The sequence below is a fragment of the Leclercia sp. UBA1284 genome, assembly GCF_002308415.1.
In the GTDB taxonomy this organism is placed as follows: domain Bacteria; phylum Pseudomonadota; class Gammaproteobacteria; order Enterobacterales; family Enterobacteriaceae; genus Enterobacter; species Enterobacter pneumoniae.
On sequence record NZ_DBUS01000006.1, the window covers coordinates 517,527 to 631,202 of the forward strand.

108 protein-coding genes and 2 pseudogenes (2 of these 110 running past the window's edge) are annotated in these 113,676 nt (G+C 56.1%); 63 read left to right on the top strand and 47 right to left on the bottom strand.

Features of this window, described 5'->3' with window-relative positions:
- The 3 genes from B3511_RS05690 to B3511_RS05700 form a co-directional block, all read right to left on the bottom strand.
- A protein-coding gene (locus B3511_RS05690) for a fimbria/pilus outer membrane usher protein (protein ID WP_286777718.1) crosses the window boundary here: on the bottom strand, positions 1 to 9 show its 5' portion. 2,535 nt of this gene lie to the left of the window's left edge; 9 of the gene's 2,544 nt are visible here — the first part of the coding sequence; its start codon is at positions 7 to 9; its stop codon lies off the left edge, out of view.
- Positions 10 to 33: 24 nt separating this feature from the next.
- Positions 34 to 708: a fimbrial biogenesis chaperone gene (locus B3511_RS05695; RefSeq protein WP_286777719.1), complete on the bottom strand. Its 675-nt coding sequence runs from the start codon at positions 706 to 708 to the stop codon at positions 34 to 36.
- 67 nt (positions 709 to 775) lie between these two features.
- Entirely contained in the window at positions 776 to 1,312 is a 537-nt protein-coding gene (locus B3511_RS05700; RefSeq protein ID WP_286777720.1) for a fimbrial protein, read from the bottom strand.
- Positions 1,313 to 1,531: 219 nt separating this feature from the next.
- Here B3511_RS05700 and ybiB point away from each other — a divergent pair, with 219 nt between their 5' ends.
- Positions 1,532 to 2,494: a DNA-binding protein YbiB gene (gene ybiB, locus B3511_RS05705; protein ID WP_040076464.1), complete on the top strand. Its 963-nt coding sequence runs from the start codon at positions 1,532 to 1,534 to the stop codon at positions 2,492 to 2,494.
- A gap of 96 nt (positions 2,495 to 2,590) precedes the next feature.
- On the opposite strand, the gene ybiJ is transcribed toward ybiB, so the two are convergent.
- The 4 genes from ybiJ to B3511_RS05725 all read right to left on the bottom strand — a co-directional run bounded on the left by ybiJ (position 2,591) and on the right by B3511_RS05725 (position 6,499).
- Complete coding sequence (gene ybiJ, locus B3511_RS05710) at positions 2,591 to 2,851, bottom strand: DUF1471 family protein YbiJ (RefSeq protein ID WP_040076463.1); 261 nt, start codon at positions 2,849 to 2,851, stop codon at positions 2,591 to 2,593.
- A 285-nt stretch (positions 2,852 to 3,136) separates the two neighbouring features.
- Positions 3,137 to 3,403: a DksA/TraR family C4-type zinc finger protein gene (locus tag B3511_RS05715; protein WP_212477390.1), complete on the bottom strand. Its 267-nt coding sequence runs from the start codon at positions 3,401 to 3,403 to the stop codon at positions 3,137 to 3,139.
- A 70-nt stretch (positions 3,404 to 3,473) separates the two neighbouring features.
- On the bottom strand, positions 3,474 to 4,151 hold the full coding sequence (gene ybiX / locus B3511_RS05720; RefSeq protein WP_286777721.1) for a PKHD-type hydroxylase YbiX: 678 nt from the start codon (positions 4,149 to 4,151) through the stop codon (positions 3,474 to 3,476).
- A gap of 59 nt (positions 4,152 to 4,210) precedes the next feature.
- Positions 4,211 to 6,499 carry a catecholate siderophore receptor Fiu gene (locus tag B3511_RS05725; RefSeq protein WP_286777722.1) on the bottom strand — a complete coding sequence of 763 codons (2,289 nt, stop codon included), beginning with the start codon at positions 6,497 to 6,499 and terminating at the stop codon, positions 4,211 to 4,213.
- Positions 6,500 to 6,924: 425 nt separating this feature from the next.
- On the opposite strand from B3511_RS05725, the gene B3511_RS05730 reads away from it, so the two are divergent.
- Positions 6,925 to 7,560, top strand: a complete 636-nt coding sequence (locus B3511_RS05730; protein WP_207293287.1) for a recombinase family protein — start codon at positions 6,925 to 6,927, stop codon at positions 7,558 to 7,560.
- A gap of 103 nt (positions 7,561 to 7,663) precedes the next feature.
- On the opposite strand, the gene mcbA is transcribed toward B3511_RS05730, so the two are convergent.
- Positions 7,664 to 7,927, bottom strand: coding sequence for a DUF1471 family periplasmic protein McbA (gene mcbA, locus B3511_RS05735; RefSeq protein ID WP_046886924.1), 264 nt, complete (start codon positions 7,925 to 7,927; stop codon positions 7,664 to 7,666).
- 240 nt (positions 7,928 to 8,167) lie between these two features.
- On the opposite strand from mcbA, the gene rlmF reads away from it, so the two are divergent.
- A complete protein-coding gene (gene rlmF, locus B3511_RS05740) occupies positions 8,168 to 9,079 on the top strand; it encodes a 23S rRNA (adenine(1618)-N(6))-methyltransferase RlmF (RefSeq protein WP_286777723.1) in 912 nt (303 codons plus the stop codon).
- On the opposite strand, the gene ybiO is transcribed toward rlmF, so the two are convergent.
- The 6 genes from ybiO to rhtA all read right to left on the bottom strand — a co-directional run bounded on the left by ybiO (position 9,076) and on the right by rhtA (position 15,686).
- Positions 9,076 to 11,301, bottom strand: a complete 2,226-nt coding sequence (gene ybiO, locus B3511_RS05745) for a mechanosensitive channel protein (protein ID WP_286777724.1) — start codon at positions 11,299 to 11,301, stop codon at positions 9,076 to 9,078. The two genes, rlmF and ybiO, sit on opposite strands and share 4 nt — an antisense overlap.
- Positions 11,302 to 11,429: 128 nt before the next feature.
- Positions 11,430 to 12,152, bottom strand: coding sequence for a glutamine ABC transporter ATP-binding protein GlnQ (gene glnQ, locus B3511_RS05750; protein WP_040076456.1), 723 nt, complete (start codon positions 12,150 to 12,152; stop codon positions 11,430 to 11,432).
- The gene (gene glnP / locus B3511_RS05755) at positions 12,149 to 12,808 is read right to left on the bottom strand and encodes a glutamine ABC transporter permease GlnP (RefSeq protein WP_040076455.1); all 660 of its coding nucleotides are present in this window, start codon (positions 12,806 to 12,808) and stop codon (positions 12,149 to 12,151) included. Before glnP ends, glnQ begins: the two co-directional genes overlap by 4 nt.
- Before the next feature lie 74 nt (positions 12,809 to 12,882).
- Positions 12,883 to 13,629, bottom strand: a complete 747-nt coding sequence (gene glnH / locus B3511_RS05760; protein ID WP_040076454.1) for a glutamine ABC transporter substrate-binding protein GlnH — start codon at positions 13,627 to 13,629, stop codon at positions 12,883 to 12,885.
- Between the two features lie 361 nt (positions 13,630 to 13,990).
- Positions 13,991 to 14,494 carry a DNA starvation/stationary phase protection protein Dps gene (dps, locus tag B3511_RS05765; RefSeq protein WP_040076453.1) on the bottom strand — a complete coding sequence of 168 codons (504 nt, stop codon included), beginning with the start codon at positions 14,492 to 14,494 and terminating at the stop codon, positions 13,991 to 13,993.
- 301 nt (positions 14,495 to 14,795) lie between these two features.
- On the bottom strand, positions 14,796 to 15,686 hold the full coding sequence (gene rhtA / locus B3511_RS05770; RefSeq protein WP_046886922.1) for a threonine/homoserine exporter RhtA: 891 nt from the start codon (positions 15,684 to 15,686) through the stop codon (positions 14,796 to 14,798).
- A gap of 354 nt (positions 15,687 to 16,040) precedes the next feature.
- Here rhtA and ompX point away from each other — a divergent pair, with 354 nt between their 5' ends.
- On the top strand, positions 16,041 to 16,562 hold the full coding sequence (gene ompX, locus B3511_RS05775; protein ID WP_286777725.1) for an outer membrane protein OmpX: 522 nt from the start codon (positions 16,041 to 16,043) through the stop codon (positions 16,560 to 16,562).
- A 68-nt stretch (positions 16,563 to 16,630) separates the two neighbouring features.
- On the opposite strand, the gene B3511_RS05780 is transcribed toward ompX, so the two are convergent.
- Both B3511_RS05780 and mntS read right to left on the bottom strand, forming a co-directional pair.
- Entirely contained in the window at positions 16,631 to 18,214 is a 1,584-nt protein-coding gene (locus tag B3511_RS05780; protein ID WP_263617100.1) for a phosphoethanolamine transferase, read from the bottom strand.
- 277 nt (positions 18,215 to 18,491) lie between these two features.
- Positions 18,492 to 18,620, bottom strand: a complete 129-nt coding sequence (gene mntS, locus B3511_RS05785; protein ID WP_286777726.1) for a manganase accumulation protein MntS — start codon at positions 18,618 to 18,620, stop codon at positions 18,492 to 18,494.
- A gap of 184 nt (positions 18,621 to 18,804) precedes the next feature.
- On the opposite strand from mntS, the gene mntR reads away from it, so the two are divergent.
- From mntR to B3511_RS05830, 9 genes are all read left to right on the top strand, one after another.
- Positions 18,805 to 19,278, top strand: coding sequence for a manganese-binding transcriptional regulator MntR (mntR, locus tag B3511_RS05790; protein ID WP_040076448.1), 474 nt, complete (start codon positions 18,805 to 18,807; stop codon positions 19,276 to 19,278).
- On the top strand, positions 19,275 to 20,384 hold the full coding sequence (locus B3511_RS05795) for an anion transporter (protein WP_207293291.1): 1,110 nt from the start codon (positions 19,275 to 19,277) through the stop codon (positions 20,382 to 20,384). The genes mntR and B3511_RS05795 overlap by 4 nt, the downstream gene beginning before the upstream one ends.
- A 101-nt stretch (positions 20,385 to 20,485) precedes the next feature.
- A complete protein-coding gene (locus tag B3511_RS05800) occupies positions 20,486 to 21,580 on the top strand; it encodes an HlyD family secretion protein (protein ID WP_046886917.1) in 1,095 nt (364 codons plus the stop codon).
- Positions 21,577 to 23,148, top strand: a complete 1,572-nt coding sequence (locus B3511_RS05805; protein ID WP_212477403.1) for a DHA2 family efflux MFS transporter permease subunit — start codon at positions 21,577 to 21,579, stop codon at positions 23,146 to 23,148. The genes B3511_RS05800 and B3511_RS05805 overlap by 4 nt, the downstream gene beginning before the upstream one ends.
- On the top strand, positions 23,148 to 24,671 hold the full coding sequence (locus B3511_RS05810) for an efflux transporter outer membrane subunit (protein ID WP_233801309.1): 1,524 nt from the start codon (positions 23,148 to 23,150) through the stop codon (positions 24,669 to 24,671). The genes B3511_RS05805 and B3511_RS05810 overlap by 1 nt, the downstream gene beginning before the upstream one ends.
- A 99-nt stretch (positions 24,672 to 24,770) precedes the next feature.
- Positions 24,771 to 25,811 (top strand): aldo/keto reductase, encoded by a 1,041-nt coding sequence (locus B3511_RS05815; RefSeq protein ID WP_040076443.1) that lies wholly within the window; start codon positions 24,771 to 24,773, stop codon positions 25,809 to 25,811.
- Positions 25,812 to 25,968: 157 nt separating this feature from the next.
- Positions 25,969 to 27,345: a glycoside hydrolase family 1 protein gene (locus B3511_RS05820; protein WP_286777727.1), complete on the top strand. Its 1,377-nt coding sequence runs from the start codon at positions 25,969 to 25,971 to the stop codon at positions 27,343 to 27,345.
- A gap of 49 nt (positions 27,346 to 27,394) precedes the next feature.
- Complete coding sequence (locus B3511_RS05825) at positions 27,395 to 28,717, top strand: PTS sugar transporter subunit IIC (RefSeq protein WP_286777728.1); 1,323 nt, start codon at positions 27,395 to 27,397, stop codon at positions 28,715 to 28,717.
- A gap of 16 nt (positions 28,718 to 28,733) precedes the next feature.
- The gene (locus tag B3511_RS05830) at positions 28,734 to 29,450 is read left to right on the top strand and encodes a GntR family transcriptional regulator (RefSeq protein ID WP_046886912.1); all 717 of its coding nucleotides are present in this window, start codon (positions 28,734 to 28,736) and stop codon (positions 29,448 to 29,450) included.
- Between the two features lie 43 nt (positions 29,451 to 29,493).
- Here B3511_RS05830 and ldtB read toward each other — a convergent pair whose 3' ends face one another.
- On the bottom strand, positions 29,494 to 30,414 hold the full coding sequence (gene ldtB, locus B3511_RS05835; protein ID WP_040076439.1) for a L,D-transpeptidase: 921 nt from the start codon (positions 30,412 to 30,414) through the stop codon (positions 29,494 to 29,496).
- 222 nt (positions 30,415 to 30,636) lie between these two features.
- On the opposite strand from ldtB, the gene B3511_RS05840 reads away from it, so the two are divergent.
- Positions 30,637 to 32,232, top strand: a complete 1,596-nt coding sequence (locus B3511_RS05840) for an ABC-F family ATPase (protein WP_040076438.1) — start codon at positions 30,637 to 30,639, stop codon at positions 32,230 to 32,232.
- A 253-nt stretch (positions 32,233 to 32,485) separates the two neighbouring features.
- Here B3511_RS05840 and B3511_RS05845 read toward each other — a convergent pair whose 3' ends face one another.
- Entirely contained in the window at positions 32,486 to 34,849 is a 2,364-nt protein-coding gene (locus tag B3511_RS05845; RefSeq protein WP_286777729.1) for a glycoside hydrolase family 31 protein, read from the bottom strand.
- Positions 34,850 to 34,866: 17 nt separating this feature from the next.
- The gene (locus B3511_RS05850; protein ID WP_046886910.1) at positions 34,867 to 36,168 is read right to left on the bottom strand and encodes an MFS transporter; all 1,302 of its coding nucleotides are present in this window, start codon (positions 36,166 to 36,168) and stop codon (positions 34,867 to 34,869) included.
- A 287-nt stretch (positions 36,169 to 36,455) separates the two neighbouring features.
- Between B3511_RS05850 and B3511_RS05855 the strand changes: the two genes are divergently transcribed.
- Positions 36,456 to 37,529, top strand: a complete 1,074-nt coding sequence (locus tag B3511_RS05855; protein WP_040076435.1) for a LacI family DNA-binding transcriptional regulator — start codon at positions 36,456 to 36,458, stop codon at positions 37,527 to 37,529.
- Here the strand turns inward: B3511_RS05855 and B3511_RS05860 are convergent.
- The 4 genes from B3511_RS05860 to B3511_RS05875 all read right to left on the bottom strand — a co-directional run bounded on the left by B3511_RS05860 (position 37,526) and on the right by B3511_RS05875 (position 43,310).
- The gene (locus B3511_RS05860; RefSeq protein WP_233801443.1) at positions 37,526 to 38,788 is read right to left on the bottom strand and encodes a DUF1479 domain-containing protein; all 1,263 of its coding nucleotides are present in this window, start codon (positions 38,786 to 38,788) and stop codon (positions 37,526 to 37,528) included. The two genes, B3511_RS05855 and B3511_RS05860, sit on opposite strands and share 4 nt — an antisense overlap.
- Before the next feature lie 160 nt (positions 38,789 to 38,948).
- Positions 38,949 to 39,764 (bottom strand): Cof-type HAD-IIB family hydrolase, encoded by an 816-nt coding sequence (locus tag B3511_RS05865; protein WP_286777730.1) that lies wholly within the window; start codon positions 39,762 to 39,764, stop codon positions 38,949 to 38,951.
- Positions 39,765 to 39,973: 209 nt separating this feature from the next.
- The gene (locus B3511_RS05870) at positions 39,974 to 42,406 is read right to left on the bottom strand and encodes a formate C-acetyltransferase/glycerol dehydratase family glycyl radical enzyme (RefSeq protein WP_286777731.1); all 2,433 of its coding nucleotides are present in this window, start codon (positions 42,404 to 42,406) and stop codon (positions 39,974 to 39,976) included.
- Between the two features lie 4 nt (positions 42,407 to 42,410).
- A complete protein-coding gene (locus B3511_RS05875) occupies positions 42,411 to 43,310 on the bottom strand; it encodes a glycyl-radical enzyme activating protein (protein ID WP_286777732.1) in 900 nt (299 codons plus the stop codon).
- Between the two features lie 128 nt (positions 43,311 to 43,438).
- Here B3511_RS05875 and fsa point away from each other — a divergent pair, with 128 nt between their 5' ends.
- A complete protein-coding gene (gene fsa / locus B3511_RS05880) occupies positions 43,439 to 44,101 on the top strand; it encodes a fructose-6-phosphate aldolase (RefSeq protein WP_286777733.1) in 663 nt (220 codons plus the stop codon).
- A gap of 98 nt (positions 44,102 to 44,199) precedes the next feature.
- Here the strand turns inward: fsa and moeB are convergent, their stop codons facing one another.
- A complete protein-coding gene (gene moeB, locus B3511_RS05885; protein WP_286777734.1) occupies positions 44,200 to 44,952 on the bottom strand; it encodes a molybdopterin-synthase adenylyltransferase MoeB in 753 nt (250 codons plus the stop codon).
- Between the two features lies 1 nt (position 44,953).
- A complete protein-coding gene (gene moeA, locus B3511_RS05890; protein WP_286777735.1) occupies positions 44,954 to 46,186 on the bottom strand; it encodes a molybdopterin molybdotransferase MoeA in 1,233 nt (410 codons plus the stop codon).
- 180 nt (positions 46,187 to 46,366) lie between these two features.
- Here moeA and iaaA point away from each other — a divergent pair, with 180 nt between their 5' ends.
- From iaaA to gsiD, 5 genes are read left to right on the top strand one after another with little or no spacing between them, the layout of a single operon-like run.
- Positions 46,367 to 47,308 carry a beta-aspartyl-peptidase gene (gene iaaA, locus B3511_RS05895; protein ID WP_286777736.1) on the top strand — a complete coding sequence of 314 codons (942 nt, stop codon included), beginning with the start codon at positions 46,367 to 46,369 and terminating at the stop codon, positions 47,306 to 47,308.
- 11 nt (positions 47,309 to 47,319) lie between these two features.
- Complete coding sequence (gene gsiA, locus B3511_RS05900; protein ID WP_286777737.1) at positions 47,320 to 49,191, top strand: glutathione ABC transporter ATP-binding protein GsiA; 1,872 nt, start codon at positions 47,320 to 47,322, stop codon at positions 49,189 to 49,191.
- Between the two features lie 36 nt (positions 49,192 to 49,227).
- Entirely contained in the window at positions 49,228 to 50,766 is a 1,539-nt protein-coding gene (gene gsiB / locus B3511_RS05905) for a glutathione ABC transporter substrate-binding protein GsiB (RefSeq protein WP_286777738.1), read from the top strand.
- A 48-nt stretch (positions 50,767 to 50,814) separates the two neighbouring features.
- The gene (gene gsiC, locus B3511_RS05910) at positions 50,815 to 51,735 is read left to right on the top strand and encodes a glutathione ABC transporter permease GsiC (protein ID WP_040076424.1); all 921 of its coding nucleotides are present in this window, start codon (positions 50,815 to 50,817) and stop codon (positions 51,733 to 51,735) included.
- A gap of 1 nt (position 51,736) precedes the next feature.
- The gene (gsiD, locus tag B3511_RS05915) at positions 51,737 to 52,648 is read left to right on the top strand and encodes a glutathione ABC transporter permease GsiD (protein WP_040076423.1); all 912 of its coding nucleotides are present in this window, start codon (positions 51,737 to 51,739) and stop codon (positions 52,646 to 52,648) included.
- A gap of 243 nt (positions 52,649 to 52,891) precedes the next feature.
- Here the strand turns inward: gsiD and B3511_RS05920 are convergent, their stop codons facing one another.
- On the bottom strand, positions 52,892 to 53,632 hold the full coding sequence (locus tag B3511_RS05920) for a nitroreductase family protein (RefSeq protein ID WP_046886899.1): 741 nt from the start codon (positions 53,630 to 53,632) through the stop codon (positions 52,892 to 52,894).
- Between the two features lie 112 nt (positions 53,633 to 53,744).
- Positions 53,745 to 56,174: a membrane-bound PQQ-dependent dehydrogenase, glucose/quinate/shikimate family gene (locus tag B3511_RS05925; RefSeq protein WP_286777739.1), complete on the bottom strand. Its 2,430-nt coding sequence runs from the start codon at positions 56,172 to 56,174 to the stop codon at positions 53,745 to 53,747.
- 241 nt (positions 56,175 to 56,415) lie between these two features.
- Between B3511_RS05925 and B3511_RS05930 the strand changes: the two genes are divergently transcribed.
- Positions 56,416 to 56,853 (top strand): GNAT family N-acetyltransferase, encoded by a 438-nt coding sequence (locus B3511_RS05930; RefSeq protein WP_286783337.1) that lies wholly within the window; start codon positions 56,416 to 56,418, stop codon positions 56,851 to 56,853.
- A gap of 46 nt (positions 56,854 to 56,899) precedes the next feature.
- Here B3511_RS05930 and rimO read toward each other — a convergent pair whose 3' ends face one another.
- Complete coding sequence (rimO, locus tag B3511_RS05935) at positions 56,900 to 58,225, bottom strand: 30S ribosomal protein S12 methylthiotransferase RimO (protein ID WP_040076420.1); 1,326 nt, start codon at positions 58,223 to 58,225, stop codon at positions 56,900 to 56,902.
- Between the two features lie 213 nt (positions 58,226 to 58,438).
- Between rimO and bssR the strand changes: the two genes are divergently transcribed.
- Positions 58,439 to 58,822, top strand: coding sequence for a biofilm formation regulator BssR (bssR, locus tag B3511_RS05940; protein WP_212477434.1), 384 nt, complete (start codon positions 58,439 to 58,441; stop codon positions 58,820 to 58,822).
- Positions 58,823 to 58,928: 106 nt separating this feature from the next.
- Entirely contained in the window at positions 58,929 to 60,047 is a 1,119-nt protein-coding gene (locus B3511_RS05945; protein ID WP_212477436.1) for a PQQ-dependent sugar dehydrogenase, read from the top strand.
- On the opposite strand, the gene B3511_RS05950 is transcribed toward B3511_RS05945, so the two are convergent.
- Entirely contained in the window at positions 60,048 to 60,674 is a 627-nt protein-coding gene (locus B3511_RS05950) for a glutathione S-transferase family protein (RefSeq protein WP_286777740.1), read from the bottom strand.
- A gap of 255 nt (positions 60,675 to 60,929) precedes the next feature.
- On the opposite strand from B3511_RS05950, the gene dacC reads away from it, so the two are divergent.
- Positions 60,930 to 62,135, top strand: coding sequence for a serine-type D-Ala-D-Ala carboxypeptidase (gene dacC, locus B3511_RS05955; protein ID WP_286777741.1), 1,206 nt, complete (start codon positions 60,930 to 60,932; stop codon positions 62,133 to 62,135).
- 65 nt (positions 62,136 to 62,200) lie between these two features.
- Here the strand turns inward: dacC and deoR are convergent, their stop codons facing one another.
- From deoR to B3511_RS05970, 3 genes are all read right to left on the bottom strand, one after another.
- A complete protein-coding gene (gene deoR, locus B3511_RS05960; protein ID WP_286777742.1) occupies positions 62,201 to 62,959 on the bottom strand; it encodes a DNA-binding transcriptional repressor DeoR in 759 nt (252 codons plus the stop codon).
- Positions 62,960 to 63,024: 65 nt separating this feature from the next.
- Entirely contained in the window at positions 63,025 to 63,633 is a 609-nt protein-coding gene (ybjG, locus tag B3511_RS05965) for an undecaprenyl-diphosphate phosphatase (RefSeq protein ID WP_207293314.1), read from the bottom strand.
- A gap of 7 nt (positions 63,634 to 63,640) precedes the next feature.
- Positions 63,641 to 64,369: a phosphatase PAP2 family protein gene (locus B3511_RS05970; protein WP_263617204.1), complete on the bottom strand. Its 729-nt coding sequence runs from the start codon at positions 64,367 to 64,369 to the stop codon at positions 63,641 to 63,643.
- Positions 64,370 to 64,535: 166 nt separating this feature from the next.
- Here B3511_RS05970 and B3511_RS05975 point away from each other — a divergent pair, with 166 nt between their 5' ends.
- Positions 64,536 to 65,771 (top strand): MFS transporter, encoded by a 1,236-nt coding sequence (locus B3511_RS05975; RefSeq protein WP_046886892.1) that lies wholly within the window; start codon positions 64,536 to 64,538, stop codon positions 65,769 to 65,771.
- A gap of 35 nt (positions 65,772 to 65,806) precedes the next feature.
- On the opposite strand, the gene B3511_RS05980 is transcribed toward B3511_RS05975, so the two are convergent.
- Both B3511_RS05980 and B3511_RS05985 read right to left on the bottom strand, forming a co-directional pair.
- On the bottom strand, positions 65,807 to 66,619 hold the full coding sequence (locus B3511_RS05980) for a Cof-type HAD-IIB family hydrolase (RefSeq protein WP_286777743.1): 813 nt from the start codon (positions 66,617 to 66,619) through the stop codon (positions 65,807 to 65,809).
- A complete protein-coding gene (locus B3511_RS05985) occupies positions 66,619 to 67,827 on the bottom strand; it encodes an MFS transporter (RefSeq protein ID WP_286777744.1) in 1,209 nt (402 codons plus the stop codon). The genes B3511_RS05980 and B3511_RS05985 overlap by 1 nt, the downstream gene beginning before the upstream one ends.
- Before the next feature lie 81 nt (positions 67,828 to 67,908).
- On the opposite strand from B3511_RS05985, the gene B3511_RS05990 reads away from it, so the two are divergent.
- The 7 genes from B3511_RS05990 (at position 67,909) to crtB (ending at position 75,047) form a co-directional block, all read left to right on the top strand.
- A complete protein-coding gene (locus tag B3511_RS05990; RefSeq protein WP_207293317.1) occupies positions 67,909 to 68,460 on the top strand; it encodes a TetR/AcrR family transcriptional regulator in 552 nt (183 codons plus the stop codon).
- Positions 68,461 to 68,684: 224 nt separating this feature from the next.
- Complete coding sequence (locus B3511_RS05995; RefSeq protein ID WP_286777745.1) at positions 68,685 to 69,263, top strand: YrbL family protein; 579 nt, start codon at positions 68,685 to 68,687, stop codon at positions 69,261 to 69,263.
- Between the two features lie 260 nt (positions 69,264 to 69,523).
- On the top strand, positions 69,524 to 70,438 hold the full coding sequence (locus B3511_RS06000) for a polyprenyl synthetase family protein (RefSeq protein WP_040076409.1): 915 nt from the start codon (positions 69,524 to 69,526) through the stop codon (positions 70,436 to 70,438).
- The gene (gene fni / locus B3511_RS06005) at positions 70,435 to 71,466 is read left to right on the top strand and encodes a type 2 isopentenyl-diphosphate Delta-isomerase (RefSeq protein WP_286777746.1); all 1,032 of its coding nucleotides are present in this window, start codon (positions 70,435 to 70,437) and stop codon (positions 71,464 to 71,466) included. Before B3511_RS06000 ends, fni begins: the two co-directional genes overlap by 4 nt.
- Entirely contained in the window at positions 71,463 to 72,641 is a 1,179-nt protein-coding gene (gene crtY / locus B3511_RS06010) for a lycopene beta-cyclase CrtY (protein WP_286777747.1), read from the top strand. Before fni ends, crtY begins: the two co-directional genes overlap by 4 nt.
- Positions 72,634 to 74,112: a phytoene desaturase gene (locus B3511_RS06015; RefSeq protein WP_286777748.1), complete on the top strand. Its 1,479-nt coding sequence runs from the start codon at positions 72,634 to 72,636 to the stop codon at positions 74,110 to 74,112. Before crtY ends, B3511_RS06015 begins: the two co-directional genes overlap by 8 nt.
- The gene (gene crtB, locus B3511_RS06020) at positions 74,109 to 75,047 is read left to right on the top strand and encodes a 15-cis-phytoene synthase CrtB (protein ID WP_286777749.1); all 939 of its coding nucleotides are present in this window, start codon (positions 74,109 to 74,111) and stop codon (positions 75,045 to 75,047) included. Before B3511_RS06015 ends, crtB begins: the two co-directional genes overlap by 4 nt.
- Here crtB and B3511_RS06025 read toward each other — a convergent pair.
- A complete protein-coding gene (locus B3511_RS06025) occupies positions 74,974 to 75,522 on the bottom strand; it encodes a sterol desaturase family protein (protein WP_286777750.1) in 549 nt (182 codons plus the stop codon). The genes crtB and B3511_RS06025 overlap by 74 nt on opposite strands.
- A 159-nt stretch (positions 75,523 to 75,681) precedes the next feature.
- Positions 75,682 to 76,254: a GIY-YIG nuclease family protein gene (locus tag B3511_RS06030; RefSeq protein WP_286777751.1), complete on the bottom strand. Its 573-nt coding sequence runs from the start codon at positions 76,252 to 76,254 to the stop codon at positions 75,682 to 75,684.
- Between the two features lie 318 nt (positions 76,255 to 76,572).
- Here B3511_RS06030 and B3511_RS06035 point away from each other — a divergent pair.
- The 3 genes and pseudogenes from B3511_RS06035 to B3511_RS06050 all read left to right on the top strand — a co-directional run.
- Positions 76,573 to 77,344: pseudogene (locus B3511_RS06035) on the top strand (replication endonuclease); the annotation flags it as partial.
- A gap of 602 nt (positions 77,345 to 77,946) precedes the next feature.
- Positions 77,947 to 78,762: a hypothetical protein gene (locus B3511_RS06045; protein ID WP_286777753.1), complete on the top strand. Its 816-nt coding sequence runs from the start codon at positions 77,947 to 77,949 to the stop codon at positions 78,760 to 78,762.
- A gap of 1 nt (position 78,763) precedes the next feature.
- Entirely contained in the window at positions 78,764 to 79,465 is a 702-nt protein-coding gene (locus tag B3511_RS06050; RefSeq protein WP_286777754.1) for a hypothetical protein, read from the top strand.
- Between the two features lie 64 nt (positions 79,466 to 79,529).
- Here the strand turns inward: B3511_RS06050 and B3511_RS06055 are convergent.
- Together B3511_RS06055 and B3511_RS06060 are read right to left on the bottom strand one after the other, a co-directional pair.
- Positions 79,530 to 80,322: pseudogene (locus B3511_RS06055) on the bottom strand (phage portal protein); the annotation flags it as partial.
- Between the two features lie 391 nt (positions 80,323 to 80,713).
- Positions 80,714 to 82,399, bottom strand: a complete 1,686-nt coding sequence (locus B3511_RS06060; RefSeq protein WP_040076401.1) for an aspartate:alanine antiporter — start codon at positions 82,397 to 82,399, stop codon at positions 80,714 to 80,716.
- Positions 82,400 to 82,677: 278 nt separating this feature from the next.
- Here B3511_RS06060 and B3511_RS06065 point away from each other — a divergent pair, with 278 nt between their 5' ends.
- Complete coding sequence (locus tag B3511_RS06065; protein ID WP_286777755.1) at positions 82,678 to 83,067, top strand: inner membrane protein YbjM; 390 nt, start codon at positions 82,678 to 82,680, stop codon at positions 83,065 to 83,067.
- A 13-nt stretch (positions 83,068 to 83,080) separates the two neighbouring features.
- Here B3511_RS06065 and B3511_RS06070 read toward each other — a convergent pair whose 3' ends face one another.
- Positions 83,081 to 83,350 carry a GrxA family glutaredoxin gene (locus B3511_RS06070; protein WP_040076399.1) on the bottom strand — a complete coding sequence of 90 codons (270 nt, stop codon included), beginning with the start codon at positions 83,348 to 83,350 and terminating at the stop codon, positions 83,081 to 83,083.
- Between the two features lie 183 nt (positions 83,351 to 83,533).
- Between B3511_RS06070 and nfsA the strand changes: the two genes are divergently transcribed.
- The 11 genes from nfsA to B3511_RS06125 all read left to right on the top strand — a co-directional run bounded on the left by nfsA (position 83,534) and on the right by B3511_RS06125 (position 94,192).
- Positions 83,534 to 84,256 (top strand): oxygen-insensitive NADPH nitroreductase, encoded by a 723-nt coding sequence (gene nfsA, locus B3511_RS06075; protein WP_286777756.1) that lies wholly within the window; start codon positions 83,534 to 83,536, stop codon positions 84,254 to 84,256.
- Positions 84,257 to 84,328: 72 nt separating this feature from the next.
- Positions 84,329 to 85,231 (top strand): 30S ribosomal protein S6--L-glutamate ligase, encoded by a 903-nt coding sequence (gene rimK / locus B3511_RS06080; RefSeq protein WP_046886878.1) that lies wholly within the window; start codon positions 84,329 to 84,331, stop codon positions 85,229 to 85,231.
- Between the two features lie 61 nt (positions 85,232 to 85,292).
- Positions 85,293 to 85,769 (top strand): YbjN domain-containing protein, encoded by a 477-nt coding sequence (locus B3511_RS06085; protein ID WP_040076396.1) that lies wholly within the window; start codon positions 85,293 to 85,295, stop codon positions 85,767 to 85,769.
- Positions 85,770 to 86,115: 346 nt separating this feature from the next.
- Positions 86,116 to 87,228 (top strand): spermidine/putrescine ABC transporter substrate-binding protein PotF, encoded by a 1,113-nt coding sequence (potF, locus tag B3511_RS06090; protein ID WP_040076395.1) that lies wholly within the window; start codon positions 86,116 to 86,118, stop codon positions 87,226 to 87,228.
- Between the two features lie 94 nt (positions 87,229 to 87,322).
- Positions 87,323 to 88,456: a putrescine ABC transporter ATP-binding subunit PotG gene (gene potG / locus B3511_RS06095; protein ID WP_286777757.1), complete on the top strand. Its 1,134-nt coding sequence runs from the start codon at positions 87,323 to 87,325 to the stop codon at positions 88,454 to 88,456.
- Between the two features lie 9 nt (positions 88,457 to 88,465).
- On the top strand, positions 88,466 to 89,416 hold the full coding sequence (gene potH, locus B3511_RS06100) for a putrescine ABC transporter permease PotH (protein ID WP_040076393.1): 951 nt from the start codon (positions 88,466 to 88,468) through the stop codon (positions 89,414 to 89,416).
- Positions 89,413 to 90,258, top strand: coding sequence for a putrescine ABC transporter permease PotI (potI, locus tag B3511_RS06105; RefSeq protein WP_040076392.1), 846 nt, complete (start codon positions 89,413 to 89,415; stop codon positions 90,256 to 90,258). The genes potH and potI overlap by 4 nt, the downstream gene beginning before the upstream one ends.
- A 57-nt stretch (positions 90,259 to 90,315) precedes the next feature.
- Entirely contained in the window at positions 90,316 to 90,804 is a 489-nt protein-coding gene (locus tag B3511_RS06110) for a YbjO family protein (RefSeq protein WP_040076391.1), read from the top strand.
- Between the two features lie 40 nt (positions 90,805 to 90,844).
- Positions 90,845 to 91,975: a 23S rRNA (uracil(747)-C(5))-methyltransferase RlmC gene (gene rlmC / locus B3511_RS06115; protein WP_286777758.1), complete on the top strand. Its 1,131-nt coding sequence runs from the start codon at positions 90,845 to 90,847 to the stop codon at positions 91,973 to 91,975.
- A 70-nt stretch (positions 91,976 to 92,045) separates the two neighbouring features.
- Positions 92,046 to 92,738 carry a response regulator transcription factor gene (locus B3511_RS06120; protein ID WP_040076389.1) on the top strand — a complete coding sequence of 231 codons (693 nt, stop codon included), beginning with the start codon at positions 92,046 to 92,048 and terminating at the stop codon, positions 92,736 to 92,738.
- Positions 92,735 to 94,192, top strand: a complete 1,458-nt coding sequence (locus B3511_RS06125; protein ID WP_046886873.1) for a sensor histidine kinase — start codon at positions 92,735 to 92,737, stop codon at positions 94,190 to 94,192. Before B3511_RS06120 ends, B3511_RS06125 begins: the two co-directional genes overlap by 4 nt.
- A gap of 32 nt (positions 94,193 to 94,224) precedes the next feature.
- On the opposite strand, the gene artJ is transcribed toward B3511_RS06125, so the two are convergent.
- From artJ to B3511_RS06155, 6 genes are all read right to left on the bottom strand, one after another.
- A complete protein-coding gene (artJ, locus tag B3511_RS06130) occupies positions 94,225 to 94,956 on the bottom strand; it encodes an arginine ABC transporter substrate-binding protein ArtJ (RefSeq protein WP_286777759.1) in 732 nt (243 codons plus the stop codon).
- A gap of 171 nt (positions 94,957 to 95,127) precedes the next feature.
- On the bottom strand, positions 95,128 to 95,796 hold the full coding sequence (gene artM / locus B3511_RS06135) for an arginine ABC transporter permease ArtM (protein ID WP_040076386.1): 669 nt from the start codon (positions 95,794 to 95,796) through the stop codon (positions 95,128 to 95,130).
- Entirely contained in the window at positions 95,796 to 96,512 is a 717-nt protein-coding gene (gene artQ / locus B3511_RS06140) for an arginine ABC transporter permease ArtQ (RefSeq protein ID WP_040076385.1), read from the bottom strand. The genes artM and artQ overlap by 1 nt, the downstream gene beginning before the upstream one ends.
- Before the next feature lie 6 nt (positions 96,513 to 96,518).
- A complete protein-coding gene (gene artI / locus B3511_RS06145) occupies positions 96,519 to 97,250 on the bottom strand; it encodes an arginine ABC transporter substrate-binding protein ArtI (protein ID WP_040076384.1) in 732 nt (243 codons plus the stop codon).
- A gap of 16 nt (positions 97,251 to 97,266) precedes the next feature.
- Positions 97,267 to 97,995 (bottom strand): arginine ABC transporter ATP-binding protein ArtP, encoded by a 729-nt coding sequence (gene artP, locus B3511_RS06150; protein ID WP_040076383.1) that lies wholly within the window; start codon positions 97,993 to 97,995, stop codon positions 97,267 to 97,269.
- Positions 97,996 to 98,234: 239 nt separating this feature from the next.
- Complete coding sequence (locus B3511_RS06155) at positions 98,235 to 98,753, bottom strand: lipoprotein (RefSeq protein ID WP_212477456.1); 519 nt, start codon at positions 98,751 to 98,753, stop codon at positions 98,235 to 98,237.
- 111 nt (positions 98,754 to 98,864) lie between these two features.
- Here B3511_RS06155 and B3511_RS06160 point away from each other — a divergent pair, with 111 nt between their 5' ends.
- The 3 genes from B3511_RS06160 (at position 98,865) to B3511_RS06170 (ending at position 100,929) form a co-directional block, all read left to right on the top strand.
- Positions 98,865 to 99,185, top strand: a complete 321-nt coding sequence (locus B3511_RS06160) for a heavy metal-binding domain-containing protein (protein ID WP_040078541.1) — start codon at positions 98,865 to 98,867, stop codon at positions 99,183 to 99,185.
- Positions 99,185 to 100,033 (top strand): N-acetylmuramoyl-L-alanine amidase, encoded by an 849-nt coding sequence (locus B3511_RS06165; RefSeq protein WP_286777760.1) that lies wholly within the window; start codon positions 99,185 to 99,187, stop codon positions 100,031 to 100,033. The genes B3511_RS06160 and B3511_RS06165 overlap by 1 nt, the downstream gene beginning before the upstream one ends.
- Positions 100,034 to 100,305: 272 nt before the next feature.
- Positions 100,306 to 100,929 (top strand): helix-turn-helix domain-containing protein, encoded by a 624-nt coding sequence (locus tag B3511_RS06170; protein WP_212477460.1) that lies wholly within the window; start codon positions 100,306 to 100,308, stop codon positions 100,927 to 100,929.
- On the opposite strand, the gene B3511_RS06175 is transcribed toward B3511_RS06170, so the two are convergent.
- Together B3511_RS06175 and B3511_RS06180 are read right to left on the bottom strand one after the other, a co-directional pair.
- Positions 100,923 to 101,444 (bottom strand): hypothetical protein, encoded by a 522-nt coding sequence (locus B3511_RS06175; protein WP_286777761.1) that lies wholly within the window; start codon positions 101,442 to 101,444, stop codon positions 100,923 to 100,925. The two genes, B3511_RS06170 and B3511_RS06175, sit on opposite strands and share 7 nt — an antisense overlap.
- A gap of 1 nt (position 101,445) precedes the next feature.
- A complete protein-coding gene (locus B3511_RS06180; protein ID WP_286777762.1) occupies positions 101,446 to 103,008 on the bottom strand; it encodes a peptidoglycan-binding protein in 1,563 nt (520 codons plus the stop codon).
- A gap of 255 nt (positions 103,009 to 103,263) precedes the next feature.
- Here B3511_RS06180 and gspC point away from each other — a divergent pair, with 255 nt between their 5' ends.
- The 12 genes in view from gspC to B3511_RS06240 are tightly spaced (at most 15 nt apart) and all read left to right on the top strand, a layout consistent with a single transcriptional unit that may run on beyond the window.
- The gene (gene gspC / locus B3511_RS06185) at positions 103,264 to 104,037 is read left to right on the top strand and encodes a type II secretion system protein GspC (RefSeq protein ID WP_286777763.1); all 774 of its coding nucleotides are present in this window, start codon (positions 103,264 to 103,266) and stop codon (positions 104,035 to 104,037) included.
- A gap of 13 nt (positions 104,038 to 104,050) precedes the next feature.
- Complete coding sequence (gene gspD, locus B3511_RS06190; protein WP_286777764.1) at positions 104,051 to 105,982, top strand: type II secretion system secretin GspD; 1,932 nt, start codon at positions 104,051 to 104,053, stop codon at positions 105,980 to 105,982.
- An 8-nt stretch (positions 105,983 to 105,990) separates the two neighbouring features.
- The gene (gene gspE / locus B3511_RS06195; protein WP_286777765.1) at positions 105,991 to 107,469 is read left to right on the top strand and encodes a type II secretion system ATPase GspE; all 1,479 of its coding nucleotides are present in this window, start codon (positions 105,991 to 105,993) and stop codon (positions 107,467 to 107,469) included.
- Positions 107,469 to 108,677, top strand: coding sequence for a type II secretion system inner membrane protein GspF (gene gspF / locus B3511_RS06200; protein WP_046886866.1), 1,209 nt, complete (start codon positions 107,469 to 107,471; stop codon positions 108,675 to 108,677). The genes gspE and gspF overlap by 1 nt, the downstream gene beginning before the upstream one ends.
- Positions 108,678 to 108,680: 3 nt before the next feature.
- Entirely contained in the window at positions 108,681 to 109,130 is a 450-nt protein-coding gene (gene gspG, locus B3511_RS06205; RefSeq protein ID WP_040076374.1) for a type II secretion system major pseudopilin GspG, read from the top strand.
- On the top strand, positions 109,130 to 109,615 hold the full coding sequence (gene gspH, locus B3511_RS06210; protein ID WP_212477467.1) for a type II secretion system minor pseudopilin GspH: 486 nt from the start codon (positions 109,130 to 109,132) through the stop codon (positions 109,613 to 109,615). Before gspG ends, gspH begins: the two co-directional genes overlap by 1 nt.
- Complete coding sequence (gene gspI, locus B3511_RS06215; RefSeq protein ID WP_286777766.1) at positions 109,608 to 109,988, top strand: type II secretion system minor pseudopilin GspI; 381 nt, start codon at positions 109,608 to 109,610, stop codon at positions 109,986 to 109,988. Before gspH ends, gspI begins: the two co-directional genes overlap by 8 nt.
- A complete protein-coding gene (gene gspJ / locus B3511_RS06220) occupies positions 109,985 to 110,647 on the top strand; it encodes a type II secretion system minor pseudopilin GspJ (protein ID WP_046886862.1) in 663 nt (220 codons plus the stop codon). Before gspI ends, gspJ begins: the two co-directional genes overlap by 4 nt.
- Positions 110,644 to 111,651, top strand: coding sequence for a type II secretion system minor pseudopilin GspK (gene gspK / locus B3511_RS06225; RefSeq protein WP_286777767.1), 1,008 nt, complete (start codon positions 110,644 to 110,646; stop codon positions 111,649 to 111,651). The genes gspJ and gspK overlap by 4 nt, the downstream gene beginning before the upstream one ends.
- 15 nt (positions 111,652 to 111,666) lie before the next feature.
- On the top strand, positions 111,667 to 112,812 hold the full coding sequence (gene gspL / locus B3511_RS06230; protein WP_286777768.1) for a type II secretion system protein GspL: 1,146 nt from the start codon (positions 111,667 to 111,669) through the stop codon (positions 112,810 to 112,812).
- Positions 112,809 to 113,294 carry a type II secretion system protein M gene (locus tag B3511_RS06235; RefSeq protein WP_286777769.1) on the top strand — a complete coding sequence of 162 codons (486 nt, stop codon included), beginning with the start codon at positions 112,809 to 112,811 and terminating at the stop codon, positions 113,292 to 113,294. The genes gspL and B3511_RS06235 overlap by 4 nt, the downstream gene beginning before the upstream one ends.
- Positions 113,291 to 113,676, top strand: the 5' portion of a protein-coding gene (locus tag B3511_RS06240) for a prepilin peptidase (RefSeq protein ID WP_286777770.1). 397 nt of this gene lie beyond the right edge of the window; only the first 386 of its 783 coding nucleotides appear in the window; it begins with the start codon at positions 113,291 to 113,293; the stop codon falls past the right edge of the window. The genes B3511_RS06235 and B3511_RS06240 overlap by 4 nt, the downstream gene beginning before the upstream one ends.

Consider the following 113,676-nt stretch of genomic DNA (forward strand, 5'->3'; position numbering starts at 1 on the left):
ACTATACATAACGTAGTGCGCCAGAGGCAGTAATTAGTTAATTGTTTTTGTCCATGTCTGGCTAATACTGCCGTAATCGGTAATGACCGAATACGCCAGGGTATTTCCGCTGCTATGGGCCGGCAGCGCGATATGGGTTTCGCCTTTCGGCACGGCCCAGGTCGCTTTTTTAACGTTGTGACCGTTCAGCGTCACGCTCTGGAAATTCATGTAAAACGGCGTGGGGTTATTCACCACCAGGTCATTTCCTTCCCGATGCCAGGACAACCGATCGGCAACGGCTTCCGGTTTGCCTTTCACGGCGGCAGGGCGGTAAATGAGCTTTATGCGGGTGTTGATAGCAATTTGCAGCGTGTTCACCCCATCCATTTTTTTAGAAGAGGGGATGGATTTAATATTTAGCCAGAAGAGTGATTCACGATCTTCGGGCAAATTTCCCCCCGTGCGCACGACACGTAATACATTCTCCTCATTGCCATTCAGACGAAACAGCGGAGGGGTGATCAGGAAAGGGGCTTTAGCCAGGTTTTTACCGCCGGCATCGACCCAGGACTGCACCAGATAATCCGTATCGTCTGGATTCGAAATACCAAGAGAAGATTCCTTTTTTTCTCCCTGATAGACCAGGCGCGTGCCGTTAATAATAACGCCGGCATGCGCTGTTGCGGCTACCAGTAAAAGAGAACTCAGTAAATAACCTTGACGCATAAATATATCTCAACGTGAATAAGAGATATCAGCCCTGACACAGGCTGATATCTCGGGAGGGATCATCTCAGTTATAGATAACGGTAAAGGTTGAAACAGAATTAGCCGGGCCGGCTGTTACCGTAGGCCCTGTCTGGATATAACGTCCTGCAAATTCCAGATCGTTTACCGTACTTCCCGCCGTCAGTGGATATTGACGAGAAGGGGTGTATAAGCTGACCGGTTGATCGGTAGAGTCGAGCAATTGAATTGCCACGCCGGTCGCTGCGTCCGCATCGGGTGTCAATGCCAGCGTACTGTTGTTATCACTGTCCGGGGTGCCGCCAAAATTAATGGCAGCGGAGGTGACGGATTCCGGGCAATTCTTTAGCTGAATATCAAATCGTGTCGGCGTGCTGGTGGAGCCTGCACCGGTAAAGACCGTTTTAGAGACCTGGCCCAATTCGACATTCAGCGGGTTACTTATTCCATTCACGACCTGACAGGCGGAATCGATAATTTCGCCCGTAAAGTTAATTTGTCCTTCGCCATCTGTCGCCGCCAATGCGGATGCCGAACATCCTATTGTTGCAGCAATAAAAAAACCTAAAGCAACCTTGTTCATACGTAATCCTGATTGTGTTACCTCAACAACTATTCGCTGCTTATTTAATCAGATTGTCCCTCTGTAAGAATCTTTTGCCCGAACCACTAATATTTCATTAAGCGCTTGCATTCATTTTTTTATTGAAAAAACAGCGCATTCAACGCGGCGGATAAAAAGCTTTCGGGGCGCTGTTTATCAGGGCTATAGTGTTTACATCATGCCGGAAGGAGAGATGCCGTGGATTATCGTAAAATTATCAAAGAGGTAGGTCGGGGAAAGAACCACGCCCGCGACCTGGATCAGGAGACCGCACGTGCGCTCTATAGCGCCATGCTTAATGACGAGGTACCTGACCTTGAGATGGGCAGCATCCTGATCGCGCTGCGAATCAAGGGTGAGGGCGAAGCAGAGATGCGTGGGTTTTATGAGGCGATGCAGTCACGCACCCTGCGCCTGACGCCGCCGGTGGCGAAACCGATGCCGATTGTGATCCCAAGCTATAACGGCGCGCGCAAACAGGCCAACCTCACGCCGCTTCTGGCCATCCTGCTTAATAAACTCGGCTTCCCGGTGGTGGTGCACGGCGTCAGTGAAGATCCTACCCGCGTGCTGACCGAAACCATTCTGGCACTCCTGGGCATTCAACCCACCCTGACGGCCGGGCAAGCTCAGGCCAAACTTGAAGGAAACCAGCCGGTTTATATTCCCGTCCATGCGCTTTGCCCGTCGCTGGACAAGCAGCTCGCCCTGCGCTGGCGGATGGGGGTTCGCAATAGCGCACATACCCTGGCGAAACTGGCGACCCCTTTTGAAGAAGATAAGGCGCTGCGTCTTTCCAGCGTGTCTCATCCGGAGTATGTCACCCGGGTGGCAAGCTTTTTCGCTGACATTGGCGGACGGGCGCTATTAATGCACGGCACGGAAGGGGAAGTGTATGCCAATCCGCAGCGCTGTCCGCAAATCACCCTGATTGAGCCGGCTGGTACGCGCGTGGTATGGGAAAGAGGCGAGGAGCAAAGCGAGGTGGTCTTGCCGGAGGGTAAAGATCCACAGGTGACCGCCCACTGGATCACCCAGTGCCTTTCTGGGCAGGTGCCGGTGCCACACTCTATTAAGTTACAGCTAGCCTGCTGCCTGTTGGCGACCGGGCAGGTCGAGACGGTAGAAGCGGGTCTGGCTCGCGTCGCACAGTCATTTTAGGCAAAAAAAAGCCCGTCCAATCCAGGACGGGCCAAAACAAGGGTAATAACAACAGGGTCAATGAGGGTTGGAGCAGTGATTCAGTAAAACAGGCGATTATTTATAGATAACCGCGGTACCGCTAAGTTTGTTGTTGGTGTTCGCAGAGGTAATGGTATACCCGCTTGCACCTGCCGCTGCGGCTTTCTGAGCCAGCTGCGCTTCAAGACCGTCCAGCGTGGTTGCACCTTCTGCGCTTACCACACCGATTTTATTCATGCCGCTTGCCTGAGAAGGCGAAACAGATTGTGCCGCAAAGGCACCAAAGGAAAGCGCAGACAGGGCAACAGCAGCAACAGCATATTTAATGGTTTTCATGGTTAATCTCTCGCAGGTTATTCTGTAAAGGGGACGATGTTCCGTCGATGTGATGAGTATCACGCTTTTTTGCGAAAGATAAAATCGAAGAGAATTGACGTCATTGTTCGAAAAAATTGAATGACAAATAAGTTATTGAATATTAATAAATTCAGGACGCGTCTTTACGTATCTTCGCGCAGCGCTTTACAGACGAAACGGTAAGGGCACATTTTGCGAAACGCATGCTGAAATTTCGTGCACGTAAACGAAACCGCTTGCGTTGCGAAGAAGGGTAAAGAAAAGTCAGCGTAACTGGCTATCCTTAGATCCCCTGCGATTATATCCTGCATATCCGTTACTTTGTGAATCTTTATCCTGCTGACAGGTGATGCACAACCGTACCCCTGGCACTGCCTTGCGTCGCGCTTCAGGAATCGGGTCGCCGCACTCTTCACAGAATGCCAGACTTTCTCCCTGCGGGATCTCGCCGCGCGCCCGCGCAACGGCATCTTCAATCGTACTGTTGATCTGTTGATTGACCGCGTCATCATTTGCCCAACCGGAAGCCATCGCATTACTCCTGCCTCTGTTAACCCTTCTTCAAATATGGGGTTAAAAAAGAGGCAGTCAAGGCGTGACATCAGATTTCAGACCACTCTCGCAGCAGGTTGTGATAGAGGTTGAGTAACGACAACACCTCCTCACTTTCACCATGACGGGTGCGCAGCGTCTGGATATTGCGGTCCAGCTCGAAGAGCATCGCCCGTTTTTTATCGTCGCGGATCATCGACTGGATCCACATAAACGAGGCTACCCGCACGCCGCGCGTCACCGGGGTGACACAGTGCAGGCTGCTGGCGGGATAAAGAATCAGATCGCCGGCCGGTAGCTTCACGCTGTGCTGCCCGAAGGTATCGTTGACCACCAGCTCGCCGCCATCGTAACTCTCGGGTTCACAGAGAAAGAGGGTGGCGGAGAGATCGGTTCGCATCCAGCCGCTTTGCGGATGGTTACGCACGGCACCATCCACGTGAAAGCCATAGGTCTCCTGCTGCTGATAGCGGTTAAACAGCGGGCTGGAGATTTGGCGGGGCAGGGCGGCGGCAAAGAAGAGTGAGTGCTGATTGACGGCCTGTAGCACGGCGGACTGGAGCTTCTGGTACAACTCGCTCTGGGTATCGACCTGCTGATTATTTTTGACCTGCGCGCCCTGGTTGCCCACCGTCGCACGGCCATCGATCCAGGGGGCGAGCGCCAGCTGCGCGCGAAGCTGGGCGACTTCATCAGCCGCGAGTACGCCAGGAATGTGATACATCATAAGAACTTCTCCGGGAAGATGCTGTGGGGAGAAAGGTGGGGCCGTAGCCCCACACGCCATCAGAAGTGCATGTTGGCGGTTAACATCCAGGTACGTGGTTCGCCCGGATGGTAGCGATATCCGCTCTTGTTAATCGAAGAGACATACTCTTCATCAAACAGGTTATAGACGTTCAACTGCAGATCCAGATTGCGGTTGATGCGATAGCCCAGCTTCGCGTCGGCGACCCAGTAGCCTTCGCTGAAGGATGGTGTGCCCACGGCGCCATCGGTGCCGCGATGCATACTGCCGATGTAACGCGCGCCTGCGCCAACAGAGAGCGCATCGGTGGCCTGGTACTGGCTCCATAAGGTGAAGGCGTGCTCCGGAGTGTATGGCAGGGAGGAGCTGCCATCCTGCGCGACATCTTTACCGCTGCGCACCGAGGCGTGCTGCTGGGTATAACCGCCGATAATTTGCCACTGCGGCGTAATATTCCCCACCGCCGACAGCTCGTAACCCTCTACGCGTTTTTTGCCGTACTGAGAGTAAGTGCCGTCTTCGTTTTGCTCCACTTCGTTTTCAATATCGGTACGGAACACCGCCGCCGAGAGCAGCAAGCGTTTATCCAGCAGCTCCCACTTGGTGCCAATCTCGCTGGTTTTCGCTTTCTGCGGTTTAAAGTCGGTACGGTTAGCGCTGCTACCGGTGCCCCCCTGGGCCAGCGCGAAATTGCTGCCCCCCGGTGGTTGCTGGGAGATGGCATAGTTGAGGTAAACATTGCCATTGTCGGTCAGGTGGTAGAGCGCACCCGCTTTCCAGTTCACCAGGTTACCGGATTTCGCCGTATCGACGGTGGTGACCGGCGACCCTTTTGCTACGCCCGTCGGGCAGGCGACCGCACCGCGCCCGGTACCGCCGCAGCTGCTGGCGCTGTCATATTCGGTACGGTAGCTGTCGAGACGAATACCGCCGTTCAGCTCAAAAGCACGGGTAACTTGCAGGGTATCAAAAGCGTAAATGCCGAAGGTATCGGTCTGGCCGTTGGCATTCGCCCCATTGCGGTTGAGGCCGCCAATATGCAAGCTGCTGTCCGGGTGATAGAGATTGACCGCCGGCGGGGAAATGGCATTTACCCCGTAGTTGGTCTGGGTTTCGCGTGTGAACTCGACCCCTGTGCTGACGTCATGGCCCACCGATCCGGTAAAGAATTTGGTGGTCAGGTTGGTCTGGTTAGTCAGGATCTTATTGCTGACATCTTTGGTGTTGGCCAGGCGCGACCAGGTCCAGCTATCCACATTGTTAGGATCCGGCCGGGTAATGTTGTTGGCGCCGCCCATCACCGCCGTCATCAGATAATCCTGCTTCACGCGCGACCAGCGGGTGGTGTTACGCAGGGTCGTGACGTCGTTGATGTCGTGTTCAAAGCGCAGGGTGGCGGTATCGGTGGTGGAGTCGTCGTAATCGGAATCCGTACCGTAGAAGTTATGGGTATCCACTTTGCCAGCGCCATTCAGCGCCGAAGTTGCGGCATTGGGGGCCGAGTAGCCCGGCAGACCCACGGTCGGAATGCCCCCGTCCGGAGTGTTGTGCTGCGTGACGTGGAGGTAGTTCAGATAGAGACGGTTTTCCGTACCCAGCCCCCATGCCAGCGACGGTGCCACACCGTAGCGTTCATTTTTAACGTTATCGCGGCCCGCGTCGTGGGTCTTTTCACCCATCAAATTGAGGCGAAACGCAGAGGTCTCGCCCATTGTCTGGTTGATATCCAGCGTGCCCCGGCGCATATAGGCGCTGCCGAGACTGGCTGAGGCGTCGATGCCCGAGTCCAGACGCGGCTGCTTGCTGATCATATTAATCGAGCCGCTTGGCGCGCTGCGGCCATAATCGCTGCCGGACGGGCCCTTGATCACCTCGACCTGCTCCGTATTGAAAGTGTCTCGCGATACGCTGCTGATATCCCGAATGCCATCTACATAAATACTGTTTGAGGTGTCCACACCGCGCATATAGACCGCATCGCCGGTAGTCGAGTTACCATTCTCACCCGCAAAAAAGGCGCCGACGCCCGGCACGTTTTTCAGCGCATCGGTCAGGTTGGTCACCCCCTGATCCTTTAATACCTGCTCAGAGACCACCGTCATGGTGCGAGTGGTGTCGGCGATGGGGCGCGCAAACTTCGGATCGGCGGAGTGGGTGGGGGCATACAGAGAGGGCGGTTGAGCTTCAACCACCAGCGTATCGTCAGATTTTTTATCGGTTTGATCCGCAGCAATAGCGGTAGCGACAGGCGTCAGGCCGATACACAGGCCCGTGAAGAACGTCAGCGAAGAGAAGCTGCTGAACGGAGTATTGCGATTGTTTTCCATATTGTTTAGCGACTTATAATTTTTAGAATCACATTTCATTACGTCTATGCCACGCGAATACAGTAATGAACCTACAAATGATAATAATTGTGATAAACATTATCATTTGGCGTGACTTTTTATCACTCTCCTGAAAAAAATGAAATACATAAATTTACATTAGCTACTAAAAATCTTCACATTACTACATCGCTGCCAGCACCCTTATGCGCAGGGGTGACATCTTGTCTCTGAACTTTCCGTACCTCTTTTCGGCGATAAATTATAATTCAGGACAGCAAGCCAGCTTAGGCTGCCTCTGGCTCAGCGCCTCTCGCTTTTGAATCTGGTCTAATGCGATGAGCAATAGGGGCAAATAAGGGCAATGCGATAACCCGAATGCGAGATCAGGTGTGCGACAACGTTAATGCGATAGCGGGAGCGATATGTTCATCAGGGCTTATTTACAAGCGTCTGCAGAGGATCCCTGGGCCGATCGGGTGAAAGAGGTACTGGACGGCTTTGTCCAGGCCCGGGGTCATCGTATTGCCAGCTACTATCGGGAAAATTTCGCTTCCCTCACGTCTGACCGCCCCGAGTTCGCGCGTCTGCTGGCAGAAAGCTTGCCGGGGGACATCCTGCTTATCGATCGTATTGATCGCTTAATCCGCCTGACGAGCCACGACTGGAGCCGTTTGACCAACCAGGTGACGCAGCACGGGCTACGGATCCTGAGCCTGGATCTCCCGGCGACCTGGCAGATGATGAGCGGCCCTTCAGATCCGGCGGTAGCGGTGGCGATTAATCACACCTTACTGGACACCCTGGCCGCTCTTGCCCAACAGGCACTGCAGCATCAGCGCGTTCGGCAACAGGAGGGAATTGCCCGGGCGCAACGTCTGGGTAAGTTCAAAGGGAAGCCGCCGGATCGCGAGCGGCATAAAAAGGTGTTGTACTGTCGGCAGGTGAAAAAGATGAGTATTCAGGAGACTGCGCAGGCGACCGGCTATAGCCCATCGCAAGTTTGCCGTATTCAGGCTTTATATCGCCAGACGGAGAAACCTCTGGCAGAGCGAGAATAAAAATACTGCGCCCTAAGATGTCATGCCGATCAATCGAGCACGATTACACCACGCTTAACCGATCAGCATTACACCTAAAGATGCAGCCTCAATGGCCGGAAACTTACTTGTAAATAGTGGCAGTCCCGAACATTTTATTATCACCGCTGGCCGATTCCACGGTGAATCCTGTCGCACCCTGTTCACGGGCTTTTTCCGCCAGTTTACTCTGCAGGTCATCGAGATTGCTGGCCCCGGAAACGGAGACAGTGCCGGCGGGACGGAGTTGATTATTCGCATCGCCACGCATAAGCGGTTCTGCCGCCAGGGCGGCGAATGATGCGCCTGCCAGCGTACCGGCGGCGAGCATTACGAGATATTTTTTCATGGTCACACCTCTTATCACTTCAGATGAGTCAAGGTAAGTGTAGGACGGCAATGCGTGTGATTCAGCGCAAAAAATTGATGGAGATATGCTTATTTTTTGAACGATATTTTTTGACAATTCAATGACAAATCATAGACATCCAGGCGTTTGATTTTTGACGCTTTGTTCTCATGCGTAGAGAATGATTTACCCTTGTGCCAGCAAAGAGTATCTTACGCCGCTGTTTTAAAGGAGAACGCCATGACATCCCAGAAGCCGGGGTTGCACCCACGCAACCGCCATCACAGCCGTTACGACATGAATGCCCTTTGCCAGAGCTGTCCGGCGCTGCGCGATTTTATTATCTCGTCACCTGCGGGCGAGCCAACGGTGAACTTCGCCGATCCGCAGGCGGTAAAGACGTTAAATAAAGCGCTGCTGGCCCATTTTTACGGCGTCGCGCAGTGGGATATTCCGGACGGCTATCTTTGCCCACCCGTACCTGGGCGCGCGGACTATATTCACCATCTGGCAGATCTGCTGGCGGCGGATCGCGGCGGCGTGGTACCTGCAGAGGCCACGGTGCTGGATGTCGGTACCGGCTCGAACCTTATCTACCCGCTGATTGGCGTCCATGAATACGGCTGGCGTTTCACCGGCAGCGAGATTGACCCGCAAGCCTTTGCCAGCGCCACGGCGATCATTAACCACAATCCGGGCCTGAGCCGCGCCATCCGTCTGCGGCGTCAAAAAGAGGCCACGGCGATCTTCGCGGGCATCATTCATAAGAATGAGCACTACGATGCCACCCTCTGCAATCCCCCGTTCCATGACTCCGCCGAAGCGGCACGCGCGGGCAGCGAGCGCAAGCGTCGTAATCTCGGCCAGGCGGCGGATGGGGCGCTGAACTTTGGCGGCCAGCAGCAGGAGCTATGGTGTGAAGGGGGCGAGGTCGCGTTTATCAGTAAGATGATCGCCGAGAGTGCGCAGTACGCAAGACAGGTTAAGTGGTTTACCACCCTGGTGTCGCGCGGTGAAAATCTGCCGCCGCTCTACCGTGCGCTGACGGCGGTCGGTGCGGTAAAAGTGGTGAAAAAAGAGATGGCCCAGGGTCAGAAGCAGAGCCGCTTCATCGCCTGGTCCTTCCTCGACGATAACAAACGTAGCCGTTAAAGCGTCGGCGCCTGTGGCGGCAGCGTGGGGGGAGCAGGGGAGGCCGGCGACGGCAACACCTGATAGGTTTGAACCGGCATCCGGACGTCGGCCAGATCGAAGTGCTTCTTCACCATGCTGTCGAGAGCGAAACGCACCGTCCACTGCTTCAGCGGCTGGGTAGTGAAGGAGACGCGCAGCGTAAAGGCGGTATTCGTCAGCCCTACAATCCCGGCGAACGACGGCTCGCCGATAATCAGGCCCCGAATATCCTCCTGCTCCATCAGCTCGTCTACCGCCGCCTTTAACGCCCCTTTGGCCTTCTCCGCATCTTCATGGCGATCCACATCGTAATTGGCGACCACCGAGCCGATACCGCGAACAAAGTTGGCGAAGGTGGTAATCGAAGACCAGGGGATAATGTGATACGCCCCGGTATCTTGCCGAACCCCCACGGAGCGAATCGACATCCGCTCTACCGTGCCGGTTAACGGCCCAATCGTCACCAGATCGCCGGTGTTCATCCCGTTTTCAAACTGGATAAAGATCCCGGTGATAATGTCTTTGACCAGCGTCTGGGAGCCGAACGAAATCGCCAGCCCCAGCGCCCCGGCACCGGCCAGCAGAGGAGCGATATTCACGCCGATCTCTGAGAGCACAATCATGATAGTGATAGTACTGATGATCACCGCCAGCGCGTTGCGGAACAGCGTCAGCAACGTGCGAGCGCGGGCGCTGGGCAACGGACGGCCATGAATATCTGACACCAGCCGGTTTTCAATCAGGCTGGCGAGCAGCGTCCAGCCGACGGCAGAGAAGAAGAGGATCAGCGCAATGCGGATCACGATATCCACCGCTTTTTCCCCCGCGCCGTTATGTAGCCAGTTCCAGAAATCAAACAAGCTCCAGGCATTGAGTAGCAGCATAATCGCCACCGCCACGCAGAGGATCCTGGCCACCTTCAGTGAGGCGGAAATCCAGCCGTTAAGCAGTTTTTGCAATTCCGGGTAGTTGCGCTGCACCTGCGGCGACAGGGTGATGGTTTTGGCCAGCCAGCGTGAAAGCAGGCCAGAGATAAAGGCCGCAATCCCGATAATCGCCAGGCTCTGGAAGGTGGCACCCATCATAAACTTCAGGCTGTTGCCGGGATCGAACAGCGAGAAGAAGCAGAGCACAATAAAGTAGGCGCAGGCCAGCCAGTGCCACACCAGCGCAAACGCGCGAATAAATAGACTGAAGAAGGATAAGGAGCGGTCAGCCAGGTGCAGCAGTCCCTCGGTAATGGCCCGCTTATTATGAAAGATAAGATAGAGCGCCCAGACGGTGATGCAGAGCATAATCAGCACGTTAGCCAGCGCACCGATCTGCACATTGACCTGGTTGGAGATAATGGGGACCGCCACCAGCAGGCCATAACCAATGAGTCCGCTCAGGGTACTCAGGCGCAGCGACCAGTATTTTGCGGTCCGATCGTCGATGTTGAACGGACGTAGCTCCGGAACGTGAGGGCAAAATATTAGCCGTAGAATAGCTTTAAAGAATTCGATCAGCGCGAATGCGTTAAGGAACAACCCCTGCTGGAAGGCGATGGTTTTGTTGCCGGCATGCAGGTTATCACTGAGCAACTGGCCGACGAAAAGGGTGAGTACCAGCAGCAGCAAGTCGATAATAAAGGCGGTGGTAATCATCAGCGGCAGGTGTAGCCAGCTACTCTTCTCACGGTTTTTCTTACGTCCCCACGCACCCATTTTACGGTACAGCGGCCAGGCGCAAAGGCGCACCAGCCAGTAGAACGCAAAGACCAGCCCGGCGAGGATCAGGAAATGGCTGGCGGCATTGAGAAAGGTATCCGGATTAAACGCTTTGTGTGGGGAGCCAATCAGGTTGCGGTAGAGTTGCGCAAAGCGGGTTGCCAGCGCTTCGCCATAGTGACGCCCAACATCCGTGACATTCTCCAGCACCGTTTTCTCTTCTTCGATGGCCGGCGGCGTGATTTTGGGCGCCGTCTCCTGCGGCGGCGTGGCGGCCGCGGTACGCAACTGCCCGATCAACTCCTGACGTGACGCGTCATTTTCAAGGACATCCGCCAGAGCGGAGTAAGCCGCTTTCTTCTGTTCAACGTCGGGCTCTGCCGGGGCTGCCCCCTCTGCTGCCGGGGTCGTCCCCGTGGTGACGCCCGGAAGGGTAATCGCCTGTGCAGGGGCACACAGCAGGCTAACAAGCAGCAACAAGATCCACGGCACGGCGTCCTCCGATGACAATATTCAGCAAAAAGATAAGTATAGATGGCGGGGGAGGGAGAAATGGTTTTGAGAACATTCCGGCGTAAAAAAGCCGGGCGAACCCGGCTTAGCGTATTAACAAAGCATCGTCAGGAGACGTGCTGCAGGAACTCCTGCAGACGCTGGCTCGGCGGATTCTCGATCAAGGTCTGCGGGTTGCCATCTTCAGCAATACGCCCTTTATCGATAAAGATCAGACGTGAAGCGACCTTCTCGGCAAAGCCGATTTCGTGGGTCACAATCACCATCGTCATCCCTTCTTCCGCCAGGTCCTGCATCACCTTCAGGACTTCATGGCGCAGTTCCGGGTCAAGCGCAGAAGTAGGCTCATCAAACAGCATCATCTTCGGCTTCACCGCCAGCGCGCGGGCAATCGCCACACGCTGTTGCTGGCCACCGGAAAGTTCAGAAGGATAGTGGTGACCACGTTCGGCCAGGCCCACTTTCGCCAGCAGCTCTTTTGCCAGCTTTTCGGCTTCCGCTTTATTGGCACCGCGCACGCGCAGCGGGCCAAACATCACGTTTTCCAGCGCGGTCAGATGCGGGAAAAGGTAGAACTGCTGAAACACCATCCCCGCTTCCTGGCGGATAAGGCGTTCATCGACTTTCGGGTCATTAACCTTCAGGCCATCGACAATCAGGTCGCCGCTGGTGATCTCTTCCAGTTTGTTAATGCAGCGCAGCAGCGTAGATTTACCGGAGCCTGATGGGCCGATGATCACGACCACTTCGCCCGTTTCGATCTTCAGGTCGATATTGTGCAGCACCTGGGTCTGACCAAAGTGCTTGGAGACGTTTTTGAATTCAATCACAGGATTTTCATCCTTCTTTCCAGACGACGTAAAACAAAGCTCAGTGCCAGCGTAATAATCAGATAAACCACGGCAACGGCGGTCCAGATCTCGAGCGCACGGAAGTTACCGGCGATGATCTCCTGGCCCTGACGCGTCAGTTCGGCCACGCCGATTACAATGAACAGCGAGGTATCTTTAATGCTGATGATCCACTGGTTACCCAGCGGCGGCAGCATACGGCGCAGCGCCAGCGGCAGGATAACGTGGCGAATGGTCTCGCGGCGAGAGAGACCCAGGGCGAGGCCCGCTTCGCTAAAGCCTTTATGAATCGACAGCACGGCCCCACGGGTGATCTCGGCAATGTAGGCACCGGAGTTGATCATGATGGTGACCACGGCCGCGCTGAACGGATCGATACGCAGATCAGTAAAGGCCATAGGCAGGGCGAAGTAGATGAACATCACCTGTACAACGATAGGTGTGCCACGAATGATTTCAATGAAAACCAGTGCGATGTGGTTGGCAATCCAGCCGCCGTAGGTGCGGGCGAAACCGGCGACGAGGCCGATAATCAACCCGCCAATGAGACCGAGGACCGAAATCCACAGGGTCATTTTGGCGCCTTCAAGCAACAGAGGAATGGCGGGCCAGATGGCGCTCCAGTCAAACTCCATGATTAGTTCCTGTTTTTACCGTGGTGAAGACAACAGGGGGCGAAGTTCGCCCCCACAGAAGAGCAAACGCGTTATTATTTTGGTTCAGTACCGAACCATTTTTTATAAATTTCGTTATAAGTGCCGTTCTCACGCAGGGTTTTCAGCGCGCCGTTCACTTTAGTACGCAGATCGTCGCTGCCTTTCGGGAAGGCGATACCGTATTCCTGCGCTTCCAGAGACTCACCTACCGCCTTGAACTTGCCGTTGCCTGCGGTTTTGATGAAGTAAAGGATGTTCGGGGTGTCGTGCAGCACCGCGTCAGCGCGGTTGGTGCCCAGTTCCATATAGGCGTTATCGATGTTCGGGAACTGACGCAGGTCTTTGGTTTTGATGTTTGCTTTTGCGTAGTCAACAGAACCGGTACCGCTCTTCACCGCAACCACTTTACCGTCGAGATCTTTAGCGCTTTTCACATCGTTGTTATCGGCTTTGACCATCACCAGCAGGCCGCTTTTGTAGTAGCCGTCAGAGAAGTCGATCGCTTTTTTACGCGCATCAGTAATGGTGATACCGGCCAGTGCCAGGTCCACGTTTTTGGTCTGCAGTGCCGGAACGATGCCGCTGAAATCCATTGGCTTCAGGGTGTAGTCCAGTTTCAGCTCTTTAGCGATAGCTGCCCACAGATCCACGTCAAAACCAACGTACTGGTCGCCTTGCTTGAATTCGAACGGAACGAATGCGGTGTCGGTGGCAACGATCAGTTTTTTATCAGCAGCCTGAGAAGAAACCGCGAAAGCCAGGGTCAGTGCAGCCAGTGAGACTTTTAATACAGACTTCATAGCATTTCCTTTTATATCCACGGGGCGATCCCCTGCGAGAACGAACGGCTATATGAAAAAATCGTGCCAACTTTGCAAGTGGTTGTTTCACAAAGGCGCTACACCAGGGTATTACCACATCCTGTGGTGCAATTCGCTTTCTTTGCACCACAATGGAGCACTGTTTTGGTGCAGGTGATTTTTGATCGCTATAGCCCTGCTATTAAGCGCATATATTGATGAAAAAACAATCTCGCGTTAACGATTGTGTGAGGTGATTATTACAAATCTGTCACTTTTGCCTGGGATGTAGACGATTTATTGCACCATAGATGTGCAAAACCCCCGCCGAAGCGAGGGTCAAAGGCTGAAAAACAAGGAATTACTCGATGTTAGCTTCGATGAACCACAGATACTGATCCAGATCGCGGGACGCTGCGGTAAAGATATCAGCGGTATCTTCATCTTTGGCTTCGCCAATGGCTTTACGCACGTCGTTAGCGACTACGGCATAACGGTCTGCCAGCTCTTTCAGGTGATCCTGCACGCTGTGAATATCCAGCGGGTAGCTTTTCAACGGAGTTTTATTGTTGATAACCTGCGTGGTGCCCAGCGCCACGCCACCCAGCTGAACGGCACGCTCAGCCATGGTATCCATATGTGCAGTCAGTGAAGTACGGAAGCCATCCAGCATCTCATGTACGGCAATGAAGTTGGCGCCGCGCATATTCCAGTGGGCCTGTTTAGTAATCAGCGACAGGTCAATGAACTGGATCACCTGGCGATTCAGCAACTCGATTGTTGCTTTCTTATCGCTATCCGATACATCGTTGCGGGTATAAAGCAGATTAGACGCTTTCGTTTTAACCAGTTTAGCGGTACTCATAATCTCATATCCTCTTGATGTTTGTGTCCCAGGTAATTACTGGAGATAAGTATAGCACCACATTTTTAGCCTGCGACCCGGTACTGCCTATCGGTTTAATAGAAAGAATAATTAAGACTTATTAAAGGTCCTGAAAATCAGTGGCTTATAATATTTCGTTGTAAAAGATTCTTATTTATAAAAATCGGCAAGAGAGGAGAGAGAATATTTCCGATTGATGACAATTTGTGCGGGCATATTTAATTTCGCGCAATCTGGCTTATATTCTGCATGGCGCGTATTGGCCATGCAGAATTACCCGTCAGCGGTTGATATCTACCTCTTCGACCTTGCTTTCGCGCCGCAACGTCAGGGTTGAGCCCATCGACGCAGCAATAATAGAGCAGAGCGCCAGCGTCTGGGTAAAGGTGAGCGTTTCGCCGAGAAACACCATACCTGACATAGCCGCCAGCGCGGGCTCCATGCTCATCAGGGTGCCGAAGATGCGCGTGGGCAGGCGGGTGAGCGCAATCATCTCCAGTGAGTAGGGGAGCGCTGTTGAAAGGACCGCAACCGCAAGCCCGACGGGCAAAATCGACCACTGCCAGATCGACTCGGTGGCCTGCGCCATCCCCAGCGGCACAAAGATGATAGCGGCAATCAGCGATCCCAGCGCCACCGTTGCGGGGCCATGCTCTTCCCCCGCACGCTGACCAGTAAGGATATATAAAGCCCAGCAGGCACCCGCGCCAAGCGCCAGCGCGGCACCGGTTAAATCCACATGCGCAATGTCCTGACCGAGGGGGAGCAGGAACCACAGCCCCAATACCGCCAGCACCACCCAGACAAAGTCTACCGGGCGGCGCGAGGAGAAGAGCGCCACCGCCAGCGGGCCGGTAAACTCCAGCGCCACCGCAATCCCCAGCGGGACGGTCTGTATCGATAAATAGAAGAGGTAATTCATCGCCCCCAGCGACAGGCCATAAAAGAGCAGCGGCAGGCGCTGTGATTTTTCAAAACGCAGGCGCCAGGGCTTAAAGATAATCACCAGGATAAGCGTGCCGAGCGCAATACGCAGCGCTGTTACGCCCGGCGCGCCGATCACGGGAAAAAGAGATTTCGCCAGCGATGCGCCGCTCTGGATAGACAACATGGCGATAAGAATAACGACAACCGGCATCCAGACCGGCGATTTGCGGGGCAACCCAGGCATCCTTTCTCCTGTCAATTTATGTCAAACGAAGTAAAGGTGGCAGTGTAATTGAAATAAGCTGTCGCGGTTGAGACTTCGTTGAAAAAAAGTTCCCTGAAATCCGTAGAATGGCATTCATAGACCGGGCTTATTGCCAAGCAGTTTAGGAATAGTCTGGATGAATGTATTGAATCTGACGCGCACTATTACATTTTTGGGATGTATTTTCGGTGAGATTTGAAAGAGATAACTGATTATGGAAATAATTAGTTACACCAAAAGGGCCGTTAGACATCACTAATCAGAAAGAGTTTCACAAGAATTTTTGATATATTTAAAACTTACGGACTTACTTGAAGCACATTTGAGGTGGTTATGAAAAAAATTGCATGTCTTTCAGCACTGGCAGCCGTTCTGGCCGTTTCCGCAGGCACCGCAGTAGCGGCAACTTCTACTGTTTCCGGTGGTTACGCTCAGAGCGATATGCAGGGCGTTATGAACAAAACTAACGGCCTGAACCTGAAATACCGCTACGAGCAGGACAACAACCCACTGGGTTGGATCGGCTCCTTCACCTACACCGAAAAAGATCGCTCTTCCGGTGATGTGTATAACAAAGCACAGTACTACGGCATCACCGGTGGTCCTGCTTTCCGTCTGAACGACTGGGCAAGCATCTACGGTGTAGTGGGTGTGGGTTACGGTAAATTCCAGCAGACTTCCGACACCGGTCTGGGTCGCTCTTCTGACGACACCAGCGACTACGGTTTCTCCTACGGTGCAGGTATGCAGTTCAACCCAATCGAAAACGTTGCGCTGGACTTCTCCTATGAGCAGAGCCGCATCCGTAACGTTGACGTTGGCACCTGGATCGCGGGCGTAGGCTACCGCTTCTAATCACTCCGGTGAGCCAATAAAAAATCCGCCCCTGTGGCGGATTTTTTTTGTCTTCAACAACCCAATCCTTACCGACTTTGGGTGGCGAAAATGTCGCTCCCCAGATGGTTATAGTCCACTTTCTGCAACTTGAAGTTCGTGACATAGACCGGCGGTGCCTTTTGGCTGGAGATAAAGCGGTAGTGACTGGCGATCTCTTTTGCCTGAATTCCCGTCCACTGAGAGAAGAAGCTCAGGAAATCGTTCGCCGAGCGGCGGGCCTTGATGATGCGGTGGCGCTTATCGTCGCTGGAGAGCACCATAAAAGGCACCTGGAAGTTTTGCTGGAAGGCGTCATCATGGGCCAGATACTGCACCGCTTTACCGCGCTCTTTAAACGCCAGCCCGTGATCGGAAAAATAGACCATCGAGAAACTGTCGCCCGTATTTTGCAACTGGCTATACAGCTGACTTAACAGCTGGTCGGTCTGCGTCATGGTGTAGAGGTAACAGGAGGTCTCTTTCGACTGCACAAACTCGGCGTATTTGCCTTTGGTGCGATCGCAGGCCTGTGGGTGCGAGCCCATCAGATGCAGCACAATGAGCTGCGGCTGCGTACGATGCGTGCTGAAAACCTGCGCAGTCATCTTCAGCAGTGCCTCATCCTGGGTATTTTTATCGGCTTCAAAATCACCGCTCTTCAGGAACTGCACCTCGTCGGCACGCTTAGCAATACTGGCGATGGCGGTATCATATTCGCCAATCTGGCCCTGATTGGAAAACCACCAGCTCTGGAAGCCGGCACGGTTCGCCAGGGTAACGAAGTTATCCTGATACTGGGGTTTGTTATCCACTACCCGATTAAGCGTCAGCCCCAGTGACTTCTGCGTAGAGCCGCTGGCGGCAATATAATCGGTAAACAGGGTGCCATTCACCGCACTGGCAAAAGGGGTGTTGTTCCAGTGGCCGCCAAAGGCGCCCAGCGCATCGCGGCGAGCGCTTTCGCCTATCACCACCATGTAGATGTGATATTTCGGCTTCACCGCCGTCACGTTCCAGGTATCTTTCATCTGCGACAACGCGCTCATGCGCGCCTGTTCGTCGATCACTTCCTGGTTGTTCACCACCACGTCTTTCACAAAACGGAAGACCGGGTAACCGCTATCTTTCAGCCTGAAGACGCCACCCCATGCCAGGTTCTGCACCGGGGCGACAAAAAAGGCGGCCAGGCTGACGGCCAGGTAGAGGCTGTCCAGTCGGTTCCACCCTTTTTTGGCTTCGGGTTTACGTCGCACAGCAATGACGCCCAGCGCAAAGATAAACAGGCCAACCACATAGCTGTACCAGGGGAAGATGGTCAGGATCTCTGTCGACTCCTCCATATTGGTGGAGTGCATCGCCAGCAGGGTATTAAAGTTGGGTGCCCCATAGGCCTGAGAGAAGGGGAAGTACATTGCCGCCACCAGCGAGCAGATGCCCAGCAGCCCTTTCTGCACGCGCGGTGCGCTACGCCACAGCAACAGCAATACGCAGGTAAAGGCCACCGCGTAGAGCAGACTGAAGGGGTAGCCCAATGCAAAATTAATCAGCAGTGATTGTAGAAAGTAGAATCCCGTCCACGGGCTTAAGGCCCGGCCGCGGGTCACAAGTGATTCTTTCAGGGTTAAATTCATAGGTCACAATCATGAAAACGCCATGTGCTCACCCTGGCGCCAAGGGTCAAAACCTGCCTGAGAGTGCGGAGAAGGGGAATTGGGGTCCGCGTCTGCGAGCCGCATATAGTGCAGGGCTGCAAGAAGATAGTGCCAGCGGCGATGAAGGTCAACAGCTATAAGGGGATGTTTTGCGAAGAGGGCTACAAATCCGTAAAAAAGATCCGGCAATTTGCCTTACGGCCCAGTCTACAAAGGAAGTGTGACAAAAAAATGAAGCGGCGTACCGCGACGCCGCCTAGCGGGAAGGTTTATCGTTCTGCTGTGATTTGCCAGTAATCATGTCGCAAATCATGTTCAGCAGCATTAAGCGTACTGTGAATGGAGAGTGGCTAAACACCTGTAAACACCTCTTGAATTCGTTCATCTCAACCTCCTGATGAATGATCCCTTCGATCCCTGAAGGTGACTGCACTACATACAGATATAGCACAGGCTATATTTTATAGCTATGGCTATTACGTTAATTTTTTGTGCTTGTTCACGCATGGTTTACAATGGCCGCACTTGAATTGCGCTGCTGGAAGCGTCACCCCCATTGAGGAAGCACAATGACCCATCGTGCAGGTAAAACCACGACAAGAAAAAAGACGCAGCTGGTAAATGTTGAAGAACACGTTGAAGGATTTCGTCAGGTTCGCGAAGCGCATCGTCGCGAGCTGATCGATGATTATGTTGAGCTGATTTCCGATCTGATCCGTGAAGTGGGCGAAGCGCGCCAGGTCGATATGGCCGCACGTCTCGGCGTCTCCCAGCCGACGGTGGCAAAAATGTTGAAACGACTCGCCTCGGTGGGGTTGATCGAGATGATCCCCTGGCGCGGCGTTTTCTTAACCCCTGAAGGCGAGAAGCTGGCGCAGGCCAGCCGCGAACGCCATCAGATTGTGGAAAACTTCCTGCTGGTGCTGGGCGTCAGCCCCGATACTGCCCGCCGCGATGCGGAGGGGATGGAACACCACGTTAGCGAAGAGACTCTGCAGCAATTCAGCGAGTTTACCCGCAAATACGGGCCTGCCTCTGAATGACCTTTCCAGGCCTGGGGGCGCTGGCCCGCGATCGTTTCTTTCATCTGTTAGTGTTGATTGGCGTCGGGCTCAGTTTTTGCGTTCCTTTCGCCCCCCAGCGCTGGCCTGCCGCTATTGACTGGCACACCATCATTACCCTGAGCGGGCTGATGATGCTCACCAAAGGGGTAGAGCAGAGCGGCTTTTTCGACGTGCTGGGACGCAAAATGGTTCGTCGCTTCGCCACGGAACGCCGCCTGACGCTGTTTATGGTCTTCTCGGCGGCGCTGCTCTCCACTTTTCTGACCAACGACGTGGCGCTGTTCATCGTGGTGCCCCTGACGCTAACGCTGCGCAAGCTCTGCGAGATCCCGGTCAATCGATTGATCATCTTCGAAGCGCTGGCGGTCAACGCCGGTTCACTGCTAACGCCGATCGGGAACCCACAGAACATTCTCTTATGGGGACGCTCTGGCCTGTCGTTTGCCGCCTTTAGCTGGCAGATGGCGCCCCTGGCGGCGGTAATGATGGTTACGCTGGGGGTGATGTGCTGGTTTGCTTTCCCGGCAAAACCGCTGCAGTACCATACCGGCACGGCGGCCACGCAGGCGTCACCGCGTCTGGCGTGGAGCTGCCTGGCGCTCTACCTGGTCTTTCTGGTGGCGCTCGATCTGAAACAAGAACTGTGGGGGGCGCTGCTGGTAGCCGGCGGCTTCTTACTGCTGGCGAGGCGCGTCCTGGTAAGCGTCGACTGGACGCTGCTGTTGGTCTTTATGGCGATGTTTATTGATGTGCATTTGCTGATTCAGGTGCCGGCGCTGCAGGGTGTGCTGCAAAACGTAACCCATCTGTCGCAGACGGGATTGTGGATCACCGCTATAGGGCTGTCACAGGTGATAAGCAACGTACCTTCGACCATACTGCTGCTCAATTATGTCCCCCCCAGCGCACTGCTGGCCTGGGCCGTCAACGTCGGCGGTTTCGGGCTTCTGCCCGGTTCCCTCGCCAACCTGATTGCTCTGCGGATGGCGAACGATCGCCGTATCTGGTGGCGCTTCCACCTCTGGTCAATCCCGATGCTGGTCTGGGCATCGCTGGTCGGATTCGGACTATTCCTTCTCATATAATGCGCAATTTGTCAGTTTTTCCTGGCAAATGTATAGCAACGTCCTAGCTTTATTGAACGGCATAGTGTGATGCCGCTCACTGACAGGACCGTTGCTGAACTATGGCTGAAGATCAAAAGTCCCCTGCTGACGAGCAGGAAAAGAACAATAATGAGCGTAAGCGTCCGGGTAAAAAACCATTGATTATCCTCGGCATTGTCGTGGTGGTGATGGTTATCGTGGCGCTGGTGTGGTGGTTTTTAACCCGTAATGAAGAGACAACCGACGACGCCTTTACCGACGGCGACGTGGTGACCATTGCGCCGAAAACGGCAGGCTACGTCACCGAACTGCGCGTGCGCGATAACCAGCGCGTGAAAAAGGGCGATCTGCTGGTGGTGATCGACCCGAGAGACACCACCGCCCAGCGCGATCAGGCGCAGGCCCAGCTTGGCCTGGCGACCGCACAGCTGCATCAGGCCCAGGCGCAGCTGGCGCTCTCAAAGGTGCAATACCCCGCGCAGCGTGATGAAGCGAAAGCCCAGGTGCTGAAAGCTCAGGCGGATCTCGCCAATGCGCAGGCGGAATATCGTCGTCAGCGCGGGGTCGATCCGCGTGCGACCACCCAACAAAGTATCGATTCCGCTAACGCCCAGCTGCGTAGCGCGCAGGCGGGCCTCGCCAGCGCCCAGGCGCAGCTTGAGGTAGCGGAGCAGGTTCAACTGCAAATCCGTCAGCAGGAGACCAACGTCGAAGCGCGTCAACGCCAGGTGGATCAGGCGAAAGCGCAGCTCGAAACCGCCAACCTCAATCTTTCCTACACCGAAGTCCGCGCCCCGTTCGATGGCTTTGTTACCAAACGCAACGTGCAGCCCGGTACGCTGGTGCAGGCAGGCTCGGCGCTCTTCTCGCTGGTCTCCCCGAACGTCTGGGTGGTGGCAAACTTCAAAGAGTCGCAGCTTGAACGGATGAAGCCGGGCGATAAGGTACAGGTCTCCGTGGATGCCTGGCCTGACATGGAGCTTGAAGGCCATATCGACAGTATCCAGCAGGGCAGCGGCTCGCGTTTCTCCGCCTTCCCGTCAGAAAACGCCACCGGCAACTTTGTTAAAATCGTGCAGCGCGTGCCGGTGAAAATCGTGATTGATAAGGGGCTGGATCCGAACAAACCGCTGCCGCTGGGGTTGTCGGTTGAACCGAAGGTCACAGTGGAATGACGGATCAGAGTCACGATAACTGGAAGCCCGCCAGTAACCCCTGGGCGGTGGCGATTGTCGTCACCCTGGCGGTGTTTATGGAGATCCTCGACACCACCATCGTCAACGTGGCGCTGCCGCACGTGGCCGGGTCGCTCTCGGCCAGCTATGACGAATCCACCTGGGTGTTAACCAGTTACCTGGTGGCAAACGGTATTGTTCTGCCCATCTCCGCCTTTCTGAGCCGGCTGTTTGGCCGCAAGCAGTTTTTCTTAATCTGCATTGTGATGTTCACCATCTGCTCATTCCTCTGCGGCATTGCCACCGAGCTGTGGCAGATCATCCTGTTCCGCATCATGCAGGGCTTCTTTGGCGGCGGCCTGCAGCCTACCCAGCAGTCGGTGCTGCTTGACTACTTCAAGCCTGAGGACAGGGGCAAAGCCTTTGGCCTCTCGTCCATCGCCATTATCGTCGCCCCGGTTCTCGGGCCGACGCTGGGCGGCTGGATCACCGACAACTACTCGTGGCGCTGGGTCTTTTTCATCAACATTCCGGTCGGGATCGTCACGGTGCTGGCGATCTACCAGCTGCTGGAAGATCCGCCCTGGGAGAGCAAATCCAAAGAGAAACTCTCCGTCGACTGGACGGGGATCGGCCTGATCGCGCTCGGGCTGGGCTGCCTGCAGGTGATGCTCGACCGGGGTGAGGATGACGACTGGTTCTATTCAAACGTGATCCGCACCTTCGCGGTGCTGACGCTTATCGGCATCATCGGTGCCATTTACTGGCTGATGTATGCCAAAAAGCCGGTGGTCGACCTGCACTGCATGAAGGACAAAAACTTTGCCGTATCCAGCCTGTTGATGGCGGGGATGGCAATGATCCTCTACGGCAGCTCGGTGGTTATTCCGCAGCTGGCCCAGCAGGATCTTGGCTATACCGCCACCTGGTCGGGCATGGTGCTATCGCCTGGGGCAATATTGATCGTATTGACCATACCGCTGGTGCTGAAGCTGATGCCGGTGGTGCAGACGCGCTGGATCATCGCCTTCGGTTTTACCTGTCTGGCGGTGTCGTTCTTCTGGTCCCGCACGCTGACCCCGGATATCGATTTCGAAACCCTGGTACTTTTCCGCAGCGCCCAGTCGATCGGACTCGGGTTCCTGTTTGTACCGCTCACGACCATTGCGTTTATCTCGATTCCGCGGCAGCTCAACGCCGATGCGGCGGCGCTGTTTACCATGTTCCGCAACGTCGCAGGCTCGATAGGCATTTCGCTGTCGACGGCGGCGATCACCGAGCGTTCCCAGGCGCACAGCGCACATCTGGCCTATCACGCCTCGCCGTTCAACGAGCAGTTCCAGCTGGCGATACGCGAAAGCGCTCAGGCGATCCAGAATTTCACTACCCAGGTCGGCGACCCGACCGGCATCGCCACCGGGCGGATGTACCAGACCATGATCGAGCAGTCGCGCTTTTTGGCCTACATCGACGTCTTCACCCTTCTGAGCGTGGTGGCCTTTTTACTGATCCCGTTTTGTTTGTTGCTCTCGCCGGTTAAGAGCGAGGGGAGTGCAGGAGCACACTGATGATACACAGACGTTTACACCCTCTGATGATAATGCTGTTGCTCGCAGGCTGCGCCGTGGGGCCGGACTACCAACAGCCCGCACCGCCTGCGGTCACCCACTGGAACGACAAGGGGGATGGCGAGGTAAATTCGAAAACCGTTTCGGCCGCCACCAACCCACGCTGGTGGAAAACCTTCAACTCGCCGCAGCTCGATAGCCTGATTGAACGCGCCATCGCCGGAAACCTCTCCCTGCAGCAGACAGTGTTGCGCATTGCCGGAGCGCGGGAACAGATCAACCAGGCGGGCGGGGCGTTTTATCCGTCGGTAAACGGCAGTTTACAAGCAACGCGCCAGCAGCTCGGGCTGGAAGGGGAGCTGAAATCGCACGGGGTATATGACCAGCTTGATAATGTCGACCCGCAACTGCGGGGGGCGTTAGGCCCGCTGACCCAGCCGATCAACCTTTACCAGGGCAGCTTTGACGCCCAGTGGGAAATCGACCTGTGGGGCAAGGTGCGCCGTCAGGTCGAAGCCGCCGAAGCGCAGCAGCAGGCGGCGATTGAGCAGCGTAACGATGCGCTGGTGTCGCTGGAGGCGGAAGTGGCGCGGGCGTGGCTGCAGCTGCGCGGCGCGCAGAGCATTATCGCCACCCTCAATACCCAGATTGAGAGCGCCCGGCAGACGCTGGATCTCACCGACAACCGCCAGCGCGGCGGGTTGTCACCCCAGATGGACGTGGAAAATGCCCGCGCGCAGCTCGGTACGCTTGAAGCGCAGCTTCCGCAATATCAGGCACAGGCGCGACAGGCGATGAATGGCCTGGCGATCCTCCTCGGCAAACCGCCGGGGGCGCTGGACGCGGAGCTGCAGTCCGCCCAGCCGATGCCCGCCTTGCCGGACATTGTGCAGACGGGGATCCCGTCCACGCTGGCACGTCGCCGCCCGGACGTACGCGAGGCGGAGGCCAATCTCCACGCCGCCACGGCGCAGATCGGCGTTTCGGTGGCGCAGCTGTTCCCGAGCTTTACCCTCTCCGGTCAGTTTGGTCTGCGCAACAGCGAAACCAACTGGCTCACCGACTGGAGCAGCCACTTCTACAGCTTTGGCCCGCAGGTCTCCATTCCCATCTTCCAGGGCGGTCGGCTGGTCTCCAGCGTGAAGGTGGCGCGCGCGCAGCAGGGCGCTGCGGTGCTGGACTATCGTCAGACGGTGCTAACGGCGCTCGGCGACGTGGAAAATGCGCTGGTGAGCTACCGTACCGATCAACAGCGTGAGGCAGGGCTGGCGAAAACCATCGATGCGCTGCAAAACGCCTTTGATCTGGCAAGCGACAGCTACCGGCAGGGGATTGCCACCTTTATCGACGTGCTGGATGCCCAACGACAGCTTGCGCAGGCCGAGCAACAGCGCGCGCAGGCGCAGGTGCAGAGCGCCCTTGACCTGGTCGCGTTGTACAAGGCGCTGGGCGGTGGCTGGGAGCCGTATCAGCAGGTGCAAATGCCAGACTACCCCGTCTTTGGCGATGCACCTCGCGGATAAGATGGCGAGAATTGGGCAAGAAACGGACAGGAACCGCACATTCGCGGTCGGCGTGCACCGGGTATAACTATGGGGTACTCAACAAACAAGGAGTCTCAAATGCGATATCAAAAACTCGGTAATACCGGCCTGTTCGTCTCTGAACTCTGCCTCGGTACCATGACCTTCGGCGGCGAAGGCGGCATGTGGGGCAAGATTGGCCAGCTCCAGCAGAGCGACGCGGAGCAGCTGGTAGGCCGCGCACTGGATGCCGGTATCAACTTTATCGACACCGCTAACGTCTACTCGGAAGGGCGTTCGGAGGAGATCACCGGCCAGGCGTTGAAAAACCTGAAGGTACCGCGGGAAAACGTGGTGGTGGCGACCAAAGTCTTTGGCGAAACCGGCACGGGTGGGGTGAATTCACGCGGTAGCTCGCGTTATCACATCATCAGCAGCGTAAAAGAGAGTCTGCGCCGGCTGCAGCTCGATCATATCGATCTCTATCAGTTGCACGGTTTTGATCCCGCCACCCCCATTGAAGAGACTCTTTATGCGCTGGATAACCTGGTGCAGCACGGCCATGTTCGTTATATCGGGGTCTCTAACTGGGCGGCCTGGCAGATCATGAAGGCGCTGGGTATCTCCGAGCGGTTGGGTCTGGCGCGGTTCGCCTCTCTGCAGGCTTACTACACCATCGCCGGGCGCGATCTGGAGCGCGAACTGGTGCCGATGATGCAAAGCGAAGGGGTAGGCTTGATGGTCTGGAGCCCGCTGGCGGGCGGCCTGCTCAGCGGGAAATACGATCGCAACGGACAGAGCGAATCCGGCGGCCGTCGTCTGGAATTTGACTTCCCGCCGGTGGAAAAAGCGCGTGCCTTCGATTGCGTCGACGTGATGCGCACTATCGCAGAGAGCAAAGGGGTCTCGGTGGCGCAGATTGCGCTGGCGTGGTTGCTGCATCAGCCGGTGGTCAGCAGCGTGATCGTGGGGGCGAAGCGGGTGGATCAACTGGATGACAACATTGCCGCCACCGAAATCCGCCTGAGCGAAGACGAGCTAAAACAGCTTGATGCCGTCAGCGTCTTGCCGCGGGAGTACCCCGGCTGGATGCTGGAGCGCCAGGGAGAATATCGTCGGAATCAGCTCGCACAGCAGTAATTTTCCACTCCCTTTCAGGGCCGGAGCCGCAGCGCGGATCCGGCCTTTTTTATTCCACACGCCTCACAAAAAACGATCCCGATCTTTGCCTGCTTTATCCGCTTTGGCTATATGACTAGTCATGAAATTTAAATGACTAGTCATATAGGGAGTGCGCATGAAAGCATCTTTGCCAGCCAATTTTTTATGGGGTAACTCGGTCTCCAGCATGCAGACCGAAGGGGCCTGGAATGAGGGTGGGAAGGGGATGTCGGTCTACGACATTCGCGAAGCGGGAGAGAATACCTCAGACTGGAAAGTCGCCACCGACTCGTACCATCGCTACGCGGAAGACTTCGACCTGATGCAGGATCTGGGCATGAACTGCTACCGTTTCCAGATCGCCTGGAGCCGCGTCTGCCCGCAGGGTGACGGTGATTTCAACGACGAGGGGATCGCCTTTTACGATCGCTTTATCAACGATCTGATCGCCCGCGGCATTGAGCCGATGGTCTGTCTCTACCACTTCGATATGCCGCTGGCGCTGGCCCAGGAGTACAACGGATTTACCGATCGCCGGGTGATGGAGGCCTTTATCCGTTATGGCAAGAAGATGATCGACTGCTTCGGCGATCGGGTGAAATACTGGCTGACCTTCAACGAGCAGAACATCTTCCATATGCCCGAGGCGTTTCGCATTTCCGGCTATATGAAAGGCGAGAAAACTCTGCGCGAGCTGTACGCACTCCAGCATCACACCATGGTGGCGCATATGACGCTGACCGAGTACCTGCATCAGTCCCGGCCAGGTCAGCTGATGGGCGGTATGCTGGCGCACCAGCTGATCTATCCCGCCACCTGTAAACCGCGCGATATCTTTTGCGCGCAACAGTATGACGAATTCCTGAACCAGAACCTGCTGCGCGTCTTTGCCGGTGAGGGCTACAGCCCGGCGGTGATGGCGGTGGTGGCGCAGGAAGGTTTTGAAGATATCTACCGGGCCGAGGATCTGGCCCTGCTGGCACGTACCAAAAATGACTATATGGCGTTCAGCTATTACGCCAGTAAGACCCTGGATAGTGATGCGATCCCGGAAGAGACGCCGGTTAACTATTACTTGCTGCACGGCGAGAAAAACAACCCCTATCTGAAGGCGACAGAGTGGAACTGGCAGATCGATCCGCTGGGCTTTCGCACCATTATCACCCGCTGCTACAACGACTGGCGGCTGCCGGTCTTCCCGATTGAAAACGGCATCGGCGTGATTGAGTCCTGGGACGGCGTAAATCCGATTGAGGATGACTACCGTATCGACTACCACCGGGAGCATATCGAGGCGATGAAGGCGGCGATGTTTGAAGATGGCGCCGAGGTGATCGGCTATCTCGGCTGGGGCTTAATCGACATTCTGAGTTCGCAGGGGGACATGCGTAAACGCTACGGCGTGGTGTACGTCAACCGCGAAAACCATGATCTGAAAGACCTGAAGCGCGTGCCGAAAAAAAGCTACGCGTGGCTCAAACAGGTTATCCATAGCAACGGGCGCGAGATGTAAGCCGTACGCTGCCGGGCCGTTTTTGTGACTGATTAAGGGAACTATCCGTATGTCTGATACAAAAATTACACCTGCGATGCAGTCCTTTGTCGACAGATTTGTGGAGTTCTCGGCGCGCCTGGCCAATCAGGTGCACCTGCGCTCTCTGCGTGATGCGTTTGCCACGGTGATGCCGATCTTTATCCTCGCCGGGCTGGCGGTACTGATAAATAACGTGGTCTTCCCGTGGATTTTCACCGGAGAGACGCTGGCCCACTATCAGGTCTGGGGCGAGGCGATTATTAACGGTACGCTGAATATCGCGGCGCTCCTGCTGGCCCCGATCATTGCCTGGTCGCTGGCGCGTAACAAAAATTTCGACAATCCGGTCTCGGCAGTGGTCATCGCCGTCAGCAGCTTTATCATAATGATGCCGATGCGGCTGCAGATCGTCCCCGTCGGCAGCGACACCGCGGTGAGCGTTACGCAGATCCTTACCTTCGCCAATATTGGCTCGACGGGCATTTTCGCCGGGGTGCTGATTGGGCTAATCTCGGCGGAGATCTTTATCGCCATCTCCCGGCTAAAAGCGCTGCACATTTCGCTGGGGGACAATGTCCCTCCGGCAGTGAGCAAATCCTTTACCGCGCTCATCCCTACCATCATTACGCTCTCGCTGTTCGCGGTGCTTGCGGCCTTGCTGGCAAACGTGCTGCACACCGATCTGATTCACCTGATCACCACTTTTATCCAGCAGCCGCTGCGGCTGATTAATACCAGCTTGCCGGGAACGCTCTTTATCTACAGCTTTGGCAACTTCCTGTTTACGCTCGGCATTCATCAGTCAGTGGTTAACAGTGTGATTCTGGAACCCTTCCTGCTGATTAATACCAATGAAAATATGCTGGCCTTCGCCAATGGCCAGCCCATCCCGCATATCATCAACAGTATCTTTGTCCCCACCTTCGGCATGGTGGGGGGGACCGGTAGCACCCTCTCACTGCTGATCGCCATCTTTATCTTCTCGCGTCAGCAGTCGGCGAAACAGGTGGCTCGCCTGTCGCTGGCGCCGGGGCTGTTTAACATTAATGAACCGGTGATATTTGGCCTGCCCATTGTCTTTAACCTGCCGCTGATGATCCCCTTCGTGCTTCTTCCGGCGCTGGGGATCTGGTTTGCCTGGCTCTGCACCACGCTGGGATTTATGTCGCGCTGTGTTGTCATGATCCCCTGGACCACGCCACCCATACTCAGCGCCTGGCTGGCCACGGCCGGCGACTGGCGAGCGGTAGTGGTACAGTTGGCAATCATCGTATTTGGTGTATTCTTCTACCTGCCTTTCCTCAAGGTTGCCGAGCGAGTGGCATTGAAAAACAGTGAGATAGCGAACTAAACATAAGGAAACGGCGATGGCGGCGAAGTACATCACCATAGCGCGGGAAATTAAAAAACGCATTATTAGTCAGCAGTATGCCGCCAACGAACCGCTGCCCGACCAGTTTGCGCTGGCCGCGGAGTTCAGCTCCAGCCGCATGACCATCCAGCAGGCGATGCGTCAGCTTATTGTCGAAGGGCTGGTCTATACCCGGCAGGGGCAAGGCACTTTTATCCGCAAGAATTTTCTACAGCTCTCTCAGTGGGATCTCTCCGGCAGCGACTACTTTGGCGCCACCAAAACCTGGGAGCATCTTGGTACGGTCTCCAGTCAGGTCGTCCATTTCGAACTGCGCTTTCCCAACGAAAAAGAGCAGGCCTCACTGATGATAAACGCTGATGCCCCGGTGTATGACTTTATCCGCCTGCGCCTGCTTAATGGCGAGCCGATGTCGCTGGACGCTACCGTCATGCCGCTCAACCTGGTACCGGGGCTGAACAAAAGCCATCTCGAAAGCTCGGTGTTCCGCTACGTGCAGGAGACGCTGGGGCTAAAAATTATGGGGTCATATCGGGTCGTCAGAGCCCTGAAACCCAGCGCGCTGGATATGCAGCATCTGGTCTGCGAGCCGTCCGATCCGGTGCTGGAGGTGGAGCAGGTGATCTATCTGGAGGATGGCACGCCGCTGGAGTACGCCCACTGTCACTACCGGTACGACCACGGCGGGATTGTTATTGTGAATAACGGATAAAAAAAAGCGGGCCCCGGGCCCGCTTTTTTATGTCGCTGGTTTATCAGTTCAGGCGAACTGGCATACCGGAGCGGTTCTGAATAGCCTGGTCAACAACGGAGGCATCTACGTCAGCCTGGCTGGTGATCGCCTGCACATTGCTCTTCAGGGTGATCGGTACGGTAACGTTGTTATCGATCTGATCTTCGCTGGTGGAGAGCGGGTTATGCACTTCCAGATAACGGCTGCCATCTGGCTCGGTGGTCGCTTTCACAGGTTCGTTGATGAACTGTACGCGGGTACCGACCGGCACGTTTTCGAACAGGAATTTGATATCGTCATTACGCAGACGCACACAGCCGTGGCTCACGCGCAGGCCGATACCAAAGTTGGCGTTGGTGCCGTGAATAGCATAAAGGCGGCCAATGTAGAGCGCGTACAGACCCATCGGGTTATCCGGGCCAGCCGGAACAACAGCCGGCAGCGGCTCGCCAGCGGCAATATACTCCGCGTGCATTTTGGCGGTTGGCGTCCAGGTTGGGCCCGCTTTCTTACGCTCAACTTTGGTGGTCCAGTTCATCGGGGTGTCTTTACCCAACTGGCCGATACCGATTGGCAGAACGATGACGGTATTGGTCCCTTTCGGATAGTAGTAGAGACGCATTTCAGCACTATTGATGATGATACCTTCATGCACGGTATCGGGCAGGATCAGCTGCTGAGGAATATTCAGCACAGTACCGCCTTTCGGCAGGTACGGATCGACGCCAGGGTTAGCTTCCATCATGTTGGAGAGACCCAGTTGATATTCAGCAGCAAAATATTCCAGCGGCTGCGTGTTACCTTCTTCGATGGTCACAACCTGATTCTGACCGACCAGACGGCTACCGTCAGTGGGCAGAGGATAGGTGACAGCAGAAGCGGTCTTGCAAAACCCTACGACGGCAAACGCCGCTGCTAATAGCGATGTTAATTTCATATTCATGTTATGCGAGGTATCTGTGCCACTGTGGCATGTAGTTAAAAGGGCTGAATGGTATAGGGAGCGCATTATATGTCCATTACCCCATTCAGGGAATTCAGATGTGTACGAAATCACATTTTTTTCGACATTGTTAAAGTTTAGCGTCTCGTCGCAACATCGGGATCTCAATTCGGAATTGTGGCATAATGCCGCGTTTATCACACTTTTCGCAGGAATCTCCCCGTGTTAGTTACCAGCAACGTCACTATGCAGTTTGGCAGTAAGCCGCTGTTCGAAAATATTTCCGTCAAATTTGGCGGCGGCAACCGTTACGGCCTGATTGGTGCCAACGGTAGCGGCAAATCCACCTTCATGAAGATCCTCGGCAGCGATTTAGAGCCGACGCTGGGCAATGTCTCAATGGACCCCAACGAGCGCATCGGTAAGCTGCGTCAGGATCAGTTCGCCTTTGAAGAGTTCACCGTGCTCGACACCGTGATCATGGGACACGGAGAGCTGTGGGAAGTGAAGCAGGAGCGTGACCGTATCTACGCCCTGGCCGAAATGAGCGAAGAAGATGGCTACAAAGTGGCCGATCTGGAGACGCAGTATGGCGAAATGGACGGATACTCCGCCGAAGCGCGCGCGGGCGAATTGCTGCTCGGCGTGGGCATTCCGGTAGAACAGCACTACGGCCCGATGAGCGAAGTCGCGCCAGGCTGGAAACTGCGTGTGCTGCTGGCACAGGCGCTGTTCTCTAACCCTGACATTCTGCTGCTCGATGAACCGACGAACAACCTGGACATCGATACCATCCGCTGGCTGGAGCAGACGCTGAACGACCGCGACAGCACCATGATCATTATTTCGCACGACCGTCACTTCCTGAATATGGTCTGTACGCACATGGCGGATCTGGACTACGGCGAGCTGCGCGTTTACCCGGGCAACTACGACGAGTATATGACGGCCGCAACCCAGGCGCGTGAACGTCTGCTGGCGGACAACGCCAAGAAGAAAGCGCAGATTGCGGACCTGCAGTCCTTCGTTAGCCGCTTCAGCGCCAACGCCTCTAAATCGCGTCAGGCAACCTCGCGCGCTCGTCAGATCGACAAAATCAAGCTCGACGAAGTCAAAGCGTCAAGCCGTCAGAACCCGTTCATCCGCTTTGAACAGGACAAGAAACTGTTCCGTAACGCGCTGGAAGTGGAAGCCCTGGCTAAAGGCTTTGAAAACGGTCCGCTGTTTAAAAACTTTAACCTGCTGCTGGAAGTGGGCGAGAAAATTGCCATTCTGGGTGCCAACGGCGTGGGTAAATCTACCCTGTTGAAAACGCTGGTGGGCGAACTGCAGCCGGACAACGGCACCGTGAAGTGGTCCGAAAATGCGCAGATCGGTTACTACGCGCAGGATCACGAGTACGAGTTCGAAAATGACCTGACGGTCTTCGACTGGATGAGCCAGTGGAAGCAAGAAGGCGACGACGAGCAGGCGGTACGCAGCATTCTGGGGCGTCTGCTCTTTAGCCAGGACGACATCAAAAAGCCTGCCAAAGTGCTCTCCGGTGGTGAAAAAGGCCGCATGCTGTTCGGTAAGCTGATGATGGAAAAACCAAATATCCTGGTGATGGATGAACCTACCAACCACCTGGATATGGAATCTATCGAATCGTTGAACATGGCGCTGGAGATGTATCAGGGCACCCTGATCTTCGTCTCTCACGACCGCGAATTCGTCAGCTCGCTGGCGACCCGCGTGATCGAGATTACCCCAGAGCGCGTGGTGGACTTCACCGGCAACTACGAAGATTACCTGCGCAGCAAAGGTATCGACGGCTAATTTCCCGTCGTCTTCCACGCTGCAGATGCGTTGGCTGCACCTGCTCACCCCGGTCACTTATTTATGTAAGCTTCCGGGGATCCACAGGTTTGCCGCCTTCCTGCAGCGCAAAATACTCAGGGAAGGTGTCGTGCTTTTATTCCCTCTCCCTGTGGGAGAGGAGTAGGGTGAGGACATCAGACCGCACTACGACGTTACCTCTCTCTTCCCTCTCCCCGTGGGAGAGGGTTAGGGTGAAGGGCAACAAGCCGCACTACACCTCCCACTCACCCCCTTCAACACCGTTCACCCGCAGCTTGCGTGTTTCCCCTGCCGGTAACGACACCTTCAGCGCCTTCCACGCCGGGCGATAATCCCCCCGCGCATTCACCTTCAGATTAATGCTCGCCCCGTCGCAGACCATCTCCCATTCCACCCACAGCGCATTGCCCTGCTGATAACCCCAGCTCTCGCCGTCGTCCTCAAACAGCAGGCCAGACGTGGTACCCACGCCTTTTAGCGGGAACAGCTTCAGCTCGCGAGCATCGTCTTTTTCAGCATTCACGTGCGTGATGCGCTCGCTCAGCGGCAACGCGGCCCCGGCACGCACCAGCAGCGGCAGCTTCTCCAGCGGCGCGTCGCGCACAATCCACCGGCCGCCAGCAAACCACTCGTGGGTATAAAAATCGTACCAGCCGGCTTCGTTATCCGGCAGCCAGAGGCGGCGCGCACGCTGCCCGGCTTCGACCACGCTTGCCACCAGCAGGTCGCGGCCCAGCAGGAAGTCATCGCACTCTTCAAAGGTCTGCGCATCATGCTCATGATCGAGGAAAGTAGGACGCAGCATCGGTTCGTCGTCGGCATGCGCCTGCCAGAGCAGCGTATAGAGATAGGGTAGCAGGCGATAGCGCAGCTCAATTGCGCTGCGAATGGCCGGCGTCACGCCGGGATACATCCACGGCTCGTTAACGGTCTGGTCATCATTCCATGAATGGATGGTAAACCGCGGGTGCATCACGCCGTTCTGTACCCAGCGCACAAACAGCTCGGCATCCGGCTTATCGCCAGAAAAACCGCCGACGTCATGCCCGACGTTAAACAGCCCCGAGAGGCTCATCCCCAGCCCCATACGAATGTTATAGCGCAGGGTCTCCCAGTTGGTGCGGTTATCACCGCTCCAGGTCTGGACGTAGCGCTGCATCCCCGCGCAGCCGGAGCGGGAGATCAGGTACGGGCGTTTTTCCGGGGCGAAGCGCTGCTGCGCCTCCAGCGAGGCGCGCATCATCAGCAGCGGCATCACCGGGCGAATATGCTTGATGGCGATCGGCTGGCCGAAGCCATAGCAGCGCGCTTCGCCGTCCCAGACTTCATACTCGTTGTTATCGTTCCAGGTGGAGTCGATCCCCATCTCCAGCAACTGCGTGGTCACGCCTTCCTGCCACCACTGCACCGTCTGCGGGTTGGTAAAGTCGAGGTGCGAGCCTTCGTCATCCCAGAAGCTGGAACGTTCTGGCGCATTGGTTTCTGAATCACGAATGAACAGACCTCTTTCTGCCACCTCGTTATAGCGCGGGTGATCCTGTAGCAGGCACGGCTTGATGTTGGCCGCCAGTTTTAACCCGGCGTCGTGGAATGCCTGAGTCATCACCTTCGGCTGCGGCACTTTGTCATGGTTCCAGTTGAAGACGTAGCGCTTGCCGTTGATCGAGGTATAGCCGGACGAGAGCTGGAAGGAGTCGCAAGGAATCGCGTGTTCTTCGCACAGGCGAATAAAGTGCATCAGCTGATTCTGCGCGTCCGGCGCGTCGGTATAGTGCATGGTCGATCCGCTGTAACCCAGGCTCCATTTCGGACCGAACAACGTCTTCCCGGTGAGGCGCACAAAGGCTTTGGTGACATCCAGCACCCGTTTCCCGGTAAACATGTAGTAATCGATGTCACCCGCTTCTGCCTGCCAGCGGCGGTAGGCGGTGTGGTAGTTATCAATTTCGTTGCCCAGATCCAGCCAGCAGCTGCTCAGGTTGTCGTAAAACAGGCCATAGCTCACGTCATCCCGGCGGGTGAGGGTGAACGGAATGTGTTTGTACAGTGGATCGGTGCTGGCGGCGTTGTAGCCCATCGCGTCGAGGTTACGCATCTCGTAGCGTTTACCGTTGCGCTGCAGATCGCCGGCTTTCTCGCCCAGGCCGTAAAAACGCTCATCCTTGCGGCGGCTCAGGTAGTGTGCCACGCCGTCGCCGTGGGCATTCAGCAGGTAGGCGCTGGTCGGGCGGTCATTCACCAGCGGCTGCCACTCGCCCGCGTCATCGCAATAGTGCCACTCCAGCCACAGCGGCTGGTGGACCGTCACACGCAGCTGCTGGGTAGCAACCGTCAGCATGTCGCCCTGCTGCGTCAGCTGCCAGGCCGGGCAGGAGAAGCCGCTCAGATCGTCACGATGGCGTCCTTCCCAGGGCACATCTTGCGCCGGGGCGATACTCCAGGTGCGGTCCAGCGCCAGTTCGCCTTTGCGCTTAATCAGCACGCGGAACAGGTTCTCTTCCAGCACATACAGACACAGACGGTGCTGATTATCGACCAGCAGCTCAATATGGTTCGCCGACTCTGTTGCGACGGTCCAGTTTTTCAGGGTTTTCATATGCAATAGATCCACTATCAGGCGCGCTTGGCGCGACGTTCAGCAATAAATGCTACCAGGAAAACAGCGCCAATCAGGTCAAAGAAGCCCATGGCAATAAAGAGGGGGTTGAAGCCGATTTTGTCGGCGGTCACACCAATCAACAAAGAGAAGAAGAAGCTGGCGATCCATGCCGCCGAGCCGCGCATCCCGTTGACCGTCGCCATCTGGCCTTTATCAAACGACTCCACGACCAGCGCACTCAGCATGCAGGAGATGATCTGATGCCCGAAGCCGCCGATAGAGATCAGCACGATGGTGATATAGGGATCGCGGGTGATAGCCACCACGGCCAGCGAAATCATCAGAAATGCGCCGGTAACCGAGCTTGCCACCACGGAATTGACGCGGGTGCAACCGAACAGACGGGTGTAGAGGCGGGTCAGGTAGCCGCTTGCCACGCTGCCAAGGTCAGCGGCGAGGAACGGCAGCCAAGCAAACATCGCTATCTGCTTCAGGTCCATGCCGTGCTCTTTAGCGAGGTAGAGCGGCACCCAGAAGCTCAGCACAGCCCACGCCGGTTCCGCCATAAAGGCCGGGATGGCGATACCGTAGAAGCGTTTGTTCTTTGAGACGGTTTTCAGCGCAGTCAGGAAGGGCAGCTTCACCGCAGGTGGTTCGTTATCCTGCTTAATAAACGCCAGCTCATCCTTGCTCAGGTTCGGGTGCTGCTCCGGGTTGTGATAAAACGCCCACCAGAGGATCACCCACAACAGCGCCAGCACGCCGGTAAACATAAACGCCCCCTGCCAGCCAAAGGAGGCGTGGGCGAAGTAGATGATAGGCGGAGCCAGCATGGCGCCAATCGAGAAGCCTACCCCCGCCCAGCCGGCGGCCACAGGACGTTCTGATTTTGGGAACCATTCGCCGATAGTTTTGGCGTTGGCTGGCGTCGCGGCTGCTTCCGAGGCACCCATAAAAAAGCGCAGGATCGCCAGGTGCAGCCAGCTACCGGCACCCGCATGGAAGATACACATCAGCGCCCAGATACCGGCGCAGACCATAAAGCCAATCTTCAGGCCAATCACGTCAATCAGCCAGCCGCACAAAGGCTGGAAAATGGTGTACGCGATCTGGAAGGCACCCACGATCCAGGAGTATTGCTCGGTAGTGATCCCCAGGCTCTCTTTTAGCTCCGGAGCGAGAATGCCTAACGAGTTACGGGTGATGTAGTTGACGGTGACGCCCATTAAGAACAGTACCAGTACATACCAGCGCAGGTTCTTAATCACGCGACGGGTTTTGCTTGTCGCTACGGTGTTATTGATGTCCTGACTCATTTTACTCTCCACAAGACGGACGGTAGGGGACATAGGTTCAGGTGTCACACGGCGCTTTATGATGTTGATTGTTATCCGTTTACCAGTGCAAAGTTGCTATACAACTAGTATGGAAGTTGTGTGACAAGTTCACCTTAAGGGAGAAAATGAGAGGGCAATAGTGGATTTTGTGCAAAAATTCTCATTATTGACCGTAACCCTTTGGCATGATGGCCTCCAGGTCAGTTACAAACTGATAACAAGGCTATGAAAATTTTTTCATTTAGCAAATGGAGCCAGATCACAAAATGGATAAAAGGTTAAAAATCACCGAAATCGCCGCCCGCACGCAGCTCTCTATCAGCACCGTTTCACGGGTACTGGCGGGTAAAGCGAATACCAGCGAAAAAGCGCGTAACCGGGTGCTGGCGTGTGCGCGGGAGTTGGGGGTGATGGACGGTCTGGCGGCTGGGCGCCTGCTGCTGAATAGCCTTGTGGTCTTTGCGCCGCAGCGGGCGTTTGACGAGCGGTCCGATATCTTTTACTACCGGGTCATCCAGAGTGTAAGCAAAGGTCTGGCGTCGCATGATGTGCGCCTGCGTTATTGCGCCCTGGAGGAGAACGACAGCGATGCGCAGCTCTTTCTGACGCGAATGAATGAGACCGAGACCCAGGCCGCCATCCTGCTGGGTATCGACGATCCCCATATTCACGATCTGGCGGTGGACGTGGGTAAACCCTGCATGCTAATCAACTGTCGCGACCGCCATATGCGCTTGCCCGCCGTGGCACCCGACCACCGGGCAATTGGCGAACGGGCCGCTGAGTACCTGTTCGAAATGGGACACCGGGAGGTGCTAAACGTACTCTGTCTGCGGCGTTACACGATGGAGTTACGTCTGGCCGGGATACGCGATGCGTGGCAGTCTCACAACCTGACGTTCCGCGATAAACGCGATCTGCTGGTGGCGCCCAGCTTTAGTGCACGCGAAACAGAACAGCTCATCGGCGAGTGGCTCACGCAAATGCAGGGGAGGGATCTGCCCACCGCGTTTTTAGTGGGGGGGGATTTTATGGCGGCGGGCACCATCAGCGCCCTGCAAAAACAGGGGCTGCGGGTGCCGCAGGATATCTCGGTAATGAGCATTGACGGCTTCAATCTCGCCGCCATTCAGGATGTGCCGCTCACGGCGGTGCATGTTCCCCGCGATGAGCTGGGAACCGAAGCGGTGCATATGCTTCAGCAGCGGCTGATGCGCCCGGAAGCACCGGTTGGCACTTTGCTGCTCAACGGCACGCTGGCCGTGCGGGAATCTGTCCGGCGGATACGTCAGGGGAAACGACGCACCGCCGTAGAACGTGAAGGACTTTACGATAACTAAGCCATGCCCAGCGCGCGCTTGCCGTGAATATTGAGATCGTTCAGGGTAAAGCGGTCTTGCCAGTCTGTTTCGTAATCTTCGCGTGGAAAATCTCCCGGTGATGCCCCGGTCTCCAGCGCGGCCTTAACTTTCTTCGCATAGGCGAGATTCTTTTCGCACATCGGCGCGGCCGGGATGTACATGACGTTGCCCCAGCCCTGCTGATTTTCTACCGGTGCGACGGAGTGGATCACATCGCAGTGCCACCAGACGGAATCGCCCGCTTCCAGCGCCGGTATGCTGGTCAGCGCCTCGATGAGCAGCGGATGCCATTTCTCTGAGATGGGCAGCACGCGACCCGGTGCGACACCGCAGAGTTCATCTTCCGGCACGTCGTCCAGCAGCGGACGCAGCAGAATGTAGGCCATTGCTTCCGGGATGGGGACCACGTGCAGCAGCCCCTGATCCGGGATCATGTCTGACAGCGCCGTCCAGCCCTGGAAGGTGCGGAACACAGAGCACTTGGTGGTATTGTCCACGGTGTACTCCTCCACATCGGTGCGGTGCGCGGCGTTCCAGGGATCATACTGATCCACATTGCCATCAAATACGCGGGCAAAGACCTGTTGATAGGCCGGCAGCAGCCAGCGCTCCAGCGCGCCGGAGTCGGTGTGCGCGCCCAGCCCTTTAGAGGTGGTTCCCGGTGGACGGCGGCGAATGCGATCCGGATAGATGACGCTTACGTCCGGGTTAAACCACTGCTTACCGTTGCTTTCGAATGTCCATAAACGGTTCAGGAAGGACTGCACCTGCGCCATCTCTTCACTCTGGCGCGCCTGCATTTGCGCCTGAGACCAGTAGATCGGGTAGATCTCCGGGCGGGAGGCGGTGAGGGTGCCAAAGAAATTATCCCCTGGCCCTTTGTACACCTCGTCGAAGTGATTACGATCCAGATAGTCGAGCATGGCGTTATCCCATGCCAGCGCCTGCTCACGGGGGAAGTGGCCTTTAATCACTGCGCAGCCGCGGCGTTTCACTGCGGCACGCTGCGCCTCGCTAAGCGTCCCGTTCTTAACGTCGGCGAAGGGGATGACTGGCCAGACGGGATCGCCGCTCTTTTTCAACGCAGCGATCTCAGCCACGCGGTCGGCGATCTTAGCGTGCAGACGATCAAATACCGCCTGTACGTCGCCGATCTGCGCACGCAGTTCACGCTTCATCTGACGGATTGCCGCTTTGTGGTCGGCGGGCAGGGTTTCACTGGTAAAGGTTAAGCTCATCACACCCTCTCTTTCTTTCATTCGAAAGTAAAAAACATTACAAGTGATACTTTAAGTTAAAAATAAGTTAATGCAAGTTGAAAAACTTGATCGGGTGCACAGGACGAGAAGGAAGAGAAAGAGAAGGCGTTTCGCCGGCAGGGCGCCGACGAAAGGGGAATCATTGACTGAACGGTGCGCTGTTATCGAGCACGGCCTGAATCACTTTCAGGGCACCCTGATGGTTATTGTCATCGGTCTGATAACGGGAAATCGCTTTGATCGCTTCCCCCGCATTGCCCATGGCGAAGGGGTAACCGACAAACTTCAGCATCTCGGCATCGTTGCCGCTGTCGCCGATAGCGACGCAGGCCTGCGGGGAGATTGCCCAGCGCTTCAGCAGGCGGCTAATGCCGTTCGCTTTATGCAGGCCAGGGATAATTAAATCCACAAAGCCAAAACCGCTGGTTACCGGTTTCATGATGCCGTCGAGAGAGACATGCAGCGCGTCGATCAGGTTGGGGATATCAGAGTCGGGCAGGTTCAGTGAGAATTTGAACAGCACATCGTCAATCTCGTGATAATCACTGACCCGCTGGAGACGGTGGTAGTGCTTTGACATTAGCGCCACAAACGCGTCCGGGGCCTTATCGCTGACGTAAGCACTCTGCAGCCCGCAGGCCACGAAGTTCAGCTGTTGATCTTTCAGCAGTTCGCCAATCACGATTTGCGATTCATGACGGGTAAGCTCGCCGTGGAAAATCTGCTCGCCGTGATCAAAGACCAGCGCGCCGTTTTCCGCCACGAAAGAGATCTGCTCTTTGAGCTCCGGAAAGAAGGAGATGAGCTGGTAGTACTGGTTGCCGCTGGCGACAACGAACTCTATGCCACGGGCCTGAAGCTGTTCGAACTGTGCTTTGAAGCGGTCACGGTCGTACTGCTTGGCGTCATTGAGAAAAGTTCCGTCCATATCGGTGACGATAACTTTAACGGTCATAAATTGCGCTCCTGAATATTGCTGCGACCAGCAACATTCTAATAACAAGGTGACGGGGAGCACAAATTTAATTTCATTCGAAAGTCAAAAACACAACGGCAGCCGGAGCTGCCGCTTAGTGTTTTCTCCCTCTCCCCGTGGGAGAGGGCCGGGGTGAGGGCACCAGCGTGCGCAATTCCCTTCGCCCTCAGGGGAGAGAGGCCGCCGCGTTACAGCGTATGCTCCGTACGTGCAATGATATCGTCCTGGGCATCCGGCGACAGGGCGGTAAAGAACGCCGAATACCCCGCCACGCGCACCACCAGGTCGCGATACTGATCCGGATGTCTCTTCGCCTCCAGCAGCGTCTCGCGTGACACAATGTTGTACTGAATATGCCAGCCTTTGTGCACCTCGAAGAAGGTACGCAGCAGCACCATAAGCTTCTGGCGATCGCTGTCGTTATCAAGCGTGGCCGGGTTCAGCTTCTGGTTTAGCAGCACGCCGCCAAGGATCGCTTCGGTCGGTAACTTCCCGACAGAGCCAATCACCGCCGTTGGGCCGAGGTGGTCGGTACCGGAAGCCGGGCTTGCCCCCTCCGCCAGCGGCGTATGCGCCTTACGCCCGTCCGGGGTGGCCATGGTGGCAGCGCCAAAGGGCACGTTCGCTGAGATGGACGAGGTCCCGGCATAGTACTTGCCGCCTATCGGACCGCGACCATAGCGCGGATTGTGGTACTGCTTCAGTTCGTCGATATAGGTCTGGTATGCGCGCGTCAGCAGCAGATCCACGCTGTCGTCGTCATTGCCGTACTTCGGCGCGCCGTTGATCAGGCGCTGGCGCAGCTGTTCGTGCGTCAGCCCGTCGAAGTCGTCCGCCAGAGCAGCGGCAAGCTGCTGCTGCCCAATGGTACCCTGCTCGAAGACCAGTTTCTTCACCGCCGCCAGGCTGTTGCCGAGGTTCGCAATACCCACCTGCAGGCCCGAAACCCAGTCATATTTTGCGCCACCCTGCTTGATACTTTTCGCGCGCTCGATGCAGTCATCCACCAGCGCCGAGCAGAGAATATCGTGGACGTTCTCTTCCAGCATGGTGTCCACCACGTACTCAATTTCGATAGATTTACGGGTGTAGTAACGTATCTGGCGATCCCAGGCGGCCATCACCTCGTCGAAATCGGTAAAGTTGCCGGCTGAGAGCGCTTTGACCTGGGGCAGGAACACCTTACCGCTGGTGGCGTCCCGGCCGCCTTCCATTGCCGCCAGCATTACGCGGGCGAAATTAATAAAGCTCATGCCGGTACAGCGGTAGCCCCATTTGCCGCCAACGGCGGTTTCGATGCAGCCAATTGCTGCATAGTCGTAAGCATCCGCTTTTTCCACGCCGAGCTTGATGAACTCCGGAATGACGATTTCATCGTTGTTAAACGCCGGCATGCCAAAGCCGCAGCGGATCACCTGCACGCAGGCGTCGAGGAAGTCATTGCTCATGCCCGCGTGATAACGCACGCTGAGGTTTGGCTGGGTTGAGCGCAGACGGCCGCAGGATTCAAGAATCGCGTAGGAGAGTGGGTTCACCGCATCCATCGGTTCACCGTTGACCAGCTTCTGGCCGCCAATGGTCACGTTCTGATAGAGCGGACTCCCGGCCGAGGCTTTCGAGTGCGAGCCGGAGCGGATCTTGTTCACTTCCAGCAGCTTCAGCCAGCAGCTGTGCAGCAGCTCAATGGCGTGCTCGCGATCCAGACTCTGTTGCAGCTCCACGTCGCGACGGTAGAAGGGGTAGAGATACTGGTCCATGCGGGCAAACGAGACCGAATGACCGTTTGACTCAATCTGCAGGATCAACTGGATGAAATAGCAGAGTTGCAGCGCCTGCCAGAAAGTCTCTGGCGGCTGGTGCGCAATCACATCGCAGTTTTCCGCCATCGCCAGCAGTTCATCGCGGCGGCTTTCGCGGGTTTCAGTGGTGGCCATCTCACGCGCCAGGGCGGCAAAGCGTTCAATATGCAGGCTGACCGCCTCCAGCACGATATCAATTGCCTTCAGGAACTGATCGCCGTGCAGGTCGTCAAGACAGGTGAGGTTGATTCGCGAACGGCGTTCATCCACCTTATGGCGCAGACCATCCAGCCCTTTTTCCAGCAGCAGCGGGAAGTTCACCGCCAGGTGGGCATCGCCGGAGGTCATGTTACCTTCGGCCTTGATGATACCGCTCTCCAGTAACCTTTTTTGCTCATCGGTGAACATGCCGTAGCAGCGATCCTGCACTGTCTGACCACGCCACCACGGGCAGACCTCATGCAGCACGCGTTTGTTCTCATCGCTCACCGCAAAGCCTGCGCCAGGACGGTCGGCCAGGTCGTCGATCTCTTTCTCAATCCAGGCGACGGTATACTCCGGGAAGATGGGCGCGGCGCGGACTTCGCTCGCCTGGTTTCCGATAATCAGCTCATCGTGTTTGATCCAGATGGTCCGCTGCGCCAGATGGTGGGCCAGCGCCAGCGCGCGACGCACCGGGATCGGTTTGTCCATATGCTGCTGGTACATCTCGGTATAGTGCTGAGCACGCTCGGTACAGACCGGCGGCTTGACGATATGAACCAGCGCGGTTTTATGGGCTTTAATGCGATCGCTCAGAGTAGTGAGATTCAGGGTCGTCATAACGTTATCCTCGTAGGGTCGCCGTTAACCCTTTCTGGCTGGCATACTGCTGTGCAAAGGCCAGTAAATCAGGGTTATTGAGCGGTTTATCAGGGGCAGAGTAGGGTTCGCCGAGCAGGCTGTACTTATTCATGCCCAGCGTGTGATAGGGTAAAAAATGGATATCGCGAACGTTGAGTTCGTCGGCGGCAAAATTAGTAATGGCGGTCACCGAGGCCTCATCGGCGTTAAAACCCGGGATCAGCGGTACGCGGATGGTAAGGGTTTTGCCTGCGGCGGCGAGCCGTTTCAGGTTCTCCAGTACGCGCTTCGCAGAGCCGTTGGTCCACTGTTTAAAGCGTGCGCTATCGACCTGTTTCAGGTCGGCCAGGAAGAGATCGACATAGGGTAATGAGGGTTCAATATTGTGCCAGGGGACGTGCAGGCAGGTCTCCACGGCGGTGTGTATGCCTTGTTCCCGGCTGGCCTGAAACAACGCCTGCGCCAGCGCTGGGTTCATAAAAGGTTCGCCGCCGGAGAGAGTCATACCGCCGCCGCTGCGATCGTAAAAAGGCTTGTCGCGAACCACCCTGGCCATGATCTCCTCTACCGGCTGCGCTTCCCCGCAGACGGTGAGCGCCTGGGTTGGGCAGCAATCGGTCAGCGCGTTGAACGCGGCCTCATCCAGCTTTTCGCGATGAATGACCAGGCCATTTAACGCGCGTTCAATAACGTCTGGCGTCGCCTGCTGGCACAGCTCGCACGCCTCCATGCAAAGGCGCGCATCAAACAGCAGATCGCGGTGACGACGGCGGCTTTCAGGATTTTGACACCAGCGGCAGCTCAGGGAGCAGCCTTTCAGGAACACGACGGTACGGATACCGGGGCCGTCGTGGGTAGAGTAGCGCTGAATGTTGAAGATCATGATTATGCCTCTGGGTTGCGTATGAAGATTAAATGACTTTCGAATGAAAGTTATCTTGACGTGCGTCAACTCCAGGAGAGGTTTTGCCGTGCTAGGGTAAATGCAGATTCATTTTTGAGGACACTATCATGGAACTCTATCTCGACACTTCCGACGTCGCTGCCGTAAAAAGACTGGCGCGCGTCTTCCCGCTGGCGGGCGTGACCACGAACCCGAGCATCGTGGCGGCAGGAAAAACGCCGCTGGAAGTTCTGCTACCGGAACTGCACGACGCGCTGGGGGGCAAAGGGCGCTTATTTGCTCAGGTCATGGCATCACACGCGGAAGGGATGGTGGAAGAGGCCATTAAACTGCGCAGCATGATGGCGGACCTGGTAGTTAAAGTGCCGGTGACGGCAGAGGGGCTGGCGGCAATCAGGATGCTGAAAGCCGAGGGGATCCCGACGCTGGGTACCGCCGTGTACGGGGCAGCGCAGGGGATGTTATCTGCGCTGGCGGGAGCGGAATATGTCGCGCCGTATGTTAACCGCGTAGATGCGCAGGGCGGGGATGGGATCCAGACGGTGGTCGAACTTCAGCAACTGCTCACCCTGCATGCGCCGCAGGCGAAAGTGCTGGCAGCCAGTTTTAAAACGCCGCGCCAGGCGCTGGATTGCCTGCTGGCGGGCTGCGAATCGATTACCCTGCCGCTGGATGTGGCGCAGCAGTTGATTGCTTCTCCGGCGGTTGAGGCGGCGGTGGCGAAGTTCGAACAGGACTGGCAGGGGGCGTTTGGCCGCACGTCGATTTGATTCTGTTGCCGGGTGGCGCTGGCGCTTATCCGGCCTACGGTTTTCTCCCTCTCTCTGTGGGAGAGGGCCGGGGTGAGGGGATCAGGCCACAACAAGGCTTAACCTCCGCACACCTCACATCCCGGGTTACGCATCAGCTTCATTTCGCGGAACTGGCAGGTCATGGCGTCATACATCACGATTTTTCCGGCGGCAGGCGTACCGTAGTGCACCAGCACCTTGATCGCTTCCATCGCCTGCAGCGACCCGATGATACCGACCAGGGGGGCCATCACCCCCGCCTCCACGCAGGTGAGCGCGTTTTCACCGAACAGACGGCTCAGGCAGCGATAGCAGGGCTCACCCTCGGTCCAGGTGAAAACGCTGATTTGCCCTTCCATGCGAATGGCCGCGCCGGAGACCAGCGGCGTTTTGTGGGCGAAGCAGCCGGCGTTTAGCTGGTGGCGAATGGCGACGTTATCGGTGCAGTCGAGCACCAGATCGTGCCGGGCAATCAGGGCTGAGAGCGCTTCGTCATCCAGCATCGCGTCAAGGAGGGTGAACTGAACGTTGGGATTAATACGTGCCAGCGCCGCGTGGGCAGAGGCCACTTTGGGCTGGCCGAGCGTGGCGTCGCTGTGCAGCGTCTGGCGCTGCAGGTTTGAAACCGAGACAGTATCGAAGTCCAGCAGCGTCATCTGGCCAACCCCCGCCGCGGCCAGGTATTGCGCCGCCGCGCAGCCCAGGCCACCGAGTCCGACCACCAGCACGCTGGCCGCCTTCAGCGCTTCCTGACCCTCAAAGTCAAAACCGCGCAGCACAATCTGGCGGTTATAACGCATCATCTCCTGGTCGCTCAGCTCAGCCGTCATATCAGCCTCCGAACAAGTGGTTAAAGCGTTCAATCTCAACCCATTCGCCCGCCTCTACGTTGCCGCGCTCACGCTCAAGCACGATAAAGCAGTTGCCCTGGCTGAAGGAGCTAAAGATATGCGACCCCTGATGCCCGGTGGAACTCACTTCCAGCTCGCCGTTGGCGTTGTGCGCCAGGATGCCGCGCTGGAAATCGAGGCGACCAGGGGATTTCTTGAGCCGCGTTGCGGTGCGTACCCGCTGGCGAACCGGCAGAGGACTGGCATTGCTGCCGGAGAGCTTCGCCAACAGCGGGATCACCAGCTGATAGAAGGTAAGGGCGGCCGAAACCGGGTTGCCCGGCAGCCCGCAGAACCAGCTCTGTTGCAGTTTGCCGAAGGCGAAAGGTTTGCCCGGCTTGATCGCCAGCTTCCAGAAAGCAATCTCTCCCAGCTCGTCGAGTATGGTTTTGGTGTAATCCGCTTCGCCTACCGATACGCCGCCGGAGCTGATCACCACGTCTGCAACGCGGTCTGCTTCCATAAAGGTGGCGCGCAGTTTTTCCGGATCGTCCGGAATAATGCCGAGATTTATGACGTCACACCCGAGCTGCTCCAGCATCAGATGGACCGCCAGCCGGTTGGTGTCATAGATTTGACCCTCCTGCAGCGGCTGGCCCGGAAGCTGTAATTCATCTCCGGTGGAGAAGAGCGCCACGCGCACTTTGCGTACTACCGCCACCTCGGCGATACCGAGAGAGGCCAGCACCGGCAGCTCAGCCACCGTCAGCGTCGTCCCGGCGGCAAACACCGTTGCCCCGAGGGCGATATCTTCTCCGCTGCGGCGAATGTTCTGACCCGCTTTTACCGGCGCGGTAAAACGTACGCCGCTCTCCGTCTGCTCGGTCTCTTCCTGCATGACCACCGCGTCGCAGCCTTCCGGCACCGGCGCGCCGGTCATGATGCGAATACAGCTTCCTACTGGCCACTCGCCATGGAAGGGCTGCCCGGCAAAGGCTTTCCCGGCAACCGGAAGAGCGGTGCCTGCGGCCAGATCCGCCAGACGGACGGCGTAACCGTCCATCGCCGAGTTATCGAAACCCGGTACGTTCAGCGGCGAGACGATATCGGCTGCCGTTACGCGACCAAAACACTGCAACAGAGGCAGGGTTTCGGACGCCGTTAGCGGCGTCAAACGATCAAGCATCTGCGTAAGTGCCGTCTCAAGCGGCATCAGTCCGGCGGTAAAATCCATAGGTAACTCCAGCGGGATGACAACGAAAGCGCCCATTATGGCAGAAAAGTGCCGCTAACTGTATGACACCATGGGCTTAGGCTTTACATCACTGTATCGTCTTTCTATATTCAAAAATTATCTGAAGCTCCATCAACGATAATGATATTTATAAAAAAAGCCGCGAACAGGTGATGTGAAATGAGCAAGGCAGTCATCGCAATTCATGGAGGCGCCGGGGCAATTACCCGATCGCAGCTAAGTATGGAGCAGGAGAGGTGCTATATCGAGGCGCTCTCCTCTATTGTGGAAACCGGCCAGCGGATGCTGGAAGCGGGAGAAAGCGCACTGGACGTGGTAACCGAAGCCGTGCGCCTGCTGGAGGAGTGCCCGCTGTTTAACGCCGGGATCGGGTCGGTTTTTACCCGCGATGAAACCCATGAGCTGGACGCCTGCGTGATGGATGGCGTCACCCTGAAAGCGGGGGCAGTGGCCGGCGTGAGCCGTCTGCGTAATCCGGTGCTGGCCGCACGGCTGGTAATGGAGCAAAGCCCGCATGTCTTACTGGTGGGGGAAGGGGCGGAGAATTTTGCCTTTGCGCAGGGGATGGCGCCGGTTTCGCCCGAGCTCTTTTCAACGCCGGCGCGTTTCGAGCAGCTGCTGGCCGCACGCGCCGAAGGTGAAACCCGTCTCGATCACCACGGCGCCCCGCTGGATGAGTCCACCAAAATGGGTACCGTCGGCGCCGTAGCGCTGGATAAAGCCGGCAACCTGGCGGCGGCCACCTCCTCCGGAGGCATGACCAATAAACTGCCCGGTCGGGTGGGCGACAGCCCGCTGCCTGGCGCAGGGTGCTATGCCAATAACGCCAGCGTCGCCGTCTCCTGCACCGGTACGGGCGAAGTATTTATCCGCACGCTGGCGGCCTATGACATCGCGGCTTTAATGGATTACGGCGGCTTAAGCCTCGCAGAAGCCTGCGAACGGGTGGTGATGGAAAAACTGCCGGCGCTGGAGGGCAGCGGCGGGCTGATTGCGGTCGATCGTGAAGGTAACGTGGCGTTGCCGTTTAACAGCGAAGGCATGTACCGCGCCTGGGGCTACGCTGGCGATGCGCCATCGACCGGTATTTATCGTGAATAAGGGGGTATCAGGTGCCGCACAGTGATGAACTGGATCAGCAGCAGGTGCTGTCCGTTCGCAACCTGAATGTCGCGTTTCCTGAAGAGCGGCAGCTGATCCCGGCAGTTAAAAACTTCTCGTTAACGCTGAAACGCGGCGAGACGCTGGCCATTGTAGGGGAGTCGGGCTCGGGAAAATCGGTTTCCGCCCTCTCGTTAATGCGCCTGATTGAGCAGGCCGGCGGCGTGCTGACCTGCGACCAACTGCTGCTTCGCCGCCGTAATGGCCTGTTGAGCGATCTCGCCGGGCTGAGCCAGTCGCAGATGCGCGACGTGCGCGGTGCGGATATGGCCATGATTTTTCAGGAACCGATGACCTCTCTCAATCCGGTGTTCCCGGTCGGGGAACAGATTGCCGAGTCCATTCGCCTGCACCAGGGGCTGAATGGCGAGCAGGCGCTGGAAGAGGCCAGACGGATGTTAGAACAGGTGCGTATTCCGCAGGCGCAGACTATTCTCTCACGCTATCCGCATCAGCTCTCTGGCGGTATGCGCCAGCGCGTGATGATCGCGATGGCTCTCTCGTGTCGCCCGGCGGTGCTCATTGCCGACGAGCCGACCACGGCGCTGGATGTCACCATTCAGGCGCAAATTCTGCAGCTGATTAAAGTGTTGCAGCAAGAGATGGCGATGGGGGTGATCTTCATCACCCACGATATGGGCGTGGTGGCCGATATTGCCGATCGCGTGCTGGTGATGTATCAGGGCGAGGCGGTGGAGACCGGCAGCGTAGAGCAAATTTTTCATGATCCTCAGCACCCTTATACCCGTGCCCTGCTGACAGCGGTACCGCGCCTTGGGGCGATGAACGGCAGCAATCTGCCACGCCGTTTTCCGCTGATTTCCCTGAAAAACGGAGGCCAGCAGGAGGCTGAAACCGAGCAGGACACCGTGATGCCAGGGGACCCCATTCTGCAGGTGCGCGATCTGGTAACCCGCTTCCCCCTGCGCGGAGGGCTCTTCAACCGCGTCAAACGCGAAGTGCACGCGGTTGAAAACGTGAGCTTCGATCTCTGGCCTGGCGAAACCTTATCGCTGGTGGGAGAGTCCGGCAGCGGCAAATCAACCACTGGCCGGGCATTGCTGCGGCTGGTGGAGGCGCAGGAGGGGACCATCACCTTCAACGGTGAGCGAATCGATACCCTGGAAGCGAGCAGGCTGCAGCCGCTGCGCCGGGATATTCAGTATATTTTTCAGGATCCCTACGCCTCGCTCGATCCCCGCCAGACGGTGGGCTATTCGATCATGGAGCCGCTGCGGGTGCATAAGATGCTTGAGGGGGAGGCCGCGCAGCGACGGGTGGCCTGGCTGCTGGAGCGGGTGGGTCTTAAGCCCGAACATGCCTGGCGGTACCCACATGAGTTTTCAGGCGGACAGCGACAGCGAATCTGCATCGCGCGTGCGCTGGCGCTCAACCCGAAGGTGGTGATTGCCGACGAGGCGGTTTCGGCGCTGGATGTCTCTATTCGGGCGCAGATTATTAACCTGCTGCTCGACCTGCAGCGAGAGATGGGCATCGCTTTTCTCTTTATTTCGCATGACATGGCGGTCGTGGAGCGCATCAGCCACCGTGTGGCGGTGATGTATCTCGGACAGATTGTGGAGATTGGGCCGCGTCGGGCAGTGTTTGAAAATCCGCAGCACCCCTATACCCGCAAACTGATGGCGGCGGTGCCGGTGGCCGATCCGGCCCATCGTCGCCCGCAGCGGGTACTGCTGCAAGATGAGTTACCCGGCAATATTCGCAAGCGGGGAGAGTTCACCGAGCGGGTGACATTGCGCGAGGTGAGCCCCGGCCATTTTGTGGCGTTACCGCCGCAGGGTAATGCGGTTTCACGGTTATAACAGACGACAGACAGCAGGGAACAACAGGAGAATAACATGACCAGATTTGTTGCTCGCACATGGCTGTTAGCCGCGAGCGTAACGGCAGCGCTGGCTGCTGCGCCAGCCTGGGCGGCTAAAGATGTAGTGATGGCCGTGGCCTCCAATTTCACGACGCTTGATCCCTATGACGCCAACGACACCCTGTCGCAGGCGGTAGCGAAGTCGTTTTATCAGGGGTTGTTTGGCCTGGATAAAGAGATGAAGCTAAAAAACGTCCTGGCAGAGGGCTATACCGTCTCTGACGACGGGCTGGTCTACACCATCAAGCTGCGCAGCGGCGTGAAGTTTCAGGACGGCACTGATTTTAACGCTGAGGCGGTGAAGGCGAACCTCGATCGCGCCAGCGATCCGGCTAACAGCCTGAAGCGCTACAACCTGTACAAGAATATCGCCAGCACCGAGGCGGTGGATGCCACCACGGTGAAAATCACCCTTAAAGAGCCGTTCTCAGCCTTTATCAATATTCTGGCGCACCCGGCGACGGCGATGATCTCTCCGGCCGCGCTGAAGAAATATGGCAAAGAGATCGGTTTTCACCCGGTGGGTACCGGCCCGTATGAGCTGGACACCTGGAACCAGACCGATTTCGTGAAGGTGAAGAAATTCGCCGGATACTGGCAGAAAGGGCTACCGAAGCTGGACACCATTACCTGGCGTCCGGTGGTGGATAACAACACCCGTGCGGCGATGCTGCAAACCGGTGAAGCGCAGTTTGCTTTCCCGATCCCTTATGAGCAGGCGGCGATCCTCGCAAAAAACAGCAAACTGGCGCTGGTGGCCAGCCCGTCAATCATGCAGCGCTATATCAGCATGAACGTGACGCAAAAGCCGTTCGACAACCCCAAAGTGCGTGAAGCCATCAACTATGCCATCAACCGTCAGGCGCTGGTGAAAGTCGCCTTTGCCGGTTATGCCACGCCGGCAACCGGCGTGCTGCCTCCGTCGATCGCCTTTTCCCAAAGCTATCAGCCCTGGCCATACGATCCGGCAAAAGCGCGGGAGCTGCTGAAAGAGGCCGGTTATCCGAACGGCTTTAGCACCACCCTCTGGTCCTCGCATAATCACAGTACCGCGCAGAAGGTGTTGCAGTTTACTCAGCAGCAGCTGGCGCAGGTGGGCATTAAAGTCCAGGTTACCGCCATGGACGCCGGACAGCGTGCGGCAGAAGTGGAAGGTAAAGGGCAGAAAGAGAGCGGCGTGAGAATGTTCTACACCGGCTGGTCTGCTTCTACCGGCGAGGCTGACTGGGCGTTATCACCGCTGTTTGCTTCACAAAACTGGCCGCCGACCCTCTTCAATACGGCGTTTTACAGCAATCCGCAGGTGGATAAAGATCTGACCGATGCGCTGAAAACGACCAACGCAGAAGAGAAAGGCCGCCTCTACAAGGATGCGCAGGATACCATCTGGAAAGAGTCGCCGTGGGTACCGCTGGTGGTAGAGAAGCTGGTCTCGGCGCATAACAAGGCGCTGACCGGGTTCTACATCATGCCGGATACCGGGTTTAGCTTTGACGACGCCGATTTAAAATAAAGCACTCACTCCTGCGGGCGTTGCGCCCGCTGGATGAGAGGAATGTGCATGCTGAATTATGTGATTAAACGCTTGCTGGGTCTGCTGCCTACGCTACTGATCGTGGCGGTACTGGTCTTTTTATTCGTGCATATCCTGCCGGGCGATCCGGCGCGATTGATTGCCGGACCCGAGGCGGATGCCACGGTGATTGACCTGGTGCGTAAACAGCTGGGGCTGGATCAACCGCTGTATGTGCAGTTCTGGCACTACATGGTGAATGTACTGCAGGGGGATTTTGGCACCTCGATGGTGTCACGGCGTCCGGTTGTCGATGAGATTGCCAGCCGCTTTATGCCCACCTTCTGGCTGACTATCACCAGCATGCTGTGGGCGATGCTATTCGGGCTGGGCGCCGGTATTGTCGCTGCCGTCTGGCGTAACCGCTGGCCAGACAGGCTGGGAATGGCGCTGGCAGTCACCGGTATCTCGTTTCCGGCGTTTGCGCTGGGGATGCTGCTGATGCAGATTTTCTCCGTTGAGTTGGGCTGGTTGCCTACGGTAGGCGCCGATACCTGGAAACATTACGTTCTGCCTTCCGTTACGCTCGGGGCCGCGGTGGCGGCGGTGATGGCGCGCTTTACCCGCGCCTCGTTCGTCGATGTCCTTAACGAAGACTATATGCGTACAGCGCGGGCCAAAGGGGTAAGCGAAAAGTGGGTTATCCTCAAGCACGGACTGCGCAACGCCATGATCCCGGTGGTGACCATGATGGGGCTGCAGTTCGGCTTCCTGCTGGGCGGCTCGATTGTGGTTGAAAAAGTCTTCAACTGGCCAGGGTTAGGGCGCCTGCTGGTCGATTCGGTGGAGATGCGCGACTACCCGGTGATTCAGGCGGAAGTGCTGCTCTTTTCCCTGGAGTTTATCCTCATTAACTTAGTGGTGGACGTGCTCTACGCCGCCATTAATCCGGCTATCAGGTACAAATAAGATGCGATTGTTAAACTGGCGCCGACAGGCCGTTCTGAACGCAATGCCTGGGCTGAAGCCAGACCGGATCCGCACCCCGTGGTTTGAATTCTGGCGTCGTTTTCGCCGCCAGCCGGTGGCGATGATCGCCGGGCTGTTTGTGCTGTTGCTGATTGCCGTGGCGGTGCTGGCGCCGTGGATTGCCCCTTTCGATGCGGAAAACTACTTCGATTACGATCGCCTTAACGATGGCCCGTCAATGATGCATTGGTTCGGTGTAGATTCGCTCGGGCGCGATATTTTTAGCCGCGTGCTGCTCGGGGCGCAGATCTCTCTGGCAGCGGGGGTCTTCGCGGTACTGATTGGCGCGGCGATCGGCACCGTACTGGGGCTGCTGGCAGGGTATTACGAAGGCTGGTGGGATCGGCTCATCATGCGCATTTGCGATGTGTTGTTTGCTTTCCCCGGCATTCTGCTGGCGATTGCGGTGGTGGCGGTGATGGGCAGCGGTATGGCTAATGTCATCATTGCCGTGGCGGTATTCTCCATACCGGCCTTTGCCCGACTGGTGCGCGGCAATACGTTGGTACTGAAGCAGCAGACATTTATCGAATCGGCGCGCAGCATGGGCGCCAGCGATGCCAATATCCTCTTCAATCACATCCTGCCGGGCACCGTCTCGTCGATCGTGGTCTACTTCACCATGCGTATCGGGGTGTCAATTATCTCGGCGGCCAGCTTGTCGTTCCTCGGACTGGGTGCGCAACCGCCTACCCCGGAGTGGGGGGCGATGCTGAATGAAGCGCGGGCAGATATGGTGATTGCGCCCCACGTTGCGCTCTTCCCCAGTATGGCTATTTTTCTCACCGTGCTGGCGTTCAACCTGCTGGGCGATGGGCTGCGCGATGCGCTGGATCCGAGGATTAAGGGCTAATCTGTAAGTAAAATGCGGGATTTGTGCCAGGCTAAATACTTTTCACTGTAATGAAAGGAGACCCGTTATGAAAATCTGGATCGTGCTTAGCCTCGCGGCAGCGGTAAGTTGCTCTGTTATGGCCTCGAAAGGGGGATTTGAATCCCAACCTCAGCCGCAGACGCAGGTTGTCGACACGCGCTAAGCCTTCAGTTAACGTCAGTCTCTGTACGAAAAAGCCATCCCGTCAGGATGGCTTTTTGTTTATTTATCGACGCCGAAGCCTTGCTTCACAATCGCCGGCAGCACATCCGGGAAGTAGATATGCTTGTAATAACCGCTCACGCTTTCGCTCCAGGTTTCACCGTCGGGGCGGTTGATGGCCTGCCAGTGCGCCGTCATCTGTTGGTTATACTGCGCAATCTTCTCTTCCAGCCCTGCGGTAACGTAAGCTTCATCGTGACGGAAGGTCTCGAGCGGAAGTCGTGGCTTGTGATGGGAAGGAACATCGACATGGCCAATCACCACGCCCGCCACCGGGAAGGTGTGCTCCGGCAGTTCGAGCAGATCAATCAACGCCTGCGGACGCAGACGGATACCGCCAATAGGGACAATACCCAGCCCTTCAGAGCGGGCCGCCGCCATGACTGAGCCCAGCGCGATGCCTACGTCGGTTGCGCCAGCAACGAGGCTCTCGATACTCTGATGTGCCACCTGCTCGTGGCCTGCCAGCTGCATGCCCACCTGGGTTTTATACATATCCAGTACGAAGGTGATAAACACCGGCGCTTTAGCTATCCACGGCTGGCCGCCCGCAATCTGGGCAATCTGCGCACGTTTTTGCGCATCGCGCGTCACGACAACGGAAACCTGCTGGGAATGTACGGAAGTGGGTGCACGGTATGCGGTGCTGATAATGCGCTCGAGCGTAGCGTCATCCACGGCCTGGTCGGTGAAGCTGCGTTCGCTTTTATGGTCGTTAAAGAGATCGATAATCGTATTCATAGTGTCTCCGGTGTGAAGAGCAAGAGACTACCAGCCCGCCGAGGTTTTCCCTTTAACACTCTTTGCGGTATGCAGGCCCAGCCCTCCCCGCAGGGAGGGCTGGGGTTACCGGCTACGGCAGTTTATAAGCAATCACATAGTCGCCACGATCCGGCGAGTTACGTGCGCCGCCTGCGGTGATCAGCAGATACTGCTTACCGTCCACCGGCGATTTATAGCTGATAGGCGTGCTCTGGCTGCCAACCGGCAGACGGGCTTTCCACACCTCTTTACCGCTGGCGGTATCGAACGCACGCAGGTAGTAATCCTGCGTTGATGCGATAAATACCAGACCTCCCTGGGTCGCCAGGGTACCACCGATGGTTGGCATGCCGATGGGGATTGGCAGCCCCATCTTCACGCCAAACGGACCGGTGTCCTTCACGGTACCTACCGGCACCTGCCAGGCGATCTTCTGGGTTTTCAGGTCGACGGCGGTCAGGGTACCGAACGGCGGTTTCTGGCACGGGATCTCAATAGGCGACATAAAACGTACTTTGGCGTTAATGGCGTAAGGCGTGCCCGCCAGCGGCACCGGACGGCTGATGGCGGCCGCTTCGTTACCGTCGTTTTTCGCGCCCTGAATTTCAGGGGAGGCCGGGATCAGTTGCACTTCCAGCCCGACGCGCATGTCGTTAATAAAGAGATACTGGTTCACCGGATCGAGAGACAATCCGCCCCAGTTCATTCCCCCCAGAGAGCCTGGCAAGTTCAGGGAGGGGTCATCACCCGGCGGCGTGAACAGGCCGTTGTAACGCTTCGATTTAAACTGAATACGGCACAGCAGCTGATCGAACGGCGTTGCGCCCCACATGTCAGACTCTTTCAGCACATCCGCGCCGATGGACGGCATGCCCACGGAGAAGGGCTGGGTCGGAGAGTAGTTCTCTTTCGGGATCTGGCCCTGGGTGACCTTACGCTCTTCAACTTTGGTCAGCGGCTTGCCGGTCGTGCGATCAAGCACAAACAGCTGCCCGGATTTGGTGCCGAAAATCAGCGCCGGAGTGGTTTTACCCTCGCCGGTAGGGAAGTCAGAGAAGGTAGGCTGCATCGGGACATCAAAGTCCCACAGATCGTTATGAACGGTCTGGTAAACCCATTTCACCTTGCCGGTGCTGGCGTCGACGGCCACCATCGAGGCACCAAACTTACGATCCAGCGCGTTATGTTTCACGCCCCACAGGTCAACCGCCGCGCTGCCGGTAGGCATAAATACGGTGTTGGACTGCGGATCGTAAGACATCGGCGCCCAGACGTTCGGGGTTGAGCGGGTGAACGTTTCGCCCGCAGCAGGCGCCTGCTGGTCATCCGGCTTACCGGGATCGAATGCCCAGCGCAGCTGGCCGGTGATCACGTCGAAGCCGCGCACCACACCGCCTGGCATATCGGTCGCCACGTTATCGGCCACACGGCCGCCCACCACGATGGTGGTTCCGGCCAACGTTGGGGCTGAGGTAGGGTAGTACTGACCGGTATCGGCACCTTTACCCATCTGCGCGCTTAAGCTCACGCGACCATGGTGACCAAAGTCTTCGCAGAACGCGCCGGTGTCGGCATCCAGCGCAATCAGCTCTGGCGTCACGCTGTTCATGATAATACGGCGTTGACACTGGGCATCGGCATGCAGGGAGACGGTAGCAACCGGCGAGGAGTCTGGCAGCGTAGGCTGCTGCAGCGGGGCGTTGGCATCAAAGTAGGCCAGGCCGCGACAACGCATCCACTTCTTCTGCGTGGCGTTGATTTCGGTTTTCCATAACGCTTTGCCGGTGGTTGCGTCTACGGCAATCACGTTGTTGTGCGGCGTACAGAGGAAGAGTTTATTGCCAATCTGCAGCGGGGTTTGCTGATCTTCAGCGCCGCCGCCGTTCGGGCTCAGCGGAATATCCCCCGTACGGTACGTCCAGGCCACCTGCAGATTTTTTACGTTATCACGGGTGATCTGGTCCAGGGCCACAAAGCGCGATGCGCCCGGCGTGTTGCCATAATTTGCCCAGTTAACCTGTTCTTCACCGGGTTTCACTTTCGTCAGCGGCAGTGTCGCGCCCGATGCGCTCACCGGATCGTGGGGAACAAACATGCCCGCAACGGTACCGGCGAAGGCCACCACCAGAACGGCGGTGATGGCGGCCGTCCCTTTCCAGCACGGCTTTTTGCCTGCCCGGCGTAACAGCAATGGCAAAGAGAGCGCCACCAGGATGGCGATACCGGTCAGGGTCAACAGGCGTGATACCAGCGGCCAGAAGTCGATGCCCACGTCCGCTAATGCCCAGATGAGGGTTCCTGCCAGAACCACAAAATAGAGAAGGGCACCGCTGACCCGCTGGCGGACAATCTGGATAGCCGAGAGTATCAGGCCGCACCCGGCGATAAGGAAGTAAGGGCTCCCTTTTAAACTGACCAGTTCCCAGCCATACCAGGCGAAGAAGAGCCCCATCGCCAGAATGATGAGACCTAAAACCCCTAACCAGGCCGCAGCAGGTTTGGGAATATTTTGCACGGACATACTTTTACCCTGTTGGTTATAAAAAAGAGGGACCAAAAAAATGCGTGACACAAATGCTCATTGTGTGAGTGATTTTAATCAAAAGTGAAGTTTTATAATCGAAAGCGCAAAATTGTACAACAGCGAAGTAACAATGTGGTTACCAGAATTCGCTTTCATTCAAAAGTTTTGCCGCTGTTTACCTACCGTTTAAGCTGGCAGTATCATGGCTCTCTCTTGGGCACAGCAGGAACAGAAAACGATGGTGAAGGTACGCGAAGCGAAGGCGGAAGATTACGCAGCATGGTTAACGCTCTGGAAGGGCTATCTGGCGTTTTATGGCTCTGAACTGGATGACGCCGTGACGCTGGCGACCTGGCGTCGGGTACTTTCCGCAGAGTCGGGCATGATCTGCCGGATCGCCGAAAGCGAAGGTCAGGTGGTGGGGTTCGCTATTTGCGTGCTGCATGAAGGCACCTGGGTCACTACGCCGCTGTGCTATCTGGAAGATCTCTATGTTGATGCGTCGATGCGCGGTCAGGGGGCGGGCAGGGCATTGATCGAGGCGGTCATTGACGAAGCGCGGGAAAAAGGGTGGTCGAAGGTCTACTGGGTCACGCGAGAGGGTAATCCGGCGAGGGCGCTGTACGACAAACTGGCCACGGTGGATGATTATGTGCGCTACCGGATAACGATTTAAGAGTGATTAATGGCCCTCTCCCGGCGGGAGAGGGCAAAAGCAAGGGTTAAACCCGGCTACCCCACAGGTCATACTCGTCCGCGTTTTCAACTTTAACGCGAATAATATCACCCGGTTTCACCTTCGTTTCACCGTTCAGGTAGACCGCGCCGTCGATTTCCGGTGCATCGGCCATGCTGCGGCCAATGGCGCCTTCTTCGTCCACTTCGTCAATGATGACCATGATTTCGCGGCCCACTTTCTCCTGCAGGCGCTCGGCAGAGATCTGCTGTTGCAACTGCATAAAGCGATTCCAGCGCTCCTCTTTCACCTCTTCCGGCACCTGATCCGCCAGCTCGTTAGCCGTTGCACCTTCGACCGGGCTGTACTTGAAGCAGCCTACGCGGTCCAGACGGGCCTCTTTCAGGAAGTCGAGCAGCATCTGGAAATCTTCTTCGGTTTCCCCCGGGAAGCCCACGATAAAGGTCGAGCGTAGGGTCAGTTCCGGGCAGATTTCGCGCCACTGTTTGATGCGCGCCAGCTGGCGGTCAACGGAGCCAGGGCGTTTCATCAGCTTCAGGATACGCGGGCTGGCGTGCTGCAGCGGAATATCCAGATACGGCAGGATTTTGCCTTCAGCCATCAGCGGGATCACGTCATCGACGTGCGGGTAAGGATAGACATAGTGCAGACGCGTCCAGATACCCAGTTTCGCCAGCTGTTCGCACAGACCCACCATGCTGGTCTTCACCGGCTCGCCGTTATGGAAGCCCGAACGGTGCTTCACATCCACGCCGTAGGCGGAGGTATCCTGCGAGATCACCAGCAACTCTTTCACGCCCGCATCGGCCAGACGCTTCGCTTCCGCCAGCACTTCGCCAATCGGGCGGCTCACCAGATCGCCACGCATGGACGGGATGATGCAGAACGTGCAGCGATGGTTGCAGCCTTCAGAGATTTTCAGGTAGGCGTAGTGACGCGGGGTCAGCTTCACCCCCTGTTCCGGCACCAGGCTCAGGAACGGGTTGTGCTTCGGTTTCGGCACATAGTGGTGAACGTGCTCAAGCACCTGCTCGTAGCTGTGCGGCCCGGTGATCTCCAGAACCTTTGGATGCACTTCGCGGATCTGGTCCACTTTGGCGCCCAGGCAGCCGGTCACGATCACTTTGCCGTTTTCGGTCAGGGCTTCGCCGATGGCTTCGAGGGATTCCTGCACGGCGCTGTCAATGAAGCCACAGGTATTCACGATAACCATATCGGCATTGTCATAGCTCGGCACCACATCATAGCCTTCGGTACGAAGCTCAGTGAGGATGCGTTCTGAATCCACCAGGTTTTTTGGGCAGCCCAGGGAGACGAAGCCGATTTTCGGCGGGTGGCTAACATTGCTCATAGATTAAAAAGTAGTCAGTTATAGGATTCTCAGGGCAGGGATTGTACAGCGTTCCACAGGCTATTTATAGCGATCTGTGCAGGCTGCTTATCGGCCAGGTTGTAACATTGTAAATAATGTTAATTCGTTAATATTTATTGACCTGAAACATTAATTTGTACAAAAAACAGCCATAATCTAACTGGGTACATAACTGACAAAGGGGGGAAAAGCATGTCCGTTGACAGACTCAAACGCGATCTTCTGAGCAAACTGATTAACGCCCGCATCGATCTGGACACCTATTTGACGCTAAGGAAAGCGAAAGGGTATATGTCAGTCAGCGAAAGCGACCATCTGCGAGATAACTTCTTCGAACTTTGTAATTACATGCGTGAGAAAGCGCCTCTTTTGCGTGAGCACTGCAGCGCTGAGGAGCAGGCGGTACTTTACCGCGCTGCGCAGTCGCTCTCTGCCGTAGGCGTTTGCATGATGACCGGGGGACACGACTGCCCCACTTTTATTGCCGTTAACGCAGAGAAGCTGGAAGTCTGTTTGACAGATTTAACCCGCTGTATTCAGTCTCTGAAGACGCAGCAACCGCTCAATCAGAATTAAGCCCCGGGGGAGGCCGCTCCCCCTTATGTTTAAGTTTATGTAAAAGTGTTAACGCCCCTGCGCTATCTGGCTAATCTTTAAGCCATACGTCGAAAAGGAGTGCGTTATGCGTCGATCTTCGCTTATTTTCCTGCCATTCATGCTGGTCTCCACCGCTGTGCTTGCCGCGCCTGCTGAAGTGAAAGTGGATGTGCTGCAAAACAAACTCGATCACCCCTGGTCGCTCGCTTTCCTGCCCCAGAATCAGGGCATGTTAATCACCCTGAAGGACGGTCAGCTCAAACGCTGGCAGGCCGGAAAAGGCCTCTCCGACCCGATTGTTGGCGTGCCTGACGTCTGGGCTAAGGGGCAGGGCGGCCTGCTGGATGTGGTGCTGGCGCCGGACTTCGAAAGCTCGCGGCGGGTGTGGCTCAGCTATGCCGAGGCCGGGAGCGACGGTAAAGCCGGAACCGCTGTAGGCTACGGGCGCTTAAGCGACGATTTCTCTCGTCTGGAGGCCTTTAAGGTGGTCTTCCGCCAGCAGCCGAAGCTCTCGACGGGCAACCACTTTGGCGGCAGGCTGGTCTTTGATGGCAAAGGCTATCTCTTTATCGGTCTGGGCGAGAACAACCAGCGTCCCACGGCGCAAGAGCTGGATAAATTGCAGGGTAAGGTTGTGCGGCTCACCGACGAGGGCGAGATCCCCAATGACAACCCCTTCGTAAATACCTCGGGCGCACGTCCGGAGATCTGGTCTTACGGTATCCGCAACCCGCAGGGCATGGCGATGAACCCCTGGAGCGACACGCTATGGCTCAATGAGCATGGCCCGCGCGGCGGCGATGAGATCAACATTCCAGAGAGGGGTAAAAACTACGGCTGGCCGCTGGCGACCCACGGTATTAATTACAGCGGCCTGAAGATCCCCGAGGCGAAGGGTGAGCACGTCGAGGGTACTGAGCCGCCGCTGTTTGTCTGGAAAAAATCCCCGGCCCTGAGCGGGATGGCTTTTTACAACAGCGATGTTTTCCCGCAATGGAAGAACAAACTCTTTATTGGTGCGCTGAAAGAGAAAGACGTGATTGTCATGACGGTGAATGGCAACAAGGTCACGGAAGAGGGGCGGATTCTGGGGGAGAGGGATCAACGCATTCGTGATGTGCGGGTCGGCCCGGACGGCTACCTATATGTGCTGACGGATGAAACGGACGGGCAACTGCTGAAAGTTAGCCCGTCCGGTACCTGATTAGCTCACCGGGATCATGACCACTTTGCGGTAGGCGGGTCGCTCACTCAGGGCGGCCATCCAGCGTTCGAGGTGGGGGCGCGGCGTCCAGCTAAGGCCGATGTTGGTCAGGTTCCAGACAAAAGGCGCGACGGCGATATCCCCCAGACCGAAGGCGTCACCGGAGAGCCATGGCCCGGCGGCCAGCGCCTCATCCAGCATGGCAAACAGTCCTTCGAGGGTCTGCTTTGCCGCCTCAATGGCTGCGTGGTCGCGCTCAGCTTCTGGCGTTCTCACCAGCCCCATCAACACCACCCGGTGTGCAGGGGAGAGGGTCTGATTGGCCCAGTCCATCCATTTCTCGCCGATCGCGCGGGCGGCCGGGGCATCAATCCATAGCCGGTTAAGCCCATACTGTGCGGCCAGGTAGCGGACGATGGTGTTGGACTCCCACAGCGTGACGTGGGTTTCGTCGTCTCGCAGCAGCGGCACCAGCCCGTTTGGGTTCATCGCCAGGTACTCCGCCTCCTGATTCACGCCATACTGCAAACCGGCCATGATCTGGTTGAACGGTAAATCGAGCTCCTCCAGCGTCCAGAGCACTTTTTTGACGTTGGTTGAGTTATTTCTGCCCCACAGCGTAATCATAATCACCCCTTTAAATGACAAACAACCGGCGGTTGCGATTCAATGTCCAGGGGGCATAGAGTGAGATAATCCAAACAATTACGCAACAAAAGAGAAAAAAATCGACAGCGTCAAAGCGTATCGGGGGGTTATTGCATAAACTTTAAAAACTTTACCAGGATTTGGTTTTATTGAACGCATTAGTACGTTATTACTCATCGTTTCTTGCGACGCGGTGACGTGGCGTGATTTTTGAATGGAAACTCGGGTGGCATTATGACGCGAAAAACAACTTCTCTGCGCAGTCTGGCGGCAGGCTCAGCGCTTCTTTTTCTTTTTGCACCTACGCTCTATGCAGCAGAACAGGCGGCACCGGAAGCCCCGCCGGTGGATGCTCGCGCGTGGATCCTGATGGATTACACCAGCGGCAAAGTGCTGGCAGAAGGGAATGCAGATGAAAAACTCGACCCGGCCAGCCTGACAAAAATCATGACCAGCTATGTCGTTGGTCAGGCGTTAAAAGCAGGAAAGATCAAGCTCACCGATATGGTCACCATTGGTAAAGACGCCTGGGCCACCGGTAACCCGGCGCTTCGCGGCTCGTCGGTCATGTTCCTGAAGCCGGGCGACCAGGTGGCGGTCTCGGATCTGAATAAAGGCGTCATTATCCAGTCAGGCAACGATGCCTGCATCGCGCTGGCGGATTACGTGGCGGGCAGCCAGGATTCGTTTATTGGTCTGATGAACGGCTATGCGCAAAAGCTCGGCTTAACCAATACCACCTTTAAAACCGTGCACGGCCTTGATGCCCCAGGGCAGTTCAGTACCGCCCGCGATATGGCGCTGCTGGGTAAGGCGCTGATTCACGACGTGCCGGAAGAGTATGCCATCCATAAAGAGAAAGAGTTTACCTTCAACAAGATCCGCCAGCCGAACCGCAACCGCCTGCTCTGGAGCAGCAATGTCAATGTCGACGGAATGAAAACCGGTACGACCGCCGGTGCCGGGTATAACCTGGTGGCCTCGGCAACGCAGGGGGATATGCGCCTGATCTCGGTGGTGCTGGGCACCAAAACCGACCGCATCCGCTTTAATGAATCGGAAAAATTGCTGACGTGGGGCTTCCGCTTCTTCGAAACGGTCACCCCGATTAAGCCGGATGCGACGTTCGTTAGCCAGCGCGTCTGGTTCGGCGACAAAAGCGAAGTGAACCTCGGTGCCGGTGACGCCGGTTCGGTGACCATCCCACGTGGTCAGCTTAAAAATCTGAAAGCCAGCTTCACCCTGACCGATCCTCAGTTGACCGCCCCGCTGAAAAAGGGCCAGGTGGTAGGCACTATCGACTTCCAGCTGAACGGGAAATCTATCGAGCAGCGCCCGCTTATCGTGATGGAAGCGGTGGAAGAGGGCGGTTTCTTTAGCCGGATGTGGGATTTCGTCATGATGAAATTCCACCAGTGGTTTGGCAGCTGGTTCTCTTAAGCAAACGCAAACGGCAACCCGAAGGTTGCCGTTTTCATATCTACTGTTCTGCGGTGGGCGAAGGATTAATACATCAGCTTAATCTTCTGCGCCTTCGCCAGCGCCACCATCTCATCGTCCGGACGGCAATTACTGACAATCACGTCAAACTGCCCTAAATCCCCCATCCGCGCCGGGCGTACTTTGCCAAATTTACTGTGGTCGGCCACCAGAACATGCTGCTGCGCCATACTCAGCGCCCAGTGTTTCACCGGTAACTCATCCAGATTGAAGCAGGTCGCCCCGTGACGGGGATGCAGGCCTGCCGCGGAGTAGAAGGCGATATCCGGACAGAGGTTGTTTAAGGTGTCATGCAGATTCAGCGGTTTGAAAATCGCATTACTGGCATGGAACTCGCCGCCGCAGAGAATCACCCGGCACGCCGGTTTTTCCTGAAGCGCGAGAAAAGTATTCAGCGAGTAGCAGACCCCGGTAAAAGGCAGGGCGTTATCGATAGCGTCGATAATCCAGGGGGTGGTGGTACCGCAGTCGAAAAAGAGCGTCTGATGAGGCTGCACCAGGGTGGCGGCCAGCCGCGCCGCCTTGCGCTTCTCTTCTACCAGCCGGGTCTTCTGGTCACTCAGTAAGTAGTGGCTGGCGCTGCGTGGCTCCAGCACGATATAGCCACCGAGAAGCACAACCGGACCGCTCTCACTATTAAGATCGCGCCGCACCGTCATCTCCGAGACGCCAAGCAGGGCGGCGGCCTCTTTCAGATGCAGTTTATCGCTGCGCTTGAGTGCGTTAATCAGTTGAGCCAGACGTTCTTCGCGACGTGTTTCCATAGGTCCTCGGCAGTTGGTAAGCCCCCGCTACGCTGGGGGCTCAAGTGTAACCTGCCGAACCAGGGTTAGTCACGTATCCAGCCTTTACGGATGGGGAGGGCGAAACAGATGCGGTACAGCTGAGAGAGGGCGCGATAAAGCCTCTCGCCAAAAAGGTTCCACAGGATCTGCGCGCTGAGGCAGCCCATCATCCCCACCATCAGTCCGCCGAGCATATCCAGCGGCCAGTGAACGCCGAGGTAGACGCGAGACCAGGCGATAGCGAGGGCCACCGCCATCAAGATGATTCCAGACCAGAGGCGATGCCAGAGCACGAAGGCCAGGGCAAAGGTGAAGATCACCGTGCCATGGTCGCTCGGGAAAGAGTCATCGGCGGCATGGTGCAGGAAGTTATAGCCAATATGATCAACGAACGGACGATCGTGTGGGAAGGTGTGGCCCAGCCCCCAGGAGGCCAGCAAGCTCACGCCCAGCGCCATCGCAATCTTGATGACCAGTTGACGCTGGGCACCTACCTGTTTGCGGGGTCCCCACAGCCAGAGAATGACCACCAACGCCGGGACGATATTAATTAAGTCTTTTGCCACAAAGGTGGCGAAGTCGATCATCCACGCCGGCGAAGCGGGGGTGGCATTGATCCAGTAAAACAGTCCATAGTTCAGATTTTCTAACATACCCTCGTCACTCTTTTGCAAACCAGCGGGTCATCAGCGCATAGGCTGCCAGCTGGGAAAACCAAACCCACCAACCCGCCCACAGGTTGTGTGAGAAAAAATGTGCGCCACGCATCACCTGGCCGTACCCCATCACCAGCCCGAGCACCACCCCGAGTGCCATCATTCCCCAGGCGAGGCGGGGGCGATCGTGCCAGAAGGCAAAAAACAGCCCCATCACCATAAAGCCGCTCGACGAATGGCCGCCGGGGAAGCAGCGCCCGGGGCCGCTGTTCAACGGCGTGGTGCCAAATAGCGGAAACGAGACGGCATCACCGCCGTACTCCACCAGATCCCAGGGGCAGCTATGATGGCTAACCGCTTTCAGCGCGCCCACCACCAGCGTGCCCAGCCCCATCAGTAGCGCCCCGACGACCAGCTGCGGATTACGTCTCCAGACCCCGTAGAGCAGCGTGACGGCCGCCAGGGTGATGGTGAGATATTTCGCAAGCCGATGGTTAAGCACATCCAGCAAGACATTCTGCTTGAGCGGAAAGGTGTGCAACGCGGCGTCGTACCAGTAACCGGTCAGTAGCCTGTCCAGGGTTTCATCCCGGCCTAACCAGCTAAAAAGCGCGGCCAGAATCAGTAGCGCAATAAGCTGATAACCATAAAAACGGTTCGGCAAGGGGTAAAGTCTTTTTGTCTTAGTTGTCTTTAACTTAGACAATTCTGAAGCCGGGGTAATCTGTGTCATAATAAAGGTCAATGACGGAAAAACCTCAAGCATACGGATGCCAACTTAAGGAAACCTTAAACGACAGCGAAATGTGCGCAATTTCGGCTGTGTCTGGTTAATTTGCTACCGCTGGGGCGGCCATTTCATTACACTCAGCGCGATTTTTATCTAAGAAAGAGACTCCATGTTAAACCGTTCTTCTTCCGGCAACCGTCTGGGTCGTCAGGCGTTGCTGTTTCCTCTGTGTCTGGTGCTGTACGAATTTTCGACCTATATCGGCAACGATATGATTCAGCCGGGTATGCTGGCGGTCGTCGAGCAGTACAACGCGGGGATTGAGTGGGTACCCACGTCCATGACCGCCTATCTGGCCGGCGGGATGTTTTTGCAGTGGCTGCTGGGGCCGCTGTCGGATCGCATTGGCCGCCGCCCGGTGATGCTCACCGGGGTGGTCTGGTTTATTGTTACCTGTCTCGCCATCCTGCTGGCGCAGAACATTGAGCAGTTTACTTTCCTGCGTTTCTTGCAGGGGGTAAGCCTCTGCTTTATCGGTGCCGTGGGCTATGCCGCGATTCAGGAGTCGTTTGAGGAGGCGGTCTGTATCAAGATCACCGCGCTGATGGCGAACGTTGCGCTGATTGCCCCGCTGCTCGGCCCGCTGGTGGGCGCCGCCTGGGTCCACGTGGCGCCCTGGGAAGGGATGTTTATTCTGTTTGCGTTGCTGGCGGCCATCTCATTCTTTGGCCTCTGGAAAGCCATGCCCGAAACGGCGACCCGGCTGGGTGAGACGCTTTCCATGCGGGAGCTGGGACGCGACTATAAAGCGGTGATGAAAAATGTGCGCTTCGTGGCGGGGGCGCTGGCGACCGGCTTTGTTAGCCTGCCGCTGCTGGCGTGGATTGCCCAATCGCCGGTGATTATCATCAGCGGCGAGCAGCTCAGCAGCTATGAGTATGGTCTGCTGCAGGTGCCGATCTTTGGCGCGCTGATTATCGGCAACCTGGTGCTGGCGCGGCTCACCTCGCGTCGTACCGTGCGTTCTCTCATCATTATGGGGGGATGGCCAATTACGCTGGGCCTGCTGCTGGCCGCAGTGGCAACGGTCGTTTCTTCGCACGCTTACCTGTGGATGACCGCCGGGCTAAGCCTCTATGCGTTCGGTATTGGCCTGGCCAACGCCGGGCTGGTACGTCTGACCCTCTTCGCCAGCGACATGAGCAAGGGTACCGTCTCGGCGGCGATGGGAATGTTACAGATGCTGATCTTTACGGTGGGAATCGAGGTGAGCAAGCACGCGTTCAGCTTCGGTGGCAATGGTCTGTTCAGCCTCTTCAATCTGGCAAACGGTCTGCTGTGGCTGGTCCTGATGGTGATATTCCTGAAAGATAAACGGGTCGGAAACGCGCTGCAGCCCGATTAACCAGCAGGCCGGGCGATGGCCCGGCCTGTCAGTAGTTAATTAAACGGCGCTTCGCGTTTTAACACTTTATCAATCACCTGCAGCACGCCCTCTTCGTTGTTGTGCGGCGCTTCAAAGCGGGCTACCGCTTTGATGTGATCCCCGGCGTTAGCCATCGCAAAACCAAATCCCGCCTGTTTGAGCATCTCGACGTCATTCCCGCTATCGCCAAACGCCACCACTTCATGATCTTCAATGCCCCACAGCGCCTGCAGCAGGCGCAGGCCATTGGCTTTATGCACGCCGGGAATAATCAGGTCGATGCTGCCGTTGCCGGTATGAACGGGCACCATGATGTCGCCCAGTTCGTCGTGGATCAGCGCCTGAATGCGCGGGATCTCTTCATCCGAGACATTGAGGCCAAACTTGAAGAAAATATCGTTAAAATTATCAAAATTCTCCACCTTTTCCAGGCGGTGATAATATTTTGCCGCAATCTCGTGAAAGGCATCGCCATAGTGTTTCAGGGTGTAGGCGCTGTTCTTACCGCAGGCGATCACCTCTATCCCCGGCAGGGTGCAGAGATAGCGTGAGACGGTGGCGAAGTGCGATTGCGTCAATTCGCCGTTAAACACATCCTCTCCGGCATTCACTACCCAGCCGCCGTTTTCGGCGACAAAAGCGATCTCATGGGCAATCTCCGGGAAGAAAGAGATGAGCTGGTAATACTGATTGCCGCTGGCAACCACAAAACGTATTCCCTGTTCCTTCATTTGCGTGTACTGCTGCAAAAAGCGCTCGCGATTGTACTGCTTGCTATCGCTTAAAAAGGTGCCATCCATATCCACTGCAATCAGTTTGATGCTCATTATCCATTCTCCGTGGCAGATTCTGCCTGAGGCGCCGGTTTTGCCACCGCTCGCGCCACCAGCGCAGCAATAATCACTAACCCTAACACGACCAGCATTGCACTACGTAACCCGTAATGCTCGCCCAGGAATCCTAACAGCGGCGGGCCTACCAGGAACGCAAGGTAGCCGGTTGTCGCCACTACGCTGACGCGGGTTGGCGCATCCGGACCGGTATCGCTGGCCGCCGAGATAGTGAGCGGGAATCCCAGCGAGGCGCCCAGTCCCCAGAGGATCACCGAGACGCCGGCTACCCAGTCCACATCTACAAAGATAATCAGCGCGATGCCCAGGCCACCCAGCAGGGCGCTGGCGCGCACTACGCTGACGCGGCTGTAACGGTCGATGAACCAGCCGCCGGTGAAGCGTCCTACGGTCATACCCAGCGTAAACCCGGCATAAATCAGCGAGCCGGAGGTAGGGCTAAAGCCGTGGCCGTCCACCATCAACAGCGGCAGCCAGTCGTTGGCGGAACCCTCGGCAAAGGCCATAGCCAGCACCACGACGCCAATCAACATCAGCTGAATATCGCGATAGAAGGGCAGACCTTTTTCGCCCCCGCTGGCCTCTTCGCCAGCGTTTTTTCCGGTGCCGTCAGGAATGGCGGTAATGCCAAGCAGGATCGGCGCGATACAGACCAGCGCTGCAAAAAGGATGTGCAGATTTGCGACCACGCCAGAGGCGGTGAGTGCCATGCCCACCCCTGCGCCCGCCAGGGTACCGAGACTGTAAAAACCGTGCATCATGGGCAATACCGTTTTGCCCATCTCGCGCTCGACCGCCGCTCCTTCGACGTTGATGGCCACTTCCGCCGCCCCGAAGCTGCCGCCGAAGACGGTAAGTCCCAGGGCAAACATCAGCGGTGACGTGAACCAGAGCGCCGTGCTGAGGATCACCATTCCTACCACTGCGCAGCACATGGTCGTGCGAATCACTTGTCGCGTACCAAAACGCTTCACCAGCCAGGCAGAGCAGAGAATGCCGCTCATCGAACCGACAGAGAGGCCAAACAAGACGATCCCCATCTCTGCCGTCGATACCGATAAAATATCGCGGATAGCGGGGGTACGCGTGGCCCACGAGGCCATGAGCAGCCCGGGAATAAAGAAGAACATAAAGAGCGCCCACATACGGCGCTGCAGAACTCTGCGAGGCGAAATGGCAGTCATGTTTTGTTCACCAGAGGGAGATTACTGACGACAACAGTAGCAAGCTTGTGTACATTTGTACACAAACTGGCAGAGGGTAAAATGAGCAGACGACCAAACGATCCGCAGCGCAGGGAGCGTATTCTTCAGGCGACGCTGGACACCATCGCCGAACACGGTATTCATGCCGTTACCCATCGTAAAATTGCCAGCTGCGCAGGAGTGCCGCTGGGTTCGATGACCTACTATTTTGCGGGCAAAGATGCGCTGCTCGAAGAGGCATTTACCTGGTTTACTCAGCAACAGATGTCCGTGCAGTACCGTGACTTCTTCGCTGGCGTCACCGGGCCCGAGATGGCGTGCGAGGCGATCACCACCCTGATATACAGTTCCCAGGTCACCACACCGCACAATATGGAGCTGATGTACCAGCTCTATGCGTTTATGAATCGCAGCGCTCCGCTAAAAAGCGTCATGCAGGACTGGATGAAGACCAGCCAGACGACGCTTGAGCAGTGGTTCGACCCGGTCACTGCCCGGGGGCTGGATGCCTTTATCGAAGGGATGACGTTGCACTTCGTAACGGACAGAAAACCGCTCACGCGGGAGGAGTTGCGTGCCATGGTGGGGAGAATTGCGGGGGAGGGGGGCTAAACGGGGCCCGCCACGCTAATATTGAAATAACACTCTAAATAAAAATAAATAACGCAGTTTCCCCCCTCGTCCTCTATTTTGCGCGTCTGACGGATATATCCACGGACGCCCGCCCTCTTAATTTGCATATTTGTGCGACTCTGGTGTCAGGATAATAATGACCCAGCCCTCGTTTAACATTTGTTTAGAAAGCAGAGGCGATCATTATTCATATAAGGAGAAATATGATGATGAACCTGCATAAAACAATTGGACGTGGCCGACACCGCATTTGCTATCAACATCCGCAGGATAGTAGTAAGTGCATTAAAATTCTCTACAATCCGGACAACGGCGGAGTAAAAGAGGTACGCCGCGAGGTTGGTTACTACCGCAAGCGCTTAACGCAAATTCAGCACAGCCGCGCGATCCCTGATTTTCACGGTAAAGTGGAAACGGCGCTTGGCGAAGGGTACGTTTTTGATCTGATAAGAGATTATGACGGCGAAATATCCAAAACGCTGGGGCACTACATTAAAAACGATTTACTGAGCGCCGAGGAAATTGACAACCTCCTCTATGAACTGCGCAATGATTTAATTGCCCATCGCATCGCGACCATGAACCTGAAGGATTATAATATCCTCTATCGCCGTACCTCAGAAAAAGACGGCTACCTGGTGGTCATCGATAATATTGGCGAATCTGAATTTATCCCGGTCGCTTCGTTATTTAGCAGCCTGCATCGCCGTAAAATCGACAGAATTTTCGCGCGTTTTATGGATACGCTCCCTCTGGCACCCGCCTGTGCTTCGCGATCCTGATTACTGATGCCGGCATGTCCCTCCTGCCGGCAGCGTTTTTTGTTCGCTCTAAATCTATACAAATGTAAATTCTTGTGTAATTTTAGGTTGTCCATTCCTATTAACTCATTGATTTAAAATATCTAATTTCGCTTCCCATAATTCTTTTTCGCTCGCTAAAAACAAAACGCAAAAGGATGCGCTACGCTTTCTACATCCTCCCCGGGATCCGTTTACCCATCTTCTGCGGAGCTCGCCATAACAATAACGGGAAAGCGACTATGACTCTCAGCCATGAAGATGAAGCAAAGATACTTCTGTCTGCGTTTGAACAACGCCTTGAGCAGCTTCTCCCTGCCGGTGAACAGGTAGGGCAGGTCTATGCGGCAATGCGCGATGCAACGCTTATAGCCGGCAAGCGGATGCGTCCGTTATTGCTGGTGTTGGCCGCCACAGACATGGGGTGCAAACGCGAGCAGCCGGGCCTACTGGATCTGGCCTGTGCCATCGAAATGGTCCATGTTGCCTCGCTTATCCTGGATGATATGCCCTGCATGGATAATGCACAGATGCGCCGTGGGCGGCCAACCATTCACTGTCAGTATGGCGAAAACGTCGCCATACTTTCTGCGGTCGCGCTCCTGAGCCACGCCTTTAACGTTATCTCACGCGCGCCCGCGCTCACGCATGAGGCGAAAGCCCGCGCCATTGCCGAGCTCTCTATGTCCGTCGGGCATATGGGGCTGGTGCAGGGGCAATTTCGCGATCTCAACGAAGCCCGGCAGGCACAAAATGTGGATGAGATCCTGCTGACCAACGAGCTAAAGACCAGCAGCCTGTTTAACGCGACGTTGCAGCTGGCGGCGATTGCGGCCCAGGCTCCGCCTGCGGTTAATGAGCGGCTACGTTTTTTTGCCCGCGATCTGGGGCAAGCATTTCAGCTGATTGACGATCTTACCGACGGCTCCAATACCACCGGTAAAGATCCCCATCAGGATGAGGATAAATCCACGCTGGTAGCGGTCCTTGGTGCCCAGACCGTTTTTCAGCGGCTGCTTGAGCATGTCAACAGCGCTGACCAACACCTGGCGACAGCCTGTCAGCACGGAAGTGCCGCCCGCCGCTATATTCGTGCATGGTTTGATAAACAGTTGTCGCACATCAGCCAGAGCCTTTCCCTTTCGGAGTGTCAATGACCAGTCTGTCGCAACGGAAAAGCGATCATCTCGATATCGTCCTCAGGAATGCCGCAGGTGTCAGGAAATGCACCAGCGGCTTTGAACGCTGGCGGTTTGAACACTGCGCCCTGCCAGAGCTACACCTTGACGAAGTTGATCTTTCAACCTCCCTGTTTGGCCGAACCCTGCAGGCACCGCTGCTCATCAGCTCCATGACCGGGGGCACGCAGCGGGCGACCCTGATTAATCAAAACCTGGCCAGGGCTGCCCAGACGCTGGGGCTGGCAATGGGGGTGGGATCGCAGCGCGTAGCGCTTGAAAGCCCCGCAACCCAGGGGTTGACCCGTTCCCTCCGGGACGCGGCACCGGATATTGTCCTGCTGGCGAATCTGGGCGCGGCGCAAATTGCCGGTCCTCAGGGACGCGATTTCGCGCAGCGCGCGGTAGAGACGCTGGTGGCTGACGCACTGATCATCCATCTCAACCCTCTGCAGGAGGCCCTGCAGCACGGCGGTGACCGCAACTGGTGCGGCGTGCTTAATGCCATTCAGCAGACGGTAGAAGCGCTGCCGGTACCGGTGGTGGTGAAAGAGGTGGGGAATGGTTTATCGGTGCCGGTTGCGCGGCAGCTGGCAGAGGCGGGTGTCGCCATGCTCGATGTGGCCGGTGCCGGCGGAACCAGCTGGGCCGCCGTAGAGGGTGAACGCGCCATCTCGGCGCACGACCGTGCGGTGGCCATGGCGTTCACCGACTGGGGGATTCCTACTGCGGTGGCCTTAAAAGATCTTCACCAGGCGCTGCCGGAGATGCCGCTCATCGCCTCGGGCGGTATTGCCAACGGCGTGGAGGCGGCGAAGGCGCTCTGCCTGGGGGCCAGCCTGGTCGGACAGGCGGCTGGCGTTCTGCAAAGCGCGCTGATCTCCAGCGATGCGGTCATCGCCCATTTTGAAACCATGATTGCCCAGCTTCGGGTTGCCTGCTTCTGTACGGGCAGCGACAGCCTGGCGGCGCTTCGCAAGGCCACCCTGGTAGCCGGGACCCCATGACAACACGCCAATGGGATCTGATTCTGGCGGGAGGCGGGCTGGCCAACGGGCTGATCGCCTGGCATCTATCGCACCGTCGCCCTGAACTTCGCGTCCTGATGCTTGAAGCGCAGACGCGCCCCGGCGGGAATCATACCTGGTCCTTTCACCAGGACGATCTGACCCCTGACCAGCACCGCTGGCTGGCTCCGCTCGTCAGTTACCGCTGGCCGGGTTACGACGTCCGTTTTCCGGCGCTGACGCGTACGCTGCCAGGCGACTATCTCACGCTCACCTCAGACCATTTTGCCGATGTGCTCAGCCAGGATCTGGGCGATAGCCTGCAAACCGGGGTGAGCATCGCCTCCCTCACGCCGACGAGCGTTACGCTGACGGACGGTACCTTACTGGAGGCCGCGGCGGCGATTGATGGCAGAGGCTATCAGCCAGAGGCCCATTTACGTACCGGCAGCCAGTCTTTTCTCGGCCAGCAGTGGCGGCTCAAGAAGCCGCACGGCCTGACGCGCCCGATCCTGATGGATGCGACGGTCGACCAGCAGGGCGGGTATCGCTTCGTCTATACCCTCCCTTTTTCAGCCACTGAGCTGCTGATCGAAGACACCCACTATATTGATGATCCCCGGCTTGAGAGCGTCGATGCGCGGCAACATATCGCTGACTATGCCCGCCAGCAGGGCTGGCAGTTAGAGACGCTGGTGCGCGAGGAGCAGGGGCATCTGCCGATTATGCTCTCAGGCGATGTTCACGCTTTTTGGCGGGCACGTGAGGGACAGCCCTGCAGCGGCCTGCGGGCGGGGCTTTTTCATGCCACCACCGGCTACTCCCTGCCGCACGCCGTTGCCCTTGCCGAAGCCATTGCCGACGCCAGGGATATCAACGCACAAGCCTTGTCCCGGCTGATTCACCGATATGCCCTGCGCCAGTGGCGCGCTCAACGTTTTTTCCGCGTCCTCAACCGCATGCTTTTTCTGGCGGGAGAGGCGGATAACCGCTGGCGGGTGATGCAGCGATTTTACGCCCTGAATGAAGGGCTGATAGGCCGTTTTTACGCCGGGCAGCTTACGCCCGGTGATAAAGCACGAATTCTGGCAGGCAAACCGCCTGTTCCGGTCGGCGAAGCGATGCTCGCCATTTTGCAACTTACTCCCCGGCTGCGAGCCTTTTATCATGACTAAAACTATTATTATCGGCGCCGGATTCGGCGGCTTAGCGCTCGCCATCCGGCTACAGGCGCAAGGGATTGACACGCTGCTGCTGGAGCAGCGCGATAAGCCTGGCGGGCGTGCTTACGTCTACCAGGAAGAGGGGTTTACGTTTGACGCAGGGCCTACGGTCATTACCGATCCCAGCGCCATTGAAGCGCTCTTTACCCTCGCCGGAAAGCGGATGGAAGATTACGTCGAGCTGCTGCCGGTCACTCCGTTCTACCGCCTGTGCTGGGAGACGGGGGAGGTATTTGATTATGACAACGTCCAGGACAAACTTGAGGCGCAAATCGCGCGCTTCAATCCGCGCGACGTTGAAGGCTACCGCAAATTTCACGCCTACTCGCGGGAGGTCTTTAAAGAGGGGTATCTGAAGCTCGGCACCGTTCCTTTTTTATCATTCCGCGATATGCTGCGGGCCGGCCCCCAGTTAACCCGCCTGCAGGCCTGGCGCAGCGTGTACAGCATGGTCTCCCGCTTCATTGAGAACGAACAGCTTCGCCAGGCATTCTCCTTCCACTCGCTGCTGGTAGGGGGGAATCCCTTCGCCACCTCCTCAATTTATACCCTTATTCATGCCCTGGAGCGGGAGTGGGGAGTCTGGTTTGCCCGTGGCGGCACGGGCGCGTTGGTGCAGGGGCTGGTGAAGCTCTATCAGGATCTTGGGGGCGAGATAAGGCTGAACGCCGAGGTGACCCGGCTGATTGCCGACGACAACCGCATCCGCGCCGTTGAGCTAAAGAACGGGGAAACTATCCAGACCGCGGCGGTGGCGTCTAACGCCGACGTGGTGCACACCTACGAAAAGCTGCTCGGCCATCATCCTGCCGGCGCAGCGCGTGCGGCCTCTCTGAAGCGTAAGCGGATGAGCAACTCGTTGTTTGTGCTCTATTTTGGTCTCAATAAACAGCACGATCTGGCGCACCATACCGTCTGCTTTGGCCCGCGCTATAAAGCCCTGATCGATGATATTTTCAATAAAAACACCCTGGCAGAGGACTTTTCGCTGTATCTGCATGCCCCCTGCGTGACTGACCCTTCCCTGGCACCGCCCGGCTGCGGCAGTTATTACGTGCTGGCGCCGGTGCCCCATCTGGGTACTGCCGATCTCGACTGGCACACAGAGGGGCCGCGCCTGCGCGACAGGATCTTTGACTATCTTGAGCAGCACTACATGCCGGGCCTGCGTAGCCAGCTGGTGACCCATCGCATCTTTACCCCCTTTGATTTTCGTGACCAACTGGGCGCGCACCTCGGATCGGCCTTCTCCATTGAGCCCATACTGCGCCAGAGCGCGTGGTTCAGGCCGCACAATTGCGACAGCAAAATCGAGAACCTTTATCTGGTGGGCGCAGGTACCCACCCGGGAGCGGGGATCCCAGGGGTGATCGGTTCGGCAAAAGCGACCGCGGGGCTGATGCTGGAGGCGCTTTCGGGATGAACAACACCCTGATGGAGCACGCTGACCAGACTATCGCCGTCGGCTCGAAAAGCTTTGCCACCGCGGCGAAACTGTTCGATGCCCCCACCCGGCGCGGCGTGCTGATGCTCTACGCCTGGTGTCGCCATTGCGATGATGTGATAGACGGGCAGGCGCTGGGGTTCAATATCGAGACCCCGGAAGCGACGCCGGCGGAGCAGCGCCTGGAGACGCTCAAAAGCGAAACCCGCCGCGCCTGGGAAGGGGCCGTGATGACGGAGCCGGCCTTTGCCGCTTTTCAGGAGGTGGCGCTGGGCCACAATATCCCCTTGCCGCTGGCACTGGCCCACCTTGAGGGCTTTGCCATGGACGTGCGCGAAACCCGCTACGAAACCTTCGAGGATACGCTGCTCTATTGCTACCGGGTCGCGGGGGTGGTGGGGTTGATGATGGCGAGGATCATGGGGGTGCGCGACGAAGCGGTGCTCGATCGCGCCTGTGATTTGGGTCTGGCATTTCAGCTAACGAATATTGCCCGGGATATCGTTGAAGATGCCCGCGTGGGCCGCTGCTATCTTCCTGCCCGCTGGCTGGCGGAGGTAGGCCTTACACCGGAGCAGGTCGCCGACCCTGGAAAGCGTCAGCAGGTTGCCCGCCTGGCACAGCAGCTGGTGGCCGAGGCCGAGCCTTATTATGCGTCCGCACGGGCGGGACTGGCCGGTCTGCCTTTGCGCTCGGCGTGGGCGATTGCCTCCGCCCACGGCGTTTACCGGGAGATTGGCGTAAAGGTCAGCGCAGCAGGAGAGCAGGCCTGGGATAAACGCCAGGGCACCAACGCCCTGGAGAAATCCGCATTGTTGATGAAGGGCGCCGCCCTGGCGCTCACTTCTCGTTTCGGCTCTCAGGCGCCGCGACCGGCTGGTCTGTGGCAGCGTCCGCTTTTGGCGAGCGCCTAGCCTGCGCATCGGCCTTACGCTGACGTAAGGTCGCCTGCAACTTCTCCACCGGCGGGGCATAGAGAAAGCCAAAGGAGACGCAGCCCTCTTTTCCCCGCACCGCATGGTGCAGACGATGGGCCAGGTAGAGTCGCTTCAGATAACCACGGCGCGGTATATAGCGGAACGGCCAGCGCTGGTGCACCAGCCCGTCATGGACCATAAAGTACAGCGCGCCGTAGAGCGTCATGCCTGCGCCAATCCATTGTAGCGGCCACATCCCCCAGGTTCCCCATGCAATCAAGCCAATCGCTAACAGCGCAAAGACGACGGCATAGAGGTCGTTCACTTCAAACCAGCCCGTGCGGGGTTCGTGGTGAGAGAGGTGCCATCCCCATCCCCAGCCGTGCATGATGTACTTATGCGCAAGCGCCGCGACGAGCTCCATGGCGGCAACGGTCAGGAGTACGATCAAAGTGTTGTAAAGCGCGAGCATGCTTGCTCCTGTTTATAAGTCCTGGTGATTAAGCGTAACACCTAATTGCGGGAGTGGAGGGGGAGAGGAGAGATTTGTTGGGGGATTTTGGGCAACAAAAAGCGATCGTTCCCGGCAGCGGGATTTATCATTAAATCATCCCTGAAAGACATCCCGTACTTATAAGACTTGCTGTACGGCCTTGGCTACTTTGCTCCGGCTAAAACCTGTTTCATCAGCGATCTCCATCAGCTTTGCCTCTGCCATTGCTCTGCTGCGCATTGCAGAAAGGACCGTTTTAAAAGGGTGTTTATTACCCTGGATATTCAATGGAAGAGAGACAGTGGCAATCAACGTTTCCTCCAGTACCCAGGGTTCTTCGTGGGGTATCCAGCATACCTTCGCATTCTCTTCCATCCACAGATCGAGCCACTGCTCACCCAGGTGAGTAAATGTTGTTCTCGTGCCAGATCCTACCCGGCGGAGCGGAAAATGACTCTCCTTCGCAAGCAGCACACCCAGTGTACGTCTGAGCGTAGAACCTTCAGCATTGCCACTGTAATGCGTTTTGATGCGAGTTTTGAGGTTGGCACGGCTGTTAGGTTTACCTTTTTTATCTGGGGAGATTCCTACATAGAGCAGGGTGTAACCCTCGTGAGTAAGACAGCCTTCAGTCGGTACGGCTGGAGGAATTTCTTTAAACCACCAAAAATAGACGCCATTAACGGCGGGAACGGGCGTCGGTCGGCTCATAACTTCCGTTCTGCTGAACGTTTTATCAGGATATAAAGGTAACACTGATATTCTCCGTGCTGATTGATTCCTGATATTTTACAGAATTATCGATTGATGTTGTTTGATTCGCGTGAAGATTGGTATGAGTTTAAACATCACGACACAGCACGTTGATACCTGGAAGAAACGTATCCAACGGGATGGATTGAAAGGGTCGACATATTTTTGTCAGCAGGGAGGGACAGTATGGGTTAGCGCATCAGCCGATCATCAGGCCATCTGTCAGCGTGTATTAGGGAAAGATTCAGGAACCAGTTCGTTGGCAAGTTTCAACGCTGGGCATCCCTTCACCGCGTTCAGCTGTTTCGTTTCTTAGGCATTCCGGGCCGCCACGCATACCGTGAGTTGCGCCAGCTGGCAGAGCGCAGCGTGATAAAAAAGCAGGTGCGCTGGTTCTAATAAATACGCGACTGGATGTCGTGCTGGCTGCCACTGATGCGGGCTGCTTTTCCACTAACCTCATGAAGCAGGGCGGCCTTCTAGTTCCTCCCAAACATCACCTTAATTGAGCAGCTCAAGAGCTTAACGGCGAGCCTTACATCTACGGCGATCATGGCATCGGTATCTATGGCATCTGGTCCCCGATTGTTGAGGGCCGGATCTGCACGCACGCGATGAAGTGGAAAATGGTTCGTAAGGCCGTTGACGTTCAGGAGGCGACAGCCGATCAGGGCGCACGCGACCCTTGGACTCGTGGCAATAACTGTACCCTGTTGAAAAGGTGTACCAGACAGGGGCGAACTACCGGGCAGCGAAGAACCTGCAGCGCTGCCGGACTTCGAAAACATGAGCCAAAAGGAGCTGCGCGAGCTGACGGCAAGGCTGCGGTTGGTTAAACCGAAGCGCCGAAAAGACTACAAACAGGAAATTACGGAACACCAACGGCTACAGCTCGATGCGGAGTTGCGGGTCCAGAGGCTTTGACGCCATTGAAACGGTAGTGGATCTGCTTCTGCGTGGCGGCAGCCTGCCATCTGGAGCCGGGCTGCGCCTGTTCTACCGGAACCAGCGCCGACAGGAGGATGACAAATGGCGTCAATGGTACTGAAAAAGTCAGGAATAAGGTTATCTATTAATCAAGGGGTTAGCTAAGTAAATAACTATATAAGCTTAAAATACATATGTTTTGCTGTATATATAAACAGTAATATTGGAAGGGTGTTGTGAACGATTTGTTCATGGAATCACTTGAACTGTTGCGGATAGAACTTATGGCCCGGCTGGTTGCCAGTTCAGATTGTAGCAATGGCGACAAGAAGGTTGCGATTTCGTGGCTGTCGGAGCTGACAAGCGATCTGGTTACCAGGCTGAATGAATATGGAGTAGGGCAGGATGAGAGTACGCATTAGTGATTCCGCACCATGGGAAACTCCGTCCCATATGGCATCCTGCGGTTTGAGAACGCAGTGCATGTCTATGATGCATGAATTCGCATGATCCAAAAAGGATCGCTATGGGTCGGGGCCGCCAGAACTGGCGCGCTTTCCGGCCTGTCATGCACCTGCATGAAAACCACTACACAAAGCGGGCAGGCGTGGCGGGGATACAAGCGCGCGCTAGCTCACTATTTTGGTTTAAGTATTTGAACTTTAACCATTGATAGTGCTAATAATTTGAGAAGGATAACAATAGAATAAAAGGTAACGTATTGTGAATATTAACTTTGATATTGTAATTAACAGCGATGATCATCAGGTCGATATGGACTACGGATTGAAGACTTTAGCTGGGACGTCAAGAGTTGTATCAACACTCGCTGAAGCAATTCTCAAACAAGAGGTTTCTGAAAGAAGAACAAGTGTAAATGATATTAGAACTCAGCTGAAACAAAGCTTTAAAAGCTCTTATGGGCAAAATTTTTGTATCGAAATTAATGATCCAGTACTTAAAAGAAAGCTAAAAAAGATGGGGAATGATGTTTTTTGTGAGGTGATGTCATATTTCATCTCAGAATCATTATTCCTTGAACCTAATAAGTTAAGTGCAAGTGCATTAGGAGTTGTTGCTGAATTGGAAAATGTTGAAGATAAACTCCTTGAAGTTCTTCGGCGTGCTCTGGTCGATATGCACAAAATAACCACTATGAGCAGTTTCAATGTAGAATTGAACCACAAACCTAGGGGGGATAAAACTCGAATCGCTATGCTAACCCCTAAAACAGCACAGCATATTACTGAAACTGAAGAAGGAAAGCGTGAATATCAAATTACAGTTATCTTTACCCGATTCAACTCAATGACAGGTAATGGCCGATTAATAGTTCAAGGCGATGATCAGACGACAGCTTTTGGTTTAGCAAAAGGATTGAGATATGTTCCTTTAGACTTTAAGAAGAAAATCACTGAAAATCTTCATCGAAATAATGGTTTATCGAAAGATAAATGGGATTTTATCACCTTAACAGTACATGACTTGAAGTTAGGAAGCGGCGAAGTTGTTAAGTATTTTATTCATGAGATATCTTAGAATGAAAAAGATTATTTATTTTAGCTTGTTTTTTATAGTTGTCGTCATACTTGCGTATGTCTACAACTTCAATACTGGCAAAGGCTTGTCTAAAAGCACTGAAGTTTGGGCGCAATTCGGTGATTACTTGGGAGGGGTTGTAAACCCTTTACTAACCTTTTTATCAATAGTGCTCTTGATAAGATCTGTTAATCTACAAAGAGAGGCTAATTCAAGTCTCATTGTAGAAAATAAACGTCAAGAACATCTTGATTACTTGAAGAATTTCGAAGCTAGATTTTATAACCTTATTGATGCTCAACGTACTGCCTTCGATAAATTTAGATTAAGTAAAGCGGATGGGAGCGAAGTTAAGGGAGGTGAGGCTGTAAATTATCTTGAGGAACTTATTTTTTCTAAGAAAAATGAAGGCTTTTCACGAAGTGATATCGCTAATGATATTAGCGAATGTGACGTTTCAGAATCAATTCACTCTTCAGCGAGACGCTTTTATCTTTTGCTTAAGTTGATCGATGAAAAGTTATCGGGGCAAGAAAAAAAAGAATATTACGAAGTGTTGATTAATTTGACTGATTTCCCATTGGTAAGATTAATGGTTTTGACGTTGTGTCTTTATGAATGGGATATTATTAACTACATAGATTCCAGTGGAATTCTTGCAAAGGATGAATTGATTGAATATAAATCGCATTTTGAAATTTAAAATTACTTTGAATGGTTGTTGTGGCAAAGATAAGAGATGTAATCTCTTATCTTTGAAAAAGATTCTATTGTTCTAAAGAGTAATGCCTAAAAGTAATTATTGCATCACCTAACCATATATTAAGTTCATCAAGTCTTTTTTGCAGAGGAATTAACTCATTCCGCACAAACACATTTGTAACCTTCTCCACATCCCCAAACCCCCCAACATTACTCGGCATGAACCCATCATCTGCGGCGGAACGCGGTGCGCTGCCATCATGTCATCCCGGTTCACGTTTTTGATATTCAGAAACTCATCCTTTGCTGCGACCTCTGACAGCGGGATGATCTGAATCCCGTCCTTTTTGCCGTTCGGAGAGTACATAAAGAGGTTGAGGAATTGCCCGGCCCTTTGGCGCTTTTCATTGCCGGGCGGATATTGTTCACGTCCTCCTGGTTCTGCGCCGCATCGGTCATATACATGATGAACCCTGCGTGGCTGCCGTTGATGTAATACTTGCGGCGGAATAACGTGGCGGATTCGTTCAGCAGGGCGGACGGGATAGCGGACAAGTATTCCGGCAGGCCGTAAATCTTTTGGTTCATATCCGGATCTATCAGGTGAAAAATGCTGCCACTGATGAACACATACGACTGCGTGGTCATGCCGTACTGCACAAGCCTGTAGGTATCCAGATCTACAGCCCGGCGGGTGTATTTTGCCAGCGACGGCTCCAGTGAAAGAATACCGCCGAGGCGGTTAGTGCGTTTCTACAGATAGGCGTTACCAAGCTTCAGATAGTCCTGTACGAAGCGGCTAGATGCCAGCTGGCTCAGCAGCGGATGCGAGATTAAGGAGTTTCTCAGAATGTTACGTTAGGCCACGATCGGTATGCTGCTTGTTTGTTAGATGTTCCGCAAACAAAAACCAGAGCCTCACCATTACGACCGAAATGGCTGCAGAAAAAATTAGCGTACTGATATTAATCTGACGCTGATGGATTTTTATTGCCTCTTGTTGCCATCACTAAAGCGCTGCCGCCACTTTGTCGCCAAGTATGAAAATGTGGTTTCGTAAATGGTTGATTCAGAAGTTCATGAATTTCACCCAACAAAAAACCCATCAACCTTGAACCAAAACGGCGGGGTTGATGGGCTCCACAAATTGGGGACATCAAAGAAAAGCAGTGGCAATAGTTATGACTGACGTCTGGAGGAAAAGTTCTGTGCAGAGCGAAAATATTTTCATCTTTACGCAAATTTTCCGTTAGCCCAGTCCCGGCCAGATAATGATGATTAAGGTCCCCGCCAGCGTTAACAGGACGTTAGCGATAGCATAGGTGCCCGCGTAGCCCAGCGCTGGAATGTTGCTGCGGGCGGTATCGCTGATAATTTCCATTGCCGGGGCGCAGGTGCGTGCCCCCATCAGCGCGCCGAACAGCAGGGCGCGGTTCATGCGCAGCACCCACACGCCGAACAGGAAGCTTAATACTACCGGCACCAGACTGACGATAAGGCCTGCGCCGAGCATCTGCCAGCCGACAGACCCCAGGCTGTGGCCAATGCCGCTGCCCGCGCTTAGGCCCACGCCGGCCATAAACACCATCAGGCCAAACTCTTTCACCATATTCAGCGCACCCTGTGGGATATAGCCAAACGTCGGGTGGTTCGCACGTAAAAAGCCGAGCATGATCCCGGCAAACAGCAGACCTGCGGCATTGCCGATGCCAAAACTAAAGTTGCTGAACTGGAAAGTGATCATCCCAATCATCAGGCCAACAATAAAGAAGGCGCAAAACGCCAGCAGGTCGGTCACCTGGCTGTGAATAGAGATAAAGCCCACGCGATCAGCCACGGTCTTAACGCGGCGCGCGTCACCGCTCACCTGCAACACATCGCCTTTGTTCAGCACCACGTTGTCATCGATCGGCATCTCGATCTGGCTGCGGATCACCCGGTTCAGGAAACAGCCGTGATCGGTCAGCTTAAGCTGCGACAGACGGCGACCAACGGCGTTGTGGTTTTTCACTACGATCTCTTCGGTCACAATACGCATGTCCAGCAGATCGCGGTCAAACACCTCTTTACCGTTACGGAAGCTCGGATCAAGGCGGGCATGGGCATCCGGGTAGCCGACCAGGGCGATATCGTCCCCCATCTGCAATACCGCGTCCCCATCGGGGTTCGCCAGAATGCCGTTACGCCGAATACGCTCGATATAGCAGCCGGTCTGACGATAAATGCCCAGCTCGCGCAGGTTCTTACCGTCGGCCCAGGCGACCAGCTCTGGCCCTACGCGATAGGCGCGGATGACTGGCAGATAAACTTTGCGTTTACTGTCCGTATCCAGACCACGCTCACGCGCAATCTGCTGCGCGCTGGTCTGTAAGTCCTGATGCTGTAATTTAGGCAGGTAGCGGGCGCCGACGATCAAACTCACCAGGCCAATCAGGTAGGTGAGGGCATAGCCCAGGCTGAGGTGATCCAGGGCAAGAGAGAGCTGGGCATTATCCAGGCCGAGATGACGTAGCGTATCCCCCGCGCCCACCAGTACCGGCGTGGAGGTCATCGAACCCGCAAGCATGCCCGCGGTTAACCCGATATCCCAGCCAAATAGCTTCCCTAAGCCCAGCGCGATCAGCAGGGCACTGCCGACCATGACCAGTGCGAGCATCAGATAATTCTTACCGTCGCGAAAGAAAATAGAAAAAAAGTTGGGTCCGGCTTCCACGCCAACACAAAAAATAAACAGCATAAACCCGAGATTCAGGGCGTCGGTGTTAATGCTGAAATGTTGTTGGCCTAATAATAAAGAGACCACTAAAACGCCAATGGAATTACCAAGTTGTACTGAACCGAGGCGTAATTTCCCGAGGCAAAGACCCAGCGCCAGTACGACAAATAATAACAGGATGTAATTCCCGTTTAACAAATCTGCGACGTTTATATTCACGGAGGATAACTTCTTGTTTACCAGTAAGTGGTTGAATAGATGGGGTATTTAGGCTACTGTTTCTGCTATCAGAAGAGAGGCTAACAACGCCTTTTTTCGCAACATAATATATCCCAAACAATAATATCAGACCATTAGTTTAATCGTTACGGTGCACTGCCTCCGACAACGGTTAGGCAACCATGCAGCGTGTTTTGGCAAGGAATGCCGCATATCGTATCAAATTGGGCGTCCGGGGGACGATAAATTTATTTGAATGAAGAGAGGCAGGGGGTTGTTTGGATATTAAACGTCACTGGCCAGGAGTTGCTCGCTGTTTTTTACTGTACATGGCAGTCTGTCTCTGCCTGACATTAAATGTTAAAGGGGCATTTCTTGCTGGCAGGCATCCTGAGTTAGGGCTGCTGTTCTTTATCATACCCGGTGCCGTTGCCAGTGCGCTTACGCGCAGCGGAGAGGTGGTGAAGCCGTTGCTGGGGGCGACGCTGGCGGCGCCGTTCTGCCTGCTGGTGATGCGTCTGTTTACTGTCTCTGGGCGCTCCTTCTTTCAGGAGCTGGCGTGGTTGCTAAGCGGCGTCTTCTGGTTTGCTCTCGGCGCGCTGGTCGTTATGTTTGTGCGGCGGGCGCTCATCCATCCGCGCCGCAAAATAAAAACGCCCTCAAAGTGAGGGCGCTTTAACATTACTGAGCGGCAAACAGGCCCAGGTTCTCTTTGGCGTAGGCTTCAAAATCGGTAAAGCCGCCAATGTGGGTCTGGTCGAGGAAGATTTGCGGCACGGTTTCAACCGGTTTACCCACGGTCTTTTCCAGATCCGCTTTGGTAATACCTTCCGCGTGGATATCAACATAACGGTAGTTGAAATCGTCACGCTCGGCGGTCAGTTTCTCTGCCAGCTCTTTAGCACGTACACAGTACGGGCAGCCCGGACGTCCAAAAATAACTGCAAACATGGTTCTCTCCTGAATTGAAAGCCTGACGGCGAATAATGCTATATTGCCGATAACTTACGGTAATAGAAAGCAGGTTTCGCCTGTTGCATTGATATCTTCAGGCTATGTTTCGCCAATTACAGCGCCAGATTCTTTGCCTATACTGGCTCCATTGCTGTTTTTAGCCAGGAGAAGAGAGACACTATGACCCCGACGATTGACCTGTTACGCGCTCACCGTTCCATTCGCCATTTTACCGACCAGCCCATTACTGATGCTCAGCGCGACGCAATCATTGCCGGGGCGCAGGGGGCCTCCAGCTCCAGTTTTCTGCAGTGCACCTCAATAATCCGCGTTACCGATCCGGAGATGCGTGAACAGCTGGTCGGCCTGACGGGCGGGCAAAAACATGTGGCCCAGGCGGCGGAGTTCTGGGTCTTTTGCGCCGATTTTAACCGCCATCTGCAGATCTGCCCGGACGCGCAGCTCGGTCTGGCGGAGCAACTGCTGTTAGGCGTGGTGGATACGGCGATGCTGGCGCAGAACGCGCTTACGGCGGCGGAGTCACTTGGGCTGGGTGGCGTCTACATCGGCGGCATTCGCAACAGTATCGAGGCGGTAACGGAGCTGTTAGCGCTGCCCAAACATGTGTTGCCGCTGTTTGGCCTGTGCCTGGGCTGGCCCGCAGATAACCCGGATGTGAAGCCGCGCCTGCCCGCCGCGCTGGTGGTGCATGAGAATCACTACCAGCCGGTTGATAAAGCGATTCTCGCCCAGTACGACGACGAGCTGGCCCACTACTATATGACGCGCGGCAGTAATAACCGTCGCGACACCTGGAGTGACCATATCCAGCGCACCATTATCAAAGAAAATCGTCCGTTCATCCTCGATTATTTGCACAAACAGGGCTGGGCAACGCGATAACCCCATTTTTCCTGCGCCTGCCTGCGTGTATGATACGCAGGCTTTTACCAGATCATGTCTGAGAGGTGCAGGGTGAAAATTGCCATATTGTCCCGGGATGGAACGCTCTATTCGTGTAAACGCCTGCGTGAAGCGGCGGCAAAACGCGGCCATCTGGTGGAAGTTCTCGATCCGCTGTCCTGTTATATGAATATCAGCCCGGCGGCATCCTCCATTCACTATAAAGGGCGCCAGCTGCCGCACTTTGACGCGGTGATCCCCCGCATTGGCTCGGCCATCACCTTTTACGGTACCGCCGCGCTGCGTCAGTTTGAGCTACTGGGTAGCTATCCGCTCAATGAGTCTGTCGCCATTACCCGCGCCCGGGATAAACTTCGGTCCCTGCAGCTGCTTGCCCGTCAGGGAATCGATCTGCCCGTGACGGGCATTGCCCACTCCCCGGATGATACCAGCGACCTGATCGATATGGTCGGCGGCGCGCCGCTGGTGGTGAAGCTGGTTGAAGGCACGCAGGGCATCGGCGTGGTGCTGGCCGAGACCCGCCAGGCCGCAGAGAGCGTTATCGACGCCTTTCGCGGCCTGAATGCCCACATCCTGGTGCAGGAGTATATCGAAGAGGCCAAAGGCCGCGATATCCGCTGCCTGGTGGTGGGTGATGAAGTGGTGGCCGCCATTGAACGCCAGGCCAAAGAGGGCGATTTTCGCTCTAATCTGCATCGGGGTGGCGTCGCCAGGGTAGCCAATATCACCCTGCGCGAGCGGGAGATCGCGTTGAAAGCCGCCCATACGCTGGGGCTTGATATTGCGGGGGTGGATATTCTCCGCGCCAACCGCGGTCCGCTGGTGATGGAAGTGAACGCATCGCCAGGCCTTGAGGGGATCGAAAAAACCACCGGCGTGGATATTGCCGGTAAAATGATCGCCTGGATCGAACGTCAGGCAACGCCTGGCTTCTGCCTGAAAACGGGCGGATAAATAGATTGCCGCGCACATATTGCGTAAGCTATGCGAATTACAGTTAAGAGGCTCAACCTTTATGGAAACTCTCGTCGTACCCACGTTGGATACGCTACGTCAATGGCTCGACGATATGGGCATCAGCTTTTTTGAATGCGATACCTGTCAGGCATTACACATTCCCCACATGCAGAATTTTGATGGCGTGTTTGATGCCAAGCTCGATCTGATTAACGATGTGGTGCTGTTTTCTGCCCTCGCCGAGGTCAAACCCTCTGCACTGCTGGCGCTGGCATCCGATCTCTCGGCCATTAACGCCAGCTCGTTGACGGTGAAAGCCTTCCTCGACATTCAGGACGATAACCTGCCAAAGCTGGTCGTGTGCCAGTCTTTATGCGTGGGGGCCGGTGTGACCTATCAGCAGTTCGCTGGGTTCTTACGCCAGAGCGAAGAGCAAATTTCGATGGTGATGATGGAAGCCAGCGCACACCACCTGCTCTATAACGCGGAAGAAGATCCAGAGAATAACGATTCATCCTCCCATTTTCTGCACTAACCTCGCCTGAGTAATACGCAGCCGCCACCAGCGTGGCTGCGTAACGCCATTTTTTCTGCTGCTTTTTCCCCTCATTGATAGCGTTAATCACTTCGTAATGACTCTTTTGGCTTACCACATAGACATTTACAGCGCGAAAAATTGATAAAAGGCGTTTTTTAATCTGGGCTATAGCCGCAGGAACGAACTACATTTATTCTTGCGAAGCTTTTTTTACTGTGAGCAAACCTGCCACCAGAGTTTTTTCTTCTGATCCCGGCAGAGCGACAAAATATGCATGATTCTTGCATAAGTGAGAATGCACATTTTAAGTTCGTTTTAATGAACTCCTGGAAGGAATAAAGCTATGACCGCCTTAAATAAAAAATGGTTATCGGGTCTGGTTGCGGGGGCCTTGATGGCGATCTCCGCCGGTACGCTCGCCGCGGAACAGAAAACGCTGCATGTTTATAACTGGTCTGACTATATCGCGCCGGACACCGTCGCGAATTTTGAGAAAGAGACCGGTATCAAAGTGGTTTACGACGTTTTCGACTCCAACGAAGTGCTGGAAGGCAAACTGATGGCGGGCAGCACCGGCTTCGACCTGGTGGTACCGTCTGCCAGCTTCCTGGAGCGTCAGCTTAGCGCGGGTGTCTTTCAGCCGCTGGATAAAAGCAAGCTGCCGAACTGGAAAAACCTCGATCCTGAAGTGCTGAAACTGGTCGCAAAACACGATCCGGAGAATAAATACGCCTTCCCGTATCTCTGGGCTACCACCGGTATTGGCTACAACGTGGATAAAGTAAAAGCGGTGCTTGGCAAAGATGTGCCTCTCAACAGTTGGGATCTGGTCCTGAAGCCAGAGAACCTCGAAAAGCTGAAAAGTTGCGGCGTCTCATTCCTCGATGCACCAGAAGAGATTTTTGCCACCGTGCTTAACTACCTGGGCAAAGATCCAAACAGTAGCAAAGCGGACGACTACACCGGTGCGGCGACTGACCTGCTGCTGAAGCTGCGTCCAAATATTCGCTACTTCCACTCCTCACAGTACATTAACGACCTGGCGAACGGCGATATCTGCGTGGCAGTCGGCTGGGCGGGCGACGTCTGGCAGGCGGCTAACCGCGCGAAAGAGGCGAAAAACGGCGTGAATGTCTCTTACTTCATTCCGAAAGAGGGGGCGCTGGCCTTCTTTGACGTCTTTGCGATGCCTGCCGACGCGAAAAATAAAGACGAAGCCTATCAGTTCCTCAATTACCTGATGCGGCCAGAAGTGATTGCCCACATTAGCGATCATGTCTTCTATGCCAACGGCAACAAGGCCTCGGTACCGATGATCAGCGCGGAAGTGCGTGACAATCCGGCTATCTATCCGCCGGCAGATGTCTTTGCCAAGCTCTTCACCCTGAAAGTGCAGGAACCGAAAATCGACCGCGTACGTACCCGTGCGTGGACGAAAGTGAAAAGCGGTAAATAACGTCTGACGTCCTTGCCGGGCAGCCCGTAGCTGCCCGGCCACTGCACGTTGTTAGTGCAGTGGCACTGTTTTAGTTTATGCCGGAGAGCACCCCGTGAACGACGCGACCCCCCGCCCACAGGCGAAAACCCGTAAAGCGCTGACCCCGCTGCTGGAAATCCGTAATCTGACCAAATCTTTCGACGGCCAGCACGCCGTGGATGACGTCAGCCTCACTATCTATAAAGGCGAAATTTTTGCGCTGCTTGGTGCGTCGGGCTGCGGCAAGTCGACGCTGTTGCGAATGCTGGCGGGCTTTGAGCAACCCACCGCCGGGCAGATTATGCTCGACGGGGTAGACCTCTCTCAGGTGCCGCCTTATCAGCGTCCAATCAATATGATGTTCCAGTCTTACGCACTGTTCCCGCATATGACCGTAGAGCAGAACATCGCCTTCGGCCTGAAGCAGGACAAGCTGCCGAAAGCGGAAATCGCCAGCCGCGTCGCGGAGATGCTCAGCCTGGTACACATGCAGGAGTTTGCGAAACGTAAGCCGCATCAGCTTTCGGGTGGGCAACGCCAGCGTGTTGCGCTGGCCCGTAGCCTGGCAAAACGCCCCAAGCTGCTGCTGCTGGATGAACCCATGGGCGCGCTGGATAAAAAGCTGCGCGATCGCATGCAGCTGGAGGTGGTGGATATCCTCGAACGTGTGGGAGCCACCTGCGTTATGGTGACCCACGACCAGGAAGAGGCGATGACCATGGCCGGGCGTATCGCCATCATGAATCGCGGCAAGTTCGTGCAGATTGGCGAGCCGGAAGAGATTTACGAACACCCGACAACCCGCTACAGCGCCGAATTTATCGGCTCGGTTAACGTCTTCGAGGGGCTACTGAAAACCCGCGAAGAAGACGGGCTGGTGATTGACTCGCCCGGGCTGGTCCACCCGCTGAAGGTCGACCCGGATGCCTCGGTCATGGATAACGTGCCGGTTTACGTGGCCCTGCGCCCGGAAAAAATCATGCTCTGCGATGACGTCCCCGCCGATGGCTACAACTTTGCCGTGGGTGAGGTGGTACATATTGCCTATCTCGGCGATCTGTCGATCTATCACGTGCGCCTGAAGAGCGGACAGATGATCAGCGCCCAGCTGCAAAACGAACACCGTTACCGGAAAGGCCTCCCGACCTGGGGCGATGAAGTTCGCCTCTGCTGGGATGCCGACAGCTGCGTTGTGCTGACGGTATAAGGAGTGGCCATGAGTAAAATTGACTCACCGATGCCCGCGCGCGCTGCGGGCGGGACCCGCTGGCTGACGCGCCTGCAGATGGCGCACGGGCGCAAGTTGGTGATCGCGCTGCCTTATCTATGGCTGGTTCTACTGTTTTTACTCCCTTTCCTGATCGTCTTTAAGATCAGCCTCGCCGAGATGGCGCGGGCGATCCCGCCCTATACCGATCTGATGGAGTGGGCAGACGATCAGCTCTCGATCACCCTGAATATCGCCAACTACCTGCAGCTGACGGACGATCCCCTCTATTTCGAGGCCTATCTGCAATCGCTGCAGATTGCCGGGGTATCCACCCTCTGCTGTTTACTGCTGGGGTATCCGCTGGCCTGGGCAGTGGCGCACAGCAAGCCCTCGACGCGCAATATCCTGCTGCTGCTGGTCATCTTGCCCTCGTGGACCTCTTTCCTGATCCGCGTGTACGCCTGGATGGGGATCCTGAAGAACAACGGGGTACTGAATAACTTCCTGATGTGGCTTGGGGTCATCGACCAGCCGCTGGTGATCCTGCATACCAATCTCGCGGTCTATATCGGGGTGGTGTATGCCTATCTGCCGTTTATGGTGCTGCCTATCTATACCGCCCTGACGCGCATTGATTACTCGCTGGTGGAAGCCTCGCTGGACCTCGGCGCCCGTCCGCTGAAGACCTTCTTCAGCATCATCGTGCCGCTCACCAAAGGGGGGATCATTGCCGGCTCGATGCTGGTCTTTATCCCGGCCGTGGGAGAGTTCGTGATCCCGGAACTGCTCGGCGGGCCGGACAGCATCATGATTGGCCGCGTGCTGTGGCAGGAGTTCTTCAATAACCGCGACTGGCCGGTGGCCTCTGCGGTAGCGATTGTGATGTTACTGCTGCTGATCGTGCCGATCATGTGGTTCCACAAACATCAGCAGAAACAGATGGGAGACCACGGATGAACAACTTACCGGTCGTGCGCTCGCCGTGGCGCATCCTGATCCTCATCATCGGCTTTACCTTTTTATATGCGCCGATGCTGATGCTGGTCATCTACTCTTTCAACAGCTCGAAGCTGGTGACGGTGTGGGCGGGCTGGTCGACGCGCTGGTATAGCGAACTGTTCCATGACGACGCCATGATGAGCGCGGTGGGGTTGAGCCTGACGATTGCCGCCTGTGCGGCGACGATGGCGGCCATTCTCGGCACCATTGCGGCGGTGGTGATGGTGCGCTTTGGCCGTTTCCGCGGGGCTAACGGCTTTGCCTTTATGATCACCGCCCCGCTGGTAATGCCTGACGTGATTACCGGCCTGTCGCTGCTGCTGCTGTTTGTGGCCATGGGGCATGCCATTGGCTGGCCTTCGGATCGCGGTATGCTCACCATCTGGCTGGCGCATGTCACCTTCTGCACCGCCTATGTGGCGGTGGTGATCTCATCGCGCCTGCGCGAACTGGATCACTCCATCGAAGAGGCGGCGATGGATCTCGGCGCGACCCCGCTGAAGGTCTTTTTTGTGATTACCTTGCCGATGATCATGCCCGCCGTCGTCTCGGGCTGGCTGCTGGCCTTCACCCTGTCGCTGGATGACCTGGTCATCGCCAGCTTCGTATCGGGCCCGGGCGCCACGACCTTGCCGATGCTGGTCTTCTCCAGCGTGCGTATGGGGGTGAACCCGGAGATCAACGCCCTGGCGACGCTGATTCTGGGCGTGGTAGGTATTGTTGGCCTGATCGCCTGGCTGTTGATGGCAAGGTCTGAAAAACAGCGTGTACGTGATATCCAGCGTGCAAGACGCGGCTGAAGCTCCTAAAATCAGCCAACAAGCTTAACGGGTGCCGCGACAACGCGGCGCCGTTTCATGGAAGACACCACGTTGGGACTGATAAGCAAATCAAGCCATTCACACGCCCGCCTTAACGTTCCTGCCCTGGTGCAGGTGGCGGCGCTCGCCATTATTATGATCCGCTGCCTCGATTTATTGATGATTTTTAATACCCTGGGTCTACGGGGACTCGGCGATTTTATCCATCGCAGCGTTCAGACCTGGAACTTAACGCTCATCTTCCTCGGCAGCCTGTTGCTGGTCTTTATCGAAATCTTCTGCGCTTTTTCGCTGGTCAAGGGGCGAAACTGGGCGCGGCTGATCTATCTCAGTACCCAGGTGATTGCCACGCTTTACCTGTGGGCGGCCTCGCTGGGCTATGGTTACCCTGAGCTGTTCAGCATTCCGGGGGAGTCCAGGCAGGAGATCTTTAAAACGCTGGTGATGCAGAAACTGCCGGACATGCTGGTGCTGCTGCTGCTGTTTGTGCCCGCCGCCAGCCGACGGTTTTTCCGTCTGCAATAACGTGTATAATCGCTGCCCCCAGACGTATTAAGGTTTCTGTATGCAGTGCGCACTCTATGACGCCGGCCGCTGTCGCTCCTGTCAGTGGATTGAACAGCCGGTCTCGCAACAACTTTCCGCTAAAATGGCCGATCTGCAGACCTTGCTGACAGGGTTGCCCGTCGAAGCGTGGTGCGCACCCGTCAGCGGTCCTGAACAGGGTTTCCGTAATAAAGCCAAAATGGTGGTCAGCGGCAGCGTAGAGAAACCGCTGCTGGGGATGCTGCATCGCGATGGCACCCCGGAAGATCTGACCGACTGCCCGCTTTATCCTGCCTCCTTTGCGCCGGTGTTCGCCGCATTGAAGCCCTTTATCGCCCGCGCCGGGCTTACCCCCTACAACGTGGCGCGCAAACGGGGTGAGTTAAAATACCTGTTATTGACCGAAAGCCAGCAAGACGGCGGCATGATGCTGCGCTTTGTTTTGCGCTCCGTCAGCAAGCTGGAGCAACTGCGTGCGGCTCTGCCGTGGCTGCAGGCGCAGTTACCGCAGCTGAAGGTCATTACCGCCAACATACAGCCGGTGCATATGGCGATTCTGGAAGGGGAGGAGGAGATCTTCCTCACCGAGTCCCAGGCGCTGGCCGAAACCTTCAACGGCGTGCCGCTCTGGATCCGCCCGCAGAGTTTCTTCCAGACCAACCCCACCGTAGCGGCCAGCCTCTATGCCACCGCCCGCGACTGGGTGCGGGCTTTACCGGCGAATCACATGTGGGATCTCTTCTGCGGGGTTGGCGGCTTTGGCCTGCACTGCGCCACGCCCGACATGACCCTGACCGGCATTGAGATCTCCCCTGAAGCCATCGCCTGCGCGAAGCAGTCCGCCGCCGAACTGGGGCTGAAGAATCTGCACTTTCAGGCGCTGGACTCCACCCAGTTCGCCACCGGGCAGGGTAGCGTGCCGGAGCTGGTGCTGGTCAACCCGCCGCGTCGCGGCATCGGCAAGGCGCTGTGCGACTACCTCAGCCAGATGGCGCCGACGTATATCATCTATTCCAGCTGCAACGCCCAGAGCATGGCGAAAGATCTGCACCATCTCCCAGGCTATGCCATTGCCCGCGTGCAGCTTTTCGATATGTTCCCCCATACCGCCCACTACGAAGTGCTGACCCTGCTGGTACGTAAAGTTTAAACAAAATGTGAACTCTTCCGCCGCCGGAAACGGGTAAGCTTGAATGGTACCAGGAATGAAAGGCTAACCGATGAAACAGATCTTATTGGTGGAAGACGACGGCGATATCGCCGCTTTGCTACGTCTCAATTTAGAAGATGAAGGCTACCAGATTACCCACGAAGCAGACGGTAGCCGCGCGCTGCTGGCTATCGAAGATACGCGCTGGGACGCGGTGATCCTCGACCTGATGCTGCCGGGGGTGGATGGCCTGCAAATCTGCCGTCGCATTCGTCAGATGAGCCATTACCTGCCGGTGATCATTATCAGTGCCCGCAGCAGTGAAACGGAGCGGATTCTGGGTCTGGAGACCGGGGCCGATGATTATCTGGCCAAGCCCTTCTCGGTGCAGGAGCTGGTCGCTCGCGTTCGGGCACTGTTTCGCAGGCATCAGGCCATGGGACAGCAGCCGGCCGGGCGTATTGAGGCGCACGGCATGACCATTGATCCGCTGGCCCGTAGCGTGACTCTGCATGGCCAGGCGCTGGATCTCACCCCGCGTGAATTCGATCTGCTTTACTTCTTTGCCCGTCATCCGGGTGAGGTCTTCTCCCGGCTGGCCCTCCTGGAACAGGTGTGGGGCTATCAGCACGAAGGCTACGAACATACGGTTAACACCCATATCAACCGCCTGCGCATCAAAATCGAGAAGGATCCCGCCGAGCCGGAGGTGATACGCACCGTCTGGGGCAAGGGCTATAAGTTTATGGGGAGTACATCATGACGCTCACCCGCCGCCTGACGCTGCTGTTTGTGTTACTGCTGGTGCTGTGCGCCGCGGTGGCTTGCTCGGTGCAGCTCTGGACCAGCAAGCAGTACGGCAATGCCATGATTCAGCGTCTCTCCGGCGGGCTGGCGCAGCATATTATCCAGCGTGAGCCACTGCTGGATAACCAGGGCAGGGTGGATCGCACCGCCCTTAAACCGCTCTTTGACCGCCTGATGACCTTCAACCCCAGCGTTGAGCTGTATGTCCTCTCGGTGGATGGTGAGATTCTGGCCGATGCTGCTCCGCCGGGGCATATCAAGCGCCAGCGGATAGACATTAACCCGGTGCTGCGCTTTATGGGCGGTGAGATGATGCCGGTTTACGGCGACGACCCGCGCAGCCCGGATCGGCAGAAGGTCTTCAGCGCCGCGCCGCTGCGTCAGGATGGTGAGCTGCGTGGCTATCTCTATATCATTTTGCAGGGCGAAGAGCTGAATGCGCTGGCTGAGATGGCCTGGGAAAAAACGCTCTGGCATACGCTTCTCTGGACGCTGTTGCTGGTGGTGCTCTTTGGCTCTCTGGCGGGTGGGCTGGTCTGGTACTGGGTTACTCGCCCGGTGCGGGTCTTAACGCAGGAGGTCAGCTTTCTTGACCAGGACAGTATCCGCGCCATTAAACAGCTGGCCGCCCAGCCGCAGGAGGAAAACCCCGCCAGCGAGGTTGCCTTACTGCGCAACACCTTTATTGAACTGGCTCAGCAGATAGCGTCTCAGTGGGATCGTCTGGCCGACAGCGACCGGCAGCGCCGGGAGTTCACCGCCAATATCTCCCATGATTTACGCACGCCACTCACCTCGCTGCTGGGTTATCTTGAGACTTTATCGCTGAAAGCCGATTCATTAACGCCAGAAGAGACGAAGCACTACCTGACCATTGCGCTGCGCCAGGGGCAGAAGGTTCGCCACCTTTCGCAGCAGCTGTTTGAACTGGCACGGCTGGAACATGGCAGCATTCGGCCTCAGCGCGAGCGCTTTGCCCCCGGGGAGCTGATCTCTGATGTGGCGCAGAAGTTCGATCTGATCGTGCAGACGCGGCAGCTACGTTTAAAAATTGAGGTGCCGCAGCAGTTACCGATGGTCAACGCCGACCTCTCGATGATTGAGCGGGTGGTGACGAATCTGCTCGATAACGCGGTTCGCCATACGCCACCGGGTGGCGAAATCTGGCTGAAGGTGTGGCAGGAGGGCGAGGCGCTGCAAATGGAGGTGAGCGACAGCGGGCCGGGTATTGATGCCGCGATGCGTGAAGAGCTCTTCCAGCGACCCTCAGCGTTAAAGCCGGAGGCGCGCGAGCATCGCGGCGGGCTGGGATTGTTGATTGTTCGCAGAATGCTGGAGCTACACGGCGGCGGGATCAGGCTGATGGAGGCGGAGCAGGGGGCGCGTTTTCGCTTCTACGTGCCCCTGTGAATAAGGCCGGGGCATGCCCGGCCTGAGAATATTTACTGCGGGAACCACTGGTCGCTGATTTTCTGATAGGTGCCGTCAGCTTTGATCGCTTTCAGCGCGCCGTTCAGTTTCTCGAGCAGGGCTTTGTTATCCGGGCGAACCGCAATGCCCAGCCCAGTACCGAAGTACTGCGGATCGGTAACTTTCTCGGTGGCTGTACCCAACTGCGGGTTGGTTTTCAGCCACTCATTCACCACGGCGGTATCGCCAAATACCCCATCGATACGGCCATTTTTCAGGTCGATAATCGCGTTCTGGTAGCTGTCATAGGCCACCGTTTTCACTTCCGGGTGCTTGTCCTGCAGGTACTTCTGGTGCGTCGTACCGTTTTCCATGCCGATGCGTTTGCCTTTCAGCTGCTCGAAGGATTTATAGGTATCTTTCTTCGCAATCACCACCGCCGAGTTGGCATAGTAAGGGTCAGTGAAGGAGACCTGCTTGCTACGCTCCGGGGTGATGTCCATACCGGAGATCACGGCGTCATATTTTTTGAATTTCAGTGACGGGATCAGGCTGTCAAAGGCGTGGTTAGTAAAAGTGCAGTTGGCCTGCATTTGCTTACACAGCGCTTTAGCCAGGTCGATATCAAAACCGACGATCTGGTTGCTGGCATCCAGCGATTCGAACGGTGGGTAAGTGGCTGAAACGCCAAAGCTGATTTTATCGGCAGCCGTTGCGCCAGCGGCGAAGGTTGCCAGTAATGCGGCCAGAACTAACTTTTTCATTTTGAAGCTCCCGTCTGTCTATCTTGTCGTTATATGCCGTGTCTGCGGCTGGGAGTAACAATGTCAGAAAATGAATTTATATTCAATAAAAATGATTAAATATTTCTTGGGGAATAAAAAAAGACGGGCAGCGATGAGACTTGCCCGTCTTTGTGACTTTGCGTTATGCACTCAGTTGCGGTGTTCGAACGCCAGCGCTTTACGTTCAATCAGGCGCATCATCAGCGTCAGCAGGCCGTTCACAACCAGGTAGATGAGTCCGGCTGCGCCAAATACCATCACGTCATACGTGCGGCCATAGAGCAGCTGCCCGTGGCCCATCACTTCCATCAGAGTAATGGTGTAGGCCAGAGAAGTACTTTTAAAGACCAGCACCACTTCGTTGGAATAGGAGGAGAGGGCGCGCTTAAAGGCGTACGGCAGCAAGATCGCCAGGGTATCTTTTTTGCTCATCCCCAGCGCACCGCAAGATTGCCACTGGCCTTCCGGAATGGCGCGAATCGCCCCGTAAAACAGCTGGGTGGTATAGGCTGCGCTATTCAGCGACAGCGCAATCAACGCACAGAGCCACGGCTCAGAGAGCAGATGCCAGATAACCGGATACTCCTGCAGCGTCGGGAACTGGCCCGGGCCGTAGTAAATCAGGAAGATCTGTACCAGCAACGGCGTACCGGTAAACAACGTAATATAGCCGCGCACAATCCACACCAGCACCGGCGTTTTTAACGTCAGGACGATGGTAAAGATCAGCGCCAGGATCAGGGCCACAATAATGGAAGCGACCGTTAAGGTCAGGCTGGTGTGCAGCCCTTTCATCAGCTCGGGTAAGTAATCCAGCATCAGCCTGGTCTCCGTTCAAAACGCGTTGCACGCAGGTCAATGCGCTTCAGGATGTACTGACTCAGCAACGTGATCACCAGGTAGATGGCCGCCGCCACGATATACCAGGTAAAAGGCTCCTGGGTGCGGGTGGCGATGCTTTTGGTTTGCAACATCAGGTCGTTAACGCTGATCAGGCTGACCAGTGCGGTGTCCTTTAACAGCACCAGCCACTGGTTACCCAGCCCAGGGAGCGCATGGCGCCACATCTGCGGCATAACCAGACGGAAGAAGATGGCGGTTTTCGACATCCCCAGCGCCTGGCCGGATTCCCACTGCCCCTGAGGCACCGCTTTCAGCGCACCGCGCAGGGTCTGCGAAGCGTAGGCGGAGTAGAGCAGGGAGAGGGCAATCACACCGCAGAGGAACGGGCTGACGTCGAAGTTCTCAATCTGCATCTGAATTGGGATCTCGACGATCCCCAGATTGAGGGTAAAGCCGTCAGACAGCGTTAACAGCAGCTGCGACGAGCCAAAGTAGATAAACAGCACCACCAGAATCTCTGGCAGACCGCGCAGTACGGTCACCAGCCCGGAGCCAATCCATGCGACGGGGCGCCATTTCGCTGACTCCCATACCGCAAAGATCATCGCCAGCACCAGGCCGATGAGCAGCGCACAAACGGCAAGGCCGACGGTCATCCCGGCGGCGCTTGCTAATGGAAACATTTCGTTCATCAGATCTTACTTCTGGAACCATTTTTTGTAGATGGTATCGTACGTGCCATCTTTCTTCACTTTTTCCAGCGCAGTATTAAATTTCTGCTGCAGCTCGGTGTTGCCCTGACGTACCGCGATACCCAGACCGGTACCGAAGTAGGCTTTGTCGGTCACGTTCTCGCCAACCGCCGCCAGCTTATCGTTCGTTTTCAGCCACTCGGTCACGACCGCGTTATCACCGAAGACGGCATCAATACGCCCATTCTGCAGATCCAGTTTGGCGTTCTGGTAGCTGTCGTACGCCACGGTGGTGATTTCCGGGTGTTTGTCAGTGATGTATTTCTGGTGCGTAGTGCCGTTCTGTACGCCCACTTTCTTGCCTTTCAGCTGATCAACAGAGGTGTATTTTCCCTTCTGACCAATAAACAGCGCGGCGTTGTCATAATAAGGGGTAGAGAACAGAACCTGTTTTTCGCGCTCAGGGGTGATATCCATCCCCGCCATGACCGCATCAATGCGACGGAATTTCAGGCTCGGGATCAGGCTGTCGAACGCCTGGTTCGTGAAAGTACAGGTCGCGTCCATCTCTTTACACAGCGCATTGGCCAGGTCTACGTCAAAGCCAACAATCTTGTTGTTCGCATCTACCGCTTCAAACGGAGGGTAAGAGGCTTCTGTCGCAAAACGAATGGTCTGAGCCGCGGCAGCGGAGAGGCTTACGCTTGCAAGCAGGGCGGCAATCACTAGTTTTTTCATTATCGTTCTCTCGATGTTAGTGAGACAGGTAGTTTCTGAAGGCGTCGGTCTGCGGCTCGGCAAAGCAGCGCGCATCCCCTTGCTCGACGATGTGACCGTTTTCCATATAGACCACGCGGCTGGCGGTTTTACGCGCTACTTCCACTTCGTGCGTCACGATCACCTGAGTAATATTGGTTTCCGCCAGTTCACGGATGATGCTCACAATCTGGGCGGTGATTTCCGGATCCAGCGCGGCGGTCGGCTCATCAAACAGCAGCACCTGAGGCTCCATCATCAGCGCGCGGGCAATGGCCACACGCTGCTGCTGGCCACCCGAGAGGTGCAGCGGATAACGATCGCTGTAAGGCTTCAGGCGCAGGCGCTCGAGGAGTTTTTCCGCACGGGCTAACGCCTGCTCTTTGGTCAGGCCCAGCACGCGGCAGGGGGCTTCAATCAGGTTTTGCTGTACGGTGAGGTGCGGCCAAAGATTATATTGCTGGAAGACCATGCCGACGTTTTGACGTAAATCGCGGATCGCTTTGTCCGACGGTGCCTTCGCGAAATCAAAGTGATTGCCGGCAATATCCAGGGTGCCGGAACGTGGCATTTCAAGCAGATTCAGCACGCGAAGCAGCGAGCTCTTACCCGCGCCGCTTGGGCCAAGCAGAACCAGCGTTTCGCCTTCTGGACAGTTCAGCGTGATATCGAACAGCGCCTGGTGTGCGCCGTAAAAGCAGTTAATGCCATTTAGTTGAATACTCATCGGGGCAGTCTTTACTCATCCAGGCAATCTATAGCAATTGAGGCCGCAGATAGTACCGTTGACAGAATAGTTATGCAATATTTATGCGTTAAAAGTTAAATATAAACCGTATTCAGTAGTAAACATAGCACAAAATAGCGAGAGGTCAGGGGGGTGAGAATAAATGTCGGCATTCCAGATGAAATGCCAGACATTTTACGGGGGTTAACGCTTTCCCGGGGCGCGGATAACCTGCTTTATTAGCGGTTTTCGATGGACTGGCGTAGCGTACCGGCAGAGGCGTGAACGCTGCCGCCCAGATAGCGCACATCATCAACGGCCCAGCACTGACCCTCGCGGATCATCAGCACTTCATCCTGCCAGGTCTGGCTACCCTGCGTCAGTTTCACCCGCAGCGGAATATTGCGCGCGTCAGTATTCGGAATGGTCGACGCGCTTTCCACCACGGCGCTATCCGGCAGGGTGCTCTGGCTGGAGAACGGATCGGATTTCAGCAGCGCGCTGTGCTGCGGGTCACGGCTGGCCTCGTTCAGCTGTTGCGCCAGCCGATCGCTCAGATAAGGGCGCAGGGCGGTAACATCGTTACGGCGGTTCGAAATGCGGGTGTCATAAAATTGTTGAGCGACGGCATCCGGGCCGCCTTCAATGCAGGGGCCGCTGCGGGTGCCAATATCCTTGAAAGCCGGTGTCACCGGCGTGGTGCAGGCGCTGAGCAGCAGCGCGCACGGCACTAAAAGCGTCATAGCGGAGTAGCGCATGTTCATTTCCTTTTGGCTAATAATTAACTCACCTTTCAATGATAGCGTAACGATCCGATAATGGTTTTGATCTTATACGCTTAGGCACAGAATGCGACGAGGATGAAACTGATGAAATATTCAACGACCCCAACCCTGGAAGGACAGCCGATCACCGAGTACTGCGGCGTGGTAACCGGCGAAGCTATTCTTGGCGCGAATATATTTCGCGACTTTTTTGCCGGCATTCGCGATATCGTCGGCGGTCGCTCGGGCGCTTATGAGTCAGAGCTCCGCAAAGCGCGGGAAATTGCGTTTAAAGAGCTGGGCGAGCAGGCGAAGGCGCTGGGGGCCGATGCGGTGGTGGGCATCGACATCGATTACGAAACCGTCGGTAAAGACAGCAGCATGCTGATGGTGAGCGTGAGCGGCACCGCGGTGAAAACCCGCTGATGCGGCGCGCAATTGCACTCGGCGTGCTGGCTTTACTGCTGGCAGGATGCAGCAGTAAAGAGAAGAAGGACGCCGGGCAGGTTATCGTCGATAAAGGCGCCTATGAGCTGGACGTCAGCCGCCAGGCCCAGGCGGCTTATCCCCGTATCAAGGTGCTGGTCATCCACTATACCGCCGACGATTTTGACCGCTCGCTCACCACGCTTACCGGCAAAGACGTCAGCTCGCACTACTTAATTCCGGCTATCCCCACCCTGCATAACGGCAAACCGCGTATCTCCCAGCTGGTACCCGAGCGCGATCTCGCCTGGCATGCGGGAGTCAGTTTCTGGCGCGGGGCCACGCGCATTAACGACACCTCTATTGGCATCGAGCTGGAAAACCGCGGCTGGCAGAAAAGCGGCGGCGAAAAGTTCTTCACCCCGTTTGAGCCCACGCAGATCGCCGCCCTGGTTCCGCTGGCGAAAGCCATTATCGCCCGCTATGACATCAAACCGCAGAACGTGGTGGCGCATTCGGATATCGCCCCGCAGCGTAAGGTCGATCCGGGGCCGCTCTTTCCCTGGCAGGCGTTGGCTGCGCAGGGAATTGGTGCCTGGCCGGATGCTCACCGGGTAGCGTTTTATCTGAACGGGCATTCTCCTCATGAACCCGTGCAGGCAAGGCAGCTTCTCGATCTGCTGGCCCGCTACGGCTACGAAAATGCCGTTAACGGCACGCCGGCGCAGCAGAAGCGGGTGATTATGGCCTTTCAGATGCACTTCCGCCCCCGGCTGTGGAACGGCTTCGCCGACCGCGAAACCATGGCTATTGCCGAAGCATTGCTGGAGAAATACGGACAGGGGTAATACTTTGGTATTACCCCAAACAGCATGATTCGTTTATTTTATTTGAGATTCATCTTAAGTGAATTGTGGATTCATTTTTAGTTAATTGACTTAAAAATCACCAGGTTTAATATGACTGCATAGCTTGCTAAGCAATGCCAGAAGAAAATCAATTATTTTCATTTTCCGTCAGGATGACACTTATCATTTAATTCAGGTTAAATTTATCTGAACCCACAATGATTTTATTTTTGTGGGCTATTGAAAACTTCAAATACCTTAGAGACAAAAAAATGTTAAGTATCTATGCAAGTAATTTGCGTCCTCAGCCTGAGGTCGATGCTATTGTGTCTGCAACAGCGTCTTTTCCTGAGCGTAATATAAAAAAGTGGCAGAAAATTCCTCTCTACGGCTCGGACTACGTCCATGTGCTGCACAGCGGTGAAATTGAGTTACGCCGCACCTCGGACGATCTGAGCATGTTTACCATCAGGAAACAGCTTATTCTGGGCATTAGCGCTATGTTTTATGACAGTGAGCATACCTATGCCATCGCACGAACCAATGCCGTGATTTGTTCAATTAAAAAAGAGGACTTTATTCAGCTTATCACCGAACAGAATCTCTGGCCGCAATTAACCAAAGTGCTTTCCTGGTATATTTGTGCCATGGGTAAGCGTGACGATATTCTCATCGCCCGCAGCGCTTATTCTGTTGTGCGTGAATTTTTACTCGAGATCCATGAGCTGATGGTTAACCATAATCGTGATATTAATATCTACGATTATATTCAGGAATATACCAACCTCGCCCGCAGTACCATCATTAAAATTCTCTCCGACCTCAAAAAAGGTCACTATATCGTGGTTGAAAAAGGCAAATTAGTCTCTTTAAACTCTTTGCCGGAGCGCTATTGAGTCTCCTTCGTGACCTCATCACCGCTTTCATCGGGTGGTGAGGGAACCTTTCCTTGTGCATAGTCCCGTTCCTGCTCTTTCAAAGCCATCATAAAGCGTTCTTTTAAGGACGTATCATTACTCACTTCTTCTGCTCCCGGTAACGGTTGGGTTGAAAGATCGCCGTCGGGCGCCTGCTGCCAGTTGGCCTCGTTATCGACAACGGGCGACGCCATTTGCAGCGGCGGCAAGGTTACGGGTTTCGGTTCCGGGAAGGGCTTCGAAATGTATACATAGTGCATCTCCGAAGGGCGGGCCTCGGGCCGAACCACCTTCGCCGGTTTTGGCGCCGGGGCCGGATGGCGAGCCTGCCAGAACATATGCGCATAAAGCCCGGCTATGACCAGCGCGCAGAGCCAGAATGCACCGCCCATCAGGCGGGTGAAGACCTGCCGGGGAGAAGGCAGCCGCCAGGAGAAGTAAACCGGCTCCTGGGTGTAATAGCTGCGCTGGGCAGCCAGACAAATCGTGGACATCTTACCGTTTTCCTTGTACTGACGCGGTGCTGACCGGCGTCAGGATCGCCGGGGTACTGTTATTCACGCGCATTAACGCCATCAACGTCTGTTCGCCGGCGAGGCCATCCACACGCAGCGCCGTCTGGCTCTGGAATGCGCGGGTACGCGCTGCCAGCGCAGCGGTCCAGGTTGTGGCATGGGTTTTAGGCTCATGCAGCGCTTCACTGAGCTGGTCATCAAGCCAGCGCATCTCCTGCGAATCGCTGCTGGCGCCGATACGCTCTTTACCCTCCGGCGTCAGGCGATGCAGCAGGGTATAGTTCCCGGTGGCATGCTGTGTATACCAGCTGCGGCTGACTTGCCAGGTGCGGTTATTCATCAGCAGATCGAGGGAATCTTTCCCGGCCCGGACCACGACCGCATAGTTCATATGGTTGCCGCTGTTCAGCTCGCCGATCCAGGGATAGCCCTCTTTTTCGAGGTCGGCGAGCGTGGCGTGGCCCTGTTTACAGGCCAGATTGACGCGGCCTGCGCTTTCGCAGCGATTCTCCTCCGTGGATGCGTCATACCCCCAGACGGTATAGAGCTGGTGCAGGGCATCCGGCTGATTCACCACTTCATTATTAATATCAGGCAGCGCCGGCGCGACCGGGGCAGGGGTATGCAGAGTCCAGCGTGCAGGCACCGACAGCTGAAGCGGGAGCTTCGCGTGAATGGCGGCGGTAAAATGCCAGCCGCAGGCGGCGAACAGCACGGAGGCAAACAGCCCCACCATGGCGTTACGCCGGGTATTGCGCTGGCGCGGCAGCAATTCCCCCGCGGCCAGGCGCAGGTGGCGTGCACCCACCTGCGGAGCGCGCTCTGTCCAGCTGGCGAGCAACGCCAGCTGCGCCAGGGCGTTCAGTTTGCCAACGGATCCTTTGGTCAGGGCGTGCATGCGGCGGATCCGGGCGGGAACAAAAGGCGAGGTCTCGGCCCCATGATGCGTCACTTGGGCCTGCACATAGCCGATGAATTCGCGGCAGGTGAGAGGACGCAGCGTATGACAGGTATGCAGACGCGATCCCAGAGCCGACGCCTGGCGCGCCCGCGCCTCTTGCTCGGGCGTACCGGTAATGACAATGCTCAGTGGGAAGGCTCTCTCCTGGGCTCGGGTCAGCAACATGCCCAGAACCTCCCAGCCGCCTTCACGCAGGGCCTGTACGGCGTTGATGGCCAGCACCATGCCCTTTTTGCCGCAGGTGGGGAAGGTGTCGAGCCAGAGGCTCAGAATGGCATCGATAGTCTGCAGGCGATTTTTGTCCTCTTTTGCCATCGGGTTTAGCTTATAGAGAAGCGCACTGGCGTTCAGCTTTGGAAAGGCGTCGAGGGTCACCATCGCTCTCTTCTGCACCTGCAGCTCGACAATAAAGGCGCCCAGCAGCGCATCGTCGTCAGAAAAGAGTCCCACCACGCCGGGCGCACAGCTTTTCTCATCCAGCAAACCAAACACATCCTGGTGATAGGGCACCAGGAACTCACCTGGCGCGCGGGTCACCGTCCGGAATGGCTGGCCCGTGAATTTGAAATGACTCAGATACATAACGACTCACCGAATAATGGCATTAATAAGGAATAGCGGCTGAAAATAAGGCAGGGGGCGGACGTAAGCAAAATATTCAGCGGAGAAAAATAACCACGCTTTGTCGCTAACATCTGGCTATTTTCGGGTCAACAGATTTCTCAATTAAAGTTAATAGCGAACCCGGTGGAGGTACGCGCAAGCGATATTTACTATTGCCGCCATTGGTACAGCGGCATGCTGTTATTTTTCTGCATATTAAAAGGCCCGTTAAAAATGAGGATGCAGCGTTTTTCCGGACTCTTCACCCCCGTCATCATGTTTATGGTGCTGCTATTTAGCGGGCACCAGGGTTATGTCGTGCTTAAAAACTACAAAAAGGCCAGCGATAACATGAGTGAAGCGGAACAAACGCCCGTCTCTTCTCCGGTCCAGCCTATCGTATTTACCCTCTTTCAGCCGGCCGTGGAGCAACGGGCTGAGCAGGCGATCGTCAAACAACCCTTGAACGTGGAAGTGGAAGGCATCATCAGTAGCGATGAGTCCTGGCTGTCGTTTGCCATGGTGAAAACCCCTTCCGGCGTCCAGAGTTATCGGGAGGGGGAGAGCCTGGTGGGGGTTAACGACGCGTGGATTGAAGAGATCAATACCGACAACATAGTCGTCAGTTATCAGGGGGTTGAGCAGAAGCTGGCTCTCAAGCGTCCCGACTACTTTAAAGGGGAGACAGGCACGAAGCCGCTGCCTCGTCCGGCTACCGATGCCGGGCTGGAGAATATCCATCTGAACGATGTTCTGGTTCTGAAACCCTATATCGACCACGGCCAACTCGAAGGCTATCAAATAAAGCCCAGAAATGCCTCCAGCTGGTTCCACGACGTGGGGCTGCAAAAAGGGGATGTGGTCGTAAAAATCAATTCCGTTGATATGACGAAAGAAGAACAGGCGAAAAATATGCTCGCCAGCTGGTCGAAATTAAGAGAGGCCAACGTGGTGGTTAAACGTCACGCTCACCTCGAAAATATTCGGGTTAATGTTGTAAACAATTAACAAGTGTAAAGAGATGAAGAAATTTCCCTGGGCGTGTATTGCATTGACCGTCGCGTCACTCTATTCCGGTTCGTTGCTGGCCGCTAATTTTAGTGCCAGTTTTAAAAATACCGATATTCGCGAATTTATCGATACGGTCAGCCGTAATCTGAATAAAACGATTCTGGTCGATCCGTCCGTGCAGGGTACGGTGTCAGTTCGCACCTATAACGTGCTGACGGAAGACGAATATTACCAGTTCTTCCTGAGCGTGCTGGATCTCTACGGTCTGTCGGTGATTCCCATGGACAACGGGATGGTGAAAGTGGTGCGTTCAAACGTTGCCCGTACCGCAGGTGCGCCGCTGGCGGACAGCAAAAACCCCGGCAAGGGGGATGAGATCATCACCCGCGTTGTGCGCATGGAGAATGTCCCGGTTCGCGAACTGGCGCCGCTGTTGCGCCAGCTGAACGATGCCACCGGCATCGGCAACGTGGTGCATTTCGAACCCTCTAACGTGCTGCTGCTGACCGGAAGAGCCTCGGTGGTCAATCGGCTGGTGGACCTGGTGCAGCGCGTGGATAAAGAGGGCGTGCAGCGCCGCGAAATTGTGCCGCTGCGGTATGCCTCTGCCAGGGAGCTATCGGATATGTTGAACAACCTCAATAACGAAGAGCAAAAAGGGCAGAACGCGCCGCAGCTCGCCACCAAAGTGGTGGCCGATGATGAGACCAACAGTCTGGTGATCAGCGGGTCGGAAGATGCGCGGGCGCGCACCCGTGCGCTGGTGGGGCAGCTGGATCGTGAGCAGAATAACGAGGGCAACACCCGCGTCTTCTATCTGAAATATGCCAACGCCGCGAAGGTGGTGCCAGTGTTGACCGGCATTGGCGAGCAGCTGAAAGACAAAGCCAGTACGGCGAAAGTGAAAACCACCAGCAACGCTAACGAGCTGAATATCACCGCTGACGAAGCGACAAACTCGCTGGTGATCACCGCCCAGCCTAACGTTATGAATTCTCTTGAGAAGGTCATCGATAAGCTTGATATCCGCCGGCCTCAGGTGCTGGTGGAGGCCATCATTGCCGAAGTTCAGGACGGAAACGGTCTGGATCTCGGCGTGCAGTGGACCGGCAAGCATGGCGGCGTACAGTTTGGTTCGACCGGGCTGCCTATCAGTCAGATCAAGAACGGCACGATGAAGGGGGCCTCCTTCACCGGGCTGGCGACCGGCTTCTTTAACGGTGATTTCGGCGCCCTGATGACGGCTCTCTCCACCGGCTCCAAAAACGACATCCTCTCCACGCCGAGCGTGGTGACGCTGGATAACAAAGAGGCCTCGTTCAACGTGGGTCAGGATGTGCCGGTACTGGCCGGTTCCCAGACCACCAGCGGCGATAACGTCTTTAACTCCGTCGAGCGTAAAACGGTGGGCACCAAGCTGAAAATCGTGCCGCAGATTAACGATGGCGACATGATCCATCTGAAGATTGAGCAGGAAGTCTCCAGCGTAGATGCCAACTCCACCGAAGACGCCAGCCTTGGCCCCACCTTCAACACCCGAACCATCAATAACGAAGTGATGGTGCACAGTGGGCAGACGGTGGTACTCGGCGGCCTGATGGAGAATGTCACCAAAGAGACCGTCTCTAAGGTGCCGCTGCTGGGGGATATTCCGCTGGTGGGCCAGCTGTTCCGCTACACCTCGGAAGATACGTCGAAGCGCAATTTGATGGTGTTTATCCATACCACCGTGCTGCGCGACGACGATAACTACAGCGCCGCATCGAAGGAGAAATACGACCAGATCCGCGCGCGTCAGCAGCAGCGGATGGAAGAGAAAAAGCTGGGGATCGTCTCTAACGTGGATAATCCGGTGATGCCAGCGTACCCGTCTGCGTCTGCCACAAGCGCCGCGCCAGGCAGCACTAACGCCGCCACGTCACATAACCCCTTTAAAGAGTGAGGGGCAACGTGGACGAATTGACCCAATTTCTCTGCAGCAGCAGCTACGCAAAAGAGAACGGCGTGCTCTATTACCAGGATGAGGTGTATATCCGTGACGATGCCCCGGCCTTTGCGCTGCTGGAGATGCGCCGGGTACTCGGGCGCGCTTACGAACCCGCCATCCTGACGGCTGAGGCCTTTGAAGAGCTGCTGGCCAAAATCTGGCAGCAGAGCAGCGGCGTCTCGCAACAGTTGGTTGACGATATGGACGCTGACATCGATCTGATGGCCTTAACCGAGGAGATCCCCGACAACGAGGATCTGCTGGATAACGACGAAAACTCGCCGGTGATCCGCCTGATCAACGCCATTCTCGGCGAGGCGGTGAAAGAGGGCGCCTCGGATATTCATATCGAAACTTTTGAACGTACGCTGAGCATCCGCTTTCGCGTCGACGGCGTGCTGCGCCCGGTGTTGCAACCAGCGCGCAAGCTTGCGCCCCTGCTGGTATCGCGTATTAAAGTCATGTCCAAACTGGATATTGCGGAGAAACGCCTGCCGCAGGATGGCCGTATCTCCCTGCGCATTGGCCGTAAGGCGATTGACGTGCGTGTCTCGACCATTCCGTCACAGTACGGCGAGCGCGTGGTGATGCGCTTGCTAGATAAAAGCAACCTGAAGCCAGATATCAACAAGCTCGGGCTGATTGATGAAGAGCTGGAAAAGCTGAAGGGGCTGATTGACCGTCCGCACGGCATTATCCTGGTTACCGGGCCGACAGGCTCCGGGAAAAGCACCACGCTGTACGCCATCCTGTCGGCGCTGAACGGCCACGAACGCAATATTCTGACCGTCGAAGATCCGATCGAATATGAGCTGGAAGGGGTAGGGCAGACGCAGGTGAACCCGCGCGTGGAGATGACCTTTGCCCGCGGCCTGCGTGCGATCCTGCGTCAGGACCCGGACGTGGTGATGATCGGGGAAATTCGCGACGGCGAAACCGCGCAAATTGCGGTACAGGCCTCACTCACCGGCCACCTGGTGATGTCGACGCTGCATACCAACAGCGCGGCAGGCGCCATTACGCGTCTGCGTGATATGGGGCTGGAATCCTTTTTGATTGGCTCATCGTTGCTCGGGGTCATTGCCCAGCGTCTGGTGCGGCGGCTCTGTACCCACTGCCGGACCACCAGCACGGTGGATGCCAATGAAAAGGCGCTGTTCAGCTTTATGGAGACGCCGCCCAGGGCAATTTATCGCGCGGTAGGCTGTGAACATTGCCGCCAGAGCGGCTATCAGGGGCGGGCGGGGGTCCATGAATTCCTGGTGGTGGACACCGCCATGCGCCGGGCTATCCACGAAGATAAAGATGAAATGTCCCTCGAAACCCAGCTGTTTAAGGAGGCGTATAGCCTGCGTGAAAACGGCTTGCTGAAGGTGATAAGCGGCATTACCTCGCTGGAAGAGGTCATGCGCGTCACCGCCGAACGGGGAGGGGACGAATAATGGCTTTCTACGCCTGGACGGCGACCAACGCGGCGGGCAAAACCCAGCGCGGCACGATGCAGGCCGAGGGGCAAAAGCAGGTTCGCCAGTGGCTGCGAGAACAAAAGTTGCTGCCCGTGAGCATCAGCGAAACGCATCAGACCGCCGCCAGTGGGAAAGCAAAGACCGGGGCAAAACTCTCTACGCCGGTGCTGTCGATGTTTACCCGCCAGCTCTCTACGCTGGTGAACGCCGCGCTGCCGCTGGAGAGTGCGCTGAAGGCCATTTCGAAACAGACGGAAGATAAAAAGCTGGCGTCGATGGTGGTAGAGATCCGCGAGAAGGTGGTGGAGGGGCATACCCTCTTCGACGCCTTTAGCCAGTTCCCGCGTACCTTCGACAAGCTCTACTGCACCCTGGTGATGGCCGGTGAAAAGACGGGCCATCTGGGGGATGTGCTGGAAAAGCTGGCGGAGTATAACGAGCAGCGCCAGAAGATGAAGAGCAAGCTGACGCAGGCGATGGTCTACCCCATCACCCTGACGGTGGTGGCTGTCGCGGTAATCAGCATTTTGCTGGTGGCGGTGGTGCCGCAGGTGATTGAACAGTTTACCCATATGAAGCAGCAACTGCCGCTTACGACCCGTACGTTGATTGCGGTCAGCGATTTTCTGCAGGCCTGGGGAATCTACATAGCGGGCGCGCTCGGCGGGGGGATAATCGGCTTTAAGAGCTGGGTTCGCAACAGTAAAAATCGCTTTCGCTACCACAGCTGGCTGGTAAATCGCTCGCCGATTAAAAAGCTGGTGTGCGCCATCAACAGCGCCCGCTATATCCGCACGCTGAGTATCCTGCAGGCCAGTAGCGTGCCGCTGCTGGAGGGGATGTACATTGCGATGGACGGTATCGAAAACCTCTACGCGCGCCGGGTGCTTGAGCAGGCGGCCGATACCGTACGGCAGGGGGCAACCCTCTATGCCGCCCTGGAACAGGCGAAATTATTTCCGCCCACCATGCTTTATATGATCGCCTCCGGCGAAGAGAGCGGGGAATTAGGCAACTTAATGGATCGCGCGGCAGAAAATCAGGAGTCGGCCTTACAGCACCGAATTACCTTAACGCTGTCGGTATTTGAACCGGCGCTGGTGGTGAGTATGGCGACCATTGTTTTATTCATTGTGCTGTCAATATTACAACCGCTTCTGCAACTTAATAACATGGTAGGTTAATAAATGGCTATGAAACGTAATAACCTGGCTCGCCAGGCGGGCTTCACGTTGCTCGAATTAATGGTGGTAATTGTTATTCTCGGCGTACTGGCGAGTATGGTGGTGCCCAATTTAATGGGTAATAAAGAAAAAGCCGACGCGCAAAAGGCAACCAGCGATATTGTCGCCCTCGAAGGCTCGCTGGATATGTATAAGCTGGATAACCACCGCTACCCCACCACAGAACAGGGGCTGCAGGCGCTGGTTACCAAACCTGAAATTGCGCCAATTCCAAACGGTTACCGCGCGGGGGGCTATATCCGCCGCCTGCCGCAGGATCCCTGGGGCAGTGATTATCTGATGGTAAGCCCCGGAGAACACGGCGCGATCGATCTCTTTTCGGCAGGACCGGATGGCGAAGCGAATACCGCCGATGACATCACCAACTGGTCTCTCGATAAAAAAGAGAAATAATGAAAAACCAACGCGGCTTTACGTTGCTGGAAATTATTCTGGCGCTGGTGATATTCGCCAGCTGCGCCATGATGGTGGTATCAACAATACCGTCACGCAGCGGCGCCGATATATTTGGCCAGCAATTAAAAGCCGTTGTTGATTATGGATCGGATCGCGCAGTGATGGACGGAAATATCGTTGGGTTAGTTATTACCGCCGAGAAATATCAGCTGGTCACGCTCGAAGATAAAAATGGCGAACGCCTGTGGGCGCCCTTATCCGCGGGCCGTATTACGACTCAGGGCGCATTTCCGCCAGCGATGCACGTCTCGCTCTCCCCCCAGCGGCTGGCCGCCACCACGGACGCCGAGCCGCAGATTGTCTTTCTTCCGGACGGTGAAATCAGCCGCTTCACGCTGGCGCTGCAAAGCGAAGATAAAACGCACGCGTTCCGGGTGGTATCGCAGGGCGCTGCCCCGGTATCGGTTGAAAACGATGAGTAACGGTAAAGCAAAGCAGCAGGGGATGACCCTGCTGGAGGTGATGGTCGCGCTGGTGATCTTCTCCACGGCCGCGCTGGCGCTGATGAACTCTGTCACCCTGAACGTGCGCTTTACCCATGGCCTGGCCGATACGCTGCAGGCCAGTTGGGTAGCGGAAAACCAGCTGGCGGAAGCGCAGCTGGAGAAAACCGCGTTTCCTGACGCCGAAGCGCAGGGCAGCGAGATCATGGGGGGCCGCAGCTGGACCTGGCGCAAACAGCGGGTCAAAACGGCGAAAGAGGGCTGGGCCAGTGACATTCGCGTATATGCGGAGGGCGACGAAAGCCAGCCGGTGATTGCCCTGCACATCATTCCTCCAGGAGAGCTGAAGTGAAACCTATGCAGCGCCAGCGCGGCTTTACGCTGCTGGAGATCATGATTGCGCTAACGATCTTTGCGGTGATCAGCACGCTCGCCTGGCAGATTCTGGACGGGGCGATGCGCACCAGCTCGGCCACCGATGCCAGCGCGGCAAAACTGAACCAGCTACAGCGTGCCTGGAGCCTGCTGGAGCGCGACTTCTTCCAGCTGCAGGCGCGCGCGCCGCGTAATGAACCGGGGCGCTTTCGGGAAGAAGAAAATGCCCTTGAGCTGACCACCCTGAGCGGCGTGAGCGGCTCGGTACAGCTGGAGCGCGTGCGCTGGCGGCTGGAAGAGGGGCGGCTGTATCGCGATGTCTGGCCGGCGATCGACAGCCCGGCCGGCGTCGAACCGGACGAGGTGCCCATTGTCAGCGACGTGAAATCCCTGCAGTGGCGCTTTTATCGCGACGGATGGTTAAAAAGCTGGAGCGACAGCGATCATCAGCCCGACGGCGTGGAGTTGACGCTGACCATGAACAATGGCGAAAGCTGGCGCTGGGTTTTCACTACCCCGGGCGATCGGCCGGAAGTAGCGGAGGCACCGAAACAGCAAGAGCAGCCAGCGCCAGGATCGTTAACGCCGCCGCCTCCGGAGGCGACGCCCTCTCCTGACAAGGGAGCACAGCCATGAGGCAATTAGCGAAGCAGCGAGGCGTGGCCCTGCTGGTGGTCTTGATCCTGCTGGTGATGATGTCGGCGCTGGCGGCAAAAATGAGCCAGCAGTTTTGCCGCAACCTGCAAAAAACGCACTATCAGGTGAGTCAGCAGCAGCTGCGCTGGGCGATGCAGGCCCAGGAGAAAGAGGTGAAAACACGCCTGCAGGTGGATGCGAGCGGCGAAAGTAAACCGCTTGATCCCGAGGGGGAGTGGCACCAGTCGCTCCAGACACGGGGGGAAGATTACACGGTCACCGGCCAGGTTGAGGACGCGCAGGACTGCTTTAACGTCAACAACCTGCTCGCAGACGCGCCGAGGGCGGGGCAACCGGCGGGGGCACTGCCAGAAAAATCGCGCGCTGAGCAGAGCATGGAACAACTGCTAACTGACGGCGGCATCGGCCAGCACCAGGCGGAAGAGATTTACACCCAACTGATAGATTATCTCGATGGGGACGACACCACCGTCAAAGGGGGGGCGGAGACCGATGCCTGGGCGGGCGTACAACCGGCCCGCCAGCCAGCGAACCAGATGATGACCAACATTGCGGAGATCAAACTTTTACCAGCATTCCCTGCCGCCGCCTGGCCAAAGGTGAGCAAACTGCTTTGCGCATTGCCGGACAGCGCCAGCAAGGTGGATGTGAATACGCTTCGGCCCGATCGGGCCGCGGTTCTGGCCGCACTGTTTCCCGGCAAGTTAACCGCCGATGACGCCGCGCGGGTGATCGCTGCCCGTCCCGAGGCGGGGTGGGAAAGTGGTGAAGCTTTCAGCCAGGCGCTGGAGCAACTTTTCCCGCAGTTAAAAGACGATCTGCCGCAGGTTGCCCAGCAGATCGCCGTAAATAGCCGCTATTTTCGCGTGAATTATACCGGCAATACCGACGCCCTGACGCTCAGAGTGGTGAGCCAGCTTCAGGTTAACCCTGAAGCGGGCGAGATTGTGACATGGCAGCGTCGTTACCGAATGATTGAATAACCAAAGTTGAACGTTATGAAACAGGTGCTTTTTATTCGTCCCGACCGGGATGAGGGCGGCAAAATAGGGTGGTGTGAATCCGGAAGCCAGCAGGTGGAGATGCTGGATGGCCCGGAGGCGCTGAGCACGCTGGCGGATCATCCTCTCGCCGGGCGCGTTTGCGTGTTGTTACCTGCCAGCGAGTTTATTTTCCGCCACTTTACACTGCCGAAAAAAATCGGTGCCAACGCCTCCGCCCCTTTCTCCTGGATGGCCGAGGAGACCTTGATCGGCGACGTGGACAATCTTCACTGGACGGTGATCGGGAAAAAGGGGCGCGAGGTGGATGCGGTGGCCATCGATGCGTCGCGGCTACGCCAGTGGCTGGCGCCGTTGTACGCGGCGGGGCTTACCCCCGTTCAGGTCTTGCCGGATGCCTGGCTGCTGCCGGCCACGCCGGGAGGCAGTACGGTGGCGGTACTGGAGGGCGAATACTGGGTCCGTTTCCCCTCAGGCGAGGCATCGGTACTGGACGCAGCCTTGCTACCGCTGGTGTTGCAGCACGCGGGAGAGAGCGTGCTGCACAGTTATGGCGCGCTGCCTGCAGGGCTGACGGCGCAAGGATCCCTGCCCTGGCAACACCCGCTCGTGCTGATCCAGCCCCAGTGGCAACGCTGCCGGGTCAATTTGCTCCACGGAGCGTTTAGTCCGAAACCGCGTCACCTGGCCGCCAAAAAAGGGGTGAGAACGGCGATGATCGCGGCGGGGTTGTTGTCCCTGACGCTTCTGTTAGGGCCGCGTGCCGCGCTGGCGTGGAAGCTGGTACAGCAGGAGAACCAGGTGCAGGAAGATATTGTGCAGCTCTATCAGCACTACTTCCCCAGCCTGCGCCATCAGACCAACATCAAATACCATTTTGGTCAGAATCTTAAAAAGCAGAGCCGGGGCTTCTTCCTCCAGCTCAACGACCTTGAAGCCGTTAAAAAGGCGGTGCCTGCGATGGGCATTGATGTGCTGGAGTACGACGCCACTCATGACACCCTGACCCTGAGCGGCAGTGCGCAATCGCCCGAGGCGCTGCAGGCCTTTGTGAATCAGGCGAGTGCGAAATTTGATTTTACGCTGCAGCCTGTTTCAAAGGAGGCGCCCTATACCGCCATGATCACCGGAAAATATAAATGAAAGAACGCCTCGCGCAACTGACATGCAAATATCAAAATTATAGCGCCAGAGAGAAAGCGATAATAAAACTGTGTGGCGCCGCGCTGTGCTGTGCCGCTGTTTATTATATGGCAATGGTTCCCCTGGATAATATTATTCAAACCGCGCAGTTAAAACTCGACAGACAAAAGGAGACATTAAACTGGATGCGTAACGAAATCGATATTAATCATCTTCAGGTCCAGCAAATTAAAACGGACAATCCCCGCAGCGTGGTTGAAAACAGCGCCCACGAAATCGAGTTACCCCTCAGTAATATACGTCAGGAGGGGCAGACCCTCTCTTTTGTGGTCGAGCGGGTCAACATTTATGTGCTGAAAAACTGGCTGCGGGAGATCAATATCACCTCTGGCGTGCGGCTGGAGAAAATGAACCTTACTCCGGTCGATCACCTGAGCGATGTGAAGGCTGAAATTCAGTTAACCTGGCGAAAAGCCGCGTGAATGGGCTCGCGCTTATACGCGAGAGTTATCCTCTGGCGTTCTGCGGGATGAGCGCGGTGCTGGGGGCGATCGTAGGCAGTTTTCTCGGGGTGGTTGCAGAGCGTGTTCCGCCGATGGTGATGGAGGAAGAGCACGATAAAAATTTGCTCTTTCCGGCATCGCACTGCCCGGTATGTCAGCATTCACTTCGTCCGTGGGAGAACGTTCCGCTTATTAGCTGGCTGGCGCTGCGCGGGCGCTGTAGCCAGTGTCAGGCCGCCATCCCCCTGCGCTTGTTTCTGCTAGAACTGCTTTGCGCCCTCTTTTATGGCTTCACCGCCGGGTGGGGGGCCGATCTCCTCTCCCTGACGTCTCTCTGGCTGCTGATGGCGTTTCTGCTGCC

What these genes read in the sequence shown, in the direction of transcription:
- B3511_RS05695 (WP_286777719.1), bottom strand. Translation starts at nt 708, where the DNA reads ATGCGTCAAGGTTATTTACTGAGTTCTCTTTTACTGGTAGCCGCAACA.
- B3511_RS05700 (WP_286777720.1), bottom strand. Translation starts at nt 1,312, where the DNA reads ATGAACAAGGTTGCTTTAGGTTTTTTTATTGCTGCAACAATAGGATGT.
- ybiJ (WP_040076463.1), bottom strand. Translation starts at nt 2,851, where the DNA reads ATGAAAACCATTAAATATGCTGTTGCTGCTGTTGCCCTGTCTGCGCTT.
- B3511_RS05715 (WP_212477390.1), bottom strand. Translation starts at nt 3,403, where the DNA reads ATGGCTTCCGGTTGGGCAAATGATGACGCGGTCAATCAACAGATCAAC.
- ybiX (WP_286777721.1), bottom strand. Translation starts at nt 4,151, where the DNA reads ATGATGTATCACATTCCTGGCGTACTCGCGGCTGATGAAGTCGCCCAG.
- B3511_RS05725 (WP_286777722.1), bottom strand. Translation starts at nt 6,499, where the DNA reads ATGGAAAACAATCGCAATACTCCGTTCAGCAGCTTCTCTTCGCTGACG.
- B3511_RS05730 (WP_207293287.1), top strand. Translation starts at nt 6,925, where the DNA reads ATGTTCATCAGGGCTTATTTACAAGCGTCTGCAGAGGATCCCTGGGCC.
- mcbA (WP_046886924.1), bottom strand. Translation starts at nt 7,927, where the DNA reads ATGAAAAAATATCTCGTAATGCTCGCCGCCGGTACGCTGGCAGGCGCA.
- rlmF (WP_286777723.1), top strand. Translation starts at nt 8,168, where the DNA reads ATGACATCCCAGAAGCCGGGGTTGCACCCACGCAACCGCCATCACAGC.
- glnP (WP_040076455.1), bottom strand. Translation starts at nt 12,808, where the DNA reads ATGGAGTTTGACTGGAGCGCCATCTGGCCCGCCATTCCTCTGTTGCTT.
- glnH (WP_040076454.1), bottom strand. Translation starts at nt 13,629, where the DNA reads ATGAAGTCTGTATTAAAAGTCTCACTGGCTGCACTGACCCTGGCTTTC.
- dps (WP_040076453.1), bottom strand. Translation starts at nt 14,494, where the DNA reads ATGAGTACCGCTAAACTGGTTAAAACGAAAGCGTCTAATCTGCTTTAT.
- rhtA (WP_046886922.1), bottom strand. Translation starts at nt 15,686, where the DNA reads ATGCCTGGGTTGCCCCGCAAATCGCCGGTCTGGATGCCGGTTGTCGTT.
- ompX (WP_286777725.1), top strand. Translation starts at nt 16,041, where the DNA reads ATGAAAAAAATTGCATGTCTTTCAGCACTGGCAGCCGTTCTGGCCGTT.
- B3511_RS05780 (WP_263617100.1), bottom strand. Translation starts at nt 18,214, where the DNA reads ATGAATTTAACCCTGAAAGAATCACTTGTGACCCGCGGCCGGGCCTTA.
- mntS (WP_286777726.1), bottom strand. Translation starts at nt 18,620, where the DNA reads ATGAACGAATTCAAGAGGTGTTTACAGGTGTTTAGCCACTCTCCATTC.
- mntR (WP_040076448.1), top strand. Translation starts at nt 18,805, where the DNA reads ATGACCCATCGTGCAGGTAAAACCACGACAAGAAAAAAGACGCAGCTG.
- B3511_RS05795 (WP_207293291.1), top strand. Translation starts at nt 19,275, where the DNA reads ATGACCTTTCCAGGCCTGGGGGCGCTGGCCCGCGATCGTTTCTTTCAT.
- B3511_RS05800 (WP_046886917.1), top strand. Translation starts at nt 20,486, where the DNA reads ATGGCTGAAGATCAAAAGTCCCCTGCTGACGAGCAGGAAAAGAACAAT.
- B3511_RS05805 (WP_212477403.1), top strand. Translation starts at nt 21,577, where the DNA reads ATGACGGATCAGAGTCACGATAACTGGAAGCCCGCCAGTAACCCCTGG.
- B3511_RS05810 (WP_233801309.1), top strand. Translation starts at nt 23,148, where the DNA reads ATGATACACAGACGTTTACACCCTCTGATGATAATGCTGTTGCTCGCA.
- B3511_RS05815 (WP_040076443.1), top strand. Translation starts at nt 24,771, where the DNA reads ATGCGATATCAAAAACTCGGTAATACCGGCCTGTTCGTCTCTGAACTC.
- B3511_RS05820 (WP_286777727.1), top strand. Translation starts at nt 25,969, where the DNA reads ATGAAAGCATCTTTGCCAGCCAATTTTTTATGGGGTAACTCGGTCTCC.
- B3511_RS05825 (WP_286777728.1), top strand. Translation starts at nt 27,395, where the DNA reads ATGTCTGATACAAAAATTACACCTGCGATGCAGTCCTTTGTCGACAGA.
- B3511_RS05830 (WP_046886912.1), top strand. Translation starts at nt 28,734, where the DNA reads ATGGCGGCGAAGTACATCACCATAGCGCGGGAAATTAAAAAACGCATT.
- ldtB (WP_040076439.1), bottom strand. Translation starts at nt 30,414, where the DNA reads ATGAATATGAAATTAACATCGCTATTAGCAGCGGCGTTTGCCGTCGTA.
- B3511_RS05845 (WP_286777729.1), bottom strand. Translation starts at nt 34,849, where the DNA reads ATGAAAACCCTGAAAAACTGGACCGTCGCAACAGAGTCGGCGAACCAT.
- B3511_RS05850 (WP_046886910.1), bottom strand. Translation starts at nt 36,168, where the DNA reads ATGAGTCAGGACATCAATAACACCGTAGCGACAAGCAAAACCCGTCGC.
- B3511_RS05855 (WP_040076435.1), top strand. Translation starts at nt 36,456, where the DNA reads ATGGATAAAAGGTTAAAAATCACCGAAATCGCCGCCCGCACGCAGCTC.
- B3511_RS05860 (WP_233801443.1), bottom strand. Translation starts at nt 38,788, where the DNA reads ATGAGCTTAACCTTTACCAGTGAAACCCTGCCCGCCGACCACAAAGCG.
- B3511_RS05865 (WP_286777730.1), bottom strand. Translation starts at nt 39,764, where the DNA reads ATGACCGTTAAAGTTATCGTCACCGATATGGACGGAACTTTTCTCAAT.
- B3511_RS05870 (WP_286777731.1), bottom strand. Translation starts at nt 42,406, where the DNA reads ATGACGACCCTGAATCTCACTACTCTGAGCGATCGCATTAAAGCCCAT.
- B3511_RS05875 (WP_286777732.1), bottom strand. Translation starts at nt 43,310, where the DNA reads ATGATCTTCAACATTCAGCGCTACTCTACCCACGACGGCCCCGGTATC.
- fsa (WP_286777733.1), top strand. Translation starts at nt 43,439, where the DNA reads ATGGAACTCTATCTCGACACTTCCGACGTCGCTGCCGTAAAAAGACTG.
- moeB (WP_286777734.1), bottom strand. Translation starts at nt 44,952, where the DNA reads ATGACGGCTGAGCTGAGCGACCAGGAGATGATGCGTTATAACCGCCAG.
- moeA (WP_286777735.1), bottom strand. Translation starts at nt 46,186, where the DNA reads ATGGATTTTACCGCCGGACTGATGCCGCTTGAGACGGCACTTACGCAG.
- iaaA (WP_286777736.1), top strand. Translation starts at nt 46,367, where the DNA reads ATGAGCAAGGCAGTCATCGCAATTCATGGAGGCGCCGGGGCAATTACC.
- gsiB (WP_286777738.1), top strand. Translation starts at nt 49,228, where the DNA reads ATGACCAGATTTGTTGCTCGCACATGGCTGTTAGCCGCGAGCGTAACG.
- gsiC (WP_040076424.1), top strand. Translation starts at nt 50,815, where the DNA reads ATGCTGAATTATGTGATTAAACGCTTGCTGGGTCTGCTGCCTACGCTA.
- gsiD (WP_040076423.1), top strand. Translation starts at nt 51,737, where the DNA reads ATGCGATTGTTAAACTGGCGCCGACAGGCCGTTCTGAACGCAATGCCT.
- B3511_RS05920 (WP_046886899.1), bottom strand. Translation starts at nt 53,632, where the DNA reads ATGAATACGATTATCGATCTCTTTAACGACCATAAAAGCGAACGCAGC.
- B3511_RS05925 (WP_286777739.1), bottom strand. Translation starts at nt 56,174, where the DNA reads ATGTCCGTGCAAAATATTCCCAAACCTGCTGCGGCCTGGTTAGGGGTT.
- B3511_RS05930 (WP_286783337.1), top strand. Translation starts at nt 56,416, where the DNA reads ATGGTGAAGGTACGCGAAGCGAAGGCGGAAGATTACGCAGCATGGTTA.
- rimO (WP_040076420.1), bottom strand. Translation starts at nt 58,225, where the DNA reads ATGAGCAATGTTAGCCACCCGCCGAAAATCGGCTTCGTCTCCCTGGGC.
- bssR (WP_212477434.1), top strand. Translation starts at nt 58,439, where the DNA reads ATGTCCGTTGACAGACTCAAACGCGATCTTCTGAGCAAACTGATTAAC.
- B3511_RS05945 (WP_212477436.1), top strand. Translation starts at nt 58,929, where the DNA reads ATGCGTCGATCTTCGCTTATTTTCCTGCCATTCATGCTGGTCTCCACC.
- B3511_RS05950 (WP_286777740.1), bottom strand. Translation starts at nt 60,674, where the DNA reads ATGATTACGCTGTGGGGCAGAAATAACTCAACCAACGTCAAAAAAGTG.
- dacC (WP_286777741.1), top strand. Translation starts at nt 60,930, where the DNA reads ATGACGCGAAAAACAACTTCTCTGCGCAGTCTGGCGGCAGGCTCAGCG.
- deoR (WP_286777742.1), bottom strand. Translation starts at nt 62,959, where the DNA reads ATGGAAACACGTCGCGAAGAACGTCTGGCTCAACTGATTAACGCACTC.
- ybjG (WP_207293314.1), bottom strand. Translation starts at nt 63,633, where the DNA reads ATGTTAGAAAATCTGAACTATGGACTGTTTTACTGGATCAATGCCACC.
- B3511_RS05970 (WP_263617204.1), bottom strand. Translation starts at nt 64,369, where the DNA reads ATGACACAGATTACCCCGGCTTCAGAATTGTCTAAGTTAAAGACAACT.
- B3511_RS05975 (WP_046886892.1), top strand. Translation starts at nt 64,536, where the DNA reads ATGTTAAACCGTTCTTCTTCCGGCAACCGTCTGGGTCGTCAGGCGTTG.
- B3511_RS05980 (WP_286777743.1), bottom strand. Translation starts at nt 66,619, where the DNA reads ATGAGCATCAAACTGATTGCAGTGGATATGGATGGCACCTTTTTAAGC.
- B3511_RS05985 (WP_286777744.1), bottom strand. Translation starts at nt 67,827, where the DNA reads ATGACTGCCATTTCGCCTCGCAGAGTTCTGCAGCGCCGTATGTGGGCG.
- B3511_RS05990 (WP_207293317.1), top strand. Translation starts at nt 67,909, where the DNA reads ATGAGCAGACGACCAAACGATCCGCAGCGCAGGGAGCGTATTCTTCAG.
- B3511_RS05995 (WP_286777745.1), top strand. Translation starts at nt 68,685, where the DNA reads ATGATGATGAACCTGCATAAAACAATTGGACGTGGCCGACACCGCATT.
- B3511_RS06000 (WP_040076409.1), top strand. Translation starts at nt 69,524, where the DNA reads ATGACTCTCAGCCATGAAGATGAAGCAAAGATACTTCTGTCTGCGTTT.
- fni (WP_286777746.1), top strand. Translation starts at nt 70,435, where the DNA reads ATGACCAGTCTGTCGCAACGGAAAAGCGATCATCTCGATATCGTCCTC.
- crtY (WP_286777747.1), top strand. Translation starts at nt 71,463, where the DNA reads ATGACAACACGCCAATGGGATCTGATTCTGGCGGGAGGCGGGCTGGCC.
- B3511_RS06015 (WP_286777748.1), top strand. Translation starts at nt 72,634, where the DNA reads ATGACTAAAACTATTATTATCGGCGCCGGATTCGGCGGCTTAGCGCTC.
- crtB (WP_286777749.1), top strand. Translation starts at nt 74,109, where the DNA reads ATGAACAACACCCTGATGGAGCACGCTGACCAGACTATCGCCGTCGGC.
- B3511_RS06025 (WP_286777750.1), bottom strand. Translation starts at nt 75,522, where the DNA reads ATGCTCGCGCTTTACAACACTTTGATCGTACTCCTGACCGTTGCCGCC.
- B3511_RS06030 (WP_286777751.1), bottom strand. Translation starts at nt 76,254, where the DNA reads ATGAGCCGACCGACGCCCGTTCCCGCCGTTAATGGCGTCTATTTTTGG.
- B3511_RS06050 (WP_286777754.1), top strand. Translation starts at nt 78,764, where the DNA reads ATGAAAAAGATTATTTATTTTAGCTTGTTTTTTATAGTTGTCGTCATA.
- B3511_RS06070 (WP_040076399.1), bottom strand. Translation starts at nt 83,350, where the DNA reads ATGTTTGCAGTTATTTTTGGACGTCCGGGCTGCCCGTACTGTGTACGT.
- nfsA (WP_286777756.1), top strand. Translation starts at nt 83,534, where the DNA reads ATGACCCCGACGATTGACCTGTTACGCGCTCACCGTTCCATTCGCCAT.
- B3511_RS06085 (WP_040076396.1), top strand. Translation starts at nt 85,293, where the DNA reads ATGGAAACTCTCGTCGTACCCACGTTGGATACGCTACGTCAATGGCTC.
- potF (WP_040076395.1), top strand. Translation starts at nt 86,116, where the DNA reads ATGACCGCCTTAAATAAAAAATGGTTATCGGGTCTGGTTGCGGGGGCC.
- potH (WP_040076393.1), top strand. Translation starts at nt 88,466, where the DNA reads ATGAGTAAAATTGACTCACCGATGCCCGCGCGCGCTGCGGGCGGGACC.
- potI (WP_040076392.1), top strand. Translation starts at nt 89,413, where the DNA reads ATGAACAACTTACCGGTCGTGCGCTCGCCGTGGCGCATCCTGATCCTC.
- B3511_RS06110 (WP_040076391.1), top strand. Translation starts at nt 90,316, where the DNA reads ATGGAAGACACCACGTTGGGACTGATAAGCAAATCAAGCCATTCACAC.
- rlmC (WP_286777758.1), top strand. Translation starts at nt 90,845, where the DNA reads ATGCAGTGCGCACTCTATGACGCCGGCCGCTGTCGCTCCTGTCAGTGG.
- B3511_RS06120 (WP_040076389.1), top strand. Translation starts at nt 92,046, where the DNA reads ATGAAACAGATCTTATTGGTGGAAGACGACGGCGATATCGCCGCTTTG.
- B3511_RS06125 (WP_046886873.1), top strand. Translation starts at nt 92,735, where the DNA reads ATGACGCTCACCCGCCGCCTGACGCTGCTGTTTGTGTTACTGCTGGTG.
- artJ (WP_286777759.1), bottom strand. Translation starts at nt 94,956, where the DNA reads ATGAAAAAGTTAGTTCTGGCCGCATTACTGGCAACCTTCGCCGCTGGC.
- artM (WP_040076386.1), bottom strand. Translation starts at nt 95,796, where the DNA reads ATGCTGGATTACTTACCCGAGCTGATGAAAGGGCTGCACACCAGCCTG.
- artQ (WP_040076385.1), bottom strand. Translation starts at nt 96,512, where the DNA reads ATGAACGAAATGTTTCCATTAGCAAGCGCCGCCGGGATGACCGTCGGC.
- artI (WP_040076384.1), bottom strand. Translation starts at nt 97,250, where the DNA reads ATGAAAAAACTAGTGATTGCCGCCCTGCTTGCAAGCGTAAGCCTCTCC.
- artP (WP_040076383.1), bottom strand. Translation starts at nt 97,995, where the DNA reads ATGAGTATTCAACTAAATGGCATTAACTGCTTTTACGGCGCACACCAG.
- B3511_RS06155 (WP_212477456.1), bottom strand. Translation starts at nt 98,753, where the DNA reads ATGCGCTACTCCGCTATGACGCTTTTAGTGCCGTGCGCGCTGCTGCTC.
- B3511_RS06160 (WP_040078541.1), top strand. Translation starts at nt 98,865, where the DNA reads ATGAAATATTCAACGACCCCAACCCTGGAAGGACAGCCGATCACCGAG.
- B3511_RS06165 (WP_286777760.1), top strand. Translation starts at nt 99,185, where the DNA reads ATGCGGCGCGCAATTGCACTCGGCGTGCTGGCTTTACTGCTGGCAGGA.
- B3511_RS06170 (WP_212477460.1), top strand. Translation starts at nt 100,306, where the DNA reads ATGTTAAGTATCTATGCAAGTAATTTGCGTCCTCAGCCTGAGGTCGAT.
- B3511_RS06175 (WP_286777761.1), bottom strand. Translation starts at nt 101,444, where the DNA reads ATGTCCACGATTTGTCTGGCTGCCCAGCGCAGCTATTACACCCAGGAG.
- B3511_RS06180 (WP_286777762.1), bottom strand. Translation starts at nt 103,008, where the DNA reads ATGTATCTGAGTCATTTCAAATTCACGGGCCAGCCATTCCGGACGGTG.
- gspC (WP_286777763.1), top strand. Translation starts at nt 103,264, where the DNA reads ATGAGGATGCAGCGTTTTTCCGGACTCTTCACCCCCGTCATCATGTTT.
- gspD (WP_286777764.1), top strand. Translation starts at nt 104,051, where the DNA reads ATGAAGAAATTTCCCTGGGCGTGTATTGCATTGACCGTCGCGTCACTC.
- gspF (WP_046886866.1), top strand. Translation starts at nt 107,469, where the DNA reads ATGGCTTTCTACGCCTGGACGGCGACCAACGCGGCGGGCAAAACCCAG.
- gspG (WP_040076374.1), top strand. Translation starts at nt 108,681, where the DNA reads ATGGCTATGAAACGTAATAACCTGGCTCGCCAGGCGGGCTTCACGTTG.
- gspH (WP_212477467.1), top strand. Translation starts at nt 109,130, where the DNA reads ATGAAAAACCAACGCGGCTTTACGTTGCTGGAAATTATTCTGGCGCTG.
- gspI (WP_286777766.1), top strand. Translation starts at nt 109,608, where the DNA reads ATGAGTAACGGTAAAGCAAAGCAGCAGGGGATGACCCTGCTGGAGGTG.
- gspK (WP_286777767.1), top strand. Translation starts at nt 110,644, where the DNA reads ATGAGGCAATTAGCGAAGCAGCGAGGCGTGGCCCTGCTGGTGGTCTTG.
- gspL (WP_286777768.1), top strand. Translation starts at nt 111,667, where the DNA reads ATGAAACAGGTGCTTTTTATTCGTCCCGACCGGGATGAGGGCGGCAAA.
- B3511_RS06235 (WP_286777769.1), top strand. Translation starts at nt 112,809, where the DNA reads ATGAAAGAACGCCTCGCGCAACTGACATGCAAATATCAAAATTATAGC.